The organism is Paenibacillus sp. AK121 (genome assembly GCF_019042715.1).
GTDB lineage: Bacteria > Bacillota > Bacilli > Paenibacillales > Paenibacillaceae > Paenibacillus > Paenibacillus polymyxa_C.
Window position 1 is genome coordinate 57,672 of the sequence record NZ_JAHPJM010000008.1, and the last position, 115,343, is coordinate 173,014.

Annotated in this window: 86 protein-coding genes, 1 pseudogene and 1 riboswitch (2 of these 88 cut by a window edge); of the genes and pseudogenes, 16 read left to right on the top strand and 71 right to left on the bottom strand. The window is 44.4% G+C overall.

Going from position 1 to position 115,343, the window contains the following annotated elements; all coding sequences use genetic code 11:
- From KSP24_RS15765 to KSP24_RS25305, 4 genes are all read right to left on the bottom strand, one after another.
- On the bottom strand, window positions 1-15,669 hold the 5' portion of the coding sequence (locus KSP24_RS15765; RefSeq protein ID WP_216975709.1) for a non-ribosomal peptide synthetase. 81 nt of this gene lie to the left of the window's left edge; the window shows 15,669 of its 15,750 coding nt (coding positions 1-15,669); it begins with the start codon at window positions 15,667-15,669; its stop codon lies off the left edge, out of view.
- A gap of 80 nt (window positions 15,670-15,749) precedes the next feature.
- Window positions 15,750-16,982, bottom strand: a complete 1,233-nt coding sequence (fabD, locus tag KSP24_RS15770) for an ACP S-malonyltransferase (RefSeq protein ID WP_254207841.1) — start codon at window positions 16,980-16,982, stop codon at window positions 15,750-15,752.
- Window positions 16,983-17,779: 797 nt separating this feature from the next.
- The gene (locus KSP24_RS25300) at window positions 17,780-18,022 is read right to left on the bottom strand and encodes a hypothetical protein (RefSeq protein WP_233902278.1); all 243 of its coding nucleotides are present in this window, start codon (window positions 18,020-18,022) and stop codon (window positions 17,780-17,782) included.
- 140 nt (window positions 18,023-18,162) lie between these two features.
- Window positions 18,163-18,798 carry a WXG100 family type VII secretion target gene (locus KSP24_RS25305; protein WP_233902279.1) on the bottom strand — a complete coding sequence of 212 codons (636 nt, stop codon included), beginning with the start codon at window positions 18,796-18,798 and terminating at the stop codon, window positions 18,163-18,165.
- A 198-nt stretch (window positions 18,799-18,996) separates the two neighbouring features.
- Here KSP24_RS25305 and KSP24_RS15780 point away from each other — a divergent pair, with 198 nt between their 5' ends.
- A complete protein-coding gene (locus tag KSP24_RS15780) occupies window positions 18,997-19,779 on the top strand; it encodes a Cof-type HAD-IIB family hydrolase (RefSeq protein ID WP_102163332.1) in 783 nt (260 codons plus the stop codon).
- Window positions 19,780-19,867: 88 nt separating this feature from the next.
- The gene (locus KSP24_RS15785) at window positions 19,868-20,656 is read left to right on the top strand and encodes a formate/nitrite transporter family protein (RefSeq protein ID WP_013369604.1); all 789 of its coding nucleotides are present in this window, start codon (window positions 19,868-19,870) and stop codon (window positions 20,654-20,656) included.
- A 90-nt stretch (window positions 20,657-20,746) separates the two neighbouring features.
- Here KSP24_RS15785 and KSP24_RS15790 read toward each other — a convergent pair whose 3' ends face one another.
- The 12 genes and pseudogenes from KSP24_RS15790 to KSP24_RS15840 form a co-directional block, all read right to left on the bottom strand.
- Window positions 20,747-20,992, bottom strand: coding sequence for an HPr family phosphocarrier protein (locus tag KSP24_RS15790; protein ID WP_013369603.1), 246 nt, complete (start codon window positions 20,990-20,992; stop codon window positions 20,747-20,749).
- A gap of 91 nt (window positions 20,993-21,083) precedes the next feature.
- Window positions 21,084-21,950 carry an IseA DL-endopeptidase inhibitor family protein gene (locus tag KSP24_RS15795; RefSeq protein ID WP_216975711.1) on the bottom strand — a complete coding sequence of 289 codons (867 nt, stop codon included), beginning with the start codon at window positions 21,948-21,950 and terminating at the stop codon, window positions 21,084-21,086.
- 111 nt (window positions 21,951-22,061) lie between these two features.
- On the bottom strand, window positions 22,062-22,295 hold the full coding sequence (locus tag KSP24_RS15800) for a hypothetical protein (protein ID WP_013369600.1): 234 nt from the start codon (window positions 22,293-22,295) through the stop codon (window positions 22,062-22,064).
- A 174-nt stretch (window positions 22,296-22,469) separates the two neighbouring features.
- Window positions 22,470-24,335 carry a rhamnogalacturonan lyase gene (locus tag KSP24_RS15805; RefSeq protein ID WP_483311489.1) on the bottom strand — a complete coding sequence of 622 codons (1,866 nt, stop codon included), beginning with the start codon at window positions 24,333-24,335 and terminating at the stop codon, window positions 22,470-22,472.
- Window positions 24,336-24,491: 156 nt separating this feature from the next.
- A complete protein-coding gene (locus KSP24_RS15810; protein ID WP_137077933.1) occupies window positions 24,492-25,052 on the bottom strand; it encodes an SLOG family protein in 561 nt (186 codons plus the stop codon).
- 145 nt (window positions 25,053-25,197) lie between these two features.
- Window positions 25,198-25,536 carry an iron-sulfur cluster biosynthesis family protein gene (locus KSP24_RS15815; protein ID WP_216975713.1) on the bottom strand — a complete coding sequence of 113 codons (339 nt, stop codon included), beginning with the start codon at window positions 25,534-25,536 and terminating at the stop codon, window positions 25,198-25,200.
- 241 nt (window positions 25,537-25,777) lie between these two features.
- Window positions 25,778-26,608 carry a hypothetical protein gene (locus KSP24_RS15820; RefSeq protein WP_216975715.1) on the bottom strand — a complete coding sequence of 277 codons (831 nt, stop codon included), beginning with the start codon at window positions 26,606-26,608 and terminating at the stop codon, window positions 25,778-25,780.
- Window positions 26,609-26,994: 386 nt separating this feature from the next.
- Entirely contained in the window at window positions 26,995-27,474 is a 480-nt protein-coding gene (locus KSP24_RS15825; protein WP_025679703.1) for a GNAT family N-acetyltransferase, read from the bottom strand.
- A gap of 70 nt (window positions 27,475-27,544) precedes the next feature.
- Window positions 27,545-27,788: pseudogene (locus KSP24_RS25310) on the bottom strand (IS5/IS1182 family transposase); the annotation flags it as partial.
- A gap of 766 nt (window positions 27,789-28,554) precedes the next feature.
- Window positions 28,555-29,451 (bottom strand): TetR/AcrR family transcriptional regulator, encoded by an 897-nt coding sequence (locus tag KSP24_RS15830; RefSeq protein WP_216975717.1) that lies wholly within the window; start codon window positions 29,449-29,451, stop codon window positions 28,555-28,557.
- A gap of 152 nt (window positions 29,452-29,603) precedes the next feature.
- Window positions 29,604-29,882, bottom strand: coding sequence for a DUF1648 domain-containing protein (locus tag KSP24_RS15835; protein ID WP_102163339.1), 279 nt, complete (start codon window positions 29,880-29,882; stop codon window positions 29,604-29,606).
- 24 nt (window positions 29,883-29,906) lie between these two features.
- A complete protein-coding gene (locus KSP24_RS15840) occupies window positions 29,907-30,467 on the bottom strand; it encodes an MFS transporter (RefSeq protein ID WP_216975719.1) in 561 nt (186 codons plus the stop codon).
- Between the two features lie 302 nt (window positions 30,468-30,769).
- Here KSP24_RS15840 and KSP24_RS15845 point away from each other — a divergent pair, with 302 nt between their 5' ends.
- Window positions 30,770-31,564: a tyrosine-protein phosphatase gene (locus KSP24_RS15845; RefSeq protein ID WP_216975721.1), complete on the top strand. Its 795-nt coding sequence runs from the start codon at window positions 30,770-30,772 to the stop codon at window positions 31,562-31,564.
- A gap of 1,318 nt (window positions 31,565-32,882) precedes the next feature.
- On the opposite strand, the gene KSP24_RS15850 is transcribed toward KSP24_RS15845, so the two are convergent.
- The 18 genes from KSP24_RS15850 to KSP24_RS15935 form a co-directional block, all read right to left on the bottom strand.
- Complete coding sequence (locus KSP24_RS15850; protein ID WP_216975723.1) at window positions 32,883-34,400, bottom strand: glycoside hydrolase family 30 protein; 1,518 nt, start codon at window positions 34,398-34,400, stop codon at window positions 32,883-32,885.
- A 177-nt stretch (window positions 34,401-34,577) separates the two neighbouring features.
- On the bottom strand, window positions 34,578-37,307 hold the full coding sequence (locus KSP24_RS15855) for a glycoside hydrolase family 3 C-terminal domain-containing protein (protein ID WP_216975725.1): 2,730 nt from the start codon (window positions 37,305-37,307) through the stop codon (window positions 34,578-34,580).
- Between the two features lie 497 nt (window positions 37,308-37,804).
- Entirely contained in the window at window positions 37,805-38,788 is a 984-nt protein-coding gene (locus tag KSP24_RS15860) for a Gfo/Idh/MocA family protein (RefSeq protein WP_216975728.1), read from the bottom strand.
- A gap of 194 nt (window positions 38,789-38,982) precedes the next feature.
- Window positions 38,983-39,477 (bottom strand): GNAT family N-acetyltransferase, encoded by a 495-nt coding sequence (locus KSP24_RS15865; RefSeq protein ID WP_216975730.1) that lies wholly within the window; start codon window positions 39,475-39,477, stop codon window positions 38,983-38,985.
- A gap of 229 nt (window positions 39,478-39,706) precedes the next feature.
- Entirely contained in the window at window positions 39,707-44,674 is a 4,968-nt protein-coding gene (locus tag KSP24_RS15870) for a DUF4132 domain-containing protein (RefSeq protein WP_216975732.1), read from the bottom strand.
- A gap of 15 nt (window positions 44,675-44,689) precedes the next feature.
- Window positions 44,690-45,109 (bottom strand): hypothetical protein, encoded by a 420-nt coding sequence (locus tag KSP24_RS15875; protein WP_216975734.1) that lies wholly within the window; start codon window positions 45,107-45,109, stop codon window positions 44,690-44,692.
- 348 nt (window positions 45,110-45,457) lie between these two features.
- The gene (locus KSP24_RS15880; RefSeq protein WP_016819898.1) at window positions 45,458-46,315 is read right to left on the bottom strand and encodes a MetQ/NlpA family ABC transporter substrate-binding protein; all 858 of its coding nucleotides are present in this window, start codon (window positions 46,313-46,315) and stop codon (window positions 45,458-45,460) included.
- A 48-nt stretch (window positions 46,316-46,363) separates the two neighbouring features.
- Window positions 46,364-46,528 carry a hypothetical protein gene (locus KSP24_RS15885; protein WP_216975736.1) on the bottom strand — a complete coding sequence of 55 codons (165 nt, stop codon included), beginning with the start codon at window positions 46,526-46,528 and terminating at the stop codon, window positions 46,364-46,366.
- Window positions 46,529-46,579: 51 nt separating this feature from the next.
- Window positions 46,580-47,251: a methionine ABC transporter permease gene (locus KSP24_RS15890; protein WP_165082709.1), complete on the bottom strand. Its 672-nt coding sequence runs from the start codon at window positions 47,249-47,251 to the stop codon at window positions 46,580-46,582.
- A complete protein-coding gene (locus KSP24_RS15895; protein ID WP_216975738.1) occupies window positions 47,244-47,969 on the bottom strand; it encodes a methionine ABC transporter ATP-binding protein in 726 nt (241 codons plus the stop codon). The genes KSP24_RS15890 and KSP24_RS15895 overlap by 8 nt, the downstream gene beginning before the upstream one ends.
- A gap of 138 nt (window positions 47,970-48,107) precedes the next feature.
- Window positions 48,108-48,899, bottom strand: a complete 792-nt coding sequence (locus KSP24_RS15900; protein ID WP_013369582.1) for an energy-coupling factor transporter transmembrane component T family protein — start codon at window positions 48,897-48,899, stop codon at window positions 48,108-48,110.
- A complete protein-coding gene (locus KSP24_RS15905) occupies window positions 48,874-50,358 on the bottom strand; it encodes an ABC transporter ATP-binding protein (RefSeq protein ID WP_216975740.1) in 1,485 nt (494 codons plus the stop codon). Before KSP24_RS15905 ends, KSP24_RS15900 begins: the two co-directional genes overlap by 26 nt.
- The gene (locus KSP24_RS15910; RefSeq protein ID WP_064962529.1) at window positions 50,358-50,954 is read right to left on the bottom strand and encodes an ECF transporter S component; all 597 of its coding nucleotides are present in this window, start codon (window positions 50,952-50,954) and stop codon (window positions 50,358-50,360) included. The genes KSP24_RS15905 and KSP24_RS15910 overlap by 1 nt, the downstream gene beginning before the upstream one ends.
- Before the next feature lie 456 nt (window positions 50,955-51,410).
- Window positions 51,411-52,208: a TatD family hydrolase gene (locus tag KSP24_RS15915; protein WP_064962530.1), complete on the bottom strand. Its 798-nt coding sequence runs from the start codon at window positions 52,206-52,208 to the stop codon at window positions 51,411-51,413.
- A gap of 20 nt (window positions 52,209-52,228) precedes the next feature.
- Window positions 52,229-54,838, bottom strand: a complete 2,610-nt coding sequence (locus KSP24_RS15920) for a polynucleotide kinase-phosphatase (protein ID WP_216975742.1) — start codon at window positions 54,836-54,838, stop codon at window positions 52,229-52,231.
- Window positions 54,835-56,286, bottom strand: a complete 1,452-nt coding sequence (locus tag KSP24_RS15925) for a 3' terminal RNA ribose 2'-O-methyltransferase Hen1 (protein ID WP_216975744.1) — start codon at window positions 56,284-56,286, stop codon at window positions 54,835-54,837. The genes KSP24_RS15920 and KSP24_RS15925 overlap by 4 nt, the downstream gene beginning before the upstream one ends.
- A 21-nt stretch (window positions 56,287-56,307) precedes the next feature.
- Window positions 56,308-57,126 carry a nucleotidyltransferase domain-containing protein gene (locus KSP24_RS15930; RefSeq protein WP_064962533.1) on the bottom strand — a complete coding sequence of 273 codons (819 nt, stop codon included), beginning with the start codon at window positions 57,124-57,126 and terminating at the stop codon, window positions 56,308-56,310.
- 19 nt (window positions 57,127-57,145) lie between these two features.
- Window positions 57,146-58,714: a limonene hydroxylase gene (locus KSP24_RS15935; protein ID WP_216975746.1), complete on the bottom strand. Its 1,569-nt coding sequence runs from the start codon at window positions 58,712-58,714 to the stop codon at window positions 57,146-57,148.
- A gap of 198 nt (window positions 58,715-58,912) precedes the next feature.
- Between KSP24_RS15935 and KSP24_RS15940 the strand changes: the two genes are divergently transcribed.
- Both KSP24_RS15940 and KSP24_RS15945 read left to right on the top strand, forming a co-directional pair.
- Complete coding sequence (locus KSP24_RS15940) at window positions 58,913-60,238, top strand: helix-turn-helix transcriptional regulator (RefSeq protein WP_040102059.1); 1,326 nt, start codon at window positions 58,913-58,915, stop codon at window positions 60,236-60,238.
- Complete coding sequence (locus KSP24_RS15945; protein ID WP_064962535.1) at window positions 60,213-61,013, top strand: WYL domain-containing protein; 801 nt, start codon at window positions 60,213-60,215, stop codon at window positions 61,011-61,013. Before KSP24_RS15940 ends, KSP24_RS15945 begins: the two co-directional genes overlap by 26 nt.
- A gap of 83 nt (window positions 61,014-61,096) precedes the next feature.
- Here KSP24_RS15945 and KSP24_RS15950 read toward each other — a convergent pair whose 3' ends face one another.
- From KSP24_RS15950 to cysK, 12 genes are all read right to left on the bottom strand, one after another.
- Window positions 61,097-62,074: an aldo/keto reductase gene (locus tag KSP24_RS15950; protein ID WP_064962536.1), complete on the bottom strand. Its 978-nt coding sequence runs from the start codon at window positions 62,072-62,074 to the stop codon at window positions 61,097-61,099.
- 137 nt (window positions 62,075-62,211) lie between these two features.
- The gene (locus KSP24_RS15955; protein WP_017426268.1) at window positions 62,212-62,970 is read right to left on the bottom strand and encodes a TraX family protein; all 759 of its coding nucleotides are present in this window, start codon (window positions 62,968-62,970) and stop codon (window positions 62,212-62,214) included.
- 46 nt (window positions 62,971-63,016) lie between these two features.
- Window positions 63,017-63,796, bottom strand: a complete 780-nt coding sequence (locus KSP24_RS15960; protein WP_017426267.1) for a LytR/AlgR family response regulator transcription factor — start codon at window positions 63,794-63,796, stop codon at window positions 63,017-63,019.
- The gene (locus KSP24_RS15965) at window positions 63,793-65,031 is read right to left on the bottom strand and encodes a sensor histidine kinase (protein WP_254207843.1); all 1,239 of its coding nucleotides are present in this window, start codon (window positions 65,029-65,031) and stop codon (window positions 63,793-63,795) included. Before KSP24_RS15965 ends, KSP24_RS15960 begins: the two co-directional genes overlap by 4 nt.
- Window positions 65,032-65,259: 228 nt before the next feature.
- Window positions 65,260-65,850: an accessory gene regulator AgrB gene (locus KSP24_RS15970; protein WP_216975747.1), complete on the bottom strand. Its 591-nt coding sequence runs from the start codon at window positions 65,848-65,850 to the stop codon at window positions 65,260-65,262.
- A 15-nt stretch (window positions 65,851-65,865) separates the two neighbouring features.
- Window positions 65,866-67,659, bottom strand: a complete 1,794-nt coding sequence (locus tag KSP24_RS15975; RefSeq protein WP_129548744.1) for an ABC transporter ATP-binding protein — start codon at window positions 67,657-67,659, stop codon at window positions 65,866-65,868.
- Window positions 67,660-67,673: 14 nt separating this feature from the next.
- Window positions 67,674-68,231: a DUF5823 family protein gene (locus KSP24_RS15980; protein ID WP_090736714.1), complete on the bottom strand. Its 558-nt coding sequence runs from the start codon at window positions 68,229-68,231 to the stop codon at window positions 67,674-67,676.
- A gap of 15 nt (window positions 68,232-68,246) precedes the next feature.
- On the bottom strand, window positions 68,247-69,518 hold the full coding sequence (locus KSP24_RS15985) for a lanthionine synthetase C family protein (RefSeq protein WP_017426262.1): 1,272 nt from the start codon (window positions 69,516-69,518) through the stop codon (window positions 68,247-68,249).
- Window positions 69,519-69,528: 10 nt separating this feature from the next.
- Window positions 69,529-72,612 (bottom strand): lantibiotic dehydratase, encoded by a 3,084-nt coding sequence (locus KSP24_RS15990; protein ID WP_216975749.1) that lies wholly within the window; start codon window positions 72,610-72,612, stop codon window positions 69,529-69,531.
- 4 nt (window positions 72,613-72,616) lie between these two features.
- On the bottom strand, window positions 72,617-73,558 hold the full coding sequence (locus KSP24_RS15995; protein ID WP_249507247.1) for a S8 family peptidase: 942 nt from the start codon (window positions 73,556-73,558) through the stop codon (window positions 72,617-72,619).
- A gap of 66 nt (window positions 73,559-73,624) precedes the next feature.
- Entirely contained in the window at window positions 73,625-73,786 is a 162-nt protein-coding gene (locus tag KSP24_RS16000) for an epilancin family lantibiotic (RefSeq protein ID WP_080561132.1), read from the bottom strand.
- A gap of 806 nt (window positions 73,787-74,592) precedes the next feature.
- Window positions 74,593-75,516, bottom strand: a complete 924-nt coding sequence (gene cysK, locus KSP24_RS16005) for a cysteine synthase A (protein ID WP_013369571.1) — start codon at window positions 75,514-75,516, stop codon at window positions 74,593-74,595.
- Between the two features lie 216 nt (window positions 75,517-75,732).
- On the opposite strand from cysK, the gene KSP24_RS16010 reads away from it, so the two are divergent.
- The gene (locus KSP24_RS16010; protein WP_058710814.1) at window positions 75,733-76,941 is read left to right on the top strand and encodes an MFS transporter; all 1,209 of its coding nucleotides are present in this window, start codon (window positions 75,733-75,735) and stop codon (window positions 76,939-76,941) included.
- 73 nt (window positions 76,942-77,014) lie between these two features.
- Here the strand turns inward: KSP24_RS16010 and KSP24_RS16015 are convergent, their stop codons facing one another.
- From KSP24_RS16015 to KSP24_RS16025, 3 genes are all read right to left on the bottom strand, one after another.
- Window positions 77,015-78,013: a glycosyltransferase gene (locus tag KSP24_RS16015; protein WP_058710815.1), complete on the bottom strand. Its 999-nt coding sequence runs from the start codon at window positions 78,011-78,013 to the stop codon at window positions 77,015-77,017.
- A gap of 56 nt (window positions 78,014-78,069) precedes the next feature.
- Window positions 78,070-79,074, bottom strand: a complete 1,005-nt coding sequence (locus KSP24_RS16020; protein ID WP_216975753.1) for an aminoglycoside phosphotransferase family protein — start codon at window positions 79,072-79,074, stop codon at window positions 78,070-78,072.
- Window positions 79,075-79,240: 166 nt separating this feature from the next.
- A complete protein-coding gene (locus tag KSP24_RS16025; RefSeq protein WP_013369567.1) occupies window positions 79,241-79,933 on the bottom strand; it encodes a pectate lyase in 693 nt (230 codons plus the stop codon).
- Window positions 79,934-80,467: 534 nt separating this feature from the next.
- Here KSP24_RS16025 and KSP24_RS16030 point away from each other — a divergent pair.
- Window positions 80,468-81,040 (top strand): shikimate kinase, encoded by a 573-nt coding sequence (locus KSP24_RS16030; protein ID WP_025677396.1) that lies wholly within the window; start codon window positions 80,468-80,470, stop codon window positions 81,038-81,040.
- Between the two features lie 100 nt (window positions 81,041-81,140).
- Here the strand turns inward: KSP24_RS16030 and aroD are convergent, their stop codons facing one another.
- The 3 genes from aroD to KSP24_RS16045 form a co-directional block, all read right to left on the bottom strand.
- Complete coding sequence (gene aroD / locus KSP24_RS16035; protein WP_064962545.1) at window positions 81,141-81,905, bottom strand: type I 3-dehydroquinate dehydratase; 765 nt, start codon at window positions 81,903-81,905, stop codon at window positions 81,141-81,143.
- Between the two features lie 103 nt (window positions 81,906-82,008).
- On the bottom strand, window positions 82,009-83,271 hold the full coding sequence (locus tag KSP24_RS16040) for an MFS transporter (RefSeq protein WP_216975755.1): 1,263 nt from the start codon (window positions 83,269-83,271) through the stop codon (window positions 82,009-82,011).
- Window positions 83,272-83,400: 129 nt separating this feature from the next.
- Window positions 83,401-84,312 (bottom strand): LysR family transcriptional regulator, encoded by a 912-nt coding sequence (locus KSP24_RS16045; protein ID WP_025677390.1) that lies wholly within the window; start codon window positions 84,310-84,312, stop codon window positions 83,401-83,403.
- Window positions 84,313-84,528: 216 nt separating this feature from the next.
- Between KSP24_RS16045 and KSP24_RS16050 the strand changes: the two genes are divergently transcribed.
- Window positions 84,529-85,719 (top strand): MFS transporter, encoded by a 1,191-nt coding sequence (locus KSP24_RS16050; protein ID WP_216975757.1) that lies wholly within the window; start codon window positions 84,529-84,531, stop codon window positions 85,717-85,719.
- A gap of 27 nt (window positions 85,720-85,746) precedes the next feature.
- Window positions 85,747-86,637, top strand: a complete 891-nt coding sequence (locus KSP24_RS16055; RefSeq protein ID WP_216975759.1) for a shikimate dehydrogenase — start codon at window positions 85,747-85,749, stop codon at window positions 86,635-86,637.
- Between the two features lie 148 nt (window positions 86,638-86,785).
- On the opposite strand, the gene KSP24_RS16060 is transcribed toward KSP24_RS16055, so the two are convergent.
- The 8 genes from KSP24_RS16060 to desA all read right to left on the bottom strand — a co-directional run bounded on the left by KSP24_RS16060 (window position 86,786) and on the right by desA (window position 95,447).
- Window positions 86,786-88,012, bottom strand: a complete 1,227-nt coding sequence (locus KSP24_RS16060; RefSeq protein WP_216975760.1) for an RtcB family protein — start codon at window positions 88,010-88,012, stop codon at window positions 86,786-86,788.
- Between the two features lie 246 nt (window positions 88,013-88,258).
- Entirely contained in the window at window positions 88,259-89,695 is a 1,437-nt protein-coding gene (locus KSP24_RS16065) for a purple acid phosphatase family protein (RefSeq protein ID WP_216975762.1), read from the bottom strand.
- A gap of 276 nt (window positions 89,696-89,971) precedes the next feature.
- Entirely contained in the window at window positions 89,972-90,973 is a 1,002-nt protein-coding gene (locus tag KSP24_RS16070; protein ID WP_254207848.1) for a Gfo/Idh/MocA family protein, read from the bottom strand.
- Window positions 90,974-91,164: 191 nt separating this feature from the next.
- A complete protein-coding gene (locus KSP24_RS16075; protein ID WP_058710716.1) occupies window positions 91,165-91,806 on the bottom strand; it encodes a deoxynucleoside kinase in 642 nt (213 codons plus the stop codon).
- Window positions 91,806-92,426 (bottom strand): deoxynucleoside kinase, encoded by a 621-nt coding sequence (locus KSP24_RS16080; protein ID WP_014599501.1) that lies wholly within the window; start codon window positions 92,424-92,426, stop codon window positions 91,806-91,808. The genes KSP24_RS16075 and KSP24_RS16080 overlap by 1 nt, the downstream gene beginning before the upstream one ends.
- Window positions 92,427-92,595: 169 nt before the next feature.
- Window positions 92,596-93,195 (bottom strand): response regulator transcription factor, encoded by a 600-nt coding sequence (locus KSP24_RS16085; RefSeq protein WP_013369555.1) that lies wholly within the window; start codon window positions 93,193-93,195, stop codon window positions 92,596-92,598.
- Complete coding sequence (locus tag KSP24_RS16090) at window positions 93,192-94,325, bottom strand: sensor histidine kinase (RefSeq protein WP_216975766.1); 1,134 nt, start codon at window positions 94,323-94,325, stop codon at window positions 93,192-93,194. The genes KSP24_RS16085 and KSP24_RS16090 overlap by 4 nt, the downstream gene beginning before the upstream one ends.
- A gap of 60 nt (window positions 94,326-94,385) precedes the next feature.
- Entirely contained in the window at window positions 94,386-95,447 is a 1,062-nt protein-coding gene (gene desA / locus KSP24_RS16095) for a Delta(5) desaturase DesA (RefSeq protein WP_040102073.1), read from the bottom strand.
- Between the two features lie 212 nt (window positions 95,448-95,659).
- A riboswitch (ZMP/ZTP riboswitch) is annotated at window positions 95,660-95,744 on the top strand.
- Between the two features lie 113 nt (window positions 95,745-95,857).
- On the opposite strand from desA, the gene KSP24_RS16100 reads away from it, so the two are divergent.
- From KSP24_RS16100 to KSP24_RS16110, 3 genes are all read left to right on the top strand, one after another.
- The gene (locus KSP24_RS16100; RefSeq protein WP_216975768.1) at window positions 95,858-96,724 is read left to right on the top strand and encodes a bifunctional 5,10-methylenetetrahydrofolate dehydrogenase/5,10-methenyltetrahydrofolate cyclohydrolase; all 867 of its coding nucleotides are present in this window, start codon (window positions 95,858-95,860) and stop codon (window positions 96,722-96,724) included.
- On the top strand, window positions 96,721-97,356 hold the full coding sequence (locus KSP24_RS16105; protein WP_216975769.1) for a cyclodeaminase/cyclohydrolase family protein: 636 nt from the start codon (window positions 96,721-96,723) through the stop codon (window positions 97,354-97,356). Before KSP24_RS16100 ends, KSP24_RS16105 begins: the two co-directional genes overlap by 4 nt.
- Window positions 97,357-97,581: 225 nt before the next feature.
- Complete coding sequence (locus tag KSP24_RS16110; RefSeq protein ID WP_216975771.1) at window positions 97,582-99,084, top strand: stalk domain-containing protein; 1,503 nt, start codon at window positions 97,582-97,584, stop codon at window positions 99,082-99,084.
- A 124-nt stretch (window positions 99,085-99,208) separates the two neighbouring features.
- Here KSP24_RS16110 and KSP24_RS16115 read toward each other — a convergent pair whose 3' ends face one another.
- From KSP24_RS16115 to KSP24_RS16125, 3 genes are all read right to left on the bottom strand, one after another.
- Window positions 99,209-100,192: a phosphotransferase gene (locus KSP24_RS16115; RefSeq protein WP_019686220.1), complete on the bottom strand. Its 984-nt coding sequence runs from the start codon at window positions 100,190-100,192 to the stop codon at window positions 99,209-99,211.
- A 168-nt stretch (window positions 100,193-100,360) separates the two neighbouring features.
- Window positions 100,361-101,353, bottom strand: coding sequence for an ABC transporter substrate-binding protein (locus KSP24_RS16120; protein WP_216975773.1), 993 nt, complete (start codon window positions 101,351-101,353; stop codon window positions 100,361-100,363).
- A gap of 189 nt (window positions 101,354-101,542) precedes the next feature.
- On the bottom strand, window positions 101,543-101,935 hold the full coding sequence (locus KSP24_RS16125; RefSeq protein ID WP_013369546.1) for a winged helix-turn-helix transcriptional regulator: 393 nt from the start codon (window positions 101,933-101,935) through the stop codon (window positions 101,543-101,545).
- A 142-nt stretch (window positions 101,936-102,077) separates the two neighbouring features.
- On the opposite strand from KSP24_RS16125, the gene KSP24_RS16130 reads away from it, so the two are divergent.
- Window positions 102,078-102,752 carry an NAD(P)H-dependent oxidoreductase gene (locus KSP24_RS16130; RefSeq protein WP_025677374.1) on the top strand — a complete coding sequence of 225 codons (675 nt, stop codon included), beginning with the start codon at window positions 102,078-102,080 and terminating at the stop codon, window positions 102,750-102,752.
- 112 nt (window positions 102,753-102,864) lie between these two features.
- On the opposite strand, the gene KSP24_RS16135 is transcribed toward KSP24_RS16130, so the two are convergent.
- From KSP24_RS16135 to KSP24_RS16145, 3 genes are all read right to left on the bottom strand, one after another.
- Window positions 102,865-105,780, bottom strand: a complete 2,916-nt coding sequence (locus KSP24_RS16135; protein WP_216975775.1) for an S-layer homology domain-containing protein — start codon at window positions 105,778-105,780, stop codon at window positions 102,865-102,867.
- A gap of 418 nt (window positions 105,781-106,198) precedes the next feature.
- Window positions 106,199-106,906, bottom strand: coding sequence for a hypothetical protein (locus KSP24_RS16140; protein WP_216975777.1), 708 nt, complete (start codon window positions 106,904-106,906; stop codon window positions 106,199-106,201).
- 113 nt (window positions 106,907-107,019) lie between these two features.
- Window positions 107,020-107,976 (bottom strand): hypothetical protein, encoded by a 957-nt coding sequence (locus KSP24_RS16145; RefSeq protein ID WP_216975779.1) that lies wholly within the window; start codon window positions 107,974-107,976, stop codon window positions 107,020-107,022.
- 530 nt (window positions 107,977-108,506) lie between these two features.
- On the opposite strand from KSP24_RS16145, the gene KSP24_RS16150 reads away from it, so the two are divergent.
- Window positions 108,507-108,713 (top strand): DUF3953 domain-containing protein, encoded by a 207-nt coding sequence (locus KSP24_RS16150; RefSeq protein WP_254207850.1) that lies wholly within the window; start codon window positions 108,507-108,509, stop codon window positions 108,711-108,713.
- Between the two features lie 124 nt (window positions 108,714-108,837).
- On the opposite strand, the gene KSP24_RS16155 is transcribed toward KSP24_RS16150, so the two are convergent.
- Complete coding sequence (locus tag KSP24_RS16155) at window positions 108,838-110,220, bottom strand: amino acid permease (protein WP_025677367.1); 1,383 nt, start codon at window positions 110,218-110,220, stop codon at window positions 108,838-108,840.
- Window positions 110,221-110,707: 487 nt separating this feature from the next.
- Here KSP24_RS16155 and KSP24_RS16160 point away from each other — a divergent pair, with 487 nt between their 5' ends.
- Window positions 110,708-111,322, top strand: coding sequence for an SDR family oxidoreductase (locus KSP24_RS16160; RefSeq protein ID WP_216975782.1), 615 nt, complete (start codon window positions 110,708-110,710; stop codon window positions 111,320-111,322).
- Window positions 111,323-111,431: 109 nt separating this feature from the next.
- Here the strand turns inward: KSP24_RS16160 and KSP24_RS16165 are convergent, their stop codons facing one another.
- Both KSP24_RS16165 and KSP24_RS16170 read right to left on the bottom strand, forming a co-directional pair.
- Window positions 111,432-112,910 (bottom strand): protein adenylyltransferase SelO, encoded by a 1,479-nt coding sequence (locus KSP24_RS16165; protein WP_216975784.1) that lies wholly within the window; start codon window positions 112,908-112,910, stop codon window positions 111,432-111,434.
- A 109-nt stretch (window positions 112,911-113,019) separates the two neighbouring features.
- Entirely contained in the window at window positions 113,020-113,469 is a 450-nt protein-coding gene (locus tag KSP24_RS16170) for a VOC family protein (RefSeq protein ID WP_216975786.1), read from the bottom strand.
- 124 nt (window positions 113,470-113,593) lie between these two features.
- Here KSP24_RS16170 and KSP24_RS16175 point away from each other — a divergent pair, with 124 nt between their 5' ends.
- Entirely contained in the window at window positions 113,594-114,532 is a 939-nt protein-coding gene (locus KSP24_RS16175) for a helix-turn-helix transcriptional regulator (protein WP_216975788.1), read from the top strand.
- A gap of 90 nt (window positions 114,533-114,622) precedes the next feature.
- Here the strand turns inward: KSP24_RS16175 and KSP24_RS16180 are convergent, their stop codons facing one another.
- Both KSP24_RS16180 and gnpA read right to left on the bottom strand, forming a co-directional pair.
- The gene (locus KSP24_RS16180) at window positions 114,623-114,994 is read right to left on the bottom strand and encodes a hypothetical protein (RefSeq protein ID WP_014599498.1); all 372 of its coding nucleotides are present in this window, start codon (window positions 114,992-114,994) and stop codon (window positions 114,623-114,625) included.
- 158 nt (window positions 114,995-115,152) lie between these two features.
- Window positions 115,153-115,343 carry the final stretch of a 1,3-beta-galactosyl-N-acetylhexosamine phosphorylase gene (gene gnpA / locus KSP24_RS16185; protein ID WP_216975790.1) on the bottom strand. Its footprint extends 1,984 nt past the window's final position, so the window shows 191 of its 2,175 coding nt (coding positions 1,985-2,175); its start codon lies off the right edge, out of view — the gene reads right to left on this strand; it ends in the stop codon at window positions 115,153-115,155.

Below are 115,343 nucleotides of genomic sequence, written 5' to 3' on the forward strand. Positions count from 1 at the left end.
TGGACTTTGTTCCGTTACTTGTTTGCTGCAGCAATGGTCGATTAGATTCGTCAAATGTTTTTGGAATAAAAACAATATTCGTTCAATGGTTTGTTGCTGGTATTCTTGCTTGTTATAGTTGCATGTAATAATTAACTGTTCACTCTCATTAATAATGCAGTTGATATCTAACGCTACGGATCTTTCCGTAAAGGAACTAGCCTCTTCTCCTGAAGAAAATTTAGAAAGTGTAAATACATCTGTATCTAGTTCCGTATCAAAACGCCCCATATAATTAAAGGCAATTTCAGGAGCGGCTTGAAAGGCAGTCACACCAGACTCATTCACTTGAGCATAGTTTAATACCCCATACCCAAAGCCCTTGTTCGGTATCCTTCTAAGGCTATCTTTGATGTTCTTAATCTGATATGAAAGATCATGCGCATTGTCCACATCCAGTAAAAATGGATACATTGTTGTGAACCAACCAACGGTTCTGGAAATGTTCATTTCCTGAAACACTTCTTCTCGCCCATGCCCTTCAAGATAGATCAACACACGAGACTGCTGAGTCCATTCTTTGATACTTAATCCAAGAGCAGTGAGCAAAATGTCATTAATTTCAGTATTGTAGGCCTGGTGCACCTGTCTTAATAATTTACTAGTGTTCTCATTATCAAGTGAGACACTTACATTTTCGCTATCACGCAACATATTGGTTTCATAGGAGCTATCTTTAGGTAACGTTCCAGACTCGGTTTGCTCCAGCTGTGTCCAGTATTCCAGTTCTTGTGCCAGCTCCTCGCTTGTTGCATATTGGCTTATTTCTTGTGCCCAAGAGCGGTACGAATCTGTTTTGTCTGGCAAGAGTAGTGCTGCCCCCTGCTGATATTGCTGATAAAGGGACGTAAAATCTTGTAAAATAATTCTCCACGAAACCCCATCAACTACCAGGTGATGAACCGCAATGAGCAGGTGATCTCCCTCAGCAGTCCGGAATAATCCCAGCTTTATTAAAGGGCCGGTTGTGAGATCGAAACTACTTTGAATAGCCGTTGCTTCTTGCTCAATCCATGCTTCTGCTGGTAGACCTTCAGGCAGTGATTTTATCGTCAAGGATAGTGGTTGATTGTTTAGCCCTTCATTGTATTGAACGACGCGATCTTCTCTCTGACAGAATGTCATTCTTAAGGCATCATGCTGTTTAATGATGCAGTCAAATGCAGCCACAATCCCTTGCTCATCAAAACCGTCTTCAGAAAATAACATGACGGACTGGTTAAAATGCTGAGGACTTATCTTCTGTAGATGGAAGAATCGCTGCTGTATTGGCGTTAAAGGCAGCTCTCCCTCAATAGCTTCCTGACTAATCTTCCGACGGATTACCTTAACGAATGGGCTCAATTGTCTAATCTGAGGGTACAAAAATAATTCTTTAATGCTTAGCTTGTAGCCATGTGTGTTCAAACGCGAGACGATTTGCAGACCCTTAATAGAGTCTCCGCCCAAATCAAAGAAGTTGTGAGTTGCACTCACGCCTGTTACGGCAAGCACTTCCTCCCATATTTGGGCCAGCAATACTTCAGTCTCACCTGTTGGTTCCACATACTCCACTTCTAAGGCACCGCTCCAGTCAGGTTCAGGTAATGCTTTACGGTTAATCTTTCCGCCAGGTGTAATGGGGATCACGTCAAGCGGAACATACACCGAAGGTATCATGTAATCAGGAAGCTCCTTAGCCAACTGCATTTTGATATGATCCGTATCTAATGGATTAGCTGAAACCACATACGCGCATAAATAAGAACTTCCCTTATTTTCTTTGACCATTACGACAGTTTCCTGAATATCAGCTATGCCTAAAAGATGGTATTCAATTTCACTAAGCTCAATCCTATAGCCGCGAATTTTGACCTGAAAATCGGATCTACCCAAGAATGCAATATTACCGTCAGGCAAGTATTTAGCTAAATCTCCTGTTTTATAGAGCTTTTCATAGCCAGGCATTGAATAAGGATTATCTATAAAGCTAGCCTTCGTTTTAGTCGGATCATTCAAATATCCAATCCCAAGTGGTGTACCTGCAATATACATTTCTCCTGCGATTCCTACGGGAACCCTTTTTAGTCCAGGGTCCAATATATAAATCTTGGTATTGGCAATTGGCTTTCCGATAGGAATTCTGTCTTCATCTCCTGTCACTTGATAAGCAACACAGCCTATACTTGCCTCCGTTGGACCATACAGGTTCGTGATTTGAACATGAGGAAAAATGGTTAAAAACGTATGAACCGTCGATGGCGTAATTTCTTCACCACCAAGAATAACTTGTTGAAGAGAATCCAATTGCTTGGTTCGAGTTGAATTTTGGTCCAACTGGTTGACAATAGCATTAAATACGGATGGAACGAAGTCTGTAAAAGAAATACGCTCCTGTTCAATGATATTCGTCATGTACGTAGCATCCACGGTCATGCCTGTTTCCGGCAACACGGTCGTTCCGCCGTTCATTAATGGCCAAAACAATTGCCATACCGCGCTGTCGTATACATGATGAGTCGTCTGGAGAACACTTTGTGCAGCCGATGTTCCAAAATAGTCGTTCATCCATAGAAAACGATTGGTGATTCCTTTATGGGCAGCAATAACTCCTTTGGGTTTGCCAGTTGAACCCGAAGTAAAGATTACATAGATTGGTGATTCCATATCTACATCTACTGCCGGGTTACTGATAGCGTTACTCCTCTTTTCGACTACAGAGCAGTCTATAACTAGATACTCTTCAGCATTTATTTCTGAACTGATAGGTGTACTTGGATTGACCAATAGGGTAGAACTTCCCAAATCCTGCAGGGCGCTCTGTAAGCGGTCAATAGGCCACTCTGTATCAAGAGGCGAAAAAGCAGCCCCTGTTTTCATAACAGCCAGTATGGATACTACCAGTTCCAGGCTCCGTTCCATGAGTATAGGCACATAACTTCCAAGTCCAATTCCTTTAGCCAACAAATTGCTTGCTATCGCGTTTGCCTGATCATTTAACTCCTTGTAGGTCAGCACCTGATCTTGATAGATAACAGCTTTAGCATCCGGTCTTCTATCAGCCTGCTCCTCAATATAATGATGTATGGGTCTTGGCTGTGGATAAGCTATATGAGTGCTGTTATACCGTTCCTCCATAGCAGCCGCTTCTGTTGCGCTTAGAAGATTAATATCAGTCAATGCCATATCAGCGTTTTGGACTACTTCCTCCAATACATTCAGGTAATGCTCGACGAGAAGCTCAATTGTTTCTTTTTTATACAGTTTTGTACTGTACTCAAATTCCAGATGAACTCTCCCAGCCTTTTGTTCGGCATTCAGTACAAGATCGAATTTGGAAATACCCGTTTTGAACGGATATAGCTCAAAATTAAGGTTATCGGCTTGCCACTGCTGTGCATCCGTATTCATAAAGGAGAACATCGTGTCAAACAACGGATTTCGACTCAGGTCTCTCTTGATGGACAGCTTATCGACCAGTTCGGCAAATGAATACGATTGATTTTGCAGAGCTTGCAGCGTGTTTTCTTTTACTTCGTTCAAAAAGGTTTTGAAGCTCTTATGACTAGCCGGATGGTTTCGAATAGCCAGGGTATTGACGAATAACCCTACGATCCCATTGGTATCTGCATGCGTCCGTCCAGATGTTGGAATGCCGATTACGATATCTTCCTGTCCCGCATATTTCCCCAGCAGCACATTATAGGCAGCAAATAGAAGCATAAAGAGTGTGCTATCTGTTTGAATACACGTGAGATTCAACTGTACTATAAGCTTTTCGGACAGTTCGACTTTCACCATATCTCCAACAAAACTCTGCAACTGTGGCCGCTGATAGTCTGTAGGCAGATCTAGTACGGGAAGTTCTCCTTTGTATTGCTCAAGCCAATACTGTTCTTGCTTTGCATGAATTTCTGTATTCGATCTGAGCCAAGCAGAGTAATCTTTGTATTGAAGCGGTAAAGCGGGAAGTTCTTCTCCCTTGTACAGCTTGTTCCATTCGTTAATAATAGTGTCGATAGAAGTACCATCAGCTATCAAATGATGCATATCAATAATAAGCATAAACTTATCATGATCCATTTGAAGAAGCTCCGCCCGAAATAGTGGGGCTTTACCAACATCAAAAGGACGGATGAAATTATGGATCAATGTATCTATGCCCTTTGTCGTAATATCACCAGCAGCCCGGGCAAAGCCAAGTTCAAAGCTTACCTCTGGTTGTACAAATTGCACCGCTCTATCATCCACGTATCCGAACGAGGTCCGAAATGCTTCATGCCGGGCTAATAATTGTTCAAAGGTACGCTCCACTCTTCTTCGATCTACATGACCTTCGATCATCAATGCTGCCGACATGTTGTAAGCCACACCCGTCTCATCTAGCGGTAGCACGGCCAACAATCTGGATTGTGCTGGAGAAACCTCATAATAAGCTCCCTCAGTCACTGCCTCAATTCGTTGGTAATCTGTGGGTTTGGCAGCAAGAATTTTCTTGGAGAGCGCTTCGATTGTTGGTGCCCCAAATATATCTTGAGTTGAAATTTCGATATGAAAGACCTCGTTGATTTTCGCAGTCAACAGGGTCGCTTTCATCGAGTGCCCACCTATTTCAAAAAAATGATCGTGTATACCAATCGGAGAAATCTCCAGCAGATCCTGCCACATTTCGATCAATAGCTGCTCCGTTTCATTATTGGGCCCAACGTGCTGTAATTCTTTGCTAGAATGCTCCCCTGGTTCAGGTAATGCACTTTTACTAACTTTGCCGTTTGCTGTCAGCGGCATCGCATCCAACAAGAATACATGGGCTGGTACCATATAATGAGGCAGGCTTGACGACAGATAGTCTTTCAAAACATCTACTGTAACCGATTCCCGTAAAACGGCATAAGCGCATAAATACGGATTGTCATCTGTTCCGTTAATCACTACTGCTGCCTCTTTTACCGCTCTATGAGCCAACAATGTGCTTTCAATTTCACCTGGCTCAATCCGGTAGCCCCTGATTTTAACTTGTTGATCTGCGCGGCCAAGATACTCTAGCGTTCCGTCAGGTAACCATCTCGCTAAATCTCCTGTTCTGTAGAGCTTCATATTGTCCAAATAAGGGTGTGGGATAAATTTCTGCGCCGTAAGCTCAGGACGATTGCGATATTCTCGCGCCATTCCTTTACCCCAAACGCATAATTCTCCTGAAAGCCCTATTGGCCGCAACTGCAAGTATTGATCCAGAATGAGAACGCCCGTATTAGGAATCGGCTTTCCAATACACCCCACTTCTTCAGGCCCCATATCTCGTAACATCGTTGTAACTACACTATTTTCTGTTGGACCATACTCATTGAACAATTGAATGCCAGGATGTTTGGCTTGGCTGGCTTCTATCAACCGTTTCGTTGCTTTCTCACCGCCTAACGTTACAACCTTGAGAGACTTGGCTTCATCTGGAGTCAGACCCTCTATAACAGACATGTACATGGAAGGAGTACACACGAGATGTGTAATATGATTTGATAAAATTAAGGTCTTCAGAGCCGATAATTCACTCAGTTCCTCATTCGTAGGCAGCACTACCGTACTTCCAGACAACAGCGGAGTAAAAAAGGCACCCACAAAAGCATCAAATGAGCTAGACAGCATTGGCAGGATACGGTCTGCTGCTTCTAGTGCATATTCATTTATTCTCCAAGACAACGTATTTAATATCGCTCGATGCTCAATACAAACTCCTTTAGGAGTACCGGTTGAGCCCGATGTATAGATCACATATGCCAAATGACTTGAATCCGATTCCCACTTTGAAGACAACTTGCTTTCTGTTTTATACCACTCATCATCGTCCATATTTAGGACTAAACCTTCATAAGTTGTAGCATTGTAATTAGATGAGTCATTCAACAACAGGAGAGCAGCCCCGCTATCCTCAAGCATAAAGTGAATTCGTTCTTCTGGATAAGAACTGTCGATTGGAAGATAGGCGCCACCGGCTTTTAAAATAGCCAACATACCAACGGCCAAATCTAATGAACGGGCCGCCATTAAGCCGACTACAGTTTCTGCCCCTACTCCCCGCTTCATTAATGCCCTCGCCAGCTGATTTGATTTCTCGTTCAGCTCTTTATAAGTAATCACATGTCCCTGATGAACTACAGCTACATGATCCGGACTTTTGAGAGCTTGCTCTTCGAATTGCAAGTGCAACGTTTCTTGTCTCTCCACTATCGATGAAGAGAGCAGATCAAAAGTGTTAAAGCCGTGTATTAGCTGCAACTTCTCTTCCTCAGGTAACCATTCCAACTTCCCAATCTCGCTCCAAGGTTGTTCTAAAATGGAGCGTAATATTTGTATATAGAGGCTAGCAAGGCGATCAATCGTTTCTGATCGGAACAATTGGGTACAATAATTGAAGCGTAAGGCTAGACCCTCCTGCCATTCGTCAGCACTTAGTACCAAATCAAATTGGGAAATCCCTGGATTGAATTCACTTGGATGAAATTTTACTCCATTGGCTTCAAGAGAACTCATTTCAAAATTCTGCATGACAAACATCGTATCAAACAAAGGATTGCGTCCTTGGTCACGGCGGATATCCAGTCTCTCAATCAATGCTTCAAAAGGATAGTCTTGATAATCCATAGCTCGCAGAGTCGTTTCCTTGACCTCTTGCAAAAACGAATGAAAACTCCGCTGAGGAGACGGACGGTTCCGCAAAGCTAACGTGTTAACAAACATTCCTATCATCGTTTCCGTGTCCGGATGCTGGCGTCCTGCCACCGCTGTTCCTACAATAATATCTTCCTGACCCGTATACTTTGCGAGCAGTATATTGTAAGCCGCAAGCAGGATCATAAAGGCCGTAGTCCCCGTATTTTTGGCAAGTTTCTTTAATTCCTCTGTCATTGCTGAAGTGATGTTATACGACAATACAGCCCCTTCGTAGCTTTGATGTAATGGTCTAGGGAAATCCGTAGGCATTGCCAGTACAGGTAATTCTCCGTTCAAAACATTTTTCCAATAATGTTCCTGTTCAAACAAACGGTTGCTGGTATATTGTTCCTTTTGCCATACAACAAAATCTTTATATTGAATTTGTATCGGAGCTAACATTTCACTCCGATACAGCTGTACGAGTTCATTAAGGAAAATGGATAACGAAAGCCCATCTGCAATACTGTGATGCATATCCATGACCAACATATGTTTATTAGCTTCAAAGCGAAACAATTCTGCTCTGAAAAGTGGCCATTGGCGCAGATCAAACGGACGGACAAACAATCGACTCATCTCGTCTGCATCTTTCTCCAATATTTCTGTGACTTTGATTTCAAAAGCCGGCTCATCATGAATGACTTGTACAATTTCGCCATCCACGATATTAAAAGAAGTACGAAATGATTCATGACGCCGAATCAAATCCAGGCAAGCCTTCTGAAGACGGGGGATGTCTAGATCCCCATCAATACGCACCTGGCCCGTAATATTGTAAGCTGTACCTATCCCCATATCCTGCAAGACAAACATACGTCTTTGGGCATCGGACACTGCATAATGCGTACATTCTTCGAGCTTTTTAATAGAAACGGCTGTACCTTGTTTGACTCCTTCGATCACCTTGGTCAAGGCCGAAACTGTCGGTGAATGAAAAAGTACATTCAAGGGGATTCGTTTGCCAAACTCTTGATGAACTCGGGCAAGCAAGAGAGTCGCCTTCAACGAATCTCCTCCTAGATCAAAGAAATTGTCATCAGATCTAACACGATTCAATCCCAGCACCGTTTCCCAAATTTCCCCTACTTTTCTCTCCGTACTACTAACTGCCTCACCAGGTTCTTTGCTAACAGCTTGTTTCATAGTAGAAAGTTGCGACAAATCTACATATCCCTGCGAATTTAAGGGCATGTTTTCAAGCTGAATGATCTGTTGAGGTACCCATTGGTCTTGCAAATGATTTCGCAATTGCTTGCGTAGGATTTCCTCTATTCCATCATTAATACTCGTAACATATGCAACCAAATGGGTATCTGCTCTGTCCTCTGTACTCTGAACTATCACTTGGCACTCGCTAATTTGTGGAATAGAGGTAATAAATCGTTCAAGCTGTTCAGTATATATGGCATGTCCTTTTATATAGGCTCGCTTCTGAACAGGTCCCAACAGTCGCAATTCACCGTTTGCGGTTCGCAAAGCCAGGATTCCTGTCGGTAAATACACTGAATTTTCGGAAGGAGATTCGTTTTCCTGTACTACATGCAGTTCCCCGATCGTCCCCACAGGCGCAGGTTGCAGATAATGATCCAGTAAATAGATGGCTCTTGGTGAATCGTTGTCCGTGATGCCGCTGGATTCGAGTTCCACATAGTCCCTGTAGTTTTTAACCCCATATTTCAGTTCATCCTGATTTAAGAGGGAGATATCTACAAAATCCCGTTCCTGCCCATCAGCAATCGTATTCAGGATGTGTAAAAAATACTCTGCCCAAATCTGCATTGTTTCCGGTGCGGCCAAGCTGGCTTTAATATCAAAATCAAACCAAAGCTCTCCCTCGACCTCCATCACATTGAGAAACATGTCATATTTGGAGTACAGGATCGGCGTCGGTATCAATTCGACGTCCAGTCCATGAAAATGAAAATTCTGCATTGGTCGATCCATATTGAAGATGACATTCATCTCAGGTATCCGTATGTTCTCAATACGCTCAATCAGATCAGCAAAAGAGTAGCTTTGAAGCGGTTCGACCTCCTGCATGACTTGCTTAACTTGTGCCATATACTTAAATAAAGAATCTTTACTGGTAATATGGCTCACAATCGGCAGCATGTTAACACAGTTACCGATCAAATTAATTTGTTCCATTCTAGACTGTCCAGAGGTAGGAATCCCTACTACTATCGTTGTGTTTCCAGTTAAGCGGTGCAGAAACACCTTATATGCACTCAGCAGTGTAACAAACAAGCTGTTACCCGCTTTAATGCTAAGCTTTTTCAACTTTCTCGCCAGCGTACTGTCTGCCCGAATATTTATTCTTCTTCCTCTATACGATGGTTTCTTCATGCCACCGTCCTCAGACGGAATGTCCATGGCGACAGGGACGGAATCCAATGTCCGTGCCCAGTAAGAAACTGCCTCACTCACTCCTGCATGTTCTAGCTCCAACTGTTGCCAAGCTTGAAATTCTCTGAATTTTGGCGGTACAGGCAACGTGACTATATTTTCACCTTTGCAGAAAGAAGTGTAGGCTTGCTCCCATTCACGGATAAACACTGCCATCGACCAACCATCAGCAACAATATGATGAAATGTGAACACCACAATATGTTCTTCCGGTTGTAAACGTAAAATGTGAGTTCGGAACAGCGGATCTTTGGACGTCAAATCAAACGCCCTTTTTCCCTCTTCTTCAAACCATTGCTTGACCTTTTCTTCGTGCTCTGATGGAGGAGATCCTGAGAAATCACTCAGTGAGATGACCACATTCACGTTGTCAAGAACATGCTGTTCTTCGCCATCGAGGTCAATAACCGTCCGTAGCGACTCATGCCGGTTCACAATTGCTTGAACTGAACGTTTTACAGTATCAAGCTGCAGTTGACCCTGCATCCGCAAGGCTGCTATTTCATTGAATGCAGTGGATGAATCACTTCTGGATTGCGTAGCAAACCAAATTTGCTGCTGCTCCTTTGTTAAAGGGAACGATGGGGATTCGATGGGAACCACATTATTTTTTCGGTTTCCATTTCCATCCGGTGATGGCGTATTGTCAGGTAAGAATCCCGCTTTTCTCAATTCCTCCACGCTTTCCTTTACAGCCTGTGTAATTTGTTGAAGGTCCCCATCTGTATGAGCAGTCGATAAAAAGCAATTGCGACCTTCCCAAATGTAAATTCCCTTGTCAATCAGCAGATGGAAAAAGAGCTCAATGTCGCCAAACGAAACAAACCGGAATAGTGAGCCATAGTTCACCATGTGGATAGGTACACTATTTTGTTTAAAATAAGTATTCAGCTCTGCTACCCATTCGTTGGTTCTTCGGTTCAGTTGTTCCTGAAGATTCGGCCCTTCAGACTTCAAATATTTCAAAGTCGCTAGAGCCGTGTGCATGGTCAGCGGATGTGTGCAGAAAGTACCGCCTACGAATGTTTTAATATTCGTATTTTCCGGATAGGAGTCGTCTCCGAACGACCACACACCTCCATCTACAGTGTCCATAAACTCTGAGCTTCCGGCGACAATGCCAACAGGCATACCTCCACCCGCCACTTTTCCGTAAGTAACTAGATCAGCTTTAATTCCAAACCAGGCCTGAGCACCTCCTGGATGAATTCTAAATCCTGTAATTACTTCATCAAAAATAAGTACCGTTCCCGAATTTGCTGTGATCTCGCGAATTTGCTTCAAGAACTCCTTTGGTTGCAAATCCGGTCTGCGACTCTGTACAGGCTCAACCAATACGGCAGCAAGTTCATGTGCATAATGTTTGATAGCTTTTATAGAATCCGGGTGATTATAAGGGAGTACAATAACATCCTCCATCATGCTCGAAGGAATTCCCGGTGCCATGGGTAACGCCTCTCCTCCGCTTGAGTTCGGATCGGACACAGCCAGTACACCATCGAACGTTCCATGGTAAGAACCAGCAAACAGCACTATTTTGGAGCGTCCTGTAGCCGCTCTAGCCAAACGTAAAGCAACCATAACAGCTTCTGACCCCGAATTATAAAAGGCAACCCGCTCCACACCTGTCAGCTCGCTAATCAAGGCAGCAACCTCACCTGCTGTATTTGACATAGGGCCGATCGAAGGCGTACGGTCGTGCACATTGCTCCGCAAAGTATCGGTTAGCCAAGCTGGGTTATGACCCAGTAAATGAACCCCGAAGCCCATAGTTAAATCAATATACTCATTCCCATCCACATCCCATATCCTTGAGCCCGAAGCGCTCTCTGAAATGATAGGATATACGATTTCTTTCCAATAGGACCGGAACCCAGACACATGACGATTATTAGCATGAACCAATCGACTATCCTGGGTGTATTTCTTGGACCCGAGGGTTCGTTGAGTATGTCGTTTAATAAAACGCTGTAAGAAATCATTTTGCCGCGCACTGTATCCACTTTCCTCACCGATTAGTAGAGGTTGATAGGGTACAAAGGGTTTGGATTCAGTAGTTGTATTCACTTTAATTGTAGAAGTGATAGGCACGTCAGTTGCCACAGCATGCAGAGATGTAGGCTGAGCACTGACTGTATCTTTGTTTGTTGTTAACGATGCAGCCTGAATAGTTCCCCCTTGACCGCCACTAAGCATCTCTAGTTGTTTGGTCAACACTTGAGTAAGTCCAAGTTGTTGGTTGTTCAGTAATTCAATTTGTTGAGAGAGTAACTTTTCCAGGCCACCAAACTCGAACGAAGACTTTGCAGCAACCGTATTTTCTGGATTGACTTCTGTCCGATCATCGACCGTACTTAGAGCATCAGCAGCCGCTACCGATTGGGTGGTATATGTCAAATCTGAAATAAACGTTGTTAGACGATCCAGGTTTGTAACACTTTCAAAGAAGTGGTTCATGGGAACATCCACATTAAATTGTTCTCTAATTTCTTTTTGAACTTGAACTAGCATAATTGAATCCAAGCCCATTTCGAGAAAATGCATCTGTTCATCCAGTTGTTCCACCGTAAAACCGGAAACTTTACTGATTACATCTTTTAATACTTTGGAAATCTTCGCTGTGTAGTCTAGCTGATCTGTAGCTTGCAGTTCTTTTGGATACGCGGACTCCATACTTTTCTCCTCCCTGCCTACGTTACTTATCTGCACTACTTTTGGAGTAAACCAGCAACGATTTCGTTCAAAAGGGTACAAAGGCAGCGACTGGATTATTTTGATATCATCCGCATAAAGCGCTTGCCACGGAATAGCCATACCTTTGACGTACAGTTCACCCAATTGGCGTAGAGCGTGAACATCTGTATGTGCACTTGCTCTAATGGCTGTAATCAATCGACCTACCGTATCATCTTTTTCCCGTTTATGATCAACGCTCTGTTTATGAGAACCTATATACATATCAGGCGCATTCTCTTGTTTGTTCCCGGAAGTCCATCGCTCCAACTTGTGTAATAAATCCTCTGGACTGGAAGTAATAACTGCTAATTTATGTTCCATATGAGCTCTGCCGATATGTGTGGTATAGCACATCTGCTCCAAGGAAACCGCTGGATTTTGGCGTAAATAGTCCACATATTCCTCAACCAAATGATGCAGACTTCGCTCATTTTTTGCAGAAACCGTAAAAAGATGAACGCCATCCGGCGTGTTTACAGAATCATCATCTGTTCGCGTTTCTATAAACTCTTCCATAACAACATGAGCATTTGTTCCACTGAAACCAAAAGAACTTACTCCGCAGCGAAGTGGGGCATCATTTGAACTTAAATCCGCTACTTCTGTCGTTAAATAAAACGGCGACAATTCAAAATTAATACGGGAACTAGGCCTCTTAAAATGAACCAACGGAGGATTCTTCCTCGTTTGCAGCATCAGAACTGCTTTAATAAGACTGGATATTCCTGCTGCTTCAAATAAGTGACCAATATTGGGTTTAACAGAACCGATTGCACAAAATTGTTTTTTATCCGTATATTTTTCAAAGGCTTGTGTCAATCCCGCGATCTCAATAGGGTCCCCCAGTTTAGTTCCCGTTCCATGAGCTTCGATAAATGATAGAGTTTCCGGGTGAATAGCCGCATCATTCCAAGCGGCCTCTACCACTTCTGTCTGTGCGGAAGGACTAGGTGCAGTAATACCTACCGTTGTACCATCCTGATTCACCGCACTTCCTTTAATCACAGCATAAATACGATCTCCGTCTTGCAATGCTTGATCGAGAGGCTTCAACAGGACCGCTGCAACCCCTTCTCCCACACCTGTTCCATCCGCCTCTGCATCAAAGGTACGAGCTCTGTAATTTGGCGATTCCATATCTAGTCCCAGCTTCACTGGTAATAGCATCGTTCGGATTCCTCCAGCAATTGCCATCTTACAATCGCCCGTCGCTAACGCCTTACAAGCCATATGAATCGCGACAAGTGAAGAGGAGCACGCCGTATCCACTGTTACTGCTGGACCTTTCAAATTAAGAAAGTAAGAAATTCGACTTGCCAGCACTGACGGTAAATTCCCAACAATATACTGGTGAAATTTGTCCGGTTCTCCTTTAGAGAGCATCCGCTCATAATCGTAGCCCACTTTTGAGAAGCCGACGTAAACTCCTACCTTTTGTCCGTGAATCCGATCCCCTGCATAGCCCCCATCCTCAAGTGCATGCCATGCGGTCTGAAGGAATAATCTCTGATTTGGGTCCATATAGCTTGCTTCCACAGGACTCAGCTTGAAGAACGCATAATCAAATTTATCAATTTCTTCTAGGAAGCCGCCTTCTATGAACTCTTCTTCTCCCTTCCTTTGATCCACAACTGATAAATAATCGATGGCGTCTTGCTTACGTTGAGAGCTTAAGTTCCTGATACAGTCATCGCCCTGAACAATATGATCCCAATACTGTGACACAGATGAAGAACCAGGTAAGTCCAAAGAAAGCCCAATAATAGCCACGTCCTTGCTATGGTTGTGATCCGTATCATCTGTAGGAATATGCTGTTGTTCAGAATCGGCAGGGCTCGCCAAAAATTCTGCCAAGTGAGCTATTGAGGGGTGATCAAACAAATCGGTAACTGCAAGCTTAATCCCCAGCTGATTTTCAATTTTGTCTGTAATCTGAACCAGTTGTAGGGAATTGGCTCCTAAATCAAAATAGCTATCTCTCGTATCAACCTCTTCCCTAAGTAATACCTCGCAGCAAATATCGTGAAGTACTTTTTCGATCTCAAACGAAAGTGTAGGCAATTTTTGATTTTTGTTTTCTTGCTCCATGATCCCTTTTAAAACTATCGAAGTCTCCTGATAATGTCCCGCTTCATACTGAGCCGCAAGCTTATACCTCTGTAACTTCCCACTGGTCGTTTTGGGCATTTGCTTAATAGGTATAATATCGTGAACCGCCCATCCTCCATGACGATACAAATGTTTTTTTAATTGAGATGCAATTGGAGAAAATTTTTCTATCGTCTTTTTGGATACGACAAATACCACAATTTCCTCTGATTCCATCCCATTTACACGAACTCCACACGCCGCCACACGATTAAGTTCGACTCCTTCTACTTCCTCAGCGATACGCTCGATGTCATGAGGGTAAACGTTCTGTCCATTTACAAATATGATATCCTTTGCTCTCCCTGTGACGACTAATTGACCTTCACGGAAGAACCCCAGATCGCCAGTTCTCACCCATCCATCTAATGTCAAAAGTTTGGATGTCGAATCTTCGTTGTTATAGTATCCTTTTGTAACATTTTCACCTTTGATTTGTATGTGCCCAATAACGCGATCTGCGACTTCTGCATCCTCGTCATTGCATATTCTGATTTCACAATAATCTAACGACTGACCGACCATAACAAATGGCAGAGCATTATGAAAAGTCTTGTCTACCTCCAAGACGGACTCTCCAATGTTTAAGTGCTTACGATCAACATAAACGGTTATATATTCAGTATCGATTGGCGGGATAGCAACTGCAACCGATGCTTCTGCTAAACCATATGATGTTCGCATAGTCGTTCTTTTTAATCCAAAAGGAGCTAATTTGTCAAGAAAGGTGTCACACAATTCAGGAGAGATAGGTTCAGCACCATTGATGATGGCACGGATCTTGGACAGGTTCCAGTTCTTCACTTTTTCAGGTTTGAAAAATTGCATGAAATACTTATATCCGAAGTTTGGCGATGAAATAATGCTTACTTGATGTTCACTAGCTTTTTTTATCCAAAGTACTGGCTGACGAATGAACAGCGAAGTCGGCATAATGAACTGATTCACTCCAGCAACTAATGGGGTAATATGATTGTAAATTAAACCCATATCATGGGTTAGAGGCATCCACTGCAAGAATGAATCTTGCTCTGTGACGACTGTCCTATTTATAATTCCACTTGTGTTATGAATGAGATTATGATGTGTAAGGATGACTCCCTTAGGATCACCTGTGGAACCGGAGGAGAACTGAATAAATGCTATATCCTCCATCTGAGGGGTGTGTATCTTTGCAAAGGATTGCTTGGGTTGTTCATGGTCTTGAAGAAGTAATTGATGACGATGGCGGATATTTTCGAATAGGTCATCTTGGTTGCTTTTCAATGTATATTTCTCAAGGTCTTTTAATATTTTGGGCTCGATGAGTAAAAAAGGATCGTTAAGAACATCCCAAATTTTAAAAAGTTTCATTCTATGCTCATCATTGTTACCGATGCTGACAGGTACCGGAATCATGCCACCAAGAATACAAGCCCAAAACGCTTTTACAAAATGGCGATTATTTTCTATTTGAAATACAATTTCCTGTCCCTGCCTAACTCCTGCATCCTGAAGATTCCCCAGAAATGCTAGAGCTTCCCAATATAAATCTTTATAAGTAAGTGTTGTTTCGTTTTGATCCGATTCAATAAAAGTAATAAATTTATGATCACACTTTCCCCGTTCTGTAATAACATCAACCAGTGTTTTGAACCTATTTGTATACATGCTATTCCCCCGTATATCGTAAGATTTATTAGCTTCCAGTTAATAAATTTACAATCTCCAACATCATTGATGAATCTTATTTAGAACATACTAAGAATCGTCTGTTGTTCTTGCTCGGGCACTTGCTTGGTAGTGAGAATAGTACGAATTAGCTCTAACACCTCTGTTTTAGCCGCATTATAAGCGGTGTCATTTTTATGACTTTGAAGTTGAAGTTGATTGATCCGATTTCGAATCTGCTGACTAGGGTAAACAACCCCCTCCATATGTTGTTTGTAATCCCCATTTCGATTTCGTGCAATAAGCGCTGCTGCAAAGCCTTCCTCCAGACGCTCAAGTGCAACTTTGCGTGTACTTTGCTGCTTACTTAGCCACTTGTCCACCTCTTTTAAAGAAGAACTGGTATTAACAGAAAAAGTGGAGATACTAGGATATCTTTCTTTCATCAGCTGTCCAAGTACTTTTCTCGGACCTAATTCTAACGCAACGGTAATACCGTTCTGATATAAATAATCCATCGTATCTGTCCAGCGTACGGGGCTTATCATTTGCTTGTATAGCAAGTCATAAATCGAGAATTCATCATGTGGTAAGGCTGTTACATTGGAAACAACCGGCCACCTTCCCTTGTGTAGCGGGAATTTCTTTAGTTCTACGGCAAGCTTATCTGCTGCAGGCTTCATTAGAGTACTGTGAAAAGGCCCGCTTACTGTTAAATAGTTAACCTTACTATGTTCTAGACGTTTGATTTGCTCCACTATTCGAGCCATAGGTTCTGTATGTCCCGATAGCACGTACTGATTGTCCGAATTGTGACATGCAATAGATATAACATCACGATCCGTAGATATCTCTTGACATAAGCTCTCCAGAATAGAAGCAGAAACATTCGCAACAGCAACCATAGTCCCTACCCCGTTAGCTGTAGTCTGCTGCATGAGCATTCCTCGTTTTCTCACGATTTGAAGTCCATCTTGAAAAGAGAAAAAACCGCTGCACACCAATGCTGAATATTCTCCTAAACTATGCCCGGCCAACAGTTGAGGTTCCAGTTCCAGTATTTCTCTGCTAGCATAATATGCAGCAAGGCTGGCAGTAAGTAAGGCTGGCTGGGCATTCATGGTCTGAAGAAGCTCTTGGGAATCTCCCTCAAAACAAAGTTTTGAGAGTTTTACACCTAAGGTATCATCCGCTTCTTCGAATAAACGCTTTACCACATTAAAATTATCCCATAGTTCTTTACTCATTCCTACATATTGCGAACCCTGCCCAGGAAAAATAAAAGATACTTTATTCATCTGAAAACCATTCATCTGAAAACCTCTTCTCCAGTGAGCTTCCTGAATATGTGTACTTTTTAAATTTAACTTCTGTTGCAAGTTATAACCTTTATAGTATTAAAGCAGAAATTGATCGACATAATTAATGAAAAAAGGAATCATTTAAAAACAAATTAATCATATGTAATCACCGTGTACTAGCATTTAATCAGCTTGTATTAATAATTTATAAATCGTTATTCCAACCCATGTTCTACTCCTTTTACGAATTAAAATAACGATTTATTTCAACAAAGTCAATGAATAAGTCAACTTCCAAATGTTACATTTTTGTAAATAAAAGGTCGCAAAATGTAGAAATTTGTTGATTGTCATTAGATAAAGTCGTTTTCTTGAAAGAATAGCTTTTTTCATTATTTTCACTACATAAAAATAAATAAAATTAAATTATGCAATTGTTAAATATTTTTAAAAGATTGATATAATTACATTCTTATTGTATTTTCACATTTATCCAAATTATGATAATACAATCTTTTTTTGAACCTTGCTCTTAAGCTCAGATTACTCTACATTTGAAAAAATAAATTAAAGACACGACATGAGTCAGATGTCCTTTATTCCATAAAGTTGCTGCTTAAATCATAAATACGATGTAACAATTAAATAACTCAAATATAATTTTAGAAATATGCGCACGAAAAAATCTACAGATTTTACCAACTGATGAGTTTTGCAGTCTTCCACTGCCGCTCGCTTAGTCTTGAAAAAGTCTGTAGATGTGATAGATATTGCTATTCGCTTTACTAAAATCATTTCCCACTCAAGTTCTAGTTATAATCCTCCCAATAGCGATACTTCATTTCATTCTCACCTTTGGTGACGATGATCATGTTCTCCACATGCCCAGTTTCTTTATTTGTTCGGTAGATCATGGTACGGGTTTCTCCCTCATCGGGGACAGAGAATAGCACCTTGTCACTGATCATGCCGCCACCAATGCCGACAACGTGTTCTCCCCAGCCGGAGGCTGCGCTCGAACCTGCTCCACTGACGCCAGTCCCGCGCGACAAAATAAGACCTATTCCATAACCGGTAACGGTCTGGGCCGTTTTACCTAGAGCGTGTTCTCCAGCTGATTGAGTATGCTTTTGGACCCAGTAATCGTATTTGTCCGTATTTTGCTCATAACTTATAATATTTCCTTTTTTATCTAAGATATATCCGTTTTACTTCCGTCTTTACCTGTCAGTTCAGTGACGGCAACAAGAGAATCGGATGTGATCTTGGAGGGCGCTCCTGTATTATAATCTGTACGGATAACCGAGTCCTCGTATTGCAGCCGCAGGACATTCATCTGGTCGTGGATCTTCTGCATGACCTGCTTGTCGCCGATGGTCTCTGCGTTTTTCAATAGTTCCTCATATTGATGATATTTATCCGCGTCTGCCTGCTCCCACTCGTCTATATTTTGGGGTGAATCCACGATATCTCCAGTATGATTTCCACCCTCTCCGCTGCCCGCCAGCGCTGCACTGGCGTTCATCGCTGCTGCCAAGGCTGACCAGAAGCCACGTGTGCTCCCACCATCCGCATTTCTAAACTTCAAAGCAATGCTTTTTAGCTCAATTTCAATGGATTGAACCTTATTTAATATAGAAGAAAGCGTATATTTAGCTGTACGATAGTCATTATAAAAACGATTTCTCTCCATACCATCCCACTGGCTGTGAAGGTGGTTCATTGTGCTATCCAGACCGTTTAGCTGGTTATACAGTATGCCGTGGGCATTGGCAAATTGGGAGGCCACGTTATCCAGCTGCTCCGGTGTGACTTGGATTTTTGTCATGGTGATCACATCCCATCTTCGAAAATAGGAGATAGACATTATAGTTTACAGTAATCCTTATTTCATATTGTAAGCTATAGAAGTCGGACATTCATGAGGATTTATACGTATTTGTGTATTCAGAAGCAGTTCCTTTGATATAATGAATCCATATGAGTTTATTTCGACAATATATTATTGAAAGTCAGGTGTAAGGACATGTCAGACAAAAAAATTATTTTTTTCGATATCGACGGTACATTACTGGACGATGACAAGAAAATGCCGTTTACCGCCGAAAAAGCTGTCTTTGCTTTGAAAGAGCAAGGCCATGAGGTAGCCATCGCAACAGGACGTGCACCTTTTATGTTCAAAGATATCCGTGAGCAGCTAGAAATTGATTCCTACGTTAGCTTTAATGGGCAATATGTCGTGCTTCGCGGGGAAGTCGTCGCTACCAATCCGCTGAATCGTGAAGCCTTGCAAGCAATGACCGATCTGGCACTCACCCATAATCACGCTCTCGTATATATGGATCATCTGGACATGAAAGCCAATATCCCTAACGATGAACTTGTGGAGAAATCGGTCCAAACGCTTAAGGCCAAGATTTCGGTTGGATACGATCCGCTCTATTTCCATGGGAGAGATATTTATCAGACGCTGTTGATGTGTACGGCAGAAGAAGAGCCTTACTATGAAGCGGTGTTCAAAGCATTTGACTTTGTACGCTGGCATCCAAGTTCAGTGGACGTTGTCCCTCACGCTGGCTCTAAAGCAAAGGGAATCCGCGAAATTACGTCCAGACTGGGCATTGCCGCTGAGAATCAATACGCTTTTGGTGATGGATTAAACGATGTGGAGATGCTAACTACTATACATAACAGTGTCGCGATGGGGAACGGCTGCGATGAAGCCAAAGCCGCAGCTAAAATGGTCACAAAGCGCGCTGATGAAGACGGTATTTTGTACGGACTGCAAAAGCTTGGTTTGTTAAGCTAACTGGATTGCTGACGGACTGGGCATGTTTCAGGAAAAATTAAGTCGGTTTAATGACTTAGATATGAGAAAATAGGAGGTTGTCGTTGGTATGGAAACGGAAGGCTTACGCAATGTCGAACAGCTAGCCCTGAAGAAATACAAAATTTACAAGCAAAGCCTGCTCCGGTATTTGGCGCGTTCCATGCTGGCGAGTATGTTTATCGGATTCGGCGTTATTGTCGCCTTCAAGACGGGCAATTTTTTTTACATGGAGCATTCTCCATTCACTTATCCCATGGCGGCGCTCACGTTCGGGGCAGCCATCATTCTGATCGCGTACGGCGGCGGGGATTTGTTTACTGGCAACACCTTCTACTACACCTATGCTGCACTCCGTAAAAAGCTGCGCTGGGGTCAGGTGCTGCGGCTATGGACTGCCAGCTATGGAGGCAACTTGTTAGGTGCGGGGGTTTTCGCACTCCTTATATACCTGACAGGGCTGTTTGACTCCTCCAGCGTGAACTCCTTTCTGCTGAGCGTAGTTGAGCATAAAATGGAAGCGCCTGCAATGCAGCTATTCTTCCGCGCAATTTTGTGTAATTGGCTGGTCTGCCTCGCCTTTTTTGTGCCGATGTTTATGAAGGAAAATGGTGCAAAGATGTTCGCTATGATGCTGTTTGTATTCTGCTTTTTCATTTCGGGATATGAGCATAGTATAGCTAATATGTGTACTTTCGCCATTGCGCTCGTGCTGGATCATCCGGGTACGGTCTCTGTCGCTGGCGTCATCCATAATCTCGTTCCGGTAACGCTTGGGAATCTGGTAGGTGGCGTGCTGCTTATGGGGGTTATGTACTATTCGGTCAACCTCCCGTTTTTGGACGAAGAGGAACACTAAAAAAAGAAGCCATGGAACCTAAGTTCCATGGCTTCTTTGCATTAATTCTAATAATAGCGTATGCAGTGTCTGCAGGTGTTTTTTTGCTGTTTATTCTGCTTGAGCAGGAAAATGGATAAATTCCTCCAAATCCTTGAACAGCTTTTTGGGATTGACGTTGTCAGGTACAACCAGAGTTAGCGGCTCATCCAGCTTGAGCACATACATGCCTAAAATGGATTTGGCATCTGCCATGCCGCTTTTGCCATGAATCCAGATGTCATACGTATAGTTGGATACGATTTGATTGATCTTCTCAATATCCTTAACGTTTTTTACCTTGATGGGTGTCATCATTGCACAGCACTCCCCTGCGTTGAATTGGGGCTTACGAAACAAGCCTTAACATCACTATACCCTATTTATAAAGAACGTTGCACAAACTTATTTAGAAAATGACATGCGGCGCGGAGCTGACCTTCCAGTAGCTACCGACCTTTTCAAAATTCACGGTGATTTTCTCGTTCGCCTGCTTGGTTTCTGCCGGATAAGGCACGGTCAGCAGGTAGCTGCGCTTCACCGGAGTCATGGTTACCATTTTCGCCGTAGCCCGGCTGAACTCTAGCAAATTGCCGCCATCTGCGTTCAACTGAGCTAGTCTGCCGTTAACTTCAACGAAAAATTTACCGACAAATTGCTCACTGGCCTGTTTCGTATAAGCCTGCGTTAGATAGTTGATTAATTTGGTCTTCGTACCGATGTCCTCGGACAAATAGCGGTAGCTTTTACCGTTCAACTGGAACGCTTGGCCCAACGATTTGCCACCGCTGATGGCATACTGATAACGAGACTGCGCCTCCAGCACAAGCGGAATCGCACTCTCATGGTTCAGCTTGTCCAGCTGGGTTGGATTCACGCTAGTAGCTGTAGCTGCGGCTGGCGCCGAAGTAGATGGCTGCTGCGGCTTGGACGGCTTGGCAGTCGATGGTACAGACGGAGCTGCCGCTGGTGCTACCGACGCGGATGGGCGCGGTGCTGGTGCAGACGGAGCTGCTGGTGTGGCCGCTTGGACGGAACCTGCGGCTGGGGCAGTTGTTGCTGGAACTGACGGCGCTTGCGCAGGGGCTGGCGTCGCAACAGACGCTGATGCTGCTGGTGCAGGCACCTGGGTCGGTACAGTTGCTAACGGACTAGCAACGTTCGGTTGCGCCGCATTCGCGGGACTGGTCACAGCGGGTGCAGCAGCGGCGACCTGTGCCGCGCTCAAAAGTGTGGCCGCAACACATAGTGCGGATAGTTTCGTATTTATTTTCATACTCAAATACACCTCCATAATCATATGTCTGCATAAACTGCACACGTTTCTATTATAAGAATTTCGGTGCTCGATTAGGTTGCTAAATTGTTTCTATTTGCCTTTTTTTGTTCATTCTGCACGAAGTTTGTCCGTATTTGCCGGGAGCGTAGGTTCTGACCGTTTCTTCTGCTTTGCCTCGATCTCTTCCAAGGATCGTGACATTTGCTTCACAGAACGGTCCAGCTGCTCCAATCTACGGTTAAGGGTGACGAGAATGTATTTTAACAGAATCAGGCTTAATGCTGCAGGGAATCCGACATTAGTTACGAGCTCGATCATGCTTTCAGTCGTTAAAGAACTCACAGATCCCGCCTCCTTTATATACACATATATTACCTTTGTAGGAACTAGCGTTCCCATTTATATGGAAAACATACGTTCCCCTCTGCACCCATACCAAAAAGAGCCCCGATTAGCATGGAGCCCTTTCTGATTATATTCATTTAACCAGCATTCAACCCACTACCGAGCTGCATATCAAGGAGTGTATATGTTCGGCTGCGGGGGCTTGGACATTCCTTCTCCCAGATAAAATCCGGTGTGCGGGGGCTGATTATAGGCTACGTTCTGCCAGGCCACACTCAGGCGATACACCGGATCATGCATAAGCGTGTAGAATCGGTGTTCTGACTCGTAAGGTGTTGTGTAGATACGCAGCGCCGAATTATCACTTTTGCGCCAAATGACTTCCTCCCGCCAGTCACCGAACAGATCAGCCTGCAACGACGGTGTTCCTTTGGTTCCGTTATTGGAACTCGTCCCTGTGGCCGTAAGCAAGTTGGAAGTCGTCGAGTTCGTATAGTTCCACTTGTCGATTTTACCAGCGTTTGAGGAGGTATGATCCAGCAGTTCACGCAGCAGATCCCCATCCCACCAGATACCAAAATTAATAGAAGACGGCGTCGTGTTGGTAATGAGCTGCCCCTGGGCTGAACGTAATCCGACGCCTGGTGCCCATTGCTCATTCCCCTTCGTACGCGGATCAATGTCTGCCGACATGCCTCGTCCGGTATCCTTGCCTGTTTTTACGCCCCATAAAATGTTGCCATTGCGCGGATCGTACATGGCTGCTCCGTAGGTGGCATTTTTATCCTCGTTTACCTTAAATACTTCATATCCTGAACGGTCTGGGTCCAAATCCCCGACATGAAGCGCATCTCCATGTCCCATTCCCGTGTTAGCCAGCTTCGCTCCGTTATCGTCTACAACCAGTGAGCCATACACGATCTCATCCTTATCATCTCCATCCACATCTGCCACACTCAAACTGTGATTCCCCTGTCCAGCCGTCCCGGCATTGGTGGAGCTGTTGCTGTCAAAGGTCCAGCGGCGGCTTAGATTGCCGTTCCGCCAATCATATGCGACTAGAACGGTACGCGTGTAGTAACCACGTGCCATTACTATGCTGGGTCTCACGCCATCCAGATAAGCAACCCCGGCGAGAAAACGATCCACACGGTTACCATAATTATCTCCCCAGCTGGACACCGTTCCGCGCGGTGGCACATAGTCAATCGTACTAAGAGCCTTGCCTGTATCACCTGAGAACACAGTTAGAAACTCGGGGCCCTTCAAAATATATCCACTCGTGTTGCGATGATCAGCCGAAGCGTCGCCAATCTTTACACCTGTACCATCTACCGTGCCGTCTGCTGTCTTGCATACGACCTCTGCTTTACCATCTCCATCAAAATCATAGACGAGAAATTGCGTATAGTGTGCACCAGCCCGAATGTTCCGTCCCAGATCGATTCGCCATTTGCGTGTTCCATCGAGCTCATATCCGTCCAAAAATACATTTCCCGTATACCCGGATTGCGAATTATCCTTAGAATTGGAAGGGTCCCATTTCAGCACAATCTCATACTCGCCATCCCCATCAAGATCCCCCACACTGGCATCATTGGCATTATACGTGTAGTTCACATGATCCGGGGTTGTACCTCCCGCAGGCTGCTGTATGGGAACGTCCAGATAGTTGCTGTTCCATGCCTTTACCGCTGGAGAAGCGGCCTGCTCTGCTCCGTTAACCACGGCACGAACGGTATACGAAGATGATGTCGTACCTGCCTTGTCCAGAAAGTTGGTTCTCGATGTAATCGGCGCATCGTTCACCTTGCTTGCCCCTCTGTACAGATTGAAGCCAACCGAATCCGTTTCCGTACCCAATAAACGCCAGCTCACCAGTACACCCTCTGGTACCTTCACTGCGACAGTTCCCCTGTTCAGCTTCTCCATTTGCCTTGTAGAGGCAGCTGAGATTGGGCTATCCATCGGAGTGACCACTCCACACAACATGACACCGAGACAGAGCAATACAGCATGCCGAAACCTTTTGTCCATCTGATCATTAGCTCCTTTCATGGTTTGTATTTTCAATAAATTTATTTTATCTGACTGATAAGTTATTGTTGTTTAAATCTTATGATAGCGCTTACATAAATGTAAAGGGACGAATTCGTCCTTTTTGTTCAAAAATCCGGGCTAATACTTTAAAAATCAGAGGTCCATGAATAATCGTTCTTCGTCAGCTATGCTTTGGATATCCTCTGAGCTAATACTGATATATTGATAGCCTTCTGCCTGCTGTTTTTTCAATGCCAGTTCCTTCATAAAACGTGGGCTACCCTCTCCGGCATCCTCGTCATACACAAGCAATAAACCGTCTGTTTTGCGGAAAAGGAGTTCATCCCGTGCCTTGAGTTGCCATATTCCCTGATACGCCTGACGGCTAACTACTCCCACATAGTCAACTTCGGCACAAATCTGCTGAAAATATTCCTTTTTATCCTCCTTCCATTTTTCCTCCATATTTTGATAAGCCATCATAATAGAGCATTTTAGGTCGGGGTATTGCTGTTTTAATGCAATGACGACCTCGCAAGCCCACAAGTCCACCCCGTATTGGCCGGGGGTAATCACCCATTCCAGCCCATCTTCGATCAGGGGAATCAGCCTGCTTGTAATCGCCTTTTTAATGTATGGAATGCCTTCGTGCTTTTGACTGAAAATATTCAGCTCATGGGCACGATAGCCAGAAACGAGCAAGTTTTTCATCATCTCATCGTCCTTCTGAAATTATCATAAAAGTTATTGTAAAAACGAACCTCTGCCCTATGGGCTAAAGAAGGTTCGTCTTTTGGGAATTTAGTATTCAATCAAAATTACTTTATGATGCTTAATGAATTCCTATCACGCCCGCATATCACCCCTCGGAGTTTACACGCCGATCTTGAATTCTAACATTGCTACTCAACACACCAGCATCGCTACTTATTTTAAACGACGGGTAACTAGGATCTGCCTCAAGCCGCATTCTGCTATCGAACTGCTGCTCCTGCTGCCGATCTACCCAAAAAGAATAAGAATCGGACTGAACTGCTATATCGGTTGCATTCGGTGCATCGATCACCAAGATAACAAGTACGCCGTTGCATCCACAATCTTCTGTATCATAAAACAACTTGAACATGCCTGGCCGTCCTGAAAGGACCATCGCTAGCCTTTCAACCGACAAGGAATCCAACTCTAAATGTATACTCATGAAATGAGCTCTCTCCTTTGTAATTGAGATGTTTGGACATATTTGGACTCAACAACTTCAAGAAGTCTAAATATAAACTATATTTTCATTATAATCATCTCAAAACTTTAAGTACAAGGAGATCATTAATGATGGCATTTATAAAAGAGACCGTTTGTTTCTTCGCGGAGATTCTGCTGAATGCATATCTCTAACTTGGTTCCTTTGTGCCCAACGATTCAAATCCACCCTTACATTTGTATTAATTTGTTTGGTATTTATCAAGTTTGAACCATTTTTGAAATTCACTCTGACTAATTTTTTTAACAGATTTCACCTTTTTGCTGTCCATGGAGTATCTGTATAATTTCTTTTGATCAGATGGATACTCACTTATATAGTCTAAACTTTTTCCATCTTTATGCCATAAAATCAGGCCGGTGCTAATATAATCCGTTTCTCTAGGAAGATATATAAAGCCATCCTTCTTCGTATTATAAATGGCTAGGGAGCTGCTTGATGTATCACCTAACGAAAAGGCAATTTGATCTTCTTTTGGTGACCAATTATAAGCAGTAATGGATTCTACATTTTTTTTGCCTTTAGCCTTTAATAGATCATTTACAATGGTAGATTTTCCGGTTGTAAGATTGATTAGTAATAACGTATCGCCTGCACTACGCTGTGCCTGTATAGCCAACCAGGTATTAGAAGGAGATAATACTACACTCGATATATCACGCAGTTTATCATTATATCCATCTGTTTTAAGGGTGTAACTCTTTTCTCCTTTTTTGATCGTTATGGATGTAATGACACTTTTCTCGGAACTCGGGACATTTTCCAGCTCGACTTTTTTTGCCAATAACGTAATGTTTTTTTCCTTCCACATTACTTGATCTGGAGTCTCGTTCTTTTTAAACTTAGTTATGGACTGATATACAGATGGATTTACAGTATTAACTGAACTTTGAACATAGGTATTAGGCTGTAATGTACTATTAGCGTTAGTGATAGAAAAGCCACTTATACTTCCCACCAACACTATACTCGACAGGAAAGCAATAGCGTATTTTAATCTTAGATTTTTCATTTTAATGCTCCTTTGCAAAAGTTTATTGTTCTTAGGAGTCGTTATTGAAAGAGAAAGGATAGGTGAATCTAAATATGAACAAACCTGCTAAATTTATTTCTATTCTTATATTTTCTGCGAGTACTATGTGTATTAGGTTTTTCACCCGATAATACGGTATACCTTCTATTTTGAAAAGGATAAAGATAATGGATGGACAATTGTTTCCATTGACTGATTAATCATTCGAATCGAAGAGAAGACGTACTGATAAAATCAGAACGTCTTCTCTCCTTTAAAATTTATTTGAACAAGTTCTGCAGCAAGAAGCGTACACAAGAAAACCAGCTAATGTTTGTCATGAGGGTCCACTTGTACAGGGAAAATAAAACATTAGACTGACACACCTAACTTTGAAAAGCTTTTATATACCAAGCATCCATAGCAGAGTGTTCAGAACCTGGTAGAGGTTCATGTAAAAGTGTGAATCCAAACTTTTCATATAATAAACATGCAGTTTTTAATTCATGCATTGTTTCTAAATAGCATTTTTCATAATGTTTAGAGGCAAAAGACGAAGCTGTTTCCATAAGTTTCTTGGAAAGCCCTAAACCTTGAGCTTTTGGACTTAAGTATAGCTTTTGTAATTCGCAAACTTTATCATGTTCGTTAAACGGCGCTATACCAATTCCACCAACAACTTCTCCCTCCATTTCTACTACCCAATAGTTCGCATGTTTTAAATTATTATAGTATTGGTGTAGGTCATTAAGTTGAGGGTCAAAATAAGCTGTTCCAGGAATCGCTAATCCAAGTGATTTTAATGAATCTTGTATAATTTCTTTTACTTTTGCATTGTCTTCTTTTTTCATTTCTCGAATAACCATATACGATCTCCTTCAATTAAATCTAAAATTCGGGAGCATACTGCCGGTAGTCCTTTCGGTCTGTGGTTCAGTATTTCAGTTCGTGATTCGCCGGACAAACGAACATATTTCGCTCGGCGTCAAAGGTGAATTTCCACTTTGGAAACAATCCTTGCTTGGGATGAAATCTCCGGTGAGCAATCACCGCAAGGTCTTCCAGCTTTAAAGTCCTTTGCAAATTGACGTTGTTAAATAACCCGAATCAAGTGCTACGGCTTCGACCTTAAATTCAAAGCGTTTTTGCTGGCGGCCAAAAGCGACGACAAATAGGGCACTTATCCAAAGAAAATAAAGTATTAGACTGGTACGCTGAACCATTGCTTTCGGAAGAGCAACAAGGAACATAAGCCGCAGCTTCGCCGCACAGCTCGCCGATGTCACCGGTCGCGCCCAATTCGGCGCTCTGGGAGAATAACAAGAGCACGCGTTGCAGCTTCACGCATCCGGCCGATGTCATTACAATCTAATACTCTATTTTTCCGAGTTTAACACTTTATTTTCTTTCAACACAACTAACATACTAACAGAAAAACACGCCAAGGACATGGTCGTGTTTTTCTAAAAACTGAACGGTATGATCGTTTAATATGGTATATCATGATCTTGCTGTCATGATCAACTAATTCAGATGGCCTATCCCGGATTTCCACGAACGACGGTAGCCCATACGAAACATCGATAGCCGTATCGAACTATCGGCTGACGTATCCCCCTATGTCAGAACAAGGGAGAAACCTTCTCTGAAAACATGTTTGTATCAAACTATGCCATGCATGAAGGACTTCCAGTTCTGCTAACGAGAAAACGGAACTCCCACCTGTTGTCTTACGTTTTTTGATGGAACACCAGAAAATGAACGCCTATCTTGTTGGTTCGGAATCAACCATTTCCCGTGAAGTAGAGGCGAGTGGGACAGCACCTAGTTCTCCCCCGGCTATCATCATCTTAAAACACCTATTAAAATAGGCCGCCCAAATTTTGGGTTGACCTAATAATACGAAATCATACTTGAGAGAAAACCGCCTTTTACTCATATCGAAATCAATCTTTAATAAGAAGCTCGCCTAGCCGCTGTTGCAACTGGTGGGCATAGAACGATAGTTCTGCTTCAGCGGCCAAATCCCGCAGCAATGCCTGGATCAAAAACGCTCTAGGTGCCTTATTTTCCAACTCTTCCTCAAGCAACACGGTCACTTGCTGAAGTTCCTTCTTTCTGGCATTTGGGATATATAGATCAGGAATGATCGACAAGATCGCTTGAAACAAAACGGAAATCCTCGCTGAGCTTGTCGGGACAAGTGACTCTAAATCCACTTCCTCATACTCTTTCATGAACTCATAGGTTAGCAGAGGCTGAGGTGAACATTTACTCAAACCTTGAACCAAATCATCCATACGTTCCGCGATAAATCCTGCTAGTTTTTCGACGGTGATTGGTTTGTATGCGAATAGCAGATGAAAAGTATACTCCCGGATCATGCCGCTAAACATGGCAGTTACGTCCCATTTCCAATCCAATATGGCAGAGCCGTATTGGCGCATCAGCAGGTTTTGGTAATAGCTGAACATCTGAATCTGAATCTGATGAATGAGGGTAGAGATGTTGTCGTTGCTCGCCGAGGGAAATTCATTGTAATCTCGGGAAATATAGTAGCCGTGACGGCCAAAGAATTGGAACAAACCCATAATTTCGGCCAGATACGTTTCCCGGCGCGGTAATGCCATTTTCCGAATTCGCTCCACCTCATCCATCATATGCTGCTGGCGCTGCTTCAATATACTGACGAACAACTCTTCCTTGGACTCAAAAAATTTATACAAGGAACCTTTGGCGATACTGCAATCGTCGGCGATATCCTGAATTGAGGTCGCTCTATAGCCTTTCTCCATAAAAAGGCGGATAGCAGATTGGACGATTTTTTCCTTTATTAAACTCATGCTTATGTCTCCTTATCACTTGTTACGGCAGATGTGATTTTTTCAAAGTTCCTTGATCAAGTATAGCCAATATCCAGCGAGCAAAAAAGAAGGCGTCGTGCCAAAATGAGGCGTCCGATCCACTCCATGGTACTCAGTAAAAGCGTTCTCCCTTACATTAGAGCAATACATAGCATACAAATATGGAGTAAGACCAGTACATAAATAAGCCTTACAACAGTGTCAGGCCAATTTCGGATTATGAGCAACACGGTCATCAAGGCTGGAAAACCAAAAAGACCGCCCCATCGACTGACGAACCTGTCGGCTTGTCCATTCATGAAATGAACAGGGATCTCCAGAGGAGCAGACCAGACCACTATCATGGCGGCAAGCCACGCAAGCACTGTGACAAAAACGGGCGTTTTAGGATGAAAGAGAATCTTAATCAATGCGTTGCCTCCTTTTGTTCTATCTTATTTGGGAGTAGTAAGCCAGAAAGTCCAGTGCCAGTCTACGAATTCACCCAACCGGCCGGATAGTACCATACTTAGCGCGGGAGCGAGAAGCATTGGAATCCCAAGTAAACTGATGATCGCCCCTCGCTTGTCAGGTGGAGCAAGGCGATATAGCATGGCCATTCCAATCGGGGAAACCATGTCTCCTCCTAAACCTTGAATGATCCGAAAAAAAATCAGTTGTCCAGAATTTTGCGCGAATGCAGATAATATGGAACCTAACATGAATAATCCAATAGAACAAAGAAACACCTTCCTAGCACCGCATTTGTCCGAAAGCCATCCTGCCAACGGAATGACCGCAGAAAGTGAAAGTGTATAGGCGTTTACCGACCATTGAGTGGTCTGGAGCGAAACGCCAAATTCCTGATCCCAGGTCGCGAGGGCCAGGTTAAGAGCTGTGCTGTTCAAAATCACCATAAACGTCCCTATGACGATCGCAAGCGTTGGCAAAAAATATAGACGGAATATAAATGACCCTTCCTTAGAAGATTCGTCAATAACTGCATGATGAGACATATACAAATACCTGCTTTCTCTAGAAATGAACGAAGGTTGAGGACTAAGCCTGCTTCAGTCTAGCCCGTCAAGACCCTATTTGACCAATTAGTTTTATTAAAAACTTTTAGGTTTTCAACTCATCATATCCTTGAGAGCCAGGTGTGTCAATCCTCGATATAAACAGATTTATTCGGATTATGAACTATTAGTTCTTTACAAAACTAAATAGTCAAAATAAGATAAATGTCAGGGTCGAAATATACAGCATTGATTTAGTCATGAAAAAACAGGGATTTATAAATGAACGGAAGGAAAAGAATATGCAAAAAAACAATCATGAGCATACCGCTGCACTCTATTTTGATGGCTTGACCAACTTCAGGCATTTCGGAGGCTATGCCACCACGGATGGGAAGAGAGTAAGAAAGGGAATCCTGTTCCGCTCCGACGAATTGTCAAAGTTATCGAGAGCCGACATGGCACGAATGAATCAAATCGGCCTTAAGCTGATTTGCGACTTAAGAACGGAAACGGAGCAGAAATCGAACAAGAGCCGCATGCTGAATCAGGGAGTCGAAGTAAAGAATTTGGCCATGCAGGATAAAAGTCAGGAATTTACCCGTCTCGAATTTATAAGGTATTTAATTAGACATGGCAAGGATATCGATTTTGAGCAAACGATGAAAGACATGTATGATCATATGGGGACTGGCTCTAAGTCTACGTTACAGAAACTTTTCACTCTGTTGTCCGAAAAAGAGAAGTTTCCTGTCCTGATTCATTGCACTGGGGGCAAGGATCGAACTGGATTCATCGTGGCGATTATTCAGCTGTTTCTGGGAATTCCCTACGAAAGCGTGCTTGAGGACTACTTGCATTCCAATATATGCATCGGGCCACGTATGAAAAAAGCCGAGAAAATGATCCGACTGATGAGCTTTTACCGAGTGCCTGCAGAGCGAATCAGGCCCATGCTGGAGGTGAAGCGTGATTATCTGGAGGACGTGCTACAGGGAATTATGAGCCGGCATGCGAACATTGAAGGATACTTGAAAAACGAATGCGGCGTTTCGCAGCAGCACCTGGAACGCTTCAAAGAGCTCGCTCTAGAGTAACGAAATTGAAGTTACCTTGTCCAATCTACTATGGGGTATTCTGGTATTTAACCGAGGACTGATCAAGGGAAACTATATGTACATTCACCGATGGAAGATAAAATTGACTCTATACTTAACTATAGTGTTTATAATTGGTGACGCGAAACAACAAGAAAAGATTTAGTGAGGGGATTTTAAATGATATACGTGGCGTGAGAGCTGTAAGACGGAACATCTCCTGCAGAGGAAATGAGCCTTTGTCCGGGAATGCTCGAAGGCAAGCTTGATGAAAGAATTGTTTCTGGGAACACAGTCGGAGATGAGGAATTTGTCTCCCAACTGGCTTTCACTACAAAGAGTAGAGGTCTCAGACCAATATACACAACTAAGGTGTATGCCTGCCAACATATTGATAAGTACCTTTCGGGTAAGCAATCCACTCATTCTGCTGATTAAAAACGGGCGAGCCGCATGTTATACCTTGTTTACGAACAAATGTCACGCCTTGAGGAAACAATTGATCCTGCGAATGAGGCTCTCCAAGCACATCTACCACAGTTCCATAATATTTTAGTACATATGCGACCGTATTAAATTCGCTTGGGTTATAGAGATGACCCTCTTGATTAAAATAGGAAACATTTGTAACATCCATAAAATCGTAAAAAGATGCTGTTTATGATCAGATACGGTATTAATGGATTAACCGGATATAGCGCTATGCTGGACACGTTCATGCGGTTCGTATTTTTCATGAATTGGTGAACCTCCAGCTCATATCCTTCTATTTTATGAGAGAGGTCACATTCTCGGTTGTAAAACAATTGCAGCACGATGCGACCGTCTCCACCATCGACATATTGTGAAAAGAACAAAAGAAATGTCTCCTGTGGTTCCTGATGAACCTGAAATATAGTCGCTCTGCCAGGCGGTACCACTAAATACAACGTGAATGTCCAGCTTTGTAACATCTTAATTACGTCAAAGTTGAGCTATAAGTAGAGCCAGTGACTGTATTCGCTTTAGTCACAATTGCTGATGTGTCCCCTTTCTTTTCCACATGAACAAAGCTGTGGTCCCCATGCTATACCTGCCAGCAAGGTCTCGATTAGCGCTTTCTACCATTCTTTATTTGTTCTTAATTCACCAGTTTCTCCCCGTACATGGTTCATTCTTTTGTTAGTGAAAAGATTTTATCATCCACTTCTGAACCGATTCTGAACAATCTTAAAATTTTATTTATTCGTAGTTGGAACTTGGTAGAGAAAAAAAGAGCACTTAACCAGATAGGGCTAAGCACTCTAAAATTTTTATAAACATGGATGTACAGACCCTCTCAGGAAGTTGTAGGCTTCCATTGAAAGGTAGCTGCTGACTTAGATGGAAGGGTTGATTTGAAAACTTGATTCCCCTGCCGAACCTTAAATGTCTTTGTGTTCTCTCCCGTATTGGCGGCAATCAGGATCAGCGTACCATCGGGGTTACGATAAGCGACCGTTTCAATACTTCCACTATAATGAGAAGAATCAATACGTACCGCACCAGGACGGACAAATTTGCTGGCATGTCCAATCGCATAATATTCTACATTTTTCGTAACGGCACCGCTTAACGGGTCGATGGTCACTACACCTCTACAGTTGGTACATCCACCATTGGTCGGACCGCCGGACGGGTCAAGTGCAATATTCCAAAAGAGGACATTTTGCGACCAGTTTCGGGGTGCGCCAATAATCAGCTTGGACATATCCCAGCTTAAATCATCTCCAAAGCCCGGACTCCATGCTCCTCCGCTGCATTCTGTCATATAAACAGGCTTATCCGGAAAAGCATTGTGCACGTCTGACATCGCTGTCGGCTCTCCTTTGTAGCAATGAAAGGCCGTTCCGTGCGTATAGCTTCGAGCCTGTTCGTCTCCCAGTACGGTCTTGGCATATTCACTCCCAGTATCCCAGTTATGGTCAAAGGCAATAATATGGGTAGACAAATCGTTTCGACTTAAAGCAGGGCCTAAATATTGCTTAATAAATTTCGCCTGCTCTACTGCTCCCATACTCATGCTGGGATACTTGGACGTGGTGAATTCCGGCTCATTTTGAATGGAAATCGCCTGAATGGGAATCCCCTCATTCGCATAGGCCTGTATATAACGAACAAAATAGTCAGCATACGCCTGATAGACACGCGGATCGGTATAGTCCAAATACCAACCGTTATATATCTGCTCACCATATTTCATCCAGGGCGGGGCCGTCCATGGAGTCCCCATAATCCGTAAATCCTGGTTTCTTCTCAGAATTTGCTTCAGCACATCGATCACATCCCGATTCTTGGCAATGGAGAAATGATTTAGCTCATAGTCCTTGCCTGTGGCCACATCATCGTAGGTATAGTTGCTAGGCTGTCCCTGTTCATCCACTGAATAATCTGATGCTCCAATGGTATGGCGAATATAGCTTAATTGAATACCGCCGGCTGTAAACAAGTCATTGAGCAACTGATCACGCTGATTGGCAGACATGCCATGATTCATCAGATATGCAGACGAGCCGGAAACTGCTGCGCCAAACCCTTCCATCGTCTGGTAACGAATATCTGGTCTAATCTCAACCGTCAGTGTATCCGCATTCGCTGCAACTTCGTTACTGTTGTCTTTTCTCCATGGGATTGGGGCTTGCTGTGTCAGACGATTCGCCGGGTCTGGTGTGGTTAGCCACATACTGACATTCCTTTCGCCTGCCGTGTTCACACCATTCTGCATAGCCAGACTGATCAGAATAGCACCAATCAAGATGATAGCTGCAACTATAAGCAGGAACAAGTCAGAACGTCGTTGTTTTGGGAGTTTCTTCATCTAAGGTCCTCCTCTCTCCATAATCAGACTGTCCCCTATATTTCCTTCTATTTCAGCTTTCACTTGGGTTTCCCTTTGCATACCTACTGAATGTTACATATCTATAGCAAAAAGAGAGCCGGTGCTAGTGCCCGTGCTCTCTTGAAATTTAACCACTTTAAAAGGAATATAACGGGATTACTTTTTTGCCTTTTCTGTAGAGGTTGCCGGAATCGTAACACTTCCTGTCAGTCTTGTATCCTGAGAGGAGCTGCCTACATAAATCGGAACTTCACCAGATGGCATAACCCATGCTTTGAATTTTTCATCCCAATAAGAGAGAGCTTTCGGGTCGAGCTCAATGCGAACCTTCTTCTCTTGGCCCCGCTTTAACTCTACCTTGGTCCAACCTGCCAATTGACGTGATGGGGTCTCTACATTGGTCAGAAGCTTACCGCTGTATACCTGCACAACCTCAGCTCCGGCTGTTTTGCCAGTGTTTTTTAATTTAAGGGAAATCTCGACAGAACTTGTACGATCGGATTTCTTTCCACTCGCATGCTGTTTTACCTTCAAATCACTGTACCCGAAAGTTGTATAGGATAAACCGTGTCCAAAGGAAAATGCAGGTTGAATACCCGATTTCTCATATCCACGGTAGCCTACAAAAATACCGTCTGAATAGTCACCGACTCCATTGACACCCGGAAATTTCTCCGGTGAGGATACAGGTGTAGACTGCTCGTTAACCGGGAAGGTTACTGGCAGCTTGCCAGAAGGATTCACATCCCCAAACAAGACGCGCGCTATGGCATTCCCTTGCTCTTGACCAGCAAACCATGCCTGTACGATCGCTGGAACTTTGTCCTGCCAGGTGTCCATTTGCACAGCTCTGCCGCTCATTTGTACCACAATGGTTTTCGGGTTGGCAGCGGCAACCGCACGGATCAGCCGATCCTGATTATTCGGCAGCTCCATATCGGAACGCTCCACATAGCCTTCACTCTCATACGTACGTGTGACCACAATCGCAACATCCGATTTTTTAGCCAGCTTTACAGCATTGTCAATCAGCTTGTCTGTCGTATCTGCCGGAGGCTCCCAGCCCAGACGAACCATACCACCAGAATCGCGACCATTCGTTGGATAATCGGCACGATATTCAATTCGTATCTTATGCTTTTCCCCCGCTTGGAGCGAGATGTTTTTCTTCGTTGTTCCCAGCTTCGTACCTTGATTATCTACAAATAGCTTATCATCAAGATACAGCTTGCTTGACCCCAAACTGGTTAATGACAATGCATAGTCACCATCCTTGGGAGCTGCAATGGCCCCTGTCCAGCGTGCAGATATCAAACCATTTAGTGTTGTTGGGGTATTAGGAACTTTAGGGGACTTCGCATTGAAGCCCTGATAATTATAAAAGCCAAGATTCATATTGACTTGATCATCATTGCGCACAAGAATCGGATTGCCTTCCATCTTGTTATTCGTCCAGTATTCGCCTCGCAGTCCCTGCTCAGCATCGCCATAAGTCGCATATCCAACACTGACATTCTCTTTCTGATCGGATGTGGTCAGCAACGAAGACGGAACAGCTGATGGACCTGGCATAATGTCTCCCGCAGAAATAGGGTCCGTGCCCGGTGCATACTTGACGGTAACTCCTTTGCCTACACGATTACGGATGCCTTCCAGCGGACTCACCGTGTACGTCGGGTTTACCAACGAACTGCCTCCGCCTGCCACTGTGCCGCTATCTGCATCTGGACCAATCACAGCAATGGATTTGAGTTTATCTTGAGATAACGGTAATACGTTGTTTTTATTCTGAAGCAGTACCATACTTTCCTCAGCCAATTGACGGGCTGTTTTACCATGGTCACGTGCATCAATTTGATTATTTTGAGCCGGGTGATCAAACAAACCTTTACTGAACATTTGCACCAGAATGCGCTTAGCCTTATCATCAATCGTTTGTTCACTTACCTTGCCATTCTTGACAGCATCCAGCAGCTGGTCTCCCCATTTACCATAAGGTGTTCCGGGTGTTTCCAGGTCCAAACCGCTATTTGCCGATTCGACTGTACTCAGATTTGCGCCATAATCACTCATCACGAAGCCTTTGAATTGCATTTCCTTTTTCAAAAGGTCTGTCAGGATGGTCTTGTTCTCACATGCCGATTCGCCGTTGACCTTGTTAAAGGAGCACATAGCTCCGCCCAAGTCTGCCTTGGCAATAGCCTCCTGAAACGGGCGTATGTAAATTTCATGTAGCGCACGGTCACTGACTTTGACATTTGTCGTGAAACGCTCCGTCTCCTGATTATTCATAAGGTAATGTTTCGCAGTCGCCAAGACAGGGTGGCTTTGCACACCTTTGACATAAGCGGTCGCCATTTGCGATTGCAGTAGCGGGTCCTCGCCCATAGATTCAAAGTTCCTCGATCCCCATGGAATACGGGCAATATCCATCCCCGGTCCAAGCACCACATTATGAGTCGTATTAAAAGCCTCGTCTCCAATCAAATCTCCATACTGTTTGGCAGCCTGGGTATCCCACGTTGCAGCCAATGCAATAGGGGCCGGCAACGCAGTTGATTGCTTGTCCTGCACATCCGGATTGGCGATCCGAACACCCGCAGGTCCATCTGCCATCTTTAACGCCGGAATACCCAACCGTTCCATCGAATTATTATAAAATCCATAATAATTGTTGACCTTACCAGTCACCAGATCTATTTTTTCTTCCAGCGTCATTTCTTGTAACAGCAATGCTGCCCGTTTCTCAGCCGACAGGGATGTGTTCATCCAAGGCCGATCTGTCCGGCTTCCTGCCGCTCCTGCAATATGCATAGGTCCGATCACAACAGCCGCAATGACTGTCATCATCACCATACGGAACAACCATGTTGATTTTACTTTCACGTTTGTAATTCCTCCTTGATGTTTGGTCATGAGGTGAATGCCTATTCAACGCTCACAGGCTTGCAAAGGCTCTCGACCCTGCGAGCTCCAACAAGAATCCAGAGCCACGGGGTAAGCAAGCAAGTCAGCAAAAGCCGCAATGGCTCAAGTGACACGTTTACCACCCTACCGCACATTTTCGGAAATTTCATTGAAAGTTTTTGGAAGAAAAATACTAGGACCTTCATTCTTTCTTATATAAAGAGAGCGCTAACAATTCAGTTAACTGATTATAAGATTACACTTTTGTAACTTTTTAATGACTGTTTTTTAACTATTTATAATCATAAAAAATGATCCATATGTCCCACGCTTTGACATGCATCTATGATCTTTTTTAGCGTGCGACCAAAGCCTCTATTTTAGGAAATTGGGAATACTTATGTATAAAAAAGTTCATATAACAAAAAAATCCAGGAACCTGAACGGTCCCTGGAAGCACTGTGGATTCAATGTGATTATTCAAACGGATACCGAAGTCCCCACTGTGAACGAATCTGATCCATCAATTTCATAATTCCTAATGATTCATCCAAAGAAATAGTAGAGCTTTCGAGCAAACCTTCGTTCAAGCAGCGCCCAACTTCTTCTGCCTCAAAAGCATAGCCTGTAGAGGAACGATCATCCTGAAAGTTTTGCGCCTCTTCACCGTCCACAACTAAAGTAGCCGATGTACCATTCAGGAACGACGGAATGTGAATATAGCCCTTGGTTCCATGGATATAAGCTTCATTCGTCAGTCCGAGACGAACTGCCCCATTAAGCATAGCTGTACGTCCTTTTCCATAATCCAACATGATTGAAAATGTCTCATCAACGCCCGTTTCCCCGATATGGGCGGTACTCCATACATGCTCTGGCTCAGGGCCAAACACCATCGAAGCAAAAGAAACGGGGTAAATTCCCGCATCTAATAATGCCCCTCCGCCCAGCTCGGGATTCAATAATCTTCCCTCCGGGTTCCAATCTATGCGAAAACCGAATTCCGCCTTCACCAACTTCACTTCACCAATACGTCCCGCATGTAGCCACTCCTGCACTTGGCGTATCGGAGGCAAAAAACGCGTCCACATTGCTTCCATCAGGAATAGCTTATGGTCACGGGCGTAACGGATTAGTTCCTCCAACTCTTTGCTGTTGACGGTGAAGGGTTTCTCACACAAGACGGCTTTGCCCGCTCGTAGAGCTGCTAGAACATTTTCTTTATGAAAAGGATGAGGAGTCCCTATGTAAATAGCATCGACCTCGGAATCTTGCACTAATTCCTCATAGCTACCATAAGCCTGTGCCATTTGATGCTTGGCTGCAAATTCGGTAGCGCTTTCAATATTGCGTGATCCAACGGCGTATCCTTCTCCATTCGTAACATGTTGCAGATCGGCAACAAACTGATCTGAGATCCATCCCGTACCGACAATTCCCCATTTAATCTTTTTGCTCATACTTGTATCCCTCCCAGTTGTATAGTTAACATTGGCTTACACGGTCTTCTTCATTCTAGCAAACACCTGTCCTAAACAAAAGAAATTCCTGCTCGGCGGCAGTTTGTATTGCAGCTCGGCAGGAAGGCAGCGAGGCGAGCACGAAGTCAGTTTTGAGCAGGAATTTCCTTTAGGATCGTCTTGGTTTAGGCCATTTATTGAATGGTGTATTTGTAAAACTTTTTATCTACTTTCATAACTGGAAAGCCCATTGGCAATTCATCAAGAGCTATACTAACAAATCCATTCTTCTCATAAAAACGATGAGCGGCTACGAATTGCGGTGTTGTTCCAAGATAGATTCCCTCAACAGACCGTTCCTTGGCCCATCCTATGGCATGCTGAAGTAATTGATTCGAAACATTAAAGGCTTTGCCTCTATAGTTTTGTTTGACAAACATCTTTCTGAGCGCCGTCTTATGGTTTTCGATATCTAGTAAGGCAACCGTCCCTACTACGATTCCTTCATGAAGAGCCACCCAGAAGTTGCCGTTACCATGCTGATAAAAGTTTTCAATATCAAGCAGATCAGGCTGATCTTCTTTAGTGATGGCGATATTATATTCGCTCTGTTGAATATGTAGAATTAAATCGACAACTTGCGATTGATACTCGGTTGCGTACTCTTTTAAAAAGATACTATTTACCATCGCTGTATTCTCCTATTATCGTCAATTGTGATGTCGTAAGCTTCCCTTCAAAACCAGGAACAACTTTTTACGCATAACTCCTTATTCGAGCTCGATTCATACCTGATATTAAATAACTCAACCTCCGCAGCTAAACTGAGCTTCCAATCTATACAGACGATGATTTGGAACCTTGTCTAGATGCGAACGTTGAGTTAATTATGAATTTCTCTATATTACAATTTCTATCCTACGCTTGAAGCTGTTCAAGAATTTGTGGGTCCTTGATTTTCTGATCCTCAGCCAGCAACGCTATTTTGGATAGAATCTCGGCTGTTCTTGGATCCTCATCCAGAAACGGCAGGAAGATGCGACCACGATGCTGCGAATGCACCGGAATAATGTGCAGTGCTCCCTTGGCTTGCTTGTAGACCCCACCGCTTCCGAGGTGCACCGCATACTCGCCAAGATTCCCATCTATACGTGCGTAATTCCCATCTAAGCGTACATTGCTAATTTTCAGCAGACGAAGGGATTCCTGTACAATGACCTTACGCATTTCAACGGTTGTCAGACTAGCCTCTGGATCAACGCCGCCTACATGAGCAACACTGACGACCAGATCCACGTCCCGCATAACTTCAGAGAACAGAACAGGTGGAACCTCCTCCAAAGGCACGCTCTTATATGTTGTCCGATCAAAGAACTGCACGGTCTCCAGTGTAGGAGCCTCAGTATCCGCTGGTGAGAACCAATCGGCCATGGCATACAGGTTCGCAATCAGATTCTCGGCATAGTACACCTTCTGGAGTCCGTCTTCATAGCTGACTGTCCATTGGCGACTTTTTAGTAAGGATACCGTTTTATTCGGCTGTACCTGATGTCCCGCATACCGACGGGAAACTGTCGCGTTGGCACGTTCATCAGCATTCAGCAGATACAGCTCACGGAACACCTGCTTAAATGGCTGGCGTATCTGGCGGTCGAATAAGTCCTTCTGGAATTCGCTCCAACGACCACTTTCGTACAAATGAAGTGGATGTGCAATAACCAACTTATCCTCTTCTCCAATAGTATGCTGTTCAGCAGAAGGAGCAGTCAACACTAACGTATCCCCATTAAAATAACCGAGGTGATCACCAGCTTTGAAAACCAGTGTCCTCACCAGCGGAGCAAGCACAGGATTGCCTAACAATCCTCTTAATTCCTTCACCATAAAGGTCGTACCAGACTCCATAGAGCGTTCCAATTCTTTGCGAGCTCTGCGATATTGATCTACCAGATCTCCTTTAAGCTCTTTCAACGCCGTAACATACTCATCCTTCTTGAAACGAGCCGGAATGGATTTCAGCGTCTTCCCTTTGCTGACAATTTCAATATCTGCCGTTCCTTCATCATCAATGACCAGTTGTATCGTTGTAGCCTCATCTAAGGCACGGGGCTCAAAATAAGAGCGGAGATCATCCAGCTTGCGAGCTTCCATGTCCCAGACGAGACGGGTTACGTCATCATAACCTGCATTACGTGCCAAATTCCCGAGCGCAATCCGTGAAACCAGTGCCTCACTAGCCTTACGCTGTGCCCCGAATTTCTTGCTTTGTTCCAGAAACTTCTGGATAAAATCATAACGTTCGCGGACATCTGGTTCAGGCGGCTCGGCAAGTGGAATCAGACTGTAGGTCAACAAATGGTCTTTGTTTCGCTTGTCTTCCACTGATTTTTCCATTTCACTCCGTTTCAGCTTACCCAACGTCGCATCCGCAAACAATTGGGATCGACGATGATTGGCTCCAGCCGAAATATACTTGGCACAATCGTACAGCAGATCAAATCGTTCCTCGCCCAGCGTCTCATAGGCCTCATGAAACCAGTGAATATCAAAGGCACCATCATTAAAATCCTGCGGAGCTATCGGTGAATAATGAGCTACAATCGTTTCCTTCTCAGCCGAAAAGCCTTCATTGATATGCGCATGGAAGTACCATGCTGCACTGCGAAGTCCTTCCCACCCGAGATAGCCTGCTACAATCTCAATCCATTGTGGGGCATACATTGCCGCCTCCAACAAACGTTTATCTGTAATTTTAGTGTTCTTCAGCTTCTCCTTGAGTAATGCAGCATCCTCGCCATCACTTGGATAACATGCCTTGAGCAAGTGGCTGAACGATTCTTTTTTGGTAATACGATCACCGTAGCCATACACATAACCACGCACGAACGTTTCCTTGTCGAGCCCCTCCAGAATACGGATAAAATAATTCATGCCTTCAATCCGGCTCAGACCCATCACCTTTGACGTGGCTTCGGTAGGCAAATCGCCTCGAACCAATTCAACCTCTAGCAGTCGATCAATAACCGTACGACGTATCTCCAAAAATTCTGGCTTGCTGGAAATCCATGTATTACGAGCATTGGTTAAGGTGCTCATATGCCTTCTGCTTTCACTACCGGCCAGCAGCTCCCGATACACTTCACCTACACTGATCAGCCCTTTTTCATAGGCTTTGAAGTGATCCTCCAGATCCAGCGGAGAATAAAAACGATTTTCCATGCCTGGCCATTCTGCGTAGTTCACAAAGGTATGGAAAAAACGTTTAAAGGACTCATTATCATGGACTCGCCCTTTCTCCAATGCCAACCACGGGCCGGACAATAAATGAAACATTCCCATATCCTCTGCAGGTCTATCCTTAGGCATACTTTGCATTAGTGAATTGAAGGCAAGGTCGATTACGTCAAATGTTTCGGAACCGGCTGTGTCCATAAAATAAGCATTAATTAATGTGCTTACCTGATCGGAATAGGTCAGCTCTGCCATCCACTTTTGAACCTCATTAATCCGCTCTAAAGGATACATTTGTTCGGCGAAGTCTTTACGCCATCCTTCTAGCAGCTTTTGCTTGCTTTGTTCTGAATAGCCAAAGTTAAATGAGAAATATCGATAGTAGCGATCCAACGTTCGGTCCATTGGCTCCAATCGATCATAAAAAACAAGCTCCAGCAGATCACGCGCTTCTATGCCGCTTTCCTGCAAATAACGTTCCCATTCCTCATAAAGAGGATATAAAGACAGCCTGGAATCTACTTCTTCATCGACCTGAACCAGTCGTAGAGGGCGAAGATTCGTCCCAATAGGCAATGTATCTTTGTAGCCTGAATAATACTCCGCTGTATATTCCACATCACGATGATGATGAACAAGCTCATCCAGTCCACTCAAGAACTGCTTGAGCTTCTCCAATGGACTAGCAAAAACATCGGCCATTCGGAAATCACCCAGATCAACCTTCTCTTCCAACCAAGCTTCCTTGACATTCGGATCGTACAAGCCAAAGCCGTTTGTCCCTGTATAAGTATCCTCCTGTCCCAGCTTGGACAGCAGTTGCTCCTCTTTGGCGGTGGGTTGCTGAATGATATCCGCTAAAGTCCGCAGATTTTCATACTGCTGGGCACGATCCGGGTCATCATATATCTTTGTCAATATTTCCAGTCCACCCAATCGTTGCAGTTCCGCCTTCGCACGAAGCAAGCGTTCCAATGAGCCAGCGAGCGGCTCTTCCGATTGTGAAAGCAACACACCAATGACACTTTGTCGCAACGAGCCTGTCTTGAGCTTTAATAAAGCTTCCATTTGCTGCATTTCTGGTTCCGACAGCGTCAGCTTGCGCGCCTTGGCCACAGCGAACTCACGGATACTCATACTTTTGTCAGACAAGCTGGAAAAAATAAAATCACGCTGTACCGCATCCTCAGGGTTCTGCACAAAATGATTCAATATCTCGCCGCGCAGATTAGGGCTAATCTGATCCTTTAAGGCTATAATTTCCCCAATCCAGGAAGCATCCATATCATAACCAGCGAGATACAGCATTTTTTGAATAGGTGCATCCGAGCGGTGATACAGGTTTACATAATCCAGCACCTTGGAAGGCTCGGTAGACTCACCCTTTTTCATATGTACAAACAGATTATGAAGTCGTTCAAAATCCTTACGGCGCTCCTCTTTGCTATCCAGCAAAGGAGTGCGCGCCACTTTAACGATTCGATCCGCGACCGTCCCGCCTTCTACCCATTCATAAAAATAATCAGTTGTATAGTTCGTCAGTATCCAATAGCGAAGCTCCGGGTCCGTCTCATCCAGATATTCTCTCGCAATTCCGAGGCGCAGATCCTTGTTTTTAGTATTAGACAGTACATACTGTGCTACAATCTTCTGGTATGCTGCTCCCTGCTCCATAAGTTGGCGAACCTGTCCATATAAATCACGTTCCTCATATACTGCCGTAGCCCACAAGCTCATATACAGTTCGTTAGCATTTGAGCTGGTCAGCCATTCCTGGCGCAGTTCAGTGCGAGTTAATGCTTCATATGCCTGCTCGATCAGCTGGCGAACGACCCGCCGATTGGCAGATTCCAAGCCCATGCCCGTCCACACTGCAAGTGCCCGCACTACCGAACTGTATCGAATGAAGCCTTGGTCGATGATCACCTTTAACAGATAAATGAGAGCCTGAGGAGTTCCTTCATCCATTTGCTCCACAATGCTTTGGCGTAATCCCTCTTGAAGCCTGGCCGCTGCCAGCAGCTCGCCAATCATGTGATAATTCTCATCTTGATGGCTTAGCAGCATGCCTTTAATCATATTGCGCGTAAGTAGCGCCGCCTGATTATCCCCATAAATAATAGCTTTTAGCGCCTCTAGCACCTGTGAATTGCCGTTGTCTAGCTCGTAAGCAATCCAATCACCAATCGTTTCCTGAATCCGGTAATCCCTGCCTGGTTCGTAATCCTTTTTCGTTAAATAATCCATTATAGAGAATCCGATACAGTCCATTCGGATCAACTGCACCATTTTTTTATAAACCCGGGAAGTATGAGCGGTAATATCAGAAGTGCGAAACGGTCTGCGCTCATACCCAGTGCTGTAAGGATATTCGGTCACATGCTCGGTTAGATGTGCAAACACATCGCCAGCTGTTTGTCCAATTAGAGAACGCAACACTTCTGCCAGTGGCTTGAACAGCGGTTCTCCGCTTTCTGCCGCCCGTTCTTTCAGTATTTGCTGACATTTGATAAATGGCTCCTCAACCTCTTGTATGTAATGAAGCTTACCCAGTTCCACAACATACTGAGCCAACTCCTGCTGTTGTCCACCCAGTTGCGTCGTGCGCTCTTTCAGTGTGGCGAAATATTCTTGCTCATTGTTCTCCTGATGCATATTTCGTCTCCTCCTCTACCATAGGCCTCCAGCCAACATTGTGAAGCGTATAAATACAATCTCATCCCCTGCATGAAGTGACAAAGGAGCGTCCAGTTCAATCGCTTCCTCATCACATACAAAAACCCTGTATAAACCATCCTCAAAGGCCTGCATCGCCGTGTTCACGGCAGCCTCAATATCAGGAACACCATCATTATATATGGAACCGAATCCAACTTTGCCTGTCTCGCCTTGTGCCTGAATTTCCTCTCCCGTGAGGAACGGAATCAGCGCGACACTCTCCTGCTTTTCCCGTAGCTTTTGAACATTCAGGGCAACGGTTGCTGTAATCAAATCTCGCAATGTTTCTGGAGTAGGGCTCAGCTCTATTTCCTGTTGTGCGAGTGCGGGTTTACGCTTTCCCAAACTTTTTACAGTTACAAACAGCTTCATATTGTTTCCCTTCCTTTTTTTATTGACGCTTTTGACCCGTTGTCAGCTGAATTTCTCGACCCTCCTACAAACATCGTTAATAAAACATAAAACGAATGTTTGTTCGTATATTTATTTTAATAGGTTCCTTATCATTACTCTATCACCCTTTATGACCAAAATTCACAGTGCTGTAATACACTAAAATCTTAAAAAATAAGACTTTGTACCCTGATTTCGATGAATTTTACCCATATTAAGGATGAAAAAGAAAAAGACCTGCACAAGGGAGACCATCTGCTCTTCACAGACTGCACTCCATTATACAGGTCAAATATCATCAAAAATAATGTTTCAATACTTATTTATTTAAAATGCTGGAACAACGCTATCCTTGTAATTGTCCTCAAAAAATTTGCGTACTTCCGGTCCGGTCATTCGTTTTGCCAGCTTTTGAATGGCATCGGAATCTGCATTATCCTTACGCGCTACCAAATTAATGGCAAAGTGCGTATCATCTTTTTCGGTAATCAGCGCGTCCTTCTTCGGTGTCAGACCGAGCGGCTTGGCATATGCGGGATACATGGCAGCCATGTCCACATCATCCAGCGACCGCGCCAGCATCAACAAATCCACTTCTTTAAACACAAACTTTTTCTTATTCTCAATAATATCAGCCTGTGTAGCATTATAGCCTACACCTTCTTTAAGCTTGATTAGACCGTTTTGCTCCATCATTACCAAAGAACGTCCGGTATTGGCCGGATCATTGGCAATGGCAATCGTCGCACCTTCGGGCAGGTCTTTAATGTTCTTGTATTTTTTGGAGTACGCGCCATAAATGGCGTTGTAAATCGGTTTTACCGCTACCAAATCAGATTTGTTGCTTTCATTATATTGTTGCATAAACGGAGCATGCTGAAAGAAGTTAGCATCCACTTCACGGCTTGCCAATGCGTTGTTCGGTTGGATATTGTCTGACAGCACAACAATTTCCAGATTGACTCCGTCCTGTTTAAGCAGTGGCTTCACGATATCCAGCACATCTGTCATCGGTGGGATCAGCGTGGCTACTTTCAAGGTCACTTCTTTTTGGGATGTTGCTTCTTTAGTTGTTGTTTCTTGTGTAGCCTGCTTCTGACCACCACATCCGGCAACCAGCAGCATAACCACTGCAAATAGTGTAAGTAATTTCAAGTTCGTTTTCATGTTGTTTTTCCGACTCATTCGATGATGAACCTCCAAATTAGTTGTGATTGGGAAGATGTTAATGAGTTACAGTATAGCCGCTTCGCGTGCAGATTGCTCTTCCGATCGCTGTTGAAATGGGATTCTCTCATTTAAAAGTGATGATAGGTTAGAATCCCATTTCAAAGGCGAACGCTGACGCTTCTCCAGAACAATTCTGCCCGCTCCGCTTTTGAGATACTGTAAGGTCATTTTTATTTCCCATAGTGGGTGGTGCAAGTGTAATGCCATACAACTTACCATTTACCGCTTGTCGATCCGGCGGGATATGGTGCTTCCGGTGAACTGGATCGTTTGTACGAAAATAATCATAACGACGATGGTGAACGCCATCAAGCCTGTTTCAAACCGCTGGTAACCATAGCGGATGGCAAAATCGCCTACCCCGCCGCCGCCCACAATGCCCATCACCGTGGAGTAGGAGATGAAGCTAATGGTGGATGTGGTCAAACCCAGTACAAGTCCGGAACGGGCTTCCACGTATAGAAATTTAAAAATAAGCTGGAGCGTGGATGCTCCCATAGACGTAGCGGCTTCAATCACACCCTTGGGCACCTCAAGCAACGATTGTTCCACCAGCCTCGAATAATAGGCGATGGCTACCACTGACAAGGGAACCGTAGCTGCCATCGTGCCCAGCGCCGTGCCTACCACCAAACGTGTAAATGGAATCATAAACACGACGAGCAGCAAGAACGGGAACGAGCGGATAACATTGACCAGACTGTTCAGTATGGTGAAGAGCAGTCGATTTTCATATTTTTGCCCTTTACCACACAAATATAAAATCGTTCCTGCCGGAAGCCCTAACAGTACAGCTGCTGCGATAGAAATCCCCACCATGATAAATGTCTCCCCGATGGCTTTCCATATCTCTGACTGATACTGTGCAATGATGCTTAGCATTTCATTCATCAGCTTCACCTACTTTTGCTGTTGAACCTACCGCAGCGTCAGCTACACGTTGCGTTGAAAGCAGCTGTCCATCCCGCATTTCTGATACATGGGTACAAATGTTGCGTACCACGTCCATATCATGCGTGACGATTACAATGGTAACTCCCAGTTCACGGTTGATCTCCCGTAACACGCCTAGAATATCCGCAGTCGTCTGCGGATCAAGGGCCGAGGTCGGCTCATCACAAAGCAGCACCGCAGGTCGATTCGCCAGTGCTCTGGCAATCGCCACACGTTGCTTTTGGCCTCCGCTCAGTTGTGCCGGATACTGTTCTGCCTTATCCGCTAAACCGACGAATTGCAGGCATTCGCGCACGCGTTCTGCTCTCTCTTTTTTCGCGACACCTGCCAGTTCCAACGGCATTGCTACATTTCCACTTACCGTCCGATTATGAACAAGATGATAATGTTGGAAAATCATCCCTATGGATCGCCGAGCTTCACGGAGACGTTTTTCCGGCATGCGAGCCAGATCTTCCCCGTTCACAACCACGTTTCCCTCATCCGGTCTTTCCAATACATTCATCAACCGGAGCAACGTAGATTTGCCGGCACCGCTGGCACCTATGATACCGTGAATCTCCCCCTCCTCCACTTGAAGGGACACGGATTGAACCGCATGAAATGGGCCGCTTGAGGTGGTATAATGCTTGTTTACCTGATGCAGCGTAATCATGAAACTTGGCCTCCTGATGATCCATTACTGCGGGAAAATGTAATAAGCCCGCCAGCCCAGGCGGGTCTGTACGAGCCGTCAATTCCCATTGCATTAATATACCACAGAGCAGAAATCGGGCAAAGCCTTTTGCAACAATTAACGTACATCCCATACCCCTACATAAGGAAAGCAGGTACCAAGTCCCCAAGCCAACATCAGCAGCACCACAAAATAAAAAATAAATATAATATCTACAGCCGAATAGCCGATCGCATAATAATACGTGCGCTTGGTTTCATTAGCAAAACCCTTGGCTTCCATGGCAATAGCAATGCGCTGTGCACGCCGGATACTTTGAGCGAGTAGCGGAATTGCGTACCTGCGGAGCGTGGCGTACATATTCCATTTGGACACATGCTGGTGTAAACCTCGAATACGGTGGGCATGTCTCAAAGCCTGAAATTCCTCCAGCATCATCGGCATCAACCGCATAGCTGCCAAAAAGCTGTATGCATACTTGGGAGGGAGCTTCCATTGCTGCATCAGTGAATAAAAAAGGCTCACCGGACGAGTCGTTAAACCAAACAGCAACCCTGCCGCGGCCATACTCAGTGCACGAAAGCCCAGATGCATGCCTCGGAAAAAGCTTTCCTGCGTAATATGGATCAGGCCCCATGTCCACCAGGTCGTCACTCCTTTGCCAAACATCATCATGCCTGTTGAGGTTGAAATAAACACCAATATAAAGGGAGATCCGTACAGGAGCAGCCGCTTCCATGGATGGCCTGACCAGACAAGCAACAGCAGCATAGCACATGCAACATTAAACATAACGTTCGGATCATGGATGACTATAACGATCACAAACAGCAGGGAAAACATCACGAGCTTTAGGCCCGGGTTTACACGATGCAGCCATGTTTCATGATGAGGAAAGGACAGGCTCATACTGTAGTTCCCCTTTCTGAATCCGCCATACATCGGTACAATATCGACGGACAATTTCCGGGTCATGCGTAACCATCACAATGGCCGTGCCTGCCGCTCTCAGCTGCTCCAACATATCCAGCATGACAAAGGTATTACGCGCATCCTGCCCAAAAGTCGGTTCGTCCAGCAGCAGCACTTCCGGCTCCCGGATCATAGCCGTAGCAATACTCAACCGCCTTTTTTGGCCCAACGAAAGCTGATACGGATGGCGTTCATCCAGCCGCTCCAGTCCGAACTGTATAAGTATTCGATCCACTCGTTCCCTACACTGTTCAGCTGTAAACAGGCTCTTGGGTAACGAATATTCCAGTTCCCTTCGTACGGTGTTCGCTACAAATTGCAGCTCTGGATTTTGAAATGCAAACCCAATACGCTCAGCCAGTTGCTCCGTATTGCCTGCCTCAGCTCCGCACAAGCAATAACGACCCTGCGTGTGAAGTAAACGCATCATAGAGAGCAGAAGCGAGCTTTTGCCAGCCCCGTTTTCACCGACCACGCCAATCCAGTCGCCAGGCTGCACCTGTGCTTGCTCCACATAAATGACTGAGCTCAAACCCCGGAGTCCGCTAAAATGTTCTAGCTCCAGCAAATCCGTTGTAGGTGCTGAGGTGGACGGACTATCCGTATGCCCTCCATCTTTCTGCTGCGTCACAGACTCTCTCCAACGCGGCGAAGACGATTCATCCCATATCCCCGGATACCACACGCCATACTCGGATAATGCCTGCCGATGCACATGAAACACTTCTTCCGCCCTTCCGTCCGCAATCATTTCTCCTTGATCAGAAAGCACCACAATCCGATCCACATCCTGGACAATTTCATTGATTTTATGCTCTACAATCACCAGCGTCTGGTCTGCCGAAATGTTGCGAATGGTATCCCATACCTGTGTCGTGCCCTCCTCGTCCAACAAAGCTGTCGGCTCATCCAAAAAAAGCACTTCCGGCTCCATAGCCAGCACAGAGGCAATCGCCAGCCGCTGTTTCATTCCCTGTGACATGCTGGCAATGGGCAAGTGTATATCATCCGTCGATAGACCAACCTGCATTAGCAGCTCGCGAATACGGGATGGCATCTGCTCCCTTGGAACCTGTTTATTTTCCAACACAAAAGCCAATTCCTCGTCTGCATACGACATACAAAACTGCGTGTCAGGATCTTGAAATACAATACCAGAGAGACTCGGGATCACGGCAGCATCGTATTTCATAGGCACTTCTATCGTGCGTGGAATCAGTCCGCTCAGCACCTGAAGCAGCGTTGATTTGCCGCATCCGCTTGGACCCAGCAGCAGTAGCTTTTCCCCTTTGCGGACAGATAAGGACATATTGTGGAAAAGCAGCTCTTGCTCACCGGGAAATTTCAAACGAAGACGGGTGATCGAAGCTACCACATCTTCGTTGGCCGCGCTCATCAATCCAGCCCCTTATAATCTTGTTCCGTTGCCGGTCTCAAACTTCGCGTAACTCCGGTTACCTCCAGCGCCTTAGCCAGATAGAAAGCGAATACCCCAGCAATCACAATACTGCCAATCATCCGAAATCCAATATACAAAACATAGTTCCAGGTCGATAGCTGATCAATATACCCATAGCTGAAGTCTAAAATCAAAGAAGTGACAGCCGCCCCTGCCGCAGCTAATGAAGCGACCCACAGGTTTGCGTTCCGATACAGAAAAGCCGCAAAGAACAGCTCCGCTCCCAAGCCTTGCAGCAGACCATAGTACAAGGTGGACATGCCCCATTCGCTTCCCAAAAAAGCACTGACTGTGGCCGCGGCCACTTCTGCCAAAATCGCAACTCCCGGCTTGCGAATGATAAGATAAGCGAACGTGCCAGCCATAAACCACATGCCATACATCAGTTGCTCGGCATGCAGACCAAATGGTTTCATTAAATCATAGGCAGGTCCCCATATTTTGTAGACTAGCCCGAACACCACGGAGATTACAATCGTGACCAAAATATCAGTCAGCTTCAACCCTTTCGACGCTTTTACACTCGTATTCATTGTTGATACGCTCCCCTTTTTCGTTAAAATAGGCCTTCTGGCCATAAAAAAAAGCCTGTCCGGAGCTGAATCTCCAGGCAAGCTTTATGCGCAGTCATAAAATGATCACCATACATTATCAGTTGTCGACATATCTCATATGCACAGTAGTCTACTGCACTGAAACCAAGCCAAAGTCAGGTACAAAACAAGACACGCTTGTCCGTCTGCAACTTTTTACAAACCCGCAGCTCATTAACTTGATATATGATATGAAACGAATCCATCGACTAGCCGCCGCCAATAGGCGGTAATTCTGTTTCTTGTATAGTGTTCTAGGTTTCTCTACGCTGGCATTACCCAGATCAGATTTCACGGTCGGCGGCAAGGGCCACCCTCTCAGCCTGACTATCTCAAGCTCCCGACAATGCTTTTTAATTCACTATAATATATACCACATCTATGGCTTTGACAATCCTATAATCCGAAGAAACGTTTGGCTGTTTCCGTCGTCGCGATTTCGATCTCCATCATGCTCCGGCCTGTGCACTCAGCAATCGTAGCGGCGATGTGAGCGAGATACATCGGCTCATTACGCCCTTCTTTGGGCTTCACAGGCAGATTACGCGGGGTCAAAAATGGAGCATCCGTTTCAATCATCAACCGGTCGAGCGGAATATCCCTCACCAACTCACGCAGATGCTTGCCGCGCCGCTCATCACAGATCCAGCCAGTAATACCGATATACAGTCCCATTTCCACATACGTATGCAATTCCTGAGCAGTGCCAGTAAAACAATGCACCACCGCTTTATCGACAAGCCCTTGATGCTCTCGTAACATAGCGACAAAATCCTCATGCGCATCTCGTTCATGCAGAAATAACGGCATATGTAGCTCACCCGCCAGTTGAATCTGCTCTCCAAACCATCGGCGCTGTACATCACGCGGAGAAAAATCACGGTTATAGTCCAACCCGCATTCTCCTATGGATACGACCTGCGGCTGAACCGCGAGTTGGCGGAGCTGTTGAATCGTATCTGTGCTGCAATTTTTGGCATCATGGGGATGCACGCCAGCTGTAGCATACAGCTGACCAGGATAACGCGCTGCATACTGAGCAGCCTCTCGACTACTGCGGACACTGGTTCCAGTAATAATCAACGGTGTAATCCCTACAGCCGCTGCTCTCTCGACCACCTGTTCCCGATCTGTATGAAACGAACGGTGCATCAAGTTCACACCAATATCAATCAACGGTGTACTCCTGTCCATCTCAATCCCTCCTTCGCAAACTACAATCTCGGATCAATCGGCTCCGATTCCAGAGATAACGCGGCCAGGACGCATTCATGAATACGCTCCACCGTATCCTTGCGGACAAAACGTTCCACGCCCTCCATGCCAAGCGCTCCTTCCATCAAGGCATGACGCTCCTTTTTGTTCGTTCGACGCTGCTTCAGACGTTTTAAATTCTCAGGGGCAAGATAATCCATACCGTAAATGATGTGCAAGTACTTCCGGCCTCTCACCTTGATTGCAGGCTGAATCATCTTGTCCCGATTCTTCATCAAAAAGCGTTCCGGCTTGATCACAATGCCCTCATGACCATCCTCTGTCATCTCATTCCACCAGCGAATGACCTCTTCCTCGCTTGTTTCATCCGTGATGATACGATACTCTGTCTCCATAAATATAGAGGACAGTCCTGCCAGCTCCCGGTTGTGCTCCATATGCCAAATATGAGATTGGTCAAAAAACGTCTGTCCGCTGTGGGCCAGTGTATGAAACGGTGCAATACGAATTTCATCCAGACCGTCCACATCCCAGCAATATTTTTGAAAAGCCTCTTGGAACGTTACGGTATTGCCATATTTCCGTTCCATTTCCTCCAGCCAGTCTCCAACCTCTCGGCCTGCAACCTTCGCCTGCTTCAGCTTGTCTACCAGCTTACTGCGATCCAGCAGAGCTGCTTCACCCACATGCGCATACTGTGCAGCAATCAGTTCCCGAGCCTTGAGATTCCACGGTACAATTTCCGCATCCAGCAACACAAAATCCGTCTGGTTCTGTTCAAAATATCCGGCATCCACTAGATCCGCATTCAGCTTCTCCAGCACCTGCTTCCCAAAGCCTGACTCAAAGAAGGGTCGTCCGCTTCGGGTGTAGATCGTGCCCAATGTCGGGTAGCCTACATATTCAACAGCAGCCAGTTCGTTTTTGAATAATAGCAAAATCGCCCGACTACCCATATGCTTTTTCTCAGCTACCATCGTTTGTACGCCTTGACTGCGATAATAAGCTAGCGCTTCACGCGGATGCTCCAGATAACCTTCCTCTTCGGAAACCTTGGGGGCAGGACTCATCGTGGGCGGAATGTACACCAGTTCCTCCATCGGTACCGTCACATGTGACACGGTATCTATAGCGGTTTTGACCGATTCTCCTTGAACGCGCACTTCGCCATACGATTCCGTCAGCACACTGTAACCAGCGATGAGCTTACGTAAATTCGGCGGGGAAAACCGTTTTCTCTGCCACCGGACAAGTGGGCTATCGGGATCATTCGCATAATTCTCATGAGCCGGAACGCTGACAAATTCCTTTTCCGGATAACGATAAGCGGTCAGCATACCACCAAATACCACACCTTGATCAATATTCACCGTCTGATTGACAAGGGTAGGCTGCGGTCTCGGATCATGTCCCCATACTACTATTTCTCCCGATTCATGGTCTACGAACCAATCTTTGCGGATTGGTTTTCCGTCTGCATCCTGACCTTCCGTATCTCCATAACGACAGTAATCAGAAATACGCGCCGACTGTTTGCCAATAAAATGATCCTTGATCCCCGCATGAGTCACAACTACGTGCCGCAACCCGTTTCTGCCGAAAATAAGATGAGAGGGTGCATGTAGTAGAAAATCCCTCAGCTCGCTTCTAAGCTGTTCCGCTGCTGCCTTGCCCGCTTTTTGTTCATATTGAACCATTTCCTCTGCGAATCGTTCATCTCCATGATTGAGAGTTACCTTTCTCCCATCAAGGTAACGACCGATTTTCCAGCCATGATTGCTGTCAATCATGTAGGCGAGTCCAGCGTCCACGTGCTTTTTCCAGAACTGCACCGCTAATAACGATTCTGGGCCACGGCTCATCACATCTCCGACAGACACCAGTCTTCTGCCTTCTGGATGATGGTATAGTCCTTCCGTATCTTCCATATATCCGAGCCGCTCTATCACTTCCAGCATCTCACGGTAGCACCCGTGAATGTCACCAATGATATCAATGCCTGCACCTATATCATGAAACAGCGGCTGAGCACGACGGGCAAAGTTAACCTTTTCTACATCCTTGTGGACATAACAAGCGTTAAAACCTTCTTCCCGGATACCGCGCAGGTTCCGCTTTAACAGCTGTGCCTGCTGCTTGACCCGTTGGCGGCCACGCGGATGCGCCCTACCTGAATCACGTTCCAGCAGCACAGATTCGGGCACATCCAGCACCAAGGCCATCACTGGTACATGCGCTTTGGCTGCCAGCTGTACATATTTCTGGCGATCCTCAGCATACAGATGAGTGGCATCCACAACCGTCAGCTTATTCAGACGACAGCGCATAGCCAGAATGGTATCCATCGCCTCAAACGCCTTGGCTGACATTTGCTGGTACTCATAAAACAGCACGTCCGATTCCAGCCTTGGAAGTCCGCTCCAGTCTATAAATTCCGTATCTCCGACCAGCTGGCGAAAATGATCTGAGGATACCACTTCCGTTTTCAATAGAATCCCTTCGCTCACCAACATGTCCAGTAAAGTGGTTTTGCCACTATTCGAGGCCCCTACCAACACAACCAGTCCAGCATGCGGTAGATTAATCGTTCGTTCGGATGAAATGCTCATGAATTCTTCGGCTCCTTTCTGCGCGTAAATACAGCCATTTGGGTCGGTTGTCCAAAGCCTTCGACCTCTTCTCCGATCCCTTCCAGCGCTAATGAATAGGGAGCTTCCTCAATCCATTGCTCGCATCGTTCACGAAACTCGCTTCTGCTCCATTCAAAACGGTGATCGCCATGCCGCAGCTCTTGCTGATCCATACGATACACCTCATTATATTCTCGATTGGGAGTCGTCACGATCAGCACACCCGGCTGATATTCTGTCACAATCGTATCCATCACCCGGTTCAGACGATGCTCATCCACATGCTCAATGACCTCACACAGGATCATCACATCTTTTCCCCGCAATTGCTCATCATAATAAAAGAGAGAGCCCATCATAGGTGTAGGGCGAATTGCATCAGCATGCCTTTCCAGCTTGGCAAAACGCTCCACAGCCCTCACCTGTGCATAAGCAGACGGCTCCACCGCCCAAATCTCTTCAATGCCCTTCATTCGGGCCAAGCGAGCCGAAAGCTTCCCTTCCCCTGAACCAAAATCTACGATTTTCTGTCTTCGGGGCAGCTTGCGAATCACATCCATAATGGCTTGATACCGCAGCTCATTGAGCCGTACAGTAGGCTGTTGCGTCCCTTCCTCCAGTGACTGTTCTTGCTGCTGATCCTGTTCGTGATTATGCTTTTGTTCTTGGACAGTATCCTTTTCAATATGTTTTTCAGTCCGTGTAGCAGCAGAATCAGATTGCTCAAATTGCTCAATCAGATTGGTAAAATGAAGTGTGCGTCGAATGATGAGCTCGCGTAGCGGATGCGCTGACAACCAGCCTTCACCGTAACGTCTCAGCTTATCAAACTCTTCTTCGCTAATATAGTAGTGCTTATAATTATCCAACACTGGAATCAACAGCAATAACTGACGCAGCGCATATTGCACCGTCTGATGACCACTTAGCGTGACATATCTGACGGTGCTTCGATTTTTCAGCTGAAAAGAATAATCCGCTTCCCCTCGTTCTATGGTCACTTGATAGCCCAGCGGCGCAAATAGTCCCTCCACCACAGCATCTGGCAAATCCGACGCAACAGGCCCAAACGATAACTCCAATGCAAAAGGATGCTTCACCCATGCTGCATAGTCTTCCTTGGGTTTGCCGTTCAGGGCCGTGCCAAGCGCGCCGCGAATATAGGTACAGAACAAGCTACTGGTTACAAACTCCCGGTCATTAATATACTGTGTAATATCATAGCTATCTGGACTGTTTTTGACCAAATCTATCGAATCTGGCGAAGCCTGAATGACGATTTCTGCCTCTTCCTCGGTAAACACGGTGTACACCATGCGTACACGCGCACCCTTTTCCGTGCGATCATACGTATTATAGGGATTTTTGGCAAGCAAATGCGAAATCATCCCGGCATTATTTCCGGTTGCTTTTAGCGTGATATGCATACTCTACTTCTCCCTCCCAACTTATGTTTTCCATACTTCATTCACCGCAGCGCGGAACATATCATCCAACTGCTGATCCCGTCCGCCCTCCATATGCTGAAGCAAAGGCGCCTTCTGTTCAAAGTAAGCCATTTGCTGCTCGATAAAATCATTCACCACCGAAAGCTGTGGCTCCACATCCAGCTCCTCGCCCGCTTTTTTACGTTCCAGCAAATGTTCGATCACCTGAGAAAGTTCGGTATCAGCCGGAATGAATTCCTCCAGCAAGTCTACGAATTCCATCGGAGGCATGCTGTTGTATCGTTCAATCCAGCCACAGGCCAGCAGCGGGCGCAGCACGTAAAAATACTTTTTAATCTTCACCTGTTCACCTTGCAAATAATCCCGATAATTTCCCCGCGCCATATTCAGATAATGGTACATACAGGACTTCGGAGAGAAGGTTAACGGCGAGATCGCACGAATCTGATCAGCCACTGAATACTGCTCCAGATAGGGAATCGGAGATTGCAGCCATTCCAGCAAAGGCGGATTGGATTTGCGAAACAAATTGAGCGCCTTTTTCAAATCCCAGCCGTTTATATCCAGCAAATCGCTGATTGGCCGTTCAATCACATCCCGCTTATCAAAAATAGATAAATACCATTCTATGGGTCTTACATAGATAAATCGTACATCATAGTCACTGTCCTGTGAAGGAAACCCCCATGCCCGACTGCCTGATTCACAGGCGTATACAATGCGCACCTGCTCCTCCTGCTCCAACGCCCGCAGCTCACGCAAAATCGTTTCGCGCATTTCCGGTTGAATGAAACCCTGCCCATGCTTCACATCTGTCATGATGTTCCCTCCCTTATCATTAAAGTAATTCCCGAATCTGTTCTCTAACCGACTCCTCCGTTTCAGCTACCGATAAGCGGCGAAGACGCTCTGTCGTTTCCTCACCCCACATCTCAGAAGGCCATTCCTTGAGTACATGAAGCGCTGCATGACGATTGGAGGTCACCGGACTCCAGAGTCCGGCAGCAACTAGCTCTTGCCCCATTCCTTCGTAAGAAGACAATTGCTGAAGCAAAATACCCAGACACTGATGCGCTTCATACTCCGGTCCAAAGCCTGGCACATCAGCAGGACCAGAAGCAATCTCTTCCAGAGGCAAGCGCTTTTCTGCAAAAGCCACCAGCTTACGAGCCCGTTGTTCATCCTCTGTCCTGATGAGTTCAAAGTACAGATTAGGCTTGACTGGGTATTGGCTTAATTGATCAAATAGCACGGGCCATACATCTAGTGCTAGCATTCGAGCTACACGAATGGCGTAGTGGAGATGCGGTGAATCTGCATGCTGTAGCTCCTGTTCTACCGGCTTTACCCACTGTGGATCGTCCATCATCTGCTGGCATATCGACGCGTAACGTTTACGCAATTCCGGCGTCCATTCATGCTCATAACGTGCCTCCCATGAATCGTCTTCTTCACCCAGAAAATCTGCAATATCCATGATGATCGTAAAATGCTTCACAGTCGTACACATGGCCTTAGCATGGCGAAGGTAGTTGCCTATGACCATAGCGGCATGCTCATAATCATCTATACTTTCCGCAGGTCCGCCTGCTGCCAGCAAAGCTGATAGAATATCACCCGCCCCGTCAAACAACTCCTGATCAATGTGCGGTACAGCGATGGCTGTATGCAGTTCGCCTTTATGAGCGCACTCATAAGCAAGATACTCATACATGACATTGTTGCGGAATCCTTCCCGTAATAACCAATCACGTATTTCCTGCCGTGTCGGCTCCAGCCGTTCTACTACGTGAATACGTCCCCAGCCATGTACCTGTGACGCTAACCTATACAACTGCTCGTTGGCCTGCTCCGAGATATTACGGATAGCTACAGCCGCATATAGCGTGAATTCATCATGCTTGGCTAGTGTTAAAATAAGCTCGTGGTGCTGATCCGTCTCCAGCAATCCAAGCAATGCAATGCCAAACTTCACCACATTACGATGTGCTCCGTGTTCAGCCAGCCAACGTGCTTCCTCATACAATCGATCCGGCTGAATTGCTGGATGCTCCCGCACCGCATCTAGCAGCGGATCAATCAGGCTGAGTGCATTTTCCTCCATCAAGCGTACATACGTCTCACGTCTCGTCTTCATCCCTGGCTTGCGGCATTGTCTGGACAACAACTGCGCCAGATCCTTAATTTTGTCAGTCTCTCCATCTCCGCCAGCGCCATGATGCCCAAACGCTCCATCCAGCCCTCCTGCCACCCAACGCATCTTGTGTCCTGCCCAGTATTCTTCATCATCTGGCAAATGATCATCCGTAAGCCTGCCCTGAGGGTCCAGTCCCTGCTTAATCGTTTCATAAATCGAAAGCTTACCTACCCATGGATATAACACTTCATTTTTGAATCGTCCAAACATGTTGCATCACCCTTCTGTTATGTATTGCTTCTTACTTATCGTGCTACCTTATATCCCTATAATCCTTTATTTTGGAAGTCATGAACATGGTGAAAGTATTACAAAGATGAATAAATTACCTTTTTCCTGCATCCCTTCCCTGTTAGAATAAAGGGATACTTATTTTCGGAGAACGGCTACAGAAACGGGGAATGCATCATGGCGAGAGAGAGTTTTGATAAAGAAATTCAATTCCTGCGTATGCTCACACTAACAAGCGGCGCTTATAATCGGCAGCAATTTGCAGACAGACTTGGCATTTCGGTACATACCTTTGATAAGACGATTCGGCGCCTCAAGGAAATCGTCCAATCCGTACAACAGCAGCTGCCTGCGGAACAGGGACATGATTTTAATGAGATGCTGCGCTTTAATTATTACGAATCCGCTGATCCATTGCTGTTATTTCTATTTCGGGCCAAATCGCTCAAGGAATCGGAAAGTGTCCGCTTATCCCTTCTGCTGACAGCGCTACAGTCACAGTCTATGACTACCATGGAACTGTTGGATGCTTGCTGCAATGGCCTGCCTTCCGACAGTTCACTGCCAGATGAGAAAACAATTCGTTCTGATCTGAAATATCTGGTCGAAGTCGGCGTGATTCGTAAGGAGCCTGGCGGCAGGCCCTATCGCTATGCTGTCCGCAATGATCTGGTGACAGAACTGACGGACGAGGAATTACTGGACTTATATGATTTTGTGGACATTATGGCCAACACCCAGCTCCCCTCTGTGCAGGGATATCTGTTACGAGATCATCTTAAAAAAGCCATGCGCCGTCAGCTCGGAGATCGTGAGATGGCAGAGCCTTTTTTATATAAATACCATTATTATTCACGCATTCTGGACGAAGCCCATATTCATCCGCTTCTGCATGCCATTCGGCAACGTCGCTGTGTAAGCTTTTTATATTTTTCGGCGTCCAAACGAAGCATGTACGGGTCACAGAACACAAACCCACGGTTTGAAAAAGAGACCGAAGGCCGTGAACATACCATTCTGCCCCTGCAAGTCATCTATGATCATCAATACGGACGTTGGTATGTGCTTGGTCATGTAGGCGGCAAAGGAATCATGAAGTTTCGAATGGAGGGCATGACTCAATTGGTGGAGGGCAAGCCTGTCCCAGAGCAGCTTTATGCCGACCTGTTAGCCGTGTTGGAAGAAAAAATGCGGTACAGCTGGCTTGTTGATACGGGTCGTCCCGTGAAGGTACGGGTACGTTTTTTTAATCCCGAAGGGGCAAAACGCAACTTTATTCGGGAACGTGTGCTGTCACAAGGACAATGGGGTGCGATTACGGAGGAAGAAAGTGAATCCTTTATCTACGAAATCACAGTGAATGGAATCACTGAGATTAAACCGTGGATTCGCAGCTTCGGATCAAGCTGTGAGGTATTGGAGCCCCAGCGGCTGCGTAAGGAATTCAGACAGGAATGGAAGGAGCTGCAAGCCTATTATGAGCCTGTTCGAGAAAATATTTAACTATCAGATTGTCTCACGGTTGGATGAATCGGGCGCTTTTGCTACCACCTCGCAGGAAAGAGTCTGGCTTAAGTCCATGCTTGCAGACTCGGCAGCGACAGAGGCTTTTACCCCGTCTACACTTGATAAGCTTCGGCAATTACTTGCAGACGACAAGCCATTGGAGGCCGATGGCAGCCTGCGCGAAAAGGCAGGAGTTCCTGCTGCTTCGGTTTATCATCCGCTCCTGCGTGAATTGCGTTCCATTCTGCGATCCCGTTCAGGCATCTGTATGACCTACAAACTGCGCAACGGACGCCTGCATGAGCGAATGTCCGGATTTCCCTATAAGCTGGAGTTTTCCATGGTCAAAAAAGAATGGAGTCTGCTATGGTATAATCGCCGACATCGCGCATTCATGTCTACTAAACTATCCAACATCGTAACCGTTACGGAGGATGAGATTCTTCCTGAAGAAGCCGAGACGTTTACCCAACGAATACTCGGTATACTGGAGTCACGCAAAGAACAGGGCATCATCGAAATTATTCCTGTATATAACGGTGAAATGTCTCGTATTTTATATGCTTTTTCCTGTTTTGAAAAGGAGGTCGAATATGATCAGGAAGCAGATACCTATCGTATTACGCTCACTTTCCAGGCAGACGAATGTGAATATGTGTTATCCAAAATCCGCTTCCTCGGCAAACGTGTCAAGGTCGTTCAAGGCTCTCGATTAATATCGCGAATGAAGGAAACAACAGCCAAGGCCCTCGCACGATACGAAGAGGAATAGCTGCTGAAGAAATATAGGATGAATCCACATAAAGGCCCTCCCTCCGTCTGCTAATGAGACGAAAGGAGGGCCTGTTAAACGAGTTATGGCAAGGCTTGTCCGCGTGCACTGACATACAATTGATACCATTCCTCACGGGTCATCAGCTCGCTCTGGCGTTCTGCATCCTGACATGCTTTGATTCGTTCAGGATTGGCGCTGCCAATGACAGGCTGAATCCGTGCCGGATGCTTCATCAGCCAGCCCAGGACGATCGCTTCACGTGTCGTCCCCTTTTCAGAAGCCAGCTTCTGCACCAGTTCTGCCGTCTTACGGATGTGCTCAGGCTCTCCTTCCAGAGAACCTCCGCTAAAACGTCCCTGCGCCAGCGGTCCCCAAGCCTGGAGCTGAATATCCTCAGTTTGGCAATATTCCAGCAATCCTTCGCCAAAATGTACATTCGTCCCTGCCTGCTGGTTCACGTGTACGGTCTGATCTATAAAATGCAGATGTGCCAGGCTCATCTCCAGCTGATTAACAATCAGCGGCTCCGTTAGGCTACGTTCCAGAAAACGAATTTGGCTTACATTCATATTGGAAACGCCAAAATGCCGGACTTTGCCGGATGTCCTAAGCTCGCTGAACGCCTTCGCTACTTCTTCCGGCTCTACCAGCGGATCGGGACGGTGCAGCAGCAGGATGTCTAAATACTCAGTACCCAGACGCTTCAAGATACCATCTACGGACTCCATAATATGATCATATGAGAAATCAAAACGGCCTGGGAGCGTGCCATCCGGCAAAAAAATGCCGCATTTGGACTGAATTACGATTTGTTCACGCAATCCGGGCTGTCCCTTTAAAATCCGACCGAAAATTTCTTCCGCTTTTCCCATACGATAGATATCCGCATGATCAAACATCGTAATCCCGATGGATTGTGCAGCTTCTACAGCTCTCTCCGCTTCAACGACATGCTCCTGTGTATACGGTGCATGGCTCCATTCTCCACCAAAAGGCATGCAGCCAAGCACCAGCCGACTATCGGAGATTCCACGTTTTTGTAAAGGCATAATTTTCATGTTGCTCCTCCTTTAACCCTCAAAGTATTCCTTGCTTCATCTACATTCGAATAGTGCGTGAAACCGCAAAAATCAGACGGAAAACATGTCGTTTTCCGTCTGATTTTTTATTTTAGTTACTTATTAGACAGCCCTTCTTATATGTAATAATCAATAGCCAACTTCAGCAGATAAAGCGCGAGCAAATGCAGCGGATAAAACAAATAGAAGAAGGTTCGTGGGCCTTTTCCCCTCTCTCCGTTATATCGGGATAGCAAAGGGAGTGCAAAAATACAGGCCCCGCCGATCGCAAACGGATAAAGATATTCGTTCATTGTGCTGGCGTTGATGCCCATGATGCTGAGCGAATCGGGAACAGCCCATATAATGATGACTCCGAAAATGAACATAAGCGCAATTATTGCAATAATCCATCCGTTGTAAATCTTCTGTTGTTTGCGAGCCACATAGAAAGCCAGAACCAGGAACACTCCAATCACACTCCAGTCTCCCAAAAGAGAGACTACGCAAAGAGCCGAAATCGCCAAGTATTTAAGCACAGGATTGGTCGTGTTGTCATAGAACCATATTGCCAGTAGGCCCATCAACAACGTTAGCATGATGTTTCCCGAAGTATACCAATCTTTAAATACCAATCCGTAAGGCACCACACTGGCTAGCCCGGTTAGAGCAAGGCGCATTGTATATTTTTTGAAGCTTCTGGTATGGATATATCCTTCGGCTACAAAAAAAGCCATGATAGGCAATGTAATTCTGCCTACCACCTGAAAGCCCAAAAAATCGGCAAAAAATAGCCCTCCAATATGATCAATTAGCATTGCCAATACTGCAATTAATTTTAAACTGGTGGCATCAATGCCTTTCACCTCTGCTTGAACGGATAATCTTTGTTCCATATTCCTCCCCTTTTCTTCTCGAAGGACTATGCCCTCCGTATCTATTCTATTCGTAAACAGGTCTGTTCAGGAGGCTCCGGTCTCCCATCTTATCTAAGAGGTGCTTCAACAATTGGCGGGAAACGGGAATAATGCGCCTTGCTTCTCCGGAATTCTGATTGGTTTGAAAAATGATCTCCTTCTTGCTCTTATCTATAGATTCCACCTTCATCAGGTTTACGATAAATGCCCGATGACACCGGAACAACCTTGGGTCCTTAGCCTCAATATCTTTCAGATCGCCGTAAAACTCAAGAGTTCTGTTTTCGGAAACCAGACGGATTTTGTGGGGAACACCGGTTGTTTCAAAGTAATAAATGCTGGAGAAGGAAATTTGAAATTTCGTAAATTTATTGTCGAGTATAAACCAATCATTGACATCCAACACAGGCTTTCTTTGATGGGCAACAACAAGAACTTCTCTGACCTTTTTTTCCATTTCATCCTGAGTAGCATCCTTGATAATGAAATCAAGAGCTGCTACCTTATATTGGAAGGTAAGCGGAGACAGATGACCGTGGGTAGTTACAAAGACAATATGCCCATACATATCATATTTTCTGATTTCCTGGGCAACTTCCAGTCCCTTCATCTGACAACCAGAGATTTCAATATCAAGGAAATACAAGTTATTCGCACAAGCTTTAGATTCAAAAAGCAGGAGATCCGGCTTACTGGTGGCAATGAGATTGCTGCAGCAGATGCCAAGTTCCTCGCAGCTTTTACGGACCATCTTTTCCATTATGCGCTGCTGGATAAACTGATCTTCCAGAATAAAAATATTCATGATGTCGCTCTCTTTATAATTAATGTTTGCGTGAAAAAATCCGGTTCCTTTTTGGTATCCAAAGTTACATACTTGTTGCTGCGCAGCACCTTTGCTATATTGTACAAGCCAAGACCTCGATTGTCCGCTTTCGTTGAAAAGTTCCGTTTGTAGAGATCATTCACCTTAATCCCGTCAAGTGCAGAATGATTATAAGAGTTTCGTATCGTCACCGTCTGAATATCGTCTTCATGGATCAGCACAATATTTATGGACGGATTGCAGGTCTCTAGTGCCGCATCGATTGCATTGTCCAGGAAACAAGAGATTACTCTGCAAAGGTCTATAATATCCATATACATTTCACTGATACCGCTATCAATTTCCAGTTTTACGTCAACTCCACGCTTCTTTGCCACCAGCACCTTGGATGTAATAATACTCTTGAGCTCACTCACGTCCAGATTAATCAGGTTATCCAGACTATAGGAATATCCGTTCAACTGTGAAGCAGTAGGTTGGATAGAACTCTCATATATCCGCTTGATCATCGCTAAATCCCCAGTTCTGATCCCCTCGTCCAGCATTAACAGGATATTGGTATAGTCATGTCTGAAGCCGCGGATGTCTTCGTACATTTTTTCAATCTCCATAATATAAGCCTCCAGCTGCAGGTATTGTTCCGTCTTGTTCTTCTCTAGCTCACGTTCACGCAGGAAGCGATACAGCCAATTGATCGTCATCAGGAAGATGGAGGTCAAGCCGATCAGCATCAACACAATCTTTAATCTGCTTGGATACGGATTGTTGCTTTCACACTCCGAATAGATAATGAGTCCTAGTCCGATGATCCCCAAGACTAAGATTAAAGAAGCTCCGACGATAAGCTTAATCCGATATATCTTCAAAAGCCTGACCGCCGGAGTAGGAAACAAATAAGACACAAGCTTTCGGAGCGCCAAGTAGATCAGCGGAGGTGAACAAGCGGTTAGGAAGGGCGCCGTCCATTTGTTTTTATATTCATAAGGAACCGCATAGCTGATTACCGTTATGAAATAACCCAGCAGTGTCGTAATGAAGATGGTAAGGATGGCGTAGAAGCCTATGACCCACAAGGATTCATATTTGTCGGTCAACCACCCGTATACTGCCAGTAGCACAAATAGAAATAGGTAAACAATCAGTCCGAAGTTATTCAGAGCTGTTATTCCGATAAAATAATACATGACTAAAAACAGCAGCAGCTTATAATTCATACGGAAAACGCTTAGACCATTGCCGCTGACCATATGATATATTACAAGATAGCTGGTGTATTGCAAAAAATAAATGCCGGATGTAATCATTTTTTGTTCAATTTCCAAACTTTTGGGTTGACTGGTTCATAGAACAATCCGAAACAAATCCCTCCTCCTTCACCTCTTTTACTCATATGCTCCAGTAGCTTAGCCTTGAGTCTCTGGGTATGGTTGTTTCTGTATTCTTTAATATTCTTGATATTGTTCATAATTGGCATAACTCCTTCTCATTATGGAATAGAATACTGGTGTGATGACAACTGCTTCAAGAAACAGCCCAAATATTAACCAAGGATAAAAATCTAGTGCGATGGCCACGAAAACAAACACTATACTTAAAAAGATAGCTTGTAATCTGCATGCTCTTCTGAACTTCGGATCTACCAATGGATTGCACTCCGTATCGGCCGGAGCGTATCTGACAATCAGAATGATAGAAAGCAGACAGAGCGTCGCCAAAAAAAAGCGGTTCCATTCTACTTCCTTTAAGAGCCAGGGAACAAACACAAAGGTCAGTAGACTGACCCAGGTGCAATGATGCGACTTGCGAGCATGCCAGCCAAAGGACTTTCGCCGGACCACTGTATAGGAAAGCAGCATCGCAGCGGTTTCGGCTAATACACCGAGCAAACAGGCACTGATCAATACAAGAAGTATTTTTTCTGTGCCAGCCAGTATGTTCTCCAGATAATAAAGCACATAAGCACGCTTCTCCGCTTCCAATTCTTCGTCTTGAAAGTATTTATCAACGATCCACGTTGACAATTGATGATACAACGCCACCGCCCCTCCCTAACTTAATTGTGCGGGAAGCTGGAATTGAACATAATCACGATATTTATCATGCCAACTCATTAATTCGTGATGCGTGCCTACCCCCGTTACTTCTCCTTTATCCAAAAAGATTATCTGGTCCGCTTTGTAGATGGTTGACAAACGATGAGCGATAACAATGGTCATTTTATTCTTGGAGAGAAGCTTGATAACATCATGGACGAGCTGCTCTGACTCGCTATCCAGGTTGGCGGTAGCTTCATCAAACAGCAGAATCTCATGGTCTGAAAGCAAGCATCTGGCAATCTGGATTCGCTGCTTCTGTCCCCCCGATAATTTGACTCCCCTTTCTCCAACAAAGGTATCCAAACCATCCGGTAATTGATAAATTACCTCCTTCAAGCCTACTGTATCAAGAGCCGCATAAATCTCATGGTCATCCGCGTCTCTGTTTAGGCCATATACCAGATTGTCTCTCACTGATCCTACCAGTAAGTCACTATCCTGCATAACATAGGATATTTTGCGACGCCATTCTTCCGTCCTAATCTTATCCAAATATACATTATTGTAATAGATTTCTCCATTATATTCTGAGTAAAATTTCTCTATTAAAGAAAATATTGTTGTTTTTCCCGAGCCGGAAGGCCCTACGATCGCTGTAGTGGTACAGCCTCTGAAGGTTAACTCCACGTTGGATAATACCGGTTGGCCCTGGTTGTACGAGAAAGAAACATTGGCAAAATGCAGGATATCCGAATTCTGATCATGACTTTTCATGTCCGGCACACTGCCTAACTTTTCTTGCTTCTCATCTTGTTGGTTATATATGGTATAAATTTCCTTACTTGCTCCCTTGGCCTTCTGATACTGCGAGAAAAAACTGCTGAGCTGGGTCAGAGGCGAAACCATTGTAAACAAATAAAAGATCATGGATACCAGAGTACCTGTAGTGATATGTCCAGCGGCAATGCCGGCGCTTCCATACCAAAACATTCCTACCAAAGCTAGCATGATGATAATTGTGACAATCGGCTCAATGACAGCTGACAATATTCCCTCTTTGATGTTCAAGCGAAAGATACGTCCAAGTATCTCCCGAGTATATTTCATTTCAAGCTTTTCCGACGTCGTCGCTTTAATGAATCTGATGTTATAGAGAATTTTGGATAACTCACCGGAAAAGTCTGCGGCTGCATCCTGTGCCTCAACCGCTACCCTATTCATCCTTCTTCCAATGGGATAGATTAGTAGCGCCGTTATAGGAATCAGAGCAACGAGTACACTCATTAATCTCCAATCCAACACAAATAACATGATGATGCAACCAGTGACCATCAGGACATCAGCCAGAATAGAAGGCAGAGTAATAGCCAGAAAATTACTTACAATAGCAAGGTCGTTCGTCATTCTGCTGATGATTTTGCCGTTCTCATTGTTATCAAAATAATTAACCGGCAAATGGATAATTTTTTCCCAAATTTTCAGTCGCAGTTCCTGAAAAAACTTGCTCCCCACATATCTGAGGAGCAGAGAAGACACAGCGTTTAAAATCCCTCCGGCCAGAAACAGCGAAATAAGCACAGCTGCGGTCTGGATCGTCAGCTCCATAGCTGAGATCTTATCGACAAGCTTGCCTGTCATGATCGGCAATACTAATGAAAAAGCGGCGGAAATCAGTGTAAATACGATGCTCCAAGCAAGCGCAAGCTTGGGCCATCTCGCAATTTTGATTAACTTCAGCAAGGAATGGGCCGTTTGTTTTTCTTCACCGATCTTTTTATATGCCGTGCTCTCCATATTCAATTCCATTATGGCTTAATCACCTATTTCTCTTTGTGATTTTCGTATTCTAGCAAAAACTTCATTGCCATTGTATAGACACCTGCGGCTATCGCTACCATGACAATATAGGAGAGCGACAGCTTGGTTCCTATCCAGTCCGTTTGATTGCTTAACTGGAACAGTAAGAAGCACACGGCGCTTCCGGCAAGAAACTCCAAAGAGTAGGAGAATTTCCGCCCTCTCTTCAACCTATCTAGTATAATATCCACTATAATTACAGCGGATGTAAGCATAAAAGAAATTTTATACAGCATAATCTTATCTTCAGCAACAATCTGCTGATCCTCAAAACTTGCAAAGTATCTGGCCAAAATTGTACCGATTACTAGGTATAATACGACAACTAGCACATTTATTCCGACACATTCGGCTGTGCTGTAGGTAATAGTCCCTTCGCTTCGTTGAACCAGGGTCGCTGCCAAGCTTGAAATAAACAGGATCAGAAACCAAATATAAAAATATGCATCCAGTTGAAAAGAGAGAAAATCGGTAATCAGTCCCACCATGACTGTAATAATTTCTTTTAATAAAATGAACATTACCGTCTCCTCCTGTTAGCTAAATACCAGCATCTGCTTCCATGTACTCAAGTTCTCATTATCACAGGTCAGCAGTGTCAGCAATACACCTGCACATCCATCGAGCAGCCCAACTTTATCGAGAGATAACGGATCATCGACGCTTCCCTCAAGGTCTATAAAAGGTACTCCCTCACCAGTATTTCGATATGATAACAAACGATGCAAAAATTCATCCTTAAACGGCATGGCTGCCGCACGGCTGAAATGGTGCTGAATCAGGACCAAGCCTGCATAGCCGTGACAGATCGTCGGTGAAATTACCTTTCTTAGCGAATCTGGTCTGGAGTAGACGGTATTGAACAATTGCAGAGCCTGCTGCTGCAGCGCTTTGTCCTCCAGGGCCAATCCCAGCCGGAACATAGCCACAGAAGCTCCCGGTGTGCCGTAACACCATGCATCTCTGTGATAACCTGGATTCCGACTAGTCTCTGCGGATTCATCCGGTGTGAACATATTAGGTATGACAAGGGTGCCGTTCCACTCCCTGATACTTCCGTGTAGAAAAGTCTTGGCAACTTCCAGTACTTCTCTCAATCCAGTTAACGGGTAGCGGCGGAGATGTGCAACGGCCAGCAGATTAATGGCTCCTGTAATTCCGTGCGCCATGCCAAGATTATAATAAATGGTCTGTTCGGGAAGTTCCTCGAAATGTCTCAGCTTGCCTACAGCATCCGTAATCAGTTGAAGTATCTTAAGGAGCACTGCATCCAGCTTCCCAACGTATCTGTCCTGGCGTTCCTTAACCTCCATTAATGTAGCTGCAATCCCCGTCCAGCCTGAAATCAAATCCAAGTCGCTATCCTCAATCAAAGAGTCTTCCAATTTCCCCCTTGTCTCCTCATAGAACTCCCCGTAGCTACTAAGAAACATATCCAGCGTCTGCGAGAGCACATTTGTATATCTTGTTGAACCTCTTGAACACTCGTTGAACAGATAAATAACGCCTGCTAGTCCGGTATACAGTGACAATGAATGGAACGGTATATTACCGATTAAACGCACAATCTCCTGATTGTACTTGAAAGCAAGCGCAGCCCACCCTTCCCCCGGGTAAACTTCATCTAGCTTATCCAGAAGAAGGCTGATCCCGGGGTATCCTGAAGCCAGCGATATCAGCTCCATTTCAGGGTAATCATGCATGGCGTGCTTCTTGATTAGCAGGGTTACAGTATCTATATCTTTGTAAATTTCTGCGCTTTGCCTGACTATTTCAGATAAATTTCCCGGGACTTGTTTGACCGCCATAAGCTCCTCCTCAATAGGCAACATGATATTTGCTTACCTGTAAATAATCTTCCAAACTGAAGTAGCATAGGTGTAGGGCAAGCTCTTCTTTTTCCCGGTCCAGGCCGAACACTCTGTTGCAGAACATGTGCATGATGCTGAACATAATATCATCGTAGTAATTGGTTCTGTCGTCAGCTTCCCGGATAGCCGTGAAATATGCAGCGTATTGCCGCAACCTGTCGTCTTTATCGCTTGCTGGCAAGGATATGGAACGGGTCTGTTGAATCCTTTGGAATAGCGCTTCTTTGTGTTCCCGGTACTCCTGTCTGAATTTCTTTGGATCAATAATCGCAGCCATAGCCTTCAATTGATCTTCTGCCAGCGGATACGCGCAGTTCACAACCTCAAAAAGTCCGGTGCAGCAAAATAACATCTGATCGGTTGCATTAATTGACCTCTTGCCTGCATAATAACCTGAAACTAGATAAGAATCGATAGCAAATAACCTCTCCGCTTGTTCAATGAAGGCTGTGCCGCCATACCGCAAAATTTCAGGCCGGTAAGGAACAACCGAATAGGAACTAACCAATCCGGACGAGGTTACAGTATTCAGGAAATCAAAAACATAGTTCAAGGCCTTGAAACGCTGATGCTCTACGCTTCCCGACATTTTGCACCTTAGCCTGATATGCGGCTCCTTATCTGCATACTGGACAAAAAAAACCTGGTCAATGAAGTACTCGGCGCTATTGTCCATGAATGTCTTAAATGCACTGCCCAGCAAATCGGTTAGCAGTTCCTGATTGTAATATACCTGCAGGGATATCCAATCCGAACCTGGATAATAAACAGCATTCACCGAAGAACTCAGCACTTTATTTAAGCTTTTATCGGTAGCCTGTGCAGACAATCTGTCTATCGGCAAGTACTGAAACATCGGACTTTTGCAAAAAAATACGCACTCCTCCATATACCGATTAACGGAAGCGAACAATTCTTTCTCCGTCTCCATAATAACAGCCGCCTTGCCTTCCGGATTCCGCGTATATTCTTTGTGCAAAAGCTTTCGATGATGATGGCGATCCAAATCCAGCAATAGCTTATTGTCCAGCTCCACCAAATATACATATCGCGGAATGTTATACTTTATGATCCAATTCTCCAAAAAGGCCAAAAACTGTTCTTCGCTCTGGAGCCGTTTATCCGCATATAATGTCCATTTTTTAGGGCAGATGATGATATTTTTATAGGTTACTCTCGGTGTAAAAGAAGAATCATAGAGATACTCCTCCAGATGGGACCATCCGGTCTGATACTGCAGATTAATATCATTCAGAAACCGGATCAGATAAGGCGCCAGCTCTGTATTGTACATGCTACTGAGTTTGGGAAATACCAGTTCGCCTGTTTCCCTGCGCTTTAGATAAAAGTATCCCGAATCCTCCACACCTACCAATAATTGGGAAATATCCAAATTCCGATTCTCGGGGAACGTGGCCATATCCATGGATTGATCCGGTGTTGGGCCTGCCGTCATAATATTAGTTATTTTGGGGCTGAATGGGTAAAATGAGATTTCAGCGGCGCTCTCCCCTGCTTTCTGATCCTTCGGGTTCCTGACAAAACGGAAGATTTCATCACGGCTATCTTTGTCAAACATGTAGGCAAATCTTCCGAAGCTCTGACACGCTTCCAATGATCCGGCTCTGTTGTTTAAATAAAACGTAACTTCACCTTGTTCATTCTCCATGCAGGAATAATACAAATCGAACGAGACATGGACATTCTCCAGACTCAATTCAGACAGCTGTTGGATTTTGGCCTCGTCAAGCACGATATCCGAATGATTGGCAAGCGCTTCAGTCTGCCACTCCGCAATTAGCGCCTTGAGCTGTCGGAACCTGCCTTCATCCTTATGCCTGTACTTATCTCCGTTCTGGTAGTGGCTCTTGTACTCTTCAGGTTTGCCGAGCCCCAACGTCTTACTGAACAACTGCAATAAAGGCACTTCTTCATATACTCCGTACTTCTCAGTAAATTGCTGACGATAGTCGGAAAGTGTATCCTCTTTCCTGTACGTAGAAAGCATGCTCAATATTGAAGCTACTTGGGCCAACGCTTGCCTATCGCTGTCCGATAAGTGAATTTCATTTGCTTGATTCAGCCTTACGTCTATTTTGACCAAGTCGCCCTGATAATCGGGAAGGATAAGCTGGACTAGTTTTCGGACAGCCTCAATGCCTTCGCGTTTGACCGCAGCAACTGTGATGTCCTGAATGGCATGTCCAACTCTCTCCAAAATATCTGCGTAATATGCTGCCTTGGGAGCAGCGAGCATCTTTAGTGTACGGATCAGATGCTCCAAAGGAGCGCTATCCCGAGGATTGGGAATCATCTCACTTACCAAAAAGCCTTGTTCTATCAATTGCTGCAAAAAATCTGTGCTGATCGTGTCATCCACGCCGAAGGCATCTTTTATAGCTTGCATAAGCTGCAGAAAAGTCTGCTGCTCTTTATCAAGGATCTTCATGATGAAATCTATGACCGGGGTTTTGAGAATAGATATATTCTCAGTGCTTCGTTCCTCCTGATCTGCTGCAAACAGAGTCTGATAAGAGATGACGAGCCTGTGATGGTCAATGTAAGAGGTGTTATTTACACTCAGTCTCAATTCATTGCGGACATCCGCATCCCCATGGAAAAGCCCTATTAAGCGGTAAATTAGGCTATAATCCGGAGTTGCCCAGACGACATGTTCTCCGGCGCCTCCCGTGTTTCCAAATCGGGAAATGCCTACTCCCGCGAACAGTCCAAACGGTGTTGGTCTACAAATTGCCCGCGAAATGAACTTGCTTAGACTAAGGATAAGATTCCGCTTTTTTTTGGACTTCAATGTTCTGCCTTGTTCCAGGCTTTGCAGTGCAGCGTAGGTCGAGGGGCTGGAGACATAAATGGAATCCATCAACCCCTGCTTCTGAACGAACCGTACAAGTCTGTCAAGATATTCATCATCGTCTAGTTGTTCATGATCAAATATCCGCGTATAATACTCCATGCCAAGCAACGTCTTCCGGTACATGTAATTTTCCGAGATTTCAAAGTTTTCCAACATGCAATCAACCTCTCATCTGTCTTAAAGCACGAATTGAACCGGCAAGGCTTACTTCATAATAATTCCGCTGAACATCAATCGGTCTCGCGCCTTGACGGAGCAGACACTCCATTTCTGTGCGCCCGGCATTCATCCCCTGCGCGATAAGCTCTCCGCTAAGAGAGGCAACAACTCCGCTGAATAAGGCGCTGGCAATACTCGTACCGATACCTACTGTGTATGCTTTGTCAAATCCCAGCACTTCGTATAAATAATCCTCTGTGTCGAAGCTTGATTTGGCAACCATTACCCAATCATTGTTGTAATTGATTTCATACTCATCACCACTCGGCGCAAAAAATTGGCCGCTGAGCGTATTACTGAACCCGGAGATATCCCCGTTCTTATTAGTTGATCCAATTGGGTATACTCCCTTTAAATTCGCAGGCACTCTGTACTCCTGCGTAATATCGCGTCCATCGTTTCCTGCGGAACAGACTACCCAGATGCCTTGCGCATTAGCGCAGTCAACCAAAGCCTGAAACCGATTGAACTCGAATAAGTCGACCTCATATTCTGTACGATAGCTGATGTTGATAATTAGATATCCTTTAGCAATACCTTCTTCCAGCGCTCTATACAACCATTCAAGCTTGCTTATTCCTTTTTTGTCCGTAATTTTGTAGACAACAACCGGAGCGAAAGGGCATATCCCCTTCAATATATATTTGCCAGTAACAGAGCTAACCATTTTTGTACCATGCCCGACGTAATCGCTTAGACAAGGCTCATAAGGTACAAATGACTTGCATTCTGCCTCAACTAGATTACCTTGGATCTCTGAGTGGGATTTATCGACGCCTGTATCAATAAACAGGATAGTAAGCGGCTGACCAACAGTTGCACCACAACTAAAATGATCGGTCAGCCGGGCTACATGCCAATTGTATATATTAGGTTTTATCATGCAATCTCCATAATGTAAGTAGGGGTAGCCCATTTCACTACCCCTGACTTACGAATCGCTTATGAATTATTTACAATTGGAACAAGAACCGGTACAGATACAGGTAAGAGTTTTACATACTGCTTTGGATACCTTAATGGTTGTCTTGATGATTGAAGCTTGTGGGCTAAGCTCACTGGCCTCATAGCTCTTTCTTAAATCAAGGTCAAACATTTGATCTACTTTCATTTTCCTCTTCCTCTCTGAATTAAATTCTAATAAACATGATTTCAGTGGTACCCCTTAATCATGTTTATTGCGAGTGACTGTATGTCATATCTTGCTGTCGATGAATAAAGAATATATCTAATTCTCCCGTTTTTTAAACTTTATTCCTAAAAGGTATTCCAAACCTCCTAAATTGCAGTCATTTTGCTTCCCATGCGGCATGACAAAAAAAATACCGACACAGAGCGGAACGATTGACGCTTAGAGCATGACGTATGCTTGCAAGAATCCGGTATGTTCCTATACAGGTGTCTCGTATAAGTCGGCTGAAGAAGAGATGCTTAGCAAAAAGCGCTCGCCCTATGTTTACGATACGCTGGATCTTGTGGACGAACTGCGATTTTTTTCAAACAGGACATGACTGTAAAGGAATTGACCGACGCACTACGTGTACACGGCATCTCATAAGTTGACCCGTTTGAGGCAGCTCTTGCTGAAATGGAGAATAGGCTTGGTGTTTCCTTCTCTGATTACTTGGGTTTTTCAAGAGGATCCTGAAGAAACAAATAAGGTCGAAGAACGGAACATGAACCGTGAGACTTTTAAAATTCTCACGAATATAAGCTATAATCGACAATTAATTAGCCATAACCTTATGAATTGTGGCTTATTGATTTGTCAGGAGTGAAATTAACCTATGAATTATGGCAAAGATGTATTCAATGTTTATGTCTACCATATCGCCAATTCACTTTTGTAACTTCGATTAATGAGGCTGGATCTTACATATAAATGAGTCGAATCTCTTTGACCCGATCCCCATCTTTTTATCCGAATATCCCCATGCTCAGATAACGCTCTCCGGTATCCGGGGCAATGCAGAGTACCCGTTTGCCTGCTCCCAAACGCCGGGCTTCCTGAAGGGCCGTCCATATTGTAGCCCCGCTGGAGGGCCCGACAAGAATTCCCTCCTGTGCAGCAATCGCCCGTGTCATCGCAATCGCATCCTCATCGGAAACCTGTACGATTTCGTCATACACTTCCGTATTCAGCACGGTAGGAACAAAGCCCGGACTCGTTCCCACCAGCTTATGCGGACCGGGTTTTCCCCCAGACAGTACGGGCGAACCTTTGGGCTCGACCACAACAATCCGCAGATCAGGCAAATGCTGGCGCAGCACTTCACCTGTACCCGTAATGGTACCGCCCGTTCCCGAAGAAGCGACGAACACATCCAACCGCCCCTCCGTCTGCTCCAAAATTTCAAGTGCCGTGGTTGTACGATGGATATCGGGATTTGCTTCATTTTCAAACTGATGCGGGATAAAACTCCCTTCAATTTCTGCCCCCAGTTCGAGAGCTTTACGAATCGCTCCTGGCATCCGTTCTTCCGCTGGTGTCAGTACGACCTCAGCCCCATAGGCTTTTAAAATATTGATCCGTTCCTTCGTCATATTCGAAGGCATTACCAAAATCGCACGGTAACCTCGAGCTGCCGCATTCATCGCAAGACCAATCCCCGTGTTGCCACTGGTTGGCTCAATAATGGTGCCTCCCGGCTTGAGATGTCCCGCCTTTTCCGCCTCGGCAATCAGATTGCCCGCCGCCCGATCTTTAACACTGCCGCTTGGATTAAAATACTCCAGCTTCACATACACTTCCGCATCCTGCGGTCCTGTGAGCCGTTGCAGCCGCACACAAGGCGTATCTCCGATTAAGTCCGTAATACTATGTACCACTTTAAGTGTCATTGTTATATCCTCCCCGGATCATTCCTTACAACGTCATTTCCTATCTTCATATCATACTACCAAAATAACATAAGTGGCTCCTTCCAACCTGTCGCTTTTGTAAATTACACAAACCTTATCAACTTAGTATGTAAAATTCTTGCAAAATGGGTCGCCAGATGTTGCCTGGAATGATATACTCGCATTACTATTTTTTCAGGAGGATACAAGAAACTTATGAGTACTCAAGAAAATATGACAGCTAATCGCTTCCCCCCCTCCTTGCTATGGTTAACCCTTGGTGCCTTCGCCATCGGCATGACCGAATTCGTCATTATGGGACTTCTGCCCAATGTAGCCCATGATCTTCATGTTACGATTCCGCAAGCCGGACAATTAATCACCAGTTACGCGCTTGGTGTGGCCATTGGCGCACCTGTGCTTACTGTATTAACCCATAAGGTTCCGCAAAAAAAGCTGTTGTGTCTGCTGATGTCTATATTCATTTTAGGCAATCTTTTTTCCGTCATTGCTCCTAACTACGAACTGCTGATTGCGGCCCGTATGGCTACTGCGTTATCGCACGGAACCTTCTTGGGAGCAGGTTCCCTGATCGCTGCCCGGCTGGTTCGTGCTGATAAGCGGGCAGGAGCCATCTCTATGGTGCTGACCGGATTAACCGTGGCGAATATTATTGGCGTGCCCTTTGGCACCTTTATCGGGCAGCAGCTCGGCTGGCGCGCTTCCTTTGGAGCCATTGTTGTGATCGGCTTGATTTCTCTCTTCGGTATTATTCGTTACATTCCGGTGATTCAGCAGGACAAACCTTCCAGTCTCAAGCAAGAAGTCAAAAGCCTGTTTAATCCAAAAGTGCTGCTGATGCTGCTCACAGGTGCAGTCGGCTGTGGTAGCCTGTTCACTGTCTTTACGTACATTACGCCTTTGCTTACGGACATTAGCGGCTTTGCCGAACACAGCATTACCTGGATTCTTGTCCTGTTCGGCCTAGGCGTCACAATTGGGAACATCGTTGGCGGCAAGCTCGCAGATTGGAAGCTGCTTCCCTCCTTGATTGCAAACTATGCTGTACTGGCCATTATTCTGGCCATTCTGACGTTTACACTTCAAAGCCAGGTACTGGCCGTTATCACTGTATTCATCTGGGGGATTGCTGCATTCGGCATCATGCCGGGTATTCAGGTTCGCATCATGAATCTGGCCTATGAGGCTCCTTTGCTAGCCTCTACCTCCAGCCATTCCGCATTGAATCTGGGTAACGCAGGTGGTGCTTTTATCGGGGGAGTCGTGATTAACCAAATGGGGCTGTCCGCCATTCCATGGGTTGCATCACTCATTACTGTCGGCGGTCTGCTGCTGATGCTGGTCAGCTACATGATGGATCGCAAGACGGCTCATACTGAAGCGATAGCAGAGATACAGTCATAAGAAAAGGGACTTTCGTTCATTAGAGCGAAAGTCCCTTTTTTAAGGTCTAAATCCACGCAACCTGTCTCGGTGTTCAGCTTAACCAACCATCGAAAAAATCCCTATATCCCTGCTTCATCACCTGACTTGAAAACTGTTCCATGGCGTATGCCTGGTTTTCTGTCGAAACCCGGCGAGGTGAAGCCGCAGCCATATTGACCAGTTCGAACCAGTTCTTCTCATTCCCCGAAAATGAATGTGTAGAGCTGATGTGCCCATAGCAAGGATGCTCAGGCTTGACGACGATTTTCCCCATGGCTAGCGCTTCGGTCAGCGGCATCGCGAACGTGTCGAATTTAGAGCAGCTCCAATACACCTTCGCCGTATTCATCAGTGCAAACACCTCGTCTTGCGTTAATGCAAATTGAAGTTTTACATTGTCCGGGATGTCGTACTTCTTCATGCTTTCCTTGTAGCGTTCACCGCCAAATACCATATAGACATCCTTATCAGGATTATGCCGCGCATACTCCAGTACCAGATCCGGACGCCGATTCTCTTCATCTCTACCAATCCACATCACCCGGTTCTCCACCACTTGTGAGGGATCAAAATGCTTTTCCACCAACCGCTCATTAAATCCGATCGGGATGACTGTCACATCGGTTACGCCAAACTTCGAGGCCATCTCCTGCTTGAGAAAGGCAGTCTGTACGATAGCCTTGTCCACGATCTGATAAAAAGGCTTCATCATCTCATAGCCTGTCAGTGCCGGGTCTGGAAAACTATGTGGAAAAAGCACGCTGTTTTTAAAAAACATATTCAAATAGGTAAAGCCAGATACCGTATAAATAACGTGCTCAATCTGCTGCTCGTGCAGTTGATCCAGTACGATGTCATAATTGACCAGGTCACCCTTTTCGTGCTCATAGCCCGGAAGCCAGTCATGGCTGCTTACATGGCGCTCCGGTGATACAAATACGATATCCACCCCCAGTTCCAATCCGATCTGCTTCAGACGTTCTGCAAAAATACGAGGACCCTGCGCTTCAGCAAATTGTATTTTTCTCATGACCAAACCGACTTTTTTCATGGATTTATTTCCCTACCTTCTTTGGCTAACTATATAGAATCTATGCCTTAAGCCCACTAAAGCCACTGCTTACATGGTTGGACTTGTTCCCAATCCATCATCGCTATACATTGGTTTAAACAAGCTAACGTTTCATCCAATTGGGACTCTAATTGCTCTTTTGACCATTTGTTGCTATTTCTATGCAGCTCCGTTTCAATCCTTTGCAAATCACTTGTGATTAGCAATAGCATCCAAAGCGAAAATACCACAGCAAACATACCATATTCCTGTATAAATGCCGTTCGATCTACCTGTATCCCCAACAGCTCCAGCTGTTCCAGATAGGTGTCTAGCATACGAATACGCAATTCAGACGTCATATGTCGGGGGAATAACGGATGGGACATGTCGATCAGGTGATATACATCCCACAGCGGTGTGTTTAGATGAGCATGCTCCCAATCCAATACCTTTAACCGTTCCCCACTCAGCGCATAGTTTCCCGGATGAAGATCACCATGAGACAGTACAAGCTGGTGTGAAAAAGATAGATGCTCCAGTTGTACATAAATACGCTGCATGTGTTGCTTGGAAAAACCGAGTGAGCTGCAAAGCTCTAATATATCTGGCTTGCGTATGTGCAGTTCAGAAACCATCTCCTGAATGAGCGGCTTCGGTCCCCGCAATGGCATTCCTGCAAAATAGTCCAGTGGCAAAGCATGCCACCTTGCAACAAGTCCTACAGCTTGCAATAGGGTTTCGTCTGCGTGAACATGATGTAACGGACCAAGGTCCTCAAATACCATCCATTCTCCTCCGTCATCTGCGTCTGCATCAGACCAAGCTAGCAATTGGGGATAGATGGGTGGTAATGCGGGAAGCACATGCTCGTACACCCATCTCTCGTGCCCCTTCTGATCGTCATTGGTTAGTTGTTTAAATATATAACTTTCAGAGGAGGACACGTAAAAACGTTCCACATGCCGGCCATTCGTACCTGTATATAAAATTTCACGATCGCGCACCAGCGTATCATTCAAAGTACCGTCTACATTCACATATTGATGAAATAGATTCATAGCCACCCAACTTTTTTTGTATAAAATGTAATAGCACGATCATAACATAGTCCTTGTTCTGAACGAAGCCCAGATCATCAGTACCAAAAAGGGGCTTGTCCTATCAGATCATACGACCTGTTGGACAGCCCCTTTTCCTATCCGTACTCCTATCCTACGCTAACGATTAGTATTTAGTATTGCCGGACTCGCTCGTGTTGCTAGATTTAAAGCCTTTGAACAATTGTTTTACATTATGATAACGAGTATTCGTAATTTTAGCTTTGCTGTTAGGACCGTCGGATCTCAGAATCGAATCCTTGACGTTGGAAATATCCGAGTTATCCAAAGTCATATTCACTCTAAAAGTAGAGCCCCCAAGTTGGCGAACCAGCTTACCGATATCATCGGCTCTAAAGTTTTTAATGTTAATTGTGCCTTCGGCATTGATTTGAAACACTTTATCGTATGCATGGTACGCTCCACCGCCTGTAATATTCACCGTGCCTGGTTCTTTAAGCGTCAATGCATCTTCACCGACATCCTCCCATGTTACGTTGGAAATGGTGCCATTGCCATATACATGCACACCATCCGCAGCAGGCGCGGCGATGATCACATTTTTCAACGTTGCATTATTTTCAAGCTTGAAGATAGGCTTTTGAGCCTCTTTTTGGCTTCCATCTCCCAAGGTATCGGGGTCAGCCACTACGGTCTTGCCTTTACCATCGTATACTTCTCCGGCTTTTACAAGTATGGTCTTATGAACGACCTCTGGAGCTGCATGAGCAGAATAATTGCCGACAAATAATGCGATCAGCATACCGGATAAAGCAATACTCATTCCCTTTTTCAATACTTTAGCTGTGTTTGTTTTCATTTCAATTCATCCCTCTCGTAGATTGTTTTTTATTCTTATCTCCAATTCTCCGTTGACTAGAGCGCAAGCGCGTAGACCGTATCACCACCTTCGTACAATGAACCCATTGACCGACACATGTCCGTAAAGTAATATTTAACTATTTGCATATGTATACTTGGTTTTTGGTTCAAAGTAGCTCCATTATTATAAATTCAATCAATCACAAATTGTAAATAGAGCGATTACATTTACAATTTGTATAATTCTATTATATTCCTACTTCCAATAATTTCAATACGTTTTTCGGCAAAATATGTCCTTTTTTTCAATTAAGTACACAAAATTGCCTCTTTTATACTTGCGCAAGTTTGTTTTTCTTCAATTTACGCATTAAATAATACTTAAATACCTAGTTTCGTTTGCCTCTTTTATCGTATACCTCATTGCTGATGTGCTCTATACTATTGAATGACACGGTTGATGAACGTATAATGTATTTAGTGCTTTGAAGCGTTACATCTCAACATTACTGGTGAGAAAAGAGTGGTTATCGTGCAAAACAATAGTGAGATTCCATTAAAAGAACAAAATATTGTGCTCATCGGCTTTATGGGCGTAGGCAAAACAACGATCGGTTCCCATCTAGCGCGCAAACTGTATCGCGATTTTGTCGATATTGATCAGGAGATTGAACAAGAGTACAACATGCCTACAACAGAAATTTTCAAAACTTACGGAGAGAAGCGTTTCCGCGAGATTGAAAAAGAACATATTTTGAAGTTGTGCAGCAATACACGCCTCAAAATCATTTCTGTTGGCGGTGGTGCGTTTTTACAGGAAGAGGTGAAGCAGGCTTGTTTGGCTTCCTCCATTGTGTTCTTCTTGGATTTAAATTGGGATTCCTGGAAAGATCGGCTCAAGATGCTGATTGACACCCGCCCTAATCTGCAAAACAAGACGCTGGAGGAAATTGAAAATCTTTTCCGTTCCAGACAGGACATTTACGCGGTGAATCACTCCAAGATCGATACCGATCAGTTGGATGCGGAAGAAGTCGCAGACTATATTATTCAAACGCTGAATCTGGGTTGGGAATTGTATGAACCTACTCGGGGATTGAATTAAGCGTTACAAAAAGGAGGGCCCCAGCATGCTTATCGCTTGGGGTCCTCCTTTTGTGTTCATTGCGGATAACTTGTTCACTAGCGAGCAATACCTGCGTCTTTTAAGAATGGCTATGCAGCACCTGCAATATTTCTCTCAGTTCAGTGACAGGAATCTGTCCCGGCGCGGAAGCTTTCTTGGCAGCACCAAAAGTCAAAGCTGAACCAAACAGTTCTCCGGTCAGACGGCTCACGACACCTTTTCCCGCCATCGACATCGTGATAATCGGCCGATCCGCATACTCTTCTGCCATAGTGCGTGTGGCGTCCAGCAAGGTCAGTACATCGGCTGTATTAGTTGGCATCACCGCTATTTTAGGCAGATCGCCGCCCAATTCCTGTGCCTTACGCAACCGGGACACAATTTCCTCTTTCGATGGTGTCTTTTGGAAATCGTGGTTAGAAATGATCACATATACGTTATGCTTGTGTGCTGCTTCTACCAGTGTCTTCACATCAGCTTCCTCATTAAAAAGCTCTACATCAATGATATCTACTTGTCCCGTCTCGGCCACAGTGCGATTCAATTCCACATAACTTGCAGCACTGATTTCCTTTTCTCCACCTTCTCGGGCGCTACGGAACGTAAATACGAGTGGAATATTGGCTAAAATAGACCGAATTTCATGTAAGGCAGCCTTTACCTTTTCCAGATCCTCCACATGCTCGAAAAAATCGACTCTCCACTCTACGATATCCAGGTCGAGTGTTCGTAAATGGGCAGCCTCTTCCTTCAACTGCTCCAACGTTTCTCCCACCATGGGAACACATATTTTAGGCGCTCCTTCACCGATCCGTACATCTTTTATCTTTACGATTTTTCCCATATCTATCTCACTCCCCAATTACAGTTTCAAGTCGAACATTCACAATAATTCATAGTATAACGCATTCTGAATAAGCATGCAGATGATTAGGTTCAGTCGCTAGTTATTTCGTATCCAGTACGATTTGAGGAGACAATTCTCGTTTTGCAGGAAAAACGGCACTGTAGCGAAAATTAACAAACACCGCCAGTGCGATTCCAAGTGCATTCACGATAATAGCCAGCATAAACACACTGGAAATCTGAGAATGCTTCAAAAGAAAGCCTGTAAACACGGGAATGAGTGTATAGGACAGCGAAGTTGCGGTATAAATAAACCCGGTAATCTGTCCTTTTCGTTGACTAAAAAATTCACTCATTACGGTTAACGTCAGCTGAAGTACACCCGATATTGAAAACCCGATGATACTCGCACAGATAATGGCGGCAGCCCCAGATTTGAAAAGAAGAAGCGCTCCAAAAGCCAACAAGGAAATGCAAGGATAAATAAGGATGATATGAACAGGTTTAACCCATTTTCTCAATACAATGACCAATACAAATACGGAAACCAGCGAACCCATATTGTAATAAACTAATAGCCTCAGAGACTCTGATTCCGTCATGCCGATAAACTGTTGCCCAAAAGTAGGCAGCCATAACTGCACAATATACAGCAAGGTAGGTCCTGTAAATCCAAGCAAGATAAGACACACACCTTCCTGCCAAAACCGCGGTTTACTCGGATCATTTTCCTTTAAATTCCCCGTCTGCTTGGCGCTAGATACAGAAGTACCGCCACTTTGCCCCTTGGCGGGCTGCACGCGCATGTCTGGAAACTTCATTCTGAACAAGTAGATCGCATTCAATGCAAATATCAGTGCTGGTATAAAGAAAGAGAACCCGTAAAAAATATCGTGATTCATAAAAAAGATAATCATTAGCGGTAAAAATGCCGCCCCAATGGATATAAAACCTCTCACCAACACTGTAGCCGAACCAGAGGATTGGGGAAAAGCCTCGATCAGAGCTGGATAAGTACCTGAATCAAGAAAAGAATTCGCTACACCTGCCAGCACAGCCAGTACCATCGCCATCTCAAAGGTGGGACTCAGCGGTATACCGACCAAGAATACGGCCATCAGCAGCCCTGCGGCCACAATAAACGGTTTGCGACCATAGCGGTCGGAGAGCACTCCGGATATGTACAGCGTAAACAGTCTGCCAAACCCCATCGCGGAAACCAAGAGACTGATGCCTGCCTGATCTGTATGCAAATGCTCTGTTAAAAAGGACATGTGTGACGCCAGCATAATATTAAACATGCCGAACAAAAGATAGTTCACATAAAGACCTGTCGCCACTGGAATAGAAGAACGTTTCATCATGAATTCACCTGCTTTTGTAAGTAAGTCTTGTAGTATCAAAACGTGAATCATTTCACATTGCTTGTGTCGATGATGAAGTATAGAACACAATTTAAAATTTATCAAGTTTAAAAATTGCGAGACTCCGGCTTAGACACGCTGATGCGTTTTCAGATAAAACTCCTTGCCATAACTTAGGGCAAAGTTCCGAAACTCTACTACTGCCGGGGATAAGTATCTATTTTTAATGCTGGCTAGATAGATAAAACGCTCGTATTCTGGATTTACAATAGGCAATGTTTTGACGTTAAAATAATCTAACGATGAAATGCGAGGCATAACTCCGATCCCGTAATTGATAGACACCAGTCCTGCCATTGCCGTATCTTCTTCAATCTCGCAAATAATCTGTGGCGTAACGCCTGCCTTGGCGAACAAATTTTCAATAATGGGCCGAACCCCACTCTTTTTGTTGAAGAAGATCACCGGGTAATCCACTGTATCCTTAAGATCAATTTGGTCCAGAGAAGCCAGCGGATGATCAGGGGAAACAATGACCACCAGTTCCTGCTGAGCCAGCGGAATAAACTCCACTTCTGGTTCATTTTCCACGTGAGAGCAGAACGCCACGTCATAGTGTTCCTGCTTCAGACCTTGAATAATATCGTTCGTATTCCCTTGGTGAAACGAAAAGGAAATGTCTTTACGGGCATCTTGAGCTGAAAAAGCTTGGATTATCGCTGGAATGAAGTGTGAACCTAACGTGTAAATGAACGCCAAATCTATATTCCCATGGCTTGGACTCACTAATTCCCGTAAGTTATGCTCCCCCTTTTCCAATTCATCCATCGCGTGCTCCACATATTTCAGAAAAAATCGCCCGTATTTGTTTAGTCGAATATTTCTCCCCTGCTTTTCAAACAGATGAACGCCCAAATCCTTTTCTAATTCTGAAATCGCATGACTTAAACTGGGTTGAGTGATACATAGCCGCGCAGCTGCCTGGGTAAAATGCTCCATCTCTGCAAGTACACGAAAATATTGTAAGTGCTTCAGATTCATAAGAATGTACACTCCCTCTTTAATTCATATTTTAAATTATAGATTCAAACTATGAAAAACGATAAAAATATGCATTGGATTTATAATAACACCCCTTATATAATTAAAACATAGACATTATGTGAATATTTTCACTTGTTTGTGGGCGTACTTTAATAGACCTGGACGATGCCTATCTAGGCCATTGATCTAAAATTTAAGTTGGGAGTTACACTTATGAAAAATCCTTATATCAGAATGGCAACAGGGCTTTATATCAACTATTTTCTTCTGGGTATGATTAATGTTATTCTCTCGTCGAATATGAGCTTTCTGACCGTGCAATTGAACACGGATAAAGCAGCCATCGGCTATCTGGTGTCAGCGATTGGAATCGGTAAACTGCTCGCTCTCGGAGTAGCCGGAAAAATGTCAGATAAATATGGAAGGAAACCACTCATTGTTATTGCATCATTTGCTTATTTAATCTTCCTGATCGGTATTCCGCTTGCACCTAACTACACGTTGGCATTCGTGTTTGCCATTATCGCAGGGCTCTGCAACTCAATGATGGATGCGGGGACTTATCCCGCACTCATTGAAGGGTTCGGAAAAAAAGCCGGGTCTGCAACCGTCCTGGTCAAAGCATCCATCTCGATCGGTGCCATTGTTATTCCGTTCATGATTGCATTTTTTATTAATCACGATATGTTCTATGGATATTCCTTCTTTATTCCAGCAGGAATTTATCTGCTGAACGGAATTTTCTTGTCGATGACCGCTTTCCCCAACCACAAAGCAGAGGAACAAAAGGCTCCAGCCGAGGCTGGTCAATCAACGGATTTGTTCCACAGCGAGCCTAAGTTTTGGCAAGAAGGCTTGTCTCTGATTATTATCGGTTTTACTTCAACTGTATTGTTCATGATCGTTCAGCTATGGCTTCCTACCTTTGGACAAGATGCTCTTGGCATGGACAAAGCCAGCGCCATTAAGCTGCTTAGCTACTATAGTATAGGTTCACTAGTTTCCGTTATTTTGTTGGCTGTGGTACTTGGTAGATTCATTAAGCCTATTACCGTCATGATTGTGTATCCGCTTATTGCCCTGCTTTCTTTGCTGGCTTTAATTGTATGGCACAATCCTGTCGCTACCTTGATCAGTTCATTCTTAATCGGCTTGTCTACTGCGGGTATCTTCCAAATTGCCCTTACGGTCATGACGGAATTTTTCCGCAAGAACAAAGGAACTACGACTTCTCTCGTAAACATAGCAGCCAGCCTATCGTTCATCCTGATGCCTTTGGCTACCGGGAGCATGTCCAAAAGTCTGGGAATTACCTCGGTATTCATTCTAGATATTGCGATTGCCGTAGTCAGTATTTTGCTGGCCGTGTTTGTTGCTTATCGATATAAAAAAGTGTTTTATTAAACTACACAGATAACTTGGAGGCTTATTATGAAAAACGCTGGACGTATTGACGGAAGAACACAATTAATCGGACTGCTAGCTACACCGATCGGACACTCTTTGTCCCCGGCTATGCATAATCTTGCGTTTGAGAAACTGGGGCTAAACAACGCATATATGGCCTTTGAAGTAGGCAATGAACAACTTGAAAAAGTAGTACGTGGGATGCGCACTCTAAACATACGCGGCTACAATGTGTCCATGCCCAACAAAACAGCCATCTTACAGTACCTTGACGAGCTGGACGACAGCGCTAAATTTACAGGTGCCGTCAACACTGTCGTGAATACGGATGGTAAGCTGAAAGGCTACAGTACAGATGGATCTGGTTATGTTCGCAACTTGCAGGAGCACGGCATTGATCTGAAAGGTAAGAAAATGACACTCGTCGGCTCAGGCGGTGCTGCAACACCGATTGCTATTGAAGCCGCTCGAGCTGGCCTCGCTGAAATTTCAATTTTCGCTCGTAATGACCAGTTCTTTGCCCGGGCGGAAGAGAATGTTCGTATTATTAATGAAGAGATGAAACATGCCCAAGTCAAGGCGAATATCTATGCACTAGAGGATCAAGAGAAGCTGCGTGAAGAGATTCTTACAAGTCATATTTTCGCTAATGGTACAGGTGTGGGTATGAAACCGCTGGAAGGCAAAAGTGTCATTGAGGATGTGTCCATGCTTCGTTCCGACCTGATCGTGACCGATGTAGTGTACAGCCCAGCTAAATCCAAGCTGATGGAACAAGCTGAGTCCGTAGGTGCAACCGCCATTAACGGTCTGGGCATGATGCTGTGGCAGGGCGCACTTGCCTTCGAATTATGGACAGGGCAAGAAATGCCTGTCGCTTATATTAAAGAACAGCTTTTTGCTGATCAACTGTAAGACTTAGAGATACTAACAAACACATCAAGCCATGAGTTCCTTCTATTATATATGCATATATGTACTTTAAAGACGATGCTCGGCGAATGAAACTTCTGCCGGGCATCGTCTTTTTTATGGGTACACACCATTCTTCCTTCTCTTTTCATTAATCCTTATATGGGTCAAACTCATTGGCCCCAGCCATGCATACCCCGATTGGCTTCAGCACATGCATAACTTCAACGGTCTCGGAATGAGCGTCCAGTACCTCACGCAGTTTGCGGTAGACGAACGGGCTTTCGTCTGTACCTGCTCCGCGCAGCTCGACACCGTAGTTTCGAACAGCCTCCTCCATCTGTAGGTCCGTAATCTGACCACCGCTACGCGTACGGGTTTTCCAATTCATTTTACCGGCCGCCTGAGTACGACTCATAATACGACCTGCGCCATGGACTGTACTATAGTAGGAATCCCGATTTTCTACCGAATCTTTCCCACGCACAATCACCGAGATATCCCCCATGCTTCCTCCAATAAAGCCCATTTGACCAGGGGCCGAGGGGGTTGCGCCTTTGCGGACCACAATGGTGTCGCGTCCATCATGCTGTTCTTTCCACGCGTAATTATGGTGATTATGCACCGTAAAGTTCGCTTCGGTCCCCATAATACCAAGCACTTGTTCTATCACATGGTCACGTCCTGCATAAGCATAACGTCCGGCAAGGCGCATTGCACGATAGTACATGTCCCCCAGCTCACTGTTCATATCCAGCAGTACAGGCGGCTGATCCATATGTTCTCCCGGCGCCTTTCCGAGAAACTCCCGTCCTGCGGCCAAATTTAGAAACCCGCTTGCTGTTTTATGCCCAAAGCCCCGGCTGCCGAAATGATTGGCAATCCAGACCTGTCCTGTCGCTTCCTCTACAAATACATCAACAAAATGATTGCCACTCCCTACTGTACCCAGCTGTTCTCTCGCCAAGGACTTCAGTTTGTCATGCTCTTGCTTCCCAATCGCTGCATATACCGCCCAATCCGGGTCATCAAACAGCTCATGGTCCACTTGAATCTCATTCACACGACCTACGCCAAATGAAATCTGACGTGCAATCTCATCCATCACGGTTGAAATACGCGGCATAATGTCTGCGGCAGACAGCTTGGTTCTTACTGCCTTATTTCCGCAGCCGATATCATACCCTACACCTGAAGGTGAAATTTGTCCGTCATACACCATCACACCGCCAATGGGCTGACTGTAGCCTTTATGATGATCTGCCATCAGTAGCGCCTGAATCACATTACCATTTTCGGCACATGTGCGGGCTTGAGATAGTGCCCCCGGATCAGGTGCTCCCCATACGCGTACTCCATTGATTTCTTGATAAGCCATCGTTTTATCCCTCCATATTTTGCAAGAAAATTTCTATATGTAAAAGTGAGCATTCTATTTTTAAACTTTGGATCTCTTAATAGCATTATGTACGGTTTACCCGCTTCCGAACAGGGCGTAAGTATTACAAGCACAACATCAGACGTCTCTATAAGAAAGTCCCTAAGAAAATGAAAAAGGATATCCATGCAGCCAAACAGACTGTAGGATATCCTTTTATGATCATTTAGAAACCATTAATCAATTTTACTGATATTTTTTGATGATTCCGAATTGATCCACAATAAAAGGTTTGGCATCATTTTTGTTTTGATCAATTTCGTACGTTACGGCTGTAAGTTTATTTTCGTCGACAGTGATGCCAACAAAATTCTGCACCTGTCCTCGTACAGGTCTACGATTGTCACTCGGATCTGGGCCATATACTGCCGCATGATTCTCTTCAGCTAATTCAAAGAGGTTATAGTACTTATCTCCAAGCTTTTCACTCGGGTTCTTGTAGTAAACTTTAGGGCCAGCAGTTGCTGGGATGACATAGATACTTCCATCCGGATTCACACTATATTCAATCCTCTTTTCATTTAATCTATCTTTTAATTGGGTTGGCGTTGTTGCTTTACCCTCTTGGTTGATTGGTTTCGTCCGAGCATAAATATGATCATGCCCCTGTACGACAAAGTCGATATCAAGTTTGTCCATGAGTGGAGCGATTTGGTTACGAACTCCATTGTTATCCATGATGTCAGCATCTGTTGCATGGTTAGAGGTAGTGTAGGGACCTTTGTGAATATTAACAATGATCCACTTTGCACCTGCCTTTTTGGCTGCCGCAGCATCTTTCTTTAACCATTCAACTTGATCTTCAGAAAAATTGGCATATTTCTCTGAGTCCTCATTGGAGTTCAATACAATAAAGTGAGCATTGCTGTAATCAAAGGAGTAGTACGCTCCCGTTTTAGTAGCAGAACCCGCTGGTTGATTAATATTAAAGTGATCATAAAAAGCGTAGTTCTCATCCTCGTGATTACCTGCTGAAGGAACAATGGTTGTATTCAAAAGACTTTTTTGTGAATGTCCCAACAACCAGTTCCACTGCTCTTCTTTGGTACCGGTATCTACGATATCTCCGTTGTGAACTACAAACTGAGCATTATTTACGGTTTGAAGTGCTTTTTCGAGCGTCTGTGAAGACAATATGGCTTCATCTTCGCTTTTCGCTTGTGTATCAGCTAAATCAATGAAGGTAAATTCACCGTTCTTAGGAGCCGTTTGAAACGTACCTGTTTCGCTCCATATCCCGCGCGCTGCATCACCCACACGATAATAATAAGCTGTGTCCGCTTGAAGACCTGTAGCTACAGCTTTATGGACAAGCTCTTCTGGAGAATTGGTCGATGGAGAGGAAGTGCCTTCAAATGTAAGAGCATTCGTAAAATCAGCTTCAGAAGCCGTTTTCTTGGTTACTTGAACAGTGCTCTTCGTGAAAAGCTTTGAAGTATACCAGGTAAATCCTTTGGAGGCTTTGGTGTCTCCATAAAATGTAGCTGTAACTTTGCTAATACCTTGATCTGTGTTCACTGGTGACTCAGCATGAACAGGTAAGGCTGACAGGCCCGTAATCAAACCTAGCGCAAGAGCAACAGACATTGATGTTGCTGACCACTTTTGAAACTTCTTAAACATGTGTACACTCCTCTGTGCAGTTAATATGTAAAAGTTATAAATATGATCATAACAATCATTTGTTAATACGTTATTTGCTGAGATGTAGTGCTTTGTAAAAATGAGGTTAGGTATATAAACCAAAAAAGGCCTACCGCATGTTTGCAAAATTTGCGAAACCGGTAGGCCTTATTCATGTTCTAGGTACTCTTGACACATAAAACTAGACTGCCCCATATAAGAAGCAGTCGCGGAGTCTTGGAAAGCTAGTAAGGGTTTTGTTAAATCACTAGCCAACTAATGTGCAGAGGTATTTTTCAAATCCGCTTCATAACGAAGACCAAATTGTTGTCTTGCCTCCTCCATCACTTCAGCGACTGTCAGCGAACACTCCAAAGAGTTAATGGAACTGTTGCGTTCCCCACTCTTGATCAGATCAATAAATTCCTGAATTTCATAATACATGGGCTCACGCGTCTGAGCCTTGGTCAAATCCTCAATCGTGCCGTCCCGATAATGAATTTTCACCTCATAGGGCTGGCTGATTTTGTCGATCACCATCGTTCCATACTCACCCTGAATTTCGGCAGGCAAATAGGAATCTGTAATTTTGGAATGCATGACGATAGCATCCATATCCGGATACTTCATCACAATACTACCCTCGCCGTCGACACCAGAGGATAACAGTACACCCACCGCCCGGATCTCATCCGGTTTGCCGAACAATGCCACCATTGGATACAAACAATACACTCCCAGATCCATCAAGGAACCATTCGAAAAAGCTGGATTAAAGGCATTCAGCACCTTGCCCTGCTTAAAAGCATCAAAGCGTGAGGAGTATTGACAGTAGCTTGCAAAATAACGCCGAATCCGGCCTATTTTATACATATGATCCTTTATAATTTTAAAGTTGGGCATAAGCGTGGATTTAACGGCCTCCATCAACAGAACATCATTGTTGCGCGCGGCTTCGATCATGCTCTGCACCTCTGCTGCATTAGAAGCAAAAGGCTTCTCACACAGCACATGCTTTCCATGGTTCATACATAAGATCGCTTGCTCCGCATGTAAAGAATTGGGACTGGCAATATATACGGCATCCACCTGATCACTTGCAGCCATTTGTGCCAGATCTGTAAAAACCTCCGGCTGGCTGTTATATTTAGCAGCAAAGGCTTGGCCTTTCTCCTCTGTTCGTGAGTACACCGCGGTCAGGGAAAATTCGTCTGTCTCTATCGCAGCTTGAATAAATCTTTCCGTTATCCAATTCGTTCCAACGATACCAAAACGCATCACAGTATCCCATCCTTTCCCGTGAGTCATTACAATTAATATATGTTCCTATTCTCGCATTCCAGCCAAGACTTGTCCACTATACCGCTTGTCATCTCCCATGCTTCCACATATTAAAAAGGACTGCGGTCTATCAGCTTAATTTATACTGATTGTACCACAGTCCTTGTATGCTTTTTGAGGTTATATCTCTACTTTTTGGAGATCACCTTGCCCACTTCTGCCAAAATGGCATCCATGGAAGCAGGGTCGTGTACATCGTACTCATCAATGTTGAGACGCAGTACAGGACAGGCATCAAAATCGTTGATCCAATCGGAATATCTGCGATGCATTTGCTCCCAATAGGATCGCTCGGTCTGAATCTCCATTTCGCGGCCGCGTTCTTCGATCCGACTCAGTATGGAGGGCAGGCTGCCTTCCAGATAGATCAGCACATCAGGGTGCGGAAAGAACGGGGTCATGACCATCGCCTCAAATAGGCTAGTATATGTTTCATAATCGGTAGGGTTCATTGTTCCCTGATCGGCATGCATTTTCGCAAAAATGCCTGTGTCCTCATAAATGGAACGATCCTGCACAAAACCTCCACCAGACAAGAAAATGTTCTTTTGCTCCTTGAAGCGTTCCGCGAGAAAATAGATTTGCAGATGAAAGCTCCATCTTTCGAAATCGTGATAAAACTTCTCCAGATACGGATTATGATCGACTTGCTCTAACGAGGTTTTAAAACCAAGACGACTGGCCAAAGCACCTGTTAACGTGGATTTACCTACACCCACCGTACCCGCTACCGTAATCAGGGCATTTGCAGGAATGTTGTAATTATTCACTATATAAGCTCCTTTACATCGGAAACAATTTGTTCAAATTGTGCCTGGTTTTCTACAAAATCAATTTCATTCCCGTTTACGGTCAATATACGAGGGGCAGGTGACTGTTCGGCGAGAAACTGAATGCCTTTATCATAATCCGTAATCAATTGCTCCAGATAGGCAGGGTCCATCTCCTGTTCAAAGGAGCGTCCGCGCTTACGAATTCTGCCCAGCAAGGTATCCAAATCTGCTCTAATATAAACGATAATGTCAGGCTTAGGCATATCATCTGTGAGCAAATGATAGATTTGGCGATATTTTTCGAGCTTCACACCCTTAAGCGTACGTTCAGCAAAAATCAGATTTTTATAGATATGGTAATCTGAAATTACAGGCTGGGCTTTCTCGATGTATTGCAGGCCAGTATCCTCTAGCTGCTTATACCGATTGCAGAGAAAGAACATTTCCAACTGAAAGCTCCACTCATCTATATTTTGATAGAATTTATCGAGAAACGGGTTTTCCTCGACAATCTCTTTGATCATCGGCAAATGTAGCTCGGTTGAAAGCATCGAAGCCAACGTCGTTTTGCCTGCTCCGATCGGCCCTTCAACGGCTATAAATGGGGCTTGTTTCATGCGGTTCTGCTCCTCCTTGTACTCCAGGTCCATCCTATGGACAACTATCCTATTGTATCACAAGGAACTACACTAGAGGCATAGCAAATCTATGGATAAAACAAAAAAACAGAGCAACTATGTTTGGCTTCATAGCGTCCCTGTTCTGCTTAATATTTTTGCCTGTCTCTCATTTGAACCAACCTTTTTCATTAAAACGTGTAATCGCCTCAATTCGGTTGCTGACACCCAGCTTATCGAGAATGACTGAAATATAATTTCGCACCGTCCCTGTTGTTAAAAACAGTTCACCAGCAATCTCTTTGGTGTTCTTTCCGTCAGCAATAAGCGCTAACACGGTCTTTTCACGCTCCGTTAGCGGGTTGACCTCGGCATAAGCATCATCAACCAGTTCTGGAGCGTAAATACGTCGGCCTGCCATAATACTGCGAATGGAGGAAGCCAGTTCTTCACTAGGACTGTCCTTGAGTAAATAACCGTGAGTGCCCGCCTTGATCGCTCGTTCAAAATACCCAGGGCGAGCAAACGTTGTTAAAATAAGCACCTTGCAATTCAAGCCTCTGAGTTCCTCTGCCGCATCCAATCCGCTTTTTATCGGCATTTCGATGTCCATAATGCATATGTCTGGCTGATGTTGCTTCACCAGCTCTATAGCTTCTTCCCCGTTGCTTGCTTTTCCGACTACTTTCATGTCTTCTTCCAAGTCCAACAGGGAGGCTAGAGCACCCAGCAACATACGCTGGTCTTCTGCGATAACGATTCGAATCATGGCCCCACCTCCTCATTCGGCTTTTCAGTGATGTTGGGCACCTTAATGACCAGGGTCGTTCCCTTATCGGAACGCAGTTCCATACATCCGTTCACGAATTCGAGCCTTTCCTTCATGCCTTGCAGACCATGTCCCCGAAAGACTGCATTTTCTCCCATAATACCAACTCCATTATCCTGAATCCGCAGGGTCAATTCCTTACGAGACGGCTCAATGGTGATGGAGCAAGCGGTAGCTCCACTGTGCTTCACTACATTGGTTACGGCTTCCTTCATACACATGCTCAGCACATTTTCATTCATTAATGACGTATGCTCCAGCTTCGGGTCGCCCTCCAAGGTCAGTTCGATGTGAGCAGCCTTTAAAATTTGCCGAATACGTAGCAGTTCATCCTCTAGTCTCATGCCGCGCATTTGAGTAACCATTTCCCGTACTTCTTTTAACGCACTTCTTGCCGTGAGACGAACATCGTTAATTTCGACATGAGCCCGTTCCGGGTACTGGTCCAGTAGCTTGCCTGCCAAATCACTCTTCAGCCCAATGAGTGACAGCTTCTGACCCAAGGTATCGTGCAGGTCACGCGCAATTCTTTGCCGTTCCTCCAGCTTGATCAATTCCGATATTTTCTTATTGGCATCCTCTAATTGGACCTGAAGCCGATCACTCTTGTTGCGATTAAAATTTGTAATCGGAAGGAGGATCACACCGATCAGATTGAGCAAGATAAAAGGAATCTGCTTAATAAAAACAGGATTCTGAGAAACAAATCCATAATTGATTAATCCAATCGTAATAACCATTAAAATTATATACAGCGTCGTAAATGCAGCCTTACTTTTAATATTACCGATCAGATAAGCGATAAATATGGAAAAATACATATAGCTAAATAGCAGCGTCATCGTAATCGATATAGCAATCTGCACACTGGTCCAGAAGTATATGAGCCAGCCTTGAGAGACAAAAGCCAGTACATAACAAGCAAAAAACACCAAAATAATCGCGGTACCCAGAATAATATGACTTGTAGATGAAGAGCTAAAATAGTAAAAGGGCAGGATGTAAAAGACGACCCACACATAAGGGCTAAGTCCCGTATTTCTTTGGAAAATCTGATACCACTTTTGCATCCTGCCACCCTTTTCTACTTTAGATATCCTTATCTTAACATACCAATTTCCGTACAACGTCTATTTTCTATCCGTGCCTACAACAGGTGTGGGGATGGGTTTTGAAGCGCCAACACGTTTGCTAAGCAGCGGCTTTACTTGTTTAAAGGTCAGAAAGGTTTTGGTACTTTCATCCCACAGTCGGAATTTCAAAGATTGCAGACTGCTACTCACTGTGATCGTGGTCGCCTTTTGCAGCAACGGTGTGGCTTCATGAGCTTTCTCCAAATTGTAATTTGGTACTTTCGGGCTCAGGTGATGAACGTGATGAAAACCAATATTGCCCGTAATCCATTGCAATACTTTAGGGAGCTTGTAGTAAGAGCTGCCTTCTACAGCCGCATTAATATAACTCCACTCTTCATCATGCTCAAAATACGAATCCTCAAACTGGTGTTGCACATAGAACAGCCAGATTCCCAACATACCAGAGACAAAAAAGATAGGCGTCTGTACCAGAAGGAATGCCTGCCAGCCAATAGCCCAGCACAACAGTGCATACAATGCAACGATGGATATATTCGTCACATAAGTGTTTATTTTTTCCTTACGTTTGGCTGTCTTGACATTAAACCGATAGGAAATCAAAAAAGTATAGATCGGACCTAGCCCGAACATAACCCAAGGATTTCGATATATACGATAGGCCAGCCGTGTCCATGTGGAAGCCGCTGTGTACTCTTCTACCGTGAGCACCCACATATCACCTGTGCCTCTTTTATCCAGATTACTGCTGGTTGCATGGTGGATCGCGTGACTATTTTTCCATTGGTGATAAGGGCAGAGCGTAATAATCCCTGTAATCGTTCCCACAATATCGTTCAGCTTGCGACTTTTGAAAAAAGATTGATGACCACAATCATGAAAAATAATAAACGTCCGTACCACAAAGCCTGCCGCAATAATGGTAATTGGAAGCGTAAGCCAGTAAGAAACCGCCAGGCTAAGATAAGCGGCATACCACAATAGGATCAGCGGTCCCAAGGTATTGATAAGTTGCAGAACGCTGGATTTCGTGTTTATTTTCTCGTAGGGAGCCATATTTTTTTTCAATTGAGCTAACGGGAGTTGTGTCATACCCATTATGATCCTCCTTTAAAATGCAGCCCATACCTTGATCCTGTCAGGCGTACATGTTGATCTAAGCTCAGTATAAGGAGACCGCTGTATCTGCTGTAGTCATAAACGTCAGTTCGGGCATATGACATTTGTCATATAGACAACTAACCAAACCTGTTTGCCAAATGTTCGCGGGTTTCCTTTCTGCTGTTTTTTTGTTAAAATGTAAGATATATAACGCTGTATGTGACTGGCGAAGTCAGTGGAATCAACCACGAGGGAGCATACAAACAAAGCGTACCGTTCGCCTGGGAGAAGTATTTGCAGAGGATTCGTCTGTCTTGACGACCTTGTGCAAATACTTTTTTTCGTTTTTTAAGACCATGACACCCTGTTGATTCTATTATGCGATAAATTCAGAGGAGGCTCGGACTATGGCTATTATCATGAAATCCAAAGAAGCAGCTGAGCAAGTGTATGCAACGATCCGTTCCCAAGTAGAGCAAATGAAACAGCAAGGACACCGTCCCCATCTGGCAACCCTGTTGGTAGAAGGTGATCCGGCATCTGCATACTATGCACGGACCAAGCAAAAAATAGCAGAGAAGCTGGGCATCTCATTTCATCTCCATACTTTTAATCGTCATGTAAGCGAAGCCGAGCTTCTGCACCTGATCGGCACCCTAAATGATGCATCCCATGTACATGGCATTATGCTGGAACTCCCGCTTCCTCAACATCTTTCCGCCTCCGTTATTAAACAATCCATCGCCCCCTACAAGGATATTGATGGAATTACACCTGATAACAAGCTGGCTACCGTTACGGGTGACGCAGGGCTGTACCCCGCTACACCTCAAGCCTGTATTGAACTGTTGAAGCATTACGGCCACTCCTTGGCAGGCAAAAATGTCACGCTCGTGGGCATTGGGCAGACGGTGGGACTTCCCCTTTTCCACATGCTGCAAAGAGAAAATGCCACCGTCACCGCCTGTCATGCAGGTACACGTGATATTGCAGAGCATCTGAACCATGCAGACATTGCCTTCGTCGCAGTTGGATGCCCTGATGTGATTACGCAGGATATGGTGCATCCAGGTTTGATTCTCGTGGATGCAGGAATTAATGAGACGCTGGAGGGAAAAATCGTGGGTGACGCTGCTCCGGACGTTGTAGAAAAGGTACATGCCATTTCTCCCGTTCCCGGCGGTGTGGGTACCTTAACGACTGCCATTTTGTACAAAAACTTGCTCAAAGCGATACGTCTGCAACATTACTCCAGAGAGGTGATTTATTCATGAGTGAACTGTCGTGGAATCAGTCCATCGCACATTTTCTGAAAGAAGCTGCAAGTGCAGCGCCTACCCCCGGCGGAGGAAGTGTATCCGCGCTGGCTGCGGCACTAGGCGCAGCTATGACCTCCATGACCGCCAACCTTTCACAAGGAGAAAAATTCGCGCAATTCCGTGAACAAATGACGCAAGTCATTAGCAGCATGGAGAGATTGTCTACACATTGTGAGGAACTGATGGCCGCAGACATCCAATCCTTTGAACAGTACATGACCGCGTTGCGTTTGCCCAAAGAAACAGACGAAGAAAAGCGCTATCGTACCCATTCCTTACAAACAGCGGTGATTGCTGCCATTGAGGTCCCTATGCGCCTGCTGGAAGTATGCCGGGACGGACTATCACAAGCCTACAACATTGTTGAAATATCCAATAAAAATGTGATTTCTGATCTGGGCATCGGCGCGATTTTGTTTGAAGCAGCCGCTCAATCGGCCCTGCTTACCATTGATATTAACCTTGCCTCGCTCAAGGACTTGGATGTCAAACAATCCTACGAAGCCAAAACAGCCGTACTCCTCCGTGAAATCGGACAAATTAAAGAGCAAACCTTATTGACTGTTCGCAGTCGAATTGCTAATTAATCAGCTTATAACTGTGCGCAAGTTGTAATAACCAAAATATTCTGCCTATTTGGTGATTACAAATAACCTCCAAACCCATCTTTAATCGTTGGGTTTGGAGGTTATTTTATTGCAATTTATTACTTATGGAAAACTTTTCTATCCTTTCTTCGTCTATGGATAAGAGATATTCTTTAAGAACATTTTTTCTCTTATACACATTGATCAAGAAATGAGGAAAATCGTATGAAAAGACGTACTCTATTACTCAGTATAATCACGTTATTGCTGCTCAGTCCCAGTGTATGGGCAGCCGGAGATGATTCCACATCCCATATTCGCTCCTATGATTCCGGAAGTCTGATTCAATCCGATGGAAGCTTGTGGCTGTGGGGCTATAATCAATCCGTACCGACTCGTATAGAGGGCAAGCCGAACGTTGTAAAAACATTCTCTAATATCATCAACGAAGGCGATCTGGTATTTACCTTGCAAGACCACTCTGCATGGTATGTGCCTAGAAACAATATTTCTGAATCCGTGAAGTTTGTTCCTCTGGAAGGACTACAGAACCTCGCAGCTGTAAGTAGTTTGGGTGATCATATGCTCGCTCTTAACAACGAAGGGAATGTATTTTCAGCTGATCAACTCGGAGATAAAAATATCTTTAGTCGTTTTCAAACCCTGTCTGGCATCGGCGAGGTTGCCCATATAGATAGTTACTATGAGGAAAGACCGGATAATGAGGAGCGCTGGATATTCCTAAGAAAAGACGGAAGTGTATGGAAAAACGCAAAAGCATTGCAGAGCTTCGAACCTATTTCATCATTAAAGGATATTACGGCAATTGCTAAAAACATAGCTTTAAAAAAGGATGGTACCGTGTGGACGTGGCCCATAGAATTTGATAAAAATGTAGCTCCGTCCGAAACTCTATCCGTATCGCAAATTCATGCCTTATCAGGCATCAAGACAATCAAGGCCAATAGGTATTCCAATCTCGCCATTGATCAGCAAGGTCGGCTATGGTTCTGGGGGGCTACCGTTACAGGTGCCTTAGACAATACAACCTACCACAATGCTAATACTCCTATACTGCTAACAGGAGTAAAGGATGTTAAAGACGCCTTTTTCGTTGAACGCTCCATCCTTGCTCTAACCACATCTGGTAATGTATATGTTGCATCTCTAGATGGCGAAAAGTTATCCTCCAATGTCTCCTTTACATTACTTGCCAAAAATATTCAAAGCATCAAAGCAGGCCCACGGCACATCATCATGCAAAAAACAAACGGCGACCTGTGGGGGTGGGGCGTTAACAAACACGCGCAACTCGGTATAGGCGACTATGAATTTCTTTATAGTACGCCAGTTCCTGTGCAAAAGCCGATTCTCGTCCGTCTCAATGGTACACCTGTCCCTCTAAGTAACGGTGTGATTACCCGCAACGGCCAGGCATTTATTCCCCTCCGCTCCGTATTTGACAAACTAGGGGCAGAGGTCACATATGATTACAACAGCAAAATAGCGAAAATGAATCAGTCCAAGGCAGGAGACCACCCCGTCTCTCTAGAAATAAATTTCAAAACCAGCCAAACAAAAGTGAACGGTAAATCTGTAGAACTCACCAATCCGCCCTTCATGGTGAACGGTATTGGTTATCTTCCATTGAGGCTCATCAGCGAAACACTGGGAGCCAAGGTAGATTGGATACAAAAAGAAGATACTATCGTAATTACGACGAAGTAGTAAATAAAAGACCAGTCCGAACATGATTCATGTTGGACTGGTCTTTTGTTTCTATATACTGCGTATAGTATGCAGGAAGTCTTACTCGTTTTGTTTGACGCTTTGTTTTCTATCTCTGTAAGCTCTACATATCTGCTAATAAGTCAGGCAGAACTTTATAATTTCTAGCAAGCCAGTTCATTTCTTTAGCGAATCGGATAGGCACAGAATGTTCGTCCATATTGACGTTGATCCACCAAACACTTTCCATATACCACAGCCATTGTAATGATCTTGTTAAACTGCCCTCTATCATCGTACGCTCTTCCCTGTACCCCGCCATAAATGCTGAAACAAGGGGAAGTTTTAACTGCTTATCCCAAGCAAAAGACATGACTGCTCGGGCAATATCCAACTGTGGATAGTCATAATCTAGTCGATCAAAATCCAGAATTGCACTGAGCATATCATTGTTAAATAGGACATTGTCCGCCCAAAGGTCACGATGGGCCCAACCGGGCGTAAGTGCATCTATCATCTCGATATTAACCATTTCTGTTGCTTTACGCTGGGTTTCGATATCAGCCAAAAGCTCTTTTTTATCAGCTTCCTTCGCTTGTTTCCATACTGAATCCCAATGTGCTAAACGTTCCTTACGGCTGGAAAGCACAAGTTTCGGGGTATTTTTGCTCCTAAGCGTACCGTCGTTTAACAAGCAGTGCATTTTTCCAGTTGCCTTGCCTAGCTCATATAATTGGTAAACATTAGCCTTCCCTGGTGCAACCAGTGTACCTGGACAAAATTCCATCACTAGGAAGCGTTCTCTCCGTTCAGATTCCATAAAAACCTGCCCCTCATGATTTAATAACCGTGGACAGGCCAGACCAAGCCCGTGCAATCTTTTTTGTTGAGAAAACGCCCTCAAAAGATCATCAAAATTATAATATTTATATCTTTGTTTATTATATTGTTTTAATAAAAAAGTCCCATTGTTCGTGGCGATTTTCCATTTTAGATTTAACCACCCTCGTTGGATGGGCACAGATTCAATTATATTTAAACCGAAAAATCGATGAAATGTTTCCATTAGATCAGCCTGAATGATTTCATTTGTTGAGAATGTTTCCAATAGACTCCCTCCTTTCTAATTTGCGTATATTACTCCTTGAAAGATCACATATTTGCTTATTATACTTTGTGTTGTCATTTTTCGTTATTCAGTAATTCAACAAAAAAAGCACCTCACCGCGGTCTGTTGTCCGTGTAGTGAAGTGCTTATTCCAGGTGAATCTCACACCTATTTTTTAGCTTTATTCTCTTTCTCTCTTTCAACCAGCATATCCACAACCATATCAATCTGTCCGGTAATAGCGATCGGATCGTAGCGATAGTACGTATCAAAATCATTAAAAAACACTTTATTATTCTTCACCGCAGGCAGATTCCCCCACACAGCGGACGATTTCAGTTGCTTAAGCGCGGTTCCCTTTTTATCTGGATCATAGGTTGTCAGGAACATGTAATCTGCGTCATACTGCGGCAGTACCTCCATTGAAAGCTGTATGGTTTGTTCCTTGGAATTTGCTGTCTTCTTCGGCATGTTCAGCTTGAGCGCATTGTATACGGCCTGTCCGCCTCGACCCGCATTGTCGCCAAAGATCCAAAGTGCATTTTTGTCCGTCAGCTCATACAAACCGAAAGTTGCCTTTTCGTCAATAACACCTTTCAGACGAGCACGGCCTTCAGCAGCCTTTTTATCAAATGCAGCAATAAATTGCTCAGCCTTCTCCTTTTCCCCAGTGATATCGCCGAACATCTTGACCGTATCATAGATATTAGTCGTCGTACCGTACGGAATGTACAGGGTAGGTGCAATTTTAGACAAAGCCTCATAATTGGTATCCTTCATAACCACGATTAGATCGGGTTTGAGTTCCAGCGTCTTTTCCAAATTGGTCGGATCACCCACCTCTTTGGTTCCTTTTTCCTTTAGCAAATCGGTCAAAAAAGGATTTTTAAACGCAGTCGGCTCTACACCCACCACGTTAGCACCCACGGACAGCAGCTCTCCGCCGTAAAAATCCGTTACAATACGCTGCGGCTTAGCGGGAATTTGAATATCCCCTTTAACCGTTTTAAAGCTTCTTGTCTCTCCAGTAGAAGCCGACTCTTGCTTATCTCCTGAAGTTGAAACGGGATTATTTCCAGTGTTATTTCCGCCGCATGCGCTGATAAATACAGCCAATACAAGCATCAAAGTAGCCAGCATAAAAATCGATTTGTTCCTCAACCTATTAGCCCCCTATGTAATATGGAATAGCCTTATCTCAACATGATAATGATTATCAATATCGTAAGAAATATATCAAGCGCCATCCTTGCTGTCAACTAAAAAGCGAACTTTGTATTATTTCACTACTAAAATAAAAAGACCTGCCAAAATATTGGCCAGGTCTTTTCGTGAAGCCGTCTCAAAAACCTACACATTGGGGCTAGGTTGCTGGAGGCTGCTTGCTGGTGATCGCTGTTTTGTTTTATATTCTTCTCCCCAATCCTTCATCAAGTTAATAATCGGGATCAGTGTTTCTCCAAATTCGGTGAGAGAGTATTCGACCTTAGGCGGAACCTGTTGGTAGACTTCACGGTGAACGACACCATCCTCTTCCAGCTCGCGCAATTGAAGTGTCAGCATACGCTGGGTAATTCCCGGACAGATCCGCCGAAAATCACTAAATCGCTTAGTCCCATACATGAGATGGTATAAAATAATCCCTTTCCACTTGCCCCCAATCACATCCAACGTGTACTCAACAGGACACGCCTGATCATTCCCAGCGGTACACTCACCAAAGCCGCCTTTCCGATTGCGCATTGGCCCTTCTCCTCCTTGGTATCATTTTATATACTACAGCACATTAATGTGCGTACTTCCAAAACGGTCATATATATTCTAATATTAGTCATGCACTTGATAAGCGTCAATTTCAATCACATCCATAAGGAGTGGAATCACGATGGAAACCCTAACAACCACTAAAGATCAAATTTTAGCTGCATACAAGTTCAGACATGCTACAAAGGAATTTGATAGTCATAAGAAAATTAGCGATTCCGATTTTGAGTTTATTCTTGAAACCGGTCGTTTATCTCCAAGCTCGTTTGGCTTTGAACCCTGGAAATTTGTTGTCGTCCAAAGTAAAGAGATGCGTGAGAAACTGCTGCCCTATTCTTGGGGGGCTACAAAACAGCTACCAACAGCAAGCCATTTCGTACTTATTCTCTCCAGATTGCCTAAAGATATGGTAGCTTCATCCGATTATATCAAGAATATGATGGAAAACGTGCAGCAATTACCTGTTGAAGTGATGCAAGGCAAAGAGAAGGTATATGATGCCTTCCTAAAATCAGATTTTGCGCTTGAGGAAAATGAAAGAGCTATGTTCGAGTGGGCATGCCGACAAACCTATATCGCTCTGGGCAATATGATGACTGCCGCAGCTCAAATCGGCATTGATTCCTGCCCGATCGAGGGTTTTAATAAACAAGAAATTGAACGCATCCTTTCCGAAGAAGGCATTATGGATGCCGAGCATTTCGGTATTTCTTGCATGGTGGCTTTTGGCTACCGCCTGAACGAACCGCGCGACAAAACTCGGCGACCTGTAGATCAGATTGTGGAGTGGGTATAAAACGCGGAATATCCTTCTTTAAAGCAAAGGGCGCTTCACAGCCATTTCCATGGCTATGGGGCGCCCTCTTTTCATAAAACTCAGGTCCTACAAGTTTTATCACTTCATACACTTACTGATAGTTCACTTCTTCCACGAAATAGATGTCCTTCAAACGAGCTTTCACGCGCTGAATTTCATCTGCTGTTAAAGGAGCCGTTGGACTTAGCTTGAAGTTCCTTCCGGTGACATAGCTTACGTCCGTGTGACCATCCAGGTTGTAATCCATCTTCGGAACCGGTTTTTGGGTATAATCGGTAAAGTCAATAATAGACCATTCCGCATCCCCATCCTCTTTGGATAAAATAATCCGCTGTGAGGCATTTTCAGTCCACAAATAGCGCAGATTTGCTGGTGAATTATTGGAATCCATAGCCGTCTTAATACCTGAGCCTCTAAACATGAGCGTAAACTCGGTATGATCATTATTGGATCCTGCTACCGATTCATAAACCTGTTTCAGCCCGTCCACACCCACAATCTCGACCTTGCGATCAAGCGGGAAATGATTCACAAAGTTCTCCCATATTGGACCCATGTTATGGGTGTTTGCAAGTGCGTTAATGTCCAAAATAATGGACAAGTAGTTTACCGTATTTATACGTTGATAAGGGTTATCCAAATATTGCTGTACTATATACAGTTGTGGTGCCGCATCCGTCTCCGTCACATAGGGGTCACCCGGATGAAGAGTCCAGCGTGAGGAATCTTTGGTATAGCGTGATCCAATCGGATCAATCGTAACCGAGTTCATGAATACGGTACCGCTATTATCAGTAATTCCTTGTGCGGGAACAATCGGATTGTCTTTATTAGACCAGTAAGGCATCAAAGGTGAGCCCTCACCATACATGCCGTTGACATTATATTGTGTAGCCGACCATCCCATCGCGGATGTAATTCGATAGTGATCTTTTAACCATTGAGTCTGTTCAGGATTCACCGTAAAGCTGGTCAATGATTTCGGCAGATACTTCCGATATTGGTCTGTATCCATGCTTTCAAACACGGATGGTGATCCCATCGAACCAGATTGGTGTAGCTCATTGAATGCATTGTAACGGTACATGTACAGCCACTCATCCATCTTTACTTCCCAAACAGGAAACTTCTGCTGGTTCGGATACCCGGCCAGTATCCCGACTTCATCTCCATACTGATCGACGTAATCCAGAACCTGTTTAAGCTGCGGTCGGTTCGATTCCACAAAAACAAATCCGTTTTCCATCGCCCACGTCACTTTGATGTTGGGACCAAAGTGATCCATCAGCAATTGACGAGATTGCTTGATTTGGTCTACGGTAGTCACGCTTCCCTGCAGCATGATGGAGACAGCAAAATATTGCTTCTTGCGTTCTCCGGGTTCTACCCTTAATTCCGCATCAGATGTGAAGTGAATCCCCTGGGATGGTGACTCAACCACAATTTTTAATGGAATGGCTGAGTTCACTGCTGGAATCAAATGCAGATTGGCAATCTTTCCATCCTCGTCAAATATTCCTCTGGAATCCTCTACCCGAAGTATCAAGTCGGACGGCAGCATTTCAGGAGCTATAACCTCTCCTTTAGCATTATGAAATACGTAGGACATTTTCCAAGCAGCGGGATCTAAAGCAGCCGCCTCTGAAATAGTATACGTAGACAAGTATACGGACCTGATTACGTTCGGTGGCTCTGCTGGCGGAGTCTTCCCTTTCACGATCAGCTTGGTCTGAGCTGTAAGGACCTGATAAGGTTTGGCAATAGTGACCTTCATCTCTACAGGAATGAAGCTGTCCGCAGCCGGAATATTTTCAGGATGTGCGATTTTCCCTTGTATATCAAACACGCCTAACTCATCACTAAATGTGTACGTAACACTTGTGACGCTGGCAGCAGGAATGCTTACTGGACGCCCTTCATGGTAGAGCTGAAAGGATAGCTGATACAAAGGGTACGTTTCCGGCTGATTTACCAGCTCCTCCGCCTTGATTACGACTTCATCTACCAGAAAATCCGAAGAATGATCCGATGGATCTACTGGAATTACTGGTGGTTTGGGATTAGGCACCGGTGGTGTGACTGGCGAGTCCGGTCTCGGCTTCGGTGGTATCACCGGCGGTTCCGGCTTCGGTTTCGGCGGTGTCACTGGCGGTTCCGGTTTCGGCTCTATTGGTGTCACCGGGGAGACTGGTGAATCAGGTCTTGGGCGATGCCTTTTAGGCTCCTCAATTTCCGAATTCACAGGTTGTTGCCTAATTTCCGGTGTCAAATCGACCGCAATCTTTTTCGATTCTTGTTGGCTGGTCGCCTGAGGCATCGTTGCAGCTCCATTTCCTAATGACTCCAGCAAACGTTTGGCACGTTCTCTCAGACCGTCACCGCCTAGCCATATCCGATAAGCAACCAGCGTGGCGTCCTGCCGTCTCACAGACTCTTTAGGATGGAAATAGTGATTCGTATCCCCCTCGATCAGCTCCAACCGTTCCATTAGCCATACACTCGTTTGTGCATAGTCTGATATATCTGATTGATCCACAAAACTGGATATTCCAGCAGATCGGGTATCATCAGTAACACCAAAATACCGGGCATACCAAACGGCCATATCCTGACGGGTCATATTGTGCCTGGCACCAAATAATTGATCGCTAATCCCTTTCGTAATGCTCTCTTCCTGCAAGGCCTGTACATAAGGTAAGGCCCATGGTGACACATCCCGAAAAGAAGTTACGCCTCTGTTATTCGATGTTCGCTTTAAGGTTTTAGCAAAAATGCTTGCCCATTCCTGACGCGAGATAAAATGTAAAGGTCGAAAGCTCCCATCCTGATAACCTGTAACATAACCTTGAGCAGCCATGGCCTCAATCGCATCAGCTGCATAGGAATGTTCGATATCGTTAAAGGCTCTGTTCGCAAAAACAGGCGCACTATGTATACAGAACAACCAGACAGCCAGTAAACCAGCCATGTAATGCCTAATTTGTTTCAACCTTTTTTCACAGTTCATTATTTGAGATCATTACACCTCCTTTACGAGATGGCACTGGGCCACTTTCACCTGTACCTTCATATCAACTTTGAAAATAAATCTCTTTTGTTTTCAAACGGTTTTTCATTACTGTTAACACCAAACTGTATATACTTGGTTTATCGGAATAATCTCCCTAGGATTGAATAAAGCCAGCAAAAAAAGTGGTTTGAGCAATCTGCTGTCCTGCTCATTCAGCATGTTTTTTTAAGCCGTAATTCCCTATCACTAAACAATGGTTTTCATTGGTAATTAAATATTTATCACCTTTGGGTTATCATTTTATTCATGTATACAAACAAAAAAAGAGATGACACCTGTATCCGCATTCGTCTGAATACAAAATGTTATCTCATTTTTTGTGTAAGATGCACTTATTAAATTCTGTCTTCTCTTTCTAATCCTTTTTCAACTCAGAGCCCTTATAAATATAAAAGTAGCCCTTTAAAGATCCGTTTTGTGGATAAGCAGCAGGATCTTTGTCTTTTATTTGAGCTACCCACTCTCGGTTTATAAGCGTAGAGGGGCCTTCCTCAACTAGTGCTTCAGCAGACATTCCAGTGATTGGTTTTGCTGCGCTGGACCAGAATGCAACTAAGTATACATCGTCAGCATTAAAATGATAGCGTTCTTCACTTGGAGTTCCCTCATAAAACAGCTCAGCCAACGAAGCTGCCTCAGATCCTCTCATAAAAATTCGAATCTCATCGGTTCCGTTCCATGTATGAGGAATTCCGTCTTTTGGATTAATGTATTCTACAGTTTCTGGCTCCTTGTCGGTATTAAAATCAACAACTGCATATTTATAAACCTCATCCGTTACACTCTTGATTGCAAATTCAGTTGTTTTCTCTGTTCGGTAGCCACTGAACTTTCCATACACATTCGGGGTTTTGCTAATCGCAGCAAAGGCCTTTTCCTGATCCATAAATCCAGCTCTACCGGCTACCGGTGTCAGCCTGTAGGTCTTGATTTCAGTCCCCTTGTACTGATCCCAAGAGTATTCGTAATAATATTTTGCATAAGATATTCCACTGTTCCACCCTACGGATACCAGCATGATAATACCTATCATGAATACTACTGGCCATTTTTTCAACATCATACCCACAACCTCTTTTCTTCAAGTACACTCAAATCATCATTAGAATTATAGCTTTTCAATAATTCTACTAACAGTTAAATATTAGAAGTAAGTGTGGATAAATTATGTCTTTTCTATTTTTCTGTCTTCTGCGGATCAGTTGCTGCTTTGAGACGTTTTTCCATTTCCGTAGACACCATAATGTTCAACAACCCCATGAGATTATTGGTCTCGTTTCTTGCTTTTTGATAGGCGGCAGCAAAGGCTTTTTCATTCGCCGCAGGGTTTTTAATATCACTCAGTTTCTTCCACTCTGGTTTAACTTGTTGATCATACATATTGTACAAACTGATGTCTGTGGGCGTCTGTGCAACAGGCATCATAGACTCAAATTTCGAAGCAACCTTAAAGAAGCCCAGCGTATTTTGGACTGATGGAGTAGAGTAATCATGCGTCTTCATCGCTTCTTCTAAAATAAGAAGTCCCTCGCGTGACAGGTAGAGCATTTTGATGAGCCCTCTTTCTGTATTAGAAGTTTCCTCCCATTTCTTGTAGGTCTCTCCCGGAGCAACTCCCTCTGTAAAATAGGTATAAGCCTCATGAATAAACTCATCCGTATTCGGGTGAATTGGCTTTTCTGTATATAAATTGACAACAGAGTCGCTGTAATTTGCGATGTTGATATGTTTTCCGGTTGGATCGGAAACCCGCCGAATGGGATGGTTTGGCATCCGTACCAGCCCATAACGATCCGCAAAGGAAAGGAGCTGCTCTTGTGTTGTATTTAGTCCTATTTGGCCTGCTTGCTGGTCGGATTTCGTTGCTTCTTTAGCCATGTCTGCATACGTTTTTGTGTTGGTCTCAGCTTTTGTCGCTTTGTCCATTGTACTGCTCGCAGTAGCTTCCGCACTCGCTTGTCCTGCAACATCATGATCCACTTTGGGTGTCTGTGTAGCTGTGGCAACTGTAGACGTAGTCGCTCCAGTCGTAGCCTCACCTTCATTTTGTTTCTTGGAGTCACCGCATGCTGCCAGCATAGCAGATAAACTCATGACAGCAGTCATCAAAATAATGTACTTTTTCACCTTCATCTGATGTTTTCCTCATTTCTTGGTGTATCATTCTGCCATCCATACCTACGATAGACTAAGCTTCACATGTATCCTCGCAGGCCAATGGTATCTTCAATAATATGGAATTCATCTTATCAGAAATAAAAATGAGGGAATACTGGACCATCCTCCTGATTAAGCTCGGTTTGTTTTATAGTAATACGTTGTTTTCTGAACTAAAGACGTGATTATCACGCTGAAAATGGGCAAATTTCCTGTTGACTTTTAGAATACTGCGATCCTCGGTACTACTCCTGCACGCTTATAATTTCTAACCCGAAAGCGAAAAACGAAGCTCATGACCTAGGAACTTCACACACATCCGAATGGTCCTTGTTTTTATCTTGCAACATTCCGCCTACTCCTTTTTTTCTATTTATTTGAAGTCCCACGGTCTGACCTTTAGAATAGATAATACACTTGGCGTTATTTAAGGAAGGGTGCACTTATCTATGTTCAAGAAAATGGATATCTACCGAATTCTCACTTTAATATTTGCTGTAATTGCTATGGTTTCGTCCCTTTTATCCCTCGTATACCCGGATACTTATAAGCACGCATACACCATCGCACAATTTTTTATAGGACTTGTGTTTTTATTGTCCGGCATTTCAGAATTTAAGGCTCATCGTAAGAGTATGGCAATAATGAACTTCTCCGTTTCCCTTCTCACTTTCTTTGTATTTATATTCACCCTTGTAGTGCGAACAGGTTAGCCACACACTTTTTCACCTCACTTACAGCCTTTCCATTGCTCTATACCTCTTCATATAAAAAGAAAAGCCGAGCGCAACTCAGGTAATCTGAATTACGCTCGGCAAATACTACATCTTGAGCAGCCTATTCGTTTTTTTCTAACTCTTCAATTCTCTGCCGCTTTCCTATACCAAAGATAAAATATCCAACAACGACGATCGCCATGAATGTTGCCCCGACAATCAACGATAAGCGTGTGTCCGGGTTAAACCACATTCCAACAATTACGAGCAACAGAAAGATAATGGTGATGTAATTACTAATCGGGAAAAACCGAGACTTAAAGTTATGACCTTCCATTTCGTTTTTCCACTTTTTCCGGAATTTAAATTGACTGATGGCTAATGCAAACCACGGTACCATACCTGGGAGAACACTGGCGCTGTAAATATACAGAAACAGTTTGGAATCAGGCATTAAGTAGTTAAATAATACCCCTACCAGCAGCAAGGAAATGGTCGTTATTATACTATTTCTAGGGACGCCGCTTGCCGAAACTTTTCCGAAGAACTTAGGAGCTTGTCCATTCTTAGCCAATGTATATAACATTCTGCCCGCACTATAAATACCACTGTTGCAACCTGACATCGCAGCTGTAAGTACAACAAAGTTAATGATACCCGCAGCAGCCACAATTCCTACCTTGGCAAAAGTCAGAACAAACGGGCTGCCAATCTCGCCAATTTGGTTCCAAGGATAAATCGTAACAATGACAAAGATTGCCCCTACGTAAAAAATCAGAATACGCCAGATGATGTTTTTAATGGCTTTTCGCAGGGTCATTTTCGGATTTTCTGCTTCACCCGCTGTAATGCCCACCATCTCAATCCCCTGGTAAGCCGCCGTTACAATACAGAGTGCAAATAGGAACCCTTTTAGCCCTCCTGCAAAAAAACCACCATGGCTGACTAGATTGGATAGACCTATCGGCTGTCCGCCGTTACCGAGGCCAAAAAAGATAATCCCCGTACCAACCACTAGCATGAAGATAATTGCGATAATCTTAATCATCGCAAACCAGAATTCAAATTCTCCATAAAATTTCACAGCCGCCAAATTGGCCAGCGCAATAATAATTACACCTGCCAAAGCCGGCAACCATTGCGGGATATCCGGGAACCAGTAGCCCACATATACCCCAATCGCAGTGACCTCCGCCATCCCTACAGTAACCCATAAGAACCAATAGCTCCAAGCGGTCAAGAAACCAGCCAAAGGGCTGATGTATTTATGAGCAAAGGTAGCAAATGAGCCCGTCACCGGTTCAAGAATCAGCATTTCCCCCATGATCCGCATGACAAAAAACATAATAATCCCAGCTAAGAGATAAGCCAACAGCACCGAAGGACCTGCCCATTTTATCGTACTTGCCGATCCCATAAACAAGCCAACGCCAATCGTGCCCCCAAGCGCAATCAACTCAACGTGTCGTGGCTTCAGCCCTCTCGTTAATTGTTTCGATTCCAAAAGAACGCTCCCCTTCGTATATGTTCGTCATCAAATGCTAATGATCCGGAAAACTGCCCCCAAACATTATTAATTTTCAGACTGACGTGGTTGATCGAACGACTACACAGTAGTTCCACGATTCGTAAATATACAAAGAAACCACGTCCTATTTACCGTCTAAAACCTTACTGTTTCTAAGACCGAGTCCGTAGCATTAGATGCATTGTATGACAAAAAACGTCTAAATACAACTGCTAATTAGCAGACATTTTTAGACATGAAATGGAAAGGAAGGAGATTCATTTTTCTGAACATTGGTCAATTCAATGTAATGCATTAGAGCGTTAAACATGCGTATTTTTTCAATGATAAATATCACGATATTAAGCTTATTTAAAACCTGTATCCCTACAGTGCAAAACATGAACTCCGAATGAAAGAGCAACATTTCAAACATTACCTTGTGGTATAACTATGCATGAATTCCAAACAAGGAGATGAAGACATGAGTAAGTTAAAAGATCAAATCGCTTTAGTAACAGGTGCAAGTCGAGGAATCGGTCGTGGCATTGCATTACGTCTGGCTCGGGAGGGGGCCATTGTCGCAGTGCATTACAGAAGAAGGCATAAAGATTCAGATGAGGTGGTTCATCAAATTGAGCAACTTGGAGGGGCTGCATTTACGATCGGTGCTGACTTCAGTGCCCTGAACGGCGTTTATGATTTATATGCGAAATTGGATAAAGCGCTTCGGGAACGTACAGGCGATAATCGGTTTGATATTCTCGTCAATAACGCTGGAATGGGTCAAATTGTCCCCCTAGAAGAGACAACAGAAGAATCTTTTGACGAAGTCATGAACATGAATGTCAAAGCACCTCTTTTTGTTACCCAGCAAGCTTTGCCGCGTCTAAAAAATGGAGGCCGCATTATCAATACAGAGATGAATAGCGGAACATTACAAGATCCCAACGGGCAGAAATTTGCCGCTGGCCTTTCGACCTTTAAACGCTGGGGCGAGCCTGAGGATGTTGCAGATATAGCTGCCTTTCTTGCCTCATCGGATAGCCGTTGGATCACTGGTCAATTGATTGATGCAAGTGGTGGATCTCATCTGTAAATGAACAGGTTCAAAATAAAAGCAAAATGCGTTGGTGAGAGAAAGTCGTTCTTCTCCACCAACGCATGAAATAGATTATCAGCCAGTTGTTCAACATGACTACTACAGATCAGGTACCACAGAAGGTTCGGTAAGGACAAGTGGGTTCCTCAGGCAATGTAGAGTAAACCTCCTGTTCAGTAGAATAAGCATAAGGGTCCGAAAGAACTTCAAGAAGTTTCTCCATCACACGGTAATCTTCTCGTTCCACCGCAGCATCCAGTGCTTCTTCTACCCGATGGTTGCGCGGGATGATTGCAGGATTGCTGCTGCGCATCAGCTGATGCGAGGAGGCTTCGGATTCCTGCTGTCTGTCCAGCCTCGCCTGCCACTGCTTGTTCCACTGGGTAAAATCCGCAGTGCTGAACAAATCCGCATCCTCCAGCTTGTTTAAAGTTAGAGCACGGAAGGTATTGGTGTAGTCCGCGCGATGCTTCTGCATGATTTTAAGAAGATCCTCAATAAGGGATTCATCCTCTAGCTCCTCGTTAAAAATCCCCAACTTGGCCCGCATTCCCGTAAGCCAATGATGGCGAAACATGTTTGCAAAATCTGAAATTGCATCCTCGGCCAGTTGGACAGCCTGCTCTCTGTTGTCATGCAGTAGCGGCAAGAGAGTCTCCGCAAATCTCGCGAGATTCCATGCAGCGATATGCGGCTGATTGACATAAGCATAGCGGCCCTGTATGTCGATGGAGCTGAACACCGTCTCAGGATCATAAGTATCCATAAAGGCGCAAGGACCATAATCAATGGTTTCTCCGCTAAGGGTCATATTGTCGGTATTCATCACTCCATGAATAAAACCCACTAACTGCCATTGGGCGATCAGCTTCGCCTGACGCTTAATCACTTCCTGGAGCAGTGAAAGGTAACGGTTTTCCTCAGCTTTAACTTCTGGATAGTGTCGTTCCAATGTGTAATCAGCCAGAGTACGCAGATCTTGGGACGTGCCCCATGCTGAGACATATTGAAAGGTGCCGACACGAAGATGACTGGCAGCCACACGAGTCAGAATGGCGCCGGGCTGCTCAGTTTCCCGGATGATCGCCTCACCTGTAGTTACCACCGCCAAGCTGCGGGTGGTAGCGATACCTAGCGCATGCATCGCTTCGCTGATGATGTATTCGCGGAGCATCGGCCCAAGTGCCGCTCGGCCATCACCACGACGAGAGTACGGCGTTCTGCCTGAGCCCTTGAGCTGGATATCTACCCGTTGACCCAAAGGAGTGATCTGCTCGCCGAGCAGTAGAGCACGACCATCTCCTAGCATGTTAAAATGCCCGAATTGATGTCCTGCATAAGCTTGAGCAAGAGGCGTAGCACCTTCGGGAACCTGATTGCCGGCCAACATTGCTACGGCATCATCTTTTTGCAGCTCTATTTCGTTCAAACCCAGTGAGACTGCCAACGAATGATTTAAAATGATCAGCTTTGGTGAGCGGACAGGATTTGGATTGAGCTTCGTAAACATGGATTCCGGCAGACGAGAATAACTGTTGTCGAAGTTCCACCCTATTTTATCTGCTATTTCTTTTTTCTCCGTCATAGTGTCTCCTTTTCTGCTGTGGTATCTTGGATTTTTCCATTTTAGTTTTTACTTCTATCCATTTATTATCCACTTTTCACCATGCTGTTGTACCTTTCAGCCTACTTTTTTATTGTAACCGATGATCAAACATGAATTGTATTTGGATACCGAATGGATCTTCAATAATACCATAGGCTTGGCTAAACACGTTACTTGATAAAGGTACAATGATTTTCACTCGATCATCTGTTATTAGACTATGATAAAAATGTTCAATTTCTTCTATGTCAGCACTTTGAATACATAATGAAGTGTTATTCCCTACGGTATATTCCTCATTGGGATTCATGGGTTCTTCTGCTATCATAACCTTTGTTCTTCCGATCGATAAGACAGAATGAGAAATATAATCTTTATTTTCAGCAGTAAGCTGTATTGAGCTGTCACGTTTGGCCATGTCTTGATAAGTAACGAGAAATCGTTCCTCTGCGTTAAAATGTTTTTTGTAAAAAGCTATAGCTTCCTTTGCTTTTCCGTTCATGGATAAGAAAATAGCTATTTCCAGTGTTGTACTCATGGGTTCGATCTCCTTTTATATCATGCTTTTAGGTAGATATCTTATAGATTTGATATATCACCTTGAATCTATTATCATATGTAAAGGTATCAAAACATGACACCTTTTATAAGGAGATTTATGTATGAAGAAATCCGAAAGATTAAATGACATGATTAGGTACTTAAACAGTCGAGAGTACTTTAATTTAAATGATCTCATGGATAAATACCATATTTCAAAAAGTACAGCCTTACGTGATATTAGTTCATTAGAACAATTAGGTATGCCTATTTATTCGGAACATGGCCGACATGGACGATATGGTATCTTAAAAAATAGATTGTTATCCCCTATTATTTTTACGATGGATGAAGTATATGCTTTGTACTTTGCAATGTTGACGTTAGAAGCTTATCAATCTACACCATTTCATTTAAGTGTTAATAAACTCAATGAAAAGTTTGAACACTGTCTTTCTAAAATACAAATAAACCAGATTCATAAAATGAAAAAGGTTCTACAATTTGAAATATATCAGCATAATCATGTTAGTCTCTATTTAGACAAAATTCTAACCGGTGTTCTTAATGAGACGTACTGTAAGATTCAATATTCAAAAAATAACCAGAACAAAAGTTACCATGTTCAATTTTTCAAGATTTCCGCTAAGTTTGGCCAATGGTACGCTACTGGAATAGAGTTAAATACGAATAAGTATAGGGTTTTCAGATGTGATCGAATCACCTTTGTAGAAGAAGAGGACATCCATTCTCACTTTTCGATAGATGAACTCCTTAGTCGTTCATTAGAAATGTATCAATCTGAGAAGAGCATTGATTTTGAAGTAGAGATTGTAGAACAAGCCAAGGATATTTTTTATAAAGAACATTATCCCTCTATGAAAATACAGCAGGGTCATAAAACAGTCATTAAAGGATTCTATAATCCTGGAGAGGAGGAGTTTATCGCTCATTATTTTATGAGATATGGTCATTATGTACGATCAGTAAAGCCTGAATCTTTAAAACAGATCATTAAGGAGAGAGTTGAGCACCTCTTAAACCACTATCAAAAATTATAAGATCATCGAAGATTTGTTCAAAATTTTTTCTACATTTAGCAGGGAAAAGAAGCCTCAAGCTCCTTTTCCCTGCTAACGATGACATTGGAATTATGGCTTCCGTTTGGCGATAACAGCATAGGATACCGTTCTTGTGGTTCCAGTTGGATTCCATGCAGTAAAGAACCATCTGTCTTCCGCCGCAGAATAGTTATCGAGAAGAAACCCTTGCTGATTTCCAGAGAAAATCCATGAGCCGCTTATCAGATTGTAGGCGTTACCGTTAATCGTAGTGCTTCTAAAGCTATTTGGGGGGATAGTAACCGCAGCGAAAGTGAAACGCGCAAATCCATCTCCAAGTTGAGTTACACGAATGGCTTTTTTAAGATTCATAACCACGTGACTTCTTTTTTTTAACTTTCTTCCCAACTTGGCTTCCGCATTTTTAATTTTCATTAAGGTTGCCTTTCTCAAAGAAATCATCTCCTTCATTGTTTTACTTATAGTTAATGATGGAGTAGATACTTTTGAATGGACAAAATCCCCGGTAAATTGGCTGGATTTTCTGGAGGTGCTAAAACAAAGAGCCCTTCCTTAAATAAAGGAGGGCTTGACACCGCTACTCTTATTATTTTCCGTTTCTATACCGATTTTGTTAAGCCGATATGGGTGATCATGGTGTCATACGGCTCTAACTCCATGGTTTGTTTGCCATAGTCCGTTTCAATCGTTGTTCTTTGCAGTTGATCACTATTGTTAATAACAACCAACATTTCACTTTCTGGATAATAAGCACATTCTGTATATAAGTTATCTGTAATATACTTCGTTT

Bases quoted from the DNA above. Each gene is read 5' to 3' on its own strand.
- fabD (WP_254207841.1), bottom strand. From the start codon at position 16,982: ATGAATGGTTTTCAGATGAATAAAGTATCTTTTATTTTTCCTGGGCAG.
- KSP24_RS25305 (WP_233902279.1), bottom strand. From the start codon at position 18,798: ATGACAAAAATCCAAGTCACACCGGAGCAGCTGGATAACGTGGCCTCC.
- KSP24_RS15780 (WP_102163332.1), top strand. From the start codon at position 18,997: ATGTCAGACAAAAAAATTATTTTTTTCGATATCGACGGTACATTACTG.
- KSP24_RS15785 (WP_013369604.1), top strand. From the start codon at position 19,868: ATGGAAACGGAAGGCTTACGCAATGTCGAACAGCTAGCCCTGAAGAAA.
- KSP24_RS15790 (WP_013369603.1), bottom strand. From the start codon at position 20,992: ATGATGACACCCATCAAGGTAAAAAACGTTAAGGATATTGAGAAGATC.
- KSP24_RS15795 (WP_216975711.1), bottom strand. From the start codon at position 21,950: ATGAAAATAAATACGAAACTATCCGCACTATGTGTTGCGGCCACACTT.
- KSP24_RS15805 (WP_483311489.1), bottom strand. From the start codon at position 24,335: ATGGACAAAAGGTTTCGGCATGCTGTATTGCTCTGTCTCGGTGTCATG.
- KSP24_RS15810 (WP_137077933.1), bottom strand. From the start codon at position 25,052: ATGATGAAAAACTTGCTCGTTTCTGGCTATCGTGCCCATGAGCTGAAT.
- KSP24_RS15815 (WP_216975713.1), bottom strand. From the start codon at position 25,536: ATGAGTATACATTTAGAGTTGGATTCCTTGTCGGTTGAAAGGCTAGCG.
- KSP24_RS15820 (WP_216975715.1), bottom strand. From the start codon at position 26,608: ATGAAAAATCTAAGATTAAAATACGCTATTGCTTTCCTGTCGAGTATA.
- KSP24_RS15825 (WP_025679703.1), bottom strand. From the start codon at position 27,474: ATGGTTATTCGAGAAATGAAAAAAGAAGACAATGCAAAAGTAAAAGAA.
- KSP24_RS15830 (WP_216975717.1), bottom strand. From the start codon at position 29,451: ATGAGTTTAATAAAGGAAAAAATCGTCCAATCTGCTATCCGCCTTTTT.
- KSP24_RS15840 (WP_216975719.1), bottom strand. From the start codon at position 30,467: ATGTCTCATCATGCAGTTATTGACGAATCTTCTAAGGAAGGGTCATTT.
- KSP24_RS15845 (WP_216975721.1), top strand. From the start codon at position 30,770: ATGCAAAAAAACAATCATGAGCATACCGCTGCACTCTATTTTGATGGC.
- KSP24_RS15850 (WP_216975723.1), bottom strand. From the start codon at position 34,400: ATGAAGAAACTCCCAAAACAACGACGTTCTGACTTGTTCCTGCTTATA.
- KSP24_RS15860 (WP_216975728.1), bottom strand. From the start codon at position 38,788: ATGAGCAAAAAGATTAAATGGGGAATTGTCGGTACGGGATGGATCTCA.
- KSP24_RS15865 (WP_216975730.1), bottom strand. From the start codon at position 39,477: ATGGTAAATAGTATCTTTTTAAAAGAGTACGCAACCGAGTATCAATCG.
- KSP24_RS15870 (WP_216975732.1), bottom strand. From the start codon at position 44,674: ATGCATCAGGAGAACAATGAGCAAGAATATTTCGCCACACTGAAAGAG.
- KSP24_RS15875 (WP_216975734.1), bottom strand. From the start codon at position 45,109: ATGAAGCTGTTTGTAACTGTAAAAAGTTTGGGAAAGCGTAAACCCGCA.
- KSP24_RS15880 (WP_016819898.1), bottom strand. From the start codon at position 46,315: ATGAGTCGGAAAAACAACATGAAAACGAACTTGAAATTACTTACACTA.
- KSP24_RS15885 (WP_216975736.1), bottom strand. From the start codon at position 46,528: ATGACCTTACAGTATCTCAAAAGCGGAGCGGGCAGAATTGTTCTGGAG.
- KSP24_RS15890 (WP_165082709.1), bottom strand. From the start codon at position 47,251: ATGAATGAAATGCTAAGCATCATTGCACAGTATCAGTCAGAGATATGG.
- KSP24_RS15895 (WP_216975738.1), bottom strand. From the start codon at position 47,969: ATGATTACGCTGCATCAGGTAAACAAGCATTATACCACCTCAAGCGGC.
- KSP24_RS15900 (WP_013369582.1), bottom strand. From the start codon at position 48,899: ATGAGCCTGTCCTTTCCTCATCATGAAACATGGCTGCATCGTGTAAAC.
- KSP24_RS15905 (WP_216975740.1), bottom strand. From the start codon at position 50,358: ATGAGCGCGGCCAACGAAGATGTGGTAGCTTCGATCACCCGTCTTCGT.
- KSP24_RS15910 (WP_064962529.1), bottom strand. From the start codon at position 50,954: ATGAATACGAGTGTAAAAGCGTCGAAAGGGTTGAAGCTGACTGATATT.
- KSP24_RS15915 (WP_064962530.1), bottom strand. From the start codon at position 52,208: ATGGACAGGAGTACACCGTTGATTGATATTGGTGTGAACTTGATGCAC.
- KSP24_RS15920 (WP_216975742.1), bottom strand. From the start codon at position 54,838: ATGAGCATTTCATCCGAACGAACGATTAATCTACCGCATGCTGGACTG.
- KSP24_RS15925 (WP_216975744.1), bottom strand. From the start codon at position 56,286: ATGCATATCACGCTAAAAGCAACCGGAAATAATGCCGGGATGATTTCG.
- KSP24_RS15930 (WP_064962533.1), bottom strand. From the start codon at position 57,126: ATGACAGATGTGAAGCATGGGCAGGGTTTCATTCAACCGGAAATGCGC.
- KSP24_RS15935 (WP_216975746.1), bottom strand. From the start codon at position 58,714: ATGTTTGGACGATTCAAAAATGAAGTGTTATATCCATGGGTAGGTAAG.
- KSP24_RS15940 (WP_040102059.1), top strand. From the start codon at position 58,913: ATGGCGAGAGAGAGTTTTGATAAAGAAATTCAATTCCTGCGTATGCTC.
- KSP24_RS15945 (WP_064962535.1), top strand. From the start codon at position 60,213: ATGAGCCTGTTCGAGAAAATATTTAACTATCAGATTGTCTCACGGTTG.
- KSP24_RS15950 (WP_064962536.1), bottom strand. From the start codon at position 62,074: ATGAAAATTATGCCTTTACAAAAACGTGGAATCTCCGATAGTCGGCTG.
- KSP24_RS15955 (WP_017426268.1), bottom strand. From the start codon at position 62,970: ATGGAACAAAGATTATCCGTTCAAGCAGAGGTGAAAGGCATTGATGCC.
- KSP24_RS15960 (WP_017426267.1), bottom strand. From the start codon at position 63,796: ATGAATATTTTTATTCTGGAAGATCAGTTTATCCAGCAGCGCATAATG.
- KSP24_RS15965 (WP_254207843.1), bottom strand. From the start codon at position 65,031: ATGAATTATAAGCTGCTGCTGTTTTTAGTCATGTATTATTTTATCGGA.
- KSP24_RS15975 (WP_129548744.1), bottom strand. From the start codon at position 67,659: ATGGAATTGAATATGGAGAGCACGGCATATAAAAAGATCGGTGAAGAA.
- KSP24_RS15980 (WP_090736714.1), bottom strand. From the start codon at position 68,231: ATGTTCATTTTATTAAAAGAAATTATTACAGTCATGGTGGGACTGATT.
- KSP24_RS15985 (WP_017426262.1), bottom strand. From the start codon at position 69,518: ATGGCGGTCAAACAAGTCCCGGGAAATTTATCTGAAATAGTCAGGCAA.
- KSP24_RS15990 (WP_216975749.1), bottom strand. From the start codon at position 72,612: ATGTTGGAAAACTTTGAAATCTCGGAAAATTACATGTACCGGAAGACG.
- KSP24_RS15995 (WP_249507247.1), bottom strand. From the start codon at position 73,558: ATGATAAAACCTAATATATACAATTGGCATGTAGCCCGGCTGACCGAT.
- KSP24_RS16000 (WP_080561132.1), bottom strand. From the start codon at position 73,786: ATGAAAGTAGATCAAATGTTTGACCTTGATTTAAGAAAGAGCTATGAG.
- cysK (WP_013369571.1), bottom strand. From the start codon at position 75,516: ATGACACTTAAAGTGGTACATAGTATTACGGACTTAATCGGAGATACG.
- KSP24_RS16010 (WP_058710814.1), top strand. From the start codon at position 75,733: ATGAGTACTCAAGAAAATATGACAGCTAATCGCTTCCCCCCCTCCTTG.
- KSP24_RS16015 (WP_058710815.1), bottom strand. From the start codon at position 78,013: ATGAAAAAAGTCGGTTTGGTCATGAGAAAAATACAATTTGCTGAAGCG.
- KSP24_RS16020 (WP_216975753.1), bottom strand. From the start codon at position 79,074: ATGAATCTATTTCATCAATATGTGAATGTAGACGGTACTTTGAATGAT.
- KSP24_RS16025 (WP_013369567.1), bottom strand. From the start codon at position 79,933: ATGAAAACAAACACAGCTAAAGTATTGAAAAAGGGAATGAGTATTGCT.
- aroD (WP_064962545.1), bottom strand. From the start codon at position 81,905: ATGGGAAAAATCGTAAAGATAAAAGATGTACGGATCGGTGAAGGAGCG.
- KSP24_RS16040 (WP_216975755.1), bottom strand. From the start codon at position 83,271: ATGATGAAACGTTCTTCTATTCCAGTGGCGACAGGTCTTTATGTGAAC.
- KSP24_RS16045 (WP_025677390.1), bottom strand. From the start codon at position 84,312: ATGAATCTGAAGCACTTACAATATTTTCGTGTACTTGCAGAGATGGAG.
- KSP24_RS16050 (WP_216975757.1), top strand. From the start codon at position 84,529: ATGAAAAATCCTTATATCAGAATGGCAACAGGGCTTTATATCAACTAT.
- KSP24_RS16055 (WP_216975759.1), top strand. From the start codon at position 85,747: ATGAAAAACGCTGGACGTATTGACGGAAGAACACAATTAATCGGACTG.
- KSP24_RS16060 (WP_216975760.1), bottom strand. From the start codon at position 88,012: ATGGCTTATCAAGAAATCAATGGAGTACGCGTATGGGGAGCACCTGAT.
- KSP24_RS16065 (WP_216975762.1), bottom strand. From the start codon at position 89,695: ATGTTTAAGAAGTTTCAAAAGTGGTCAGCAACATCAATGTCTGTTGCT.
- KSP24_RS16070 (WP_254207848.1), bottom strand. From the start codon at position 90,973: ATGCGTTTTGGTATCGTTGGAACGAATTGGATAACGGAAAGATTTATT.
- KSP24_RS16080 (WP_014599501.1), bottom strand. From the start codon at position 92,426: ATGAAACAAGCCCCATTTATAGCCGTTGAAGGGCCGATCGGAGCAGGC.
- KSP24_RS16085 (WP_013369555.1), bottom strand. From the start codon at position 93,195: ATGATTCGAATCGTTATCGCAGAAGACCAGCGTATGTTGCTGGGTGCT.
- KSP24_RS16090 (WP_216975766.1), bottom strand. From the start codon at position 94,325: ATGCAAAAGTGGTATCAGATTTTCCAAAGAAATACGGGACTTAGCCCT.
- desA (WP_040102073.1), bottom strand. From the start codon at position 95,447: ATGGGTATGACACAACTCCCGTTAGCTCAATTGAAAAAAAATATGGCT.
- KSP24_RS16100 (WP_216975768.1), top strand. From the start codon at position 95,858: ATGGCTATTATCATGAAATCCAAAGAAGCAGCTGAGCAAGTGTATGCA.
- KSP24_RS16105 (WP_216975769.1), top strand. From the start codon at position 96,721: ATGAGTGAACTGTCGTGGAATCAGTCCATCGCACATTTTCTGAAAGAA.
- KSP24_RS16110 (WP_216975771.1), top strand. From the start codon at position 97,582: ATGAAAAGACGTACTCTATTACTCAGTATAATCACGTTATTGCTGCTC.
- KSP24_RS16125 (WP_013369546.1), bottom strand. From the start codon at position 101,935: ATGCGCAATCGGAAAGGCGGCTTTGGTGAGTGTACCGCTGGGAATGAT.
- KSP24_RS16130 (WP_025677374.1), top strand. From the start codon at position 102,078: ATGGAAACCCTAACAACCACTAAAGATCAAATTTTAGCTGCATACAAG.
- KSP24_RS16135 (WP_216975775.1), bottom strand. From the start codon at position 105,780: ATGAACTGTGAAAAAAGGTTGAAACAAATTAGGCATTACATGGCTGGT.
- KSP24_RS16140 (WP_216975777.1), bottom strand. From the start codon at position 106,906: ATGATGTTGAAAAAATGGCCAGTAGTATTCATGATAGGTATTATCATG.
- KSP24_RS16145 (WP_216975779.1), bottom strand. From the start codon at position 107,976: ATGAAGGTGAAAAAGTACATTATTTTGATGACTGCTGTCATGAGTTTA.
- KSP24_RS16150 (WP_254207850.1), top strand. From the start codon at position 108,507: ATGGTTTCGTCCCTTTTATCCCTCGTATACCCGGATACTTATAAGCAC.
- KSP24_RS16160 (WP_216975782.1), top strand. From the start codon at position 110,708: ATGAGTAAGTTAAAAGATCAAATCGCTTTAGTAACAGGTGCAAGTCGA.
- KSP24_RS16165 (WP_216975784.1), bottom strand. From the start codon at position 112,910: ATGACGGAGAAAAAAGAAATAGCAGATAAAATAGGGTGGAACTTCGAC.
- KSP24_RS16170 (WP_216975786.1), bottom strand. From the start codon at position 113,469: ATGAGTACAACACTGGAAATAGCTATTTTCTTATCCATGAACGGAAAA.
- KSP24_RS16175 (WP_216975788.1), top strand. From the start codon at position 113,594: ATGAAGAAATCCGAAAGATTAAATGACATGATTAGGTACTTAAACAGT.
- KSP24_RS16180 (WP_014599498.1), bottom strand. From the start codon at position 114,994: ATGATTTCTTTGAGAAAGGCAACCTTAATGAAAATTAAAAATGCGGAA.